General features: G+C 52.5%; 69 protein-coding genes and 6 pseudogenes (1 of these 75 running past the window's edge). 46 read left to right on the top strand and 29 right to left on the bottom strand.

Translation table 11 applies throughout. The features are described from left to right. Positions 1–25: 25 nt before the first annotated feature. Positions 26–283 carry a rhodanese-like domain-containing protein gene (locus tag AC6I7T_RS01145; RefSeq protein WP_497787928.1) on the bottom strand — a complete coding sequence of 86 codons (258 nt, stop codon included), beginning with the start codon at positions 281–283 and terminating at the stop codon, positions 26–28. Between the two features lie 139 nt (positions 284–422). Further along, positions 423–1,382, bottom strand: coding sequence for a hypothetical protein (locus AC6I7T_RS01140; RefSeq protein WP_497787926.1), 960 nt, complete (start codon positions 1,380–1,382; stop codon positions 423–425). A 90-nt stretch (positions 1,383–1,472) separates the two neighbouring features. Between AC6I7T_RS01140 and AC6I7T_RS01135 the strand changes: the two genes are divergently transcribed. From AC6I7T_RS01135 to AC6I7T_RS01115, 5 genes are all read left to right on the top strand, one after another. Next, positions 1,473–1,733: a hypothetical protein gene (locus tag AC6I7T_RS01135; protein WP_497787925.1), complete on the top strand. Its 261-nt coding sequence runs from the start codon at positions 1,473–1,475 to the stop codon at positions 1,731–1,733. 118 nt (positions 1,734–1,851) lie between these two features. Next, the gene (locus AC6I7T_RS01130) at positions 1,852–2,268 is read left to right on the top strand and encodes a DUF6152 family protein (RefSeq protein WP_497787923.1); all 417 of its coding nucleotides are present in this window, start codon (positions 1,852–1,854) and stop codon (positions 2,266–2,268) included. A 32-nt stretch (positions 2,269–2,300) separates the two neighbouring features. Next, the gene (locus AC6I7T_RS01125) at positions 2,301–2,804 is read left to right on the top strand and encodes a DUF6644 family protein (protein ID WP_497787922.1); all 504 of its coding nucleotides are present in this window, start codon (positions 2,301–2,303) and stop codon (positions 2,802–2,804) included. A 12-nt stretch (positions 2,805–2,816) separates the two neighbouring features. Further along, positions 2,817–3,287, top strand: a complete 471-nt coding sequence (locus AC6I7T_RS01120) for a DUF6644 family protein (protein WP_497787920.1) — start codon at positions 2,817–2,819, stop codon at positions 3,285–3,287. Between the two features lie 467 nt (positions 3,288–3,754). Then, positions 3,755–7,015 (top strand): TonB-dependent receptor, encoded by a 3,261-nt coding sequence (locus tag AC6I7T_RS01115; RefSeq protein WP_497787918.1) that lies wholly within the window; start codon positions 3,755–3,757, stop codon positions 7,013–7,015. A 458-nt stretch (positions 7,016–7,473) separates the two neighbouring features. On the opposite strand, the gene AC6I7T_RS01110 is transcribed toward AC6I7T_RS01115, so the two are convergent. Next, the gene (locus tag AC6I7T_RS01110) at positions 7,474–8,997 is read right to left on the bottom strand and encodes a lanthionine synthetase LanC family protein (protein ID WP_497787916.1); all 1,524 of its coding nucleotides are present in this window, start codon (positions 8,995–8,997) and stop codon (positions 7,474–7,476) included. A 724-nt stretch (positions 8,998–9,721) separates the two neighbouring features. On the opposite strand from AC6I7T_RS01110, the gene AC6I7T_RS01105 reads away from it, so the two are divergent. The 8 genes from AC6I7T_RS01105 to AC6I7T_RS01070 all read left to right on the top strand — a co-directional run bounded on the left by AC6I7T_RS01105 (position 9,722) and on the right by AC6I7T_RS01070 (position 24,239). After that, positions 9,722–10,165, top strand: a complete 444-nt coding sequence (locus tag AC6I7T_RS01105; protein ID WP_497787915.1) for a CHRD domain-containing protein — start codon at positions 9,722–9,724, stop codon at positions 10,163–10,165. A gap of 184 nt (positions 10,166–10,349) precedes the next feature. Beyond that, positions 10,350–10,739, top strand: a complete 390-nt coding sequence (locus AC6I7T_RS01100; RefSeq protein ID WP_497787913.1) for a c-type cytochrome — start codon at positions 10,350–10,352, stop codon at positions 10,737–10,739. Positions 10,740–11,327: 588 nt separating this feature from the next. Next, entirely contained in the window at positions 11,328–12,830 is a 1,503-nt protein-coding gene (locus AC6I7T_RS01095; protein WP_497787911.1) for a hypothetical protein, read from the top strand. A 22-nt stretch (positions 12,831–12,852) separates the two neighbouring features. Continuing rightward, positions 12,853–14,271, top strand: a complete 1,419-nt coding sequence (locus AC6I7T_RS01090) for a peroxiredoxin family protein (RefSeq protein ID WP_497787910.1) — start codon at positions 12,853–12,855, stop codon at positions 14,269–14,271. An 810-nt stretch (positions 14,272–15,081) separates the two neighbouring features. After that, positions 15,082–17,802, top strand: coding sequence for a M14 family metallopeptidase (locus AC6I7T_RS01085; RefSeq protein ID WP_497787908.1), 2,721 nt, complete (start codon positions 15,082–15,084; stop codon positions 17,800–17,802). A gap of 166 nt (positions 17,803–17,968) precedes the next feature. Next, positions 17,969–20,923, top strand: coding sequence for a TonB-dependent receptor (locus tag AC6I7T_RS01080; RefSeq protein ID WP_497787907.1), 2,955 nt, complete (start codon positions 17,969–17,971; stop codon positions 20,921–20,923). A 17-nt stretch (positions 20,924–20,940) separates the two neighbouring features. Beyond that, a complete protein-coding gene (locus AC6I7T_RS01075; RefSeq protein WP_497787906.1) occupies positions 20,941–22,932 on the top strand; it encodes a S9 family peptidase in 1,992 nt (663 codons plus the stop codon). A gap of 134 nt (positions 22,933–23,066) precedes the next feature. After that, the gene (locus tag AC6I7T_RS01070) at positions 23,067–24,239 is read left to right on the top strand and encodes a threonine synthase (RefSeq protein WP_497787904.1); all 1,173 of its coding nucleotides are present in this window, start codon (positions 23,067–23,069) and stop codon (positions 24,237–24,239) included. 191 nt (positions 24,240–24,430) lie between these two features. Here AC6I7T_RS01070 and AC6I7T_RS01065 read toward each other — a convergent pair whose 3' ends face one another. The 8 genes from AC6I7T_RS01065 to AC6I7T_RS01030 all read right to left on the bottom strand — a co-directional run bounded on the left by AC6I7T_RS01065 (position 24,431) and on the right by AC6I7T_RS01030 (position 40,500). After that, the gene (locus tag AC6I7T_RS01065) at positions 24,431–25,576 is read right to left on the bottom strand and encodes a trans-sulfuration enzyme family protein (RefSeq protein WP_497787903.1); all 1,146 of its coding nucleotides are present in this window, start codon (positions 25,574–25,576) and stop codon (positions 24,431–24,433) included. Continuing rightward, positions 25,566–26,984 (bottom strand): cystathionine beta-synthase, encoded by a 1,419-nt coding sequence (locus AC6I7T_RS01060; RefSeq protein WP_497787902.1) that lies wholly within the window; start codon positions 26,982–26,984, stop codon positions 25,566–25,568. Before AC6I7T_RS01060 ends, AC6I7T_RS01065 begins: the two co-directional genes overlap by 11 nt. Before the next feature lie 512 nt (positions 26,985–27,496). Continuing rightward, entirely contained in the window at positions 27,497–27,727 is a 231-nt protein-coding gene (locus AC6I7T_RS01055; RefSeq protein WP_497787901.1) for a hypothetical protein, read from the bottom strand. 169 nt (positions 27,728–27,896) lie between these two features. Then, positions 27,897–28,115, bottom strand: coding sequence for a helix-turn-helix domain-containing protein (locus tag AC6I7T_RS01050; protein WP_497787899.1), 219 nt, complete (start codon positions 28,113–28,115; stop codon positions 27,897–27,899). A gap of 196 nt (positions 28,116–28,311) precedes the next feature. Next, the gene (locus tag AC6I7T_RS01045) at positions 28,312–33,561 is read right to left on the bottom strand and encodes a type I polyketide synthase (RefSeq protein ID WP_497787898.1); all 5,250 of its coding nucleotides are present in this window, start codon (positions 33,559–33,561) and stop codon (positions 28,312–28,314) included. An 11-nt stretch (positions 33,562–33,572) separates the two neighbouring features. Continuing rightward, positions 33,573–38,603 carry an RHS repeat-associated core domain-containing protein gene (locus AC6I7T_RS01040; RefSeq protein ID WP_497787896.1) on the bottom strand — a complete coding sequence of 1,677 codons (5,031 nt, stop codon included), beginning with the start codon at positions 38,601–38,603 and terminating at the stop codon, positions 33,573–33,575. A 321-nt stretch (positions 38,604–38,924) separates the two neighbouring features. Beyond that, on the bottom strand, positions 38,925–39,914 hold the full coding sequence (locus tag AC6I7T_RS01035; RefSeq protein WP_497787894.1) for a hypothetical protein: 990 nt from the start codon (positions 39,912–39,914) through the stop codon (positions 38,925–38,927). Between the two features lie 16 nt (positions 39,915–39,930). Continuing rightward, entirely contained in the window at positions 39,931–40,500 is a 570-nt protein-coding gene (locus tag AC6I7T_RS01030) for a hypothetical protein (RefSeq protein ID WP_497787893.1), read from the bottom strand. Positions 40,501–41,277: 777 nt separating this feature from the next. Between AC6I7T_RS01030 and AC6I7T_RS01025 the strand changes: the two are divergent. From AC6I7T_RS01025 to AC6I7T_RS01015, 3 genes and pseudogenes are all read left to right on the top strand, one after another. Next, positions 41,278–41,550: pseudogene (locus AC6I7T_RS01025) on the top strand (RRXRR domain-containing protein); the annotation flags it as partial. A gap of 277 nt (positions 41,551–41,827) precedes the next feature. Continuing rightward, positions 41,828–43,876 carry a DNA topoisomerase VI subunit B gene (locus tag AC6I7T_RS01020; protein ID WP_497787892.1) on the top strand — a complete coding sequence of 683 codons (2,049 nt, stop codon included), beginning with the start codon at positions 41,828–41,830 and terminating at the stop codon, positions 43,874–43,876. Then, positions 43,869–45,005 (top strand): DNA topoisomerase IV subunit A, encoded by a 1,137-nt coding sequence (locus AC6I7T_RS01015; protein ID WP_497787891.1) that lies wholly within the window; start codon positions 43,869–43,871, stop codon positions 45,003–45,005. Before AC6I7T_RS01020 ends, AC6I7T_RS01015 begins: the two co-directional genes overlap by 8 nt. A 265-nt stretch (positions 45,006–45,270) precedes the next feature. Here the strand turns inward: AC6I7T_RS01015 and AC6I7T_RS01010 are convergent, their stop codons facing one another. The 5 genes from AC6I7T_RS01010 to AC6I7T_RS00990 all read right to left on the bottom strand — a co-directional run bounded on the left by AC6I7T_RS01010 (position 45,271) and on the right by AC6I7T_RS00990 (position 52,229). Beyond that, positions 45,271–45,459 (bottom strand): DinB/UmuC family translesion DNA polymerase, encoded by a 189-nt coding sequence (locus AC6I7T_RS01010; protein ID WP_497788333.1) that lies wholly within the window; start codon positions 45,457–45,459, stop codon positions 45,271–45,273. A 277-nt stretch (positions 45,460–45,736) separates the two neighbouring features. Beyond that, entirely contained in the window at positions 45,737–47,008 is a 1,272-nt protein-coding gene (locus tag AC6I7T_RS01005; RefSeq protein WP_497787890.1) for a lipase family protein, read from the bottom strand. A gap of 139 nt (positions 47,009–47,147) precedes the next feature. Further along, complete coding sequence (locus tag AC6I7T_RS01000; protein ID WP_497787889.1) at positions 47,148–48,596, bottom strand: hypothetical protein; 1,449 nt, start codon at positions 48,594–48,596, stop codon at positions 47,148–47,150. Between the two features lie 103 nt (positions 48,597–48,699). Then, positions 48,700–49,929 carry a DUF3089 domain-containing protein gene (locus AC6I7T_RS00995; RefSeq protein ID WP_497787888.1) on the bottom strand — a complete coding sequence of 410 codons (1,230 nt, stop codon included), beginning with the start codon at positions 49,927–49,929 and terminating at the stop codon, positions 48,700–48,702. Between the two features lie 950 nt (positions 49,930–50,879). Continuing rightward, positions 50,880–52,229, bottom strand: coding sequence for a serine hydrolase domain-containing protein (locus tag AC6I7T_RS00990; RefSeq protein WP_497787886.1), 1,350 nt, complete (start codon positions 52,227–52,229; stop codon positions 50,880–50,882). Between the two features lie 545 nt (positions 52,230–52,774). Here AC6I7T_RS00990 and AC6I7T_RS00985 point away from each other — a divergent pair. Beyond that, positions 52,775–53,815, top strand: a complete 1,041-nt coding sequence (locus tag AC6I7T_RS00985) for a phytanoyl-CoA dioxygenase family protein (protein WP_497787885.1) — start codon at positions 52,775–52,777, stop codon at positions 53,813–53,815. Positions 53,816–53,901: 86 nt separating this feature from the next. Continuing rightward, positions 53,902–54,129, top strand: a pseudogene (locus AC6I7T_RS00980) (IS5/IS1182 family transposase); the annotation flags it as partial. A 42-nt stretch (positions 54,130–54,171) separates the two neighbouring features. Here AC6I7T_RS00980 and AC6I7T_RS00975 read toward each other — a convergent pair. From AC6I7T_RS00975 to kaiC, 5 genes are read right to left on the bottom strand one after another with little or no spacing between them, the layout of a single operon-like run. Beyond that, positions 54,172–54,606 (bottom strand): response regulator, encoded by a 435-nt coding sequence (locus AC6I7T_RS00975; protein ID WP_497787884.1) that lies wholly within the window; start codon positions 54,604–54,606, stop codon positions 54,172–54,174. A 23-nt stretch (positions 54,607–54,629) separates the two neighbouring features. Next, a complete protein-coding gene (locus AC6I7T_RS00970; RefSeq protein ID WP_497787883.1) occupies positions 54,630–56,234 on the bottom strand; it encodes a PAS domain S-box protein in 1,605 nt (534 codons plus the stop codon). A 2-nt stretch (positions 56,235–56,236) separates the two neighbouring features. Next, positions 56,237–56,611 carry a circadian clock KaiB family protein gene (locus AC6I7T_RS00965; protein WP_497787882.1) on the bottom strand — a complete coding sequence of 125 codons (375 nt, stop codon included), beginning with the start codon at positions 56,609–56,611 and terminating at the stop codon, positions 56,237–56,239. Continuing rightward, on the bottom strand, positions 56,608–56,946 hold the full coding sequence (locus AC6I7T_RS00960; RefSeq protein WP_497787881.1) for a circadian clock KaiB family protein: 339 nt from the start codon (positions 56,944–56,946) through the stop codon (positions 56,608–56,610). The genes AC6I7T_RS00965 and AC6I7T_RS00960 overlap by 4 nt, the downstream gene beginning before the upstream one ends. Further along, on the bottom strand, positions 56,930–58,432 hold the full coding sequence (gene kaiC / locus AC6I7T_RS00955) for a circadian clock protein KaiC (RefSeq protein ID WP_497787880.1): 1,503 nt from the start codon (positions 58,430–58,432) through the stop codon (positions 56,930–56,932). Before kaiC ends, AC6I7T_RS00960 begins: the two co-directional genes overlap by 17 nt. Positions 58,433–58,898: 466 nt before the next feature. Between kaiC and AC6I7T_RS00950 the strand changes: the two genes are divergently transcribed. Further along, positions 58,899–60,248: an IS5 family transposase gene (locus AC6I7T_RS00950; protein ID WP_497788332.1), complete on the top strand. Its 1,350-nt coding sequence runs from the start codon at positions 58,899–58,901 to the stop codon at positions 60,246–60,248. Between the two features lie 391 nt (positions 60,249–60,639). Next, positions 60,640–60,897, top strand: coding sequence for a hypothetical protein (locus AC6I7T_RS00945; protein WP_497787878.1), 258 nt, complete (start codon positions 60,640–60,642; stop codon positions 60,895–60,897). A 20-nt stretch (positions 60,898–60,917) separates the two neighbouring features. Here AC6I7T_RS00945 and AC6I7T_RS00940 read toward each other — a convergent pair whose 3' ends face one another. Continuing rightward, entirely contained in the window at positions 60,918–62,324 is a 1,407-nt protein-coding gene (locus AC6I7T_RS00940) for a hypothetical protein (protein ID WP_497787877.1), read from the bottom strand. A 592-nt stretch (positions 62,325–62,916) separates the two neighbouring features. Here AC6I7T_RS00940 and AC6I7T_RS00935 point away from each other — a divergent pair. The 4 genes from AC6I7T_RS00935 to AC6I7T_RS00920 all read left to right on the top strand — a co-directional run bounded on the left by AC6I7T_RS00935 (position 62,917) and on the right by AC6I7T_RS00920 (position 73,478). Continuing rightward, a complete protein-coding gene (locus AC6I7T_RS00935) occupies positions 62,917–66,249 on the top strand; it encodes a TonB-dependent receptor (RefSeq protein WP_497787875.1) in 3,333 nt (1,110 codons plus the stop codon). Between the two features lie 91 nt (positions 66,250–66,340). Next, entirely contained in the window at positions 66,341–69,166 is a 2,826-nt protein-coding gene (locus AC6I7T_RS00930) for a beta-galactosidase (RefSeq protein ID WP_497787874.1), read from the top strand. Between the two features lie 207 nt (positions 69,167–69,373). Continuing rightward, on the top strand, positions 69,374–71,542 hold the full coding sequence (locus AC6I7T_RS00925) for a GH92 family glycosyl hydrolase (RefSeq protein ID WP_497788324.1): 2,169 nt from the start codon (positions 69,374–69,376) through the stop codon (positions 71,540–71,542). A 37-nt stretch (positions 71,543–71,579) separates the two neighbouring features. Beyond that, complete coding sequence (locus AC6I7T_RS00920; protein WP_497788323.1) at positions 71,580–73,478, top strand: glycoside hydrolase family 2 protein; 1,899 nt, start codon at positions 71,580–71,582, stop codon at positions 73,476–73,478. A 59-nt stretch (positions 73,479–73,537) separates the two neighbouring features. On the opposite strand, the pseudogene AC6I7T_RS00915 reads toward AC6I7T_RS00920, so the two are convergent. Further along, positions 73,538–73,810: pseudogene (locus AC6I7T_RS00915) on the bottom strand (helix-turn-helix domain-containing protein); the annotation flags it as partial. A gap of 389 nt (positions 73,811–74,199) precedes the next feature. Between AC6I7T_RS00915 and AC6I7T_RS00910 the strand changes: the two are divergent. The 7 genes from AC6I7T_RS00910 (at position 74,200) to AC6I7T_RS00880 (ending at position 87,821) form a co-directional block, all read left to right on the top strand. Further along, positions 74,200–74,841 (top strand): IS630 family transposase, encoded by a 642-nt coding sequence (locus AC6I7T_RS00910; protein WP_497788322.1) that lies wholly within the window; start codon positions 74,200–74,202, stop codon positions 74,839–74,841. A gap of 261 nt (positions 74,842–75,102) precedes the next feature. Then, a complete protein-coding gene (locus AC6I7T_RS00905; protein WP_497788321.1) occupies positions 75,103–76,425 on the top strand; it encodes a hypothetical protein in 1,323 nt (440 codons plus the stop codon). Between the two features lie 440 nt (positions 76,426–76,865). Further along, on the top strand, positions 76,866–79,118 hold the full coding sequence (locus AC6I7T_RS00900; RefSeq protein WP_497788320.1) for an alpha-N-acetylglucosaminidase: 2,253 nt from the start codon (positions 76,866–76,868) through the stop codon (positions 79,116–79,118). Between the two features lie 40 nt (positions 79,119–79,158). Further along, positions 79,159–80,316: an acyltransferase family protein gene (locus AC6I7T_RS00895; protein ID WP_497788319.1), complete on the top strand. Its 1,158-nt coding sequence runs from the start codon at positions 79,159–79,161 to the stop codon at positions 80,314–80,316. Between the two features lie 54 nt (positions 80,317–80,370). After that, the gene (locus AC6I7T_RS00890; protein WP_497788318.1) at positions 80,371–82,719 is read left to right on the top strand and encodes a glycoside hydrolase family 2 protein; all 2,349 of its coding nucleotides are present in this window, start codon (positions 80,371–80,373) and stop codon (positions 82,717–82,719) included. Positions 82,720–82,808: 89 nt separating this feature from the next. Next, the gene (locus AC6I7T_RS00885; RefSeq protein ID WP_497788317.1) at positions 82,809–86,087 is read left to right on the top strand and encodes an outer membrane beta-barrel protein; all 3,279 of its coding nucleotides are present in this window, start codon (positions 82,809–82,811) and stop codon (positions 86,085–86,087) included. A 366-nt stretch (positions 86,088–86,453) separates the two neighbouring features. Continuing rightward, positions 86,454–87,821, top strand: coding sequence for an alpha-L-fucosidase (locus AC6I7T_RS00880; protein WP_497788316.1), 1,368 nt, complete (start codon positions 86,454–86,456; stop codon positions 87,819–87,821). A gap of 252 nt (positions 87,822–88,073) precedes the next feature. Here the strand turns inward: AC6I7T_RS00880 and AC6I7T_RS00875 are convergent, their stop codons facing one another. Further along, complete coding sequence (locus tag AC6I7T_RS00875; protein ID WP_497788315.1) at positions 88,074–88,604, bottom strand: hypothetical protein; 531 nt, start codon at positions 88,602–88,604, stop codon at positions 88,074–88,076. A 405-nt stretch (positions 88,605–89,009) separates the two neighbouring features. Between AC6I7T_RS00875 and AC6I7T_RS00870 the strand changes: the two genes are divergently transcribed. The 11 genes and pseudogenes from AC6I7T_RS00870 (at position 89,010) to AC6I7T_RS00820 (ending at position 101,849) form a co-directional block, all read left to right on the top strand. Then, positions 89,010–89,402 carry a hypothetical protein gene (locus AC6I7T_RS00870; RefSeq protein ID WP_497788314.1) on the top strand — a complete coding sequence of 131 codons (393 nt, stop codon included), beginning with the start codon at positions 89,010–89,012 and terminating at the stop codon, positions 89,400–89,402. 110 nt (positions 89,403–89,512) lie between these two features. Next, positions 89,513–91,705, top strand: a complete 2,193-nt coding sequence (locus tag AC6I7T_RS00865; protein WP_497788313.1) for a hypothetical protein — start codon at positions 89,513–89,515, stop codon at positions 91,703–91,705. An 84-nt stretch (positions 91,706–91,789) separates the two neighbouring features. Beyond that, positions 91,790–92,932, top strand: a complete 1,143-nt coding sequence (locus tag AC6I7T_RS00860) for a hypothetical protein (RefSeq protein WP_497788312.1) — start codon at positions 91,790–91,792, stop codon at positions 92,930–92,932. Then, entirely contained in the window at positions 92,932–93,720 is a 789-nt protein-coding gene (locus AC6I7T_RS00855; RefSeq protein ID WP_497788311.1) for a peptidoglycan recognition protein family protein, read from the top strand. Before AC6I7T_RS00860 ends, AC6I7T_RS00855 begins: the two co-directional genes overlap by 1 nt. Before the next feature lie 175 nt (positions 93,721–93,895). Beyond that, positions 93,896–94,219: pseudogene (locus tag AC6I7T_RS00850) on the top strand (SDR family oxidoreductase); the annotation flags it as partial. Between the two features lie 54 nt (positions 94,220–94,273). Beyond that, entirely contained in the window at positions 94,274–94,873 is a 600-nt protein-coding gene (locus AC6I7T_RS00845) for a TMEM175 family protein (RefSeq protein ID WP_497788310.1), read from the top strand. A gap of 54 nt (positions 94,874–94,927) precedes the next feature. Further along, positions 94,928–95,047 (top strand): annotated as a pseudogene (locus AC6I7T_RS00840) (DUF2239 family protein); the annotation flags it as partial. Positions 95,048–95,492: 445 nt separating this feature from the next. Further along, positions 95,493–95,759 (top strand): type II toxin-antitoxin system ParD family antitoxin, encoded by a 267-nt coding sequence (locus tag AC6I7T_RS00835; RefSeq protein ID WP_497788309.1) that lies wholly within the window; start codon positions 95,493–95,495, stop codon positions 95,757–95,759. Positions 95,760–96,731: 972 nt separating this feature from the next. Next, entirely contained in the window at positions 96,732–98,348 is a 1,617-nt protein-coding gene (locus tag AC6I7T_RS00830; RefSeq protein ID WP_497788308.1) for an RICIN domain-containing protein, read from the top strand. 21 nt (positions 98,349–98,369) lie between these two features. Continuing rightward, positions 98,370–98,447: pseudogene (locus AC6I7T_RS00825) on the top strand (L-rhamnose mutarotase); the annotation flags it as partial. 15 nt (positions 98,448–98,462) lie between these two features. Then, positions 98,463–101,849, top strand: a complete 3,387-nt coding sequence (locus AC6I7T_RS00820; RefSeq protein ID WP_497788307.1) for a glycosyl hydrolase — start codon at positions 98,463–98,465, stop codon at positions 101,847–101,849. A gap of 106 nt (positions 101,850–101,955) precedes the next feature. Here the strand turns inward: AC6I7T_RS00820 and AC6I7T_RS00815 are convergent, their stop codons facing one another. Both AC6I7T_RS00815 and AC6I7T_RS00810 read right to left on the bottom strand, forming a co-directional pair. Continuing rightward, positions 101,956–103,674 (bottom strand): IS1634 family transposase, encoded by a 1,719-nt coding sequence (locus tag AC6I7T_RS00815; protein ID WP_497788306.1) that lies wholly within the window; start codon positions 103,672–103,674, stop codon positions 101,956–101,958. A 336-nt stretch (positions 103,675–104,010) separates the two neighbouring features. Beyond that, positions 104,011–105,276 (bottom strand): hypothetical protein, encoded by a 1,266-nt coding sequence (locus AC6I7T_RS00810; protein WP_497788305.1) that lies wholly within the window; start codon positions 105,274–105,276, stop codon positions 104,011–104,013. Positions 105,277–105,790: 514 nt separating this feature from the next. Here AC6I7T_RS00810 and AC6I7T_RS00805 point away from each other — a divergent pair. The 3 genes from AC6I7T_RS00805 to AC6I7T_RS00795 all read left to right on the top strand — a co-directional run bounded on the left by AC6I7T_RS00805 (position 105,791) and on the right by AC6I7T_RS00795 (position 110,904). Next, on the top strand, positions 105,791–109,342 hold the full coding sequence (locus AC6I7T_RS00805; protein ID WP_497788304.1) for a TonB-dependent receptor: 3,552 nt from the start codon (positions 105,791–105,793) through the stop codon (positions 109,340–109,342). 152 nt (positions 109,343–109,494) lie between these two features. Beyond that, the gene (locus tag AC6I7T_RS00800) at positions 109,495–110,715 is read left to right on the top strand and encodes a tetratricopeptide repeat protein (RefSeq protein ID WP_497788303.1); all 1,221 of its coding nucleotides are present in this window, start codon (positions 109,495–109,497) and stop codon (positions 110,713–110,715) included. A gap of 51 nt (positions 110,716–110,766) precedes the next feature. Then, on the top strand, positions 110,767–110,904 hold the full coding sequence (locus AC6I7T_RS00795) for a hypothetical protein (RefSeq protein WP_497788302.1): 138 nt from the start codon (positions 110,767–110,769) through the stop codon (positions 110,902–110,904). Positions 110,905–110,943: 39 nt separating this feature from the next. Here the strand turns inward: AC6I7T_RS00795 and AC6I7T_RS00790 are convergent, their stop codons facing one another. Genes AC6I7T_RS00790 through rbsK form a run of 3 tightly spaced genes read right to left on the bottom strand, consistent with a single transcriptional unit; the run spans position 110,944 to position 114,246 of the window. After that, a complete protein-coding gene (locus AC6I7T_RS00790) occupies positions 110,944–112,221 on the bottom strand; it encodes an MFS transporter (protein WP_497788301.1) in 1,278 nt (425 codons plus the stop codon). Between the two features lie 59 nt (positions 112,222–112,280). Next, positions 112,281–113,288, bottom strand: coding sequence for a nucleoside hydrolase (locus AC6I7T_RS00785; RefSeq protein WP_497788299.1), 1,008 nt, complete (start codon positions 113,286–113,288; stop codon positions 112,281–112,283). A gap of 16 nt (positions 113,289–113,304) precedes the next feature. Then, positions 113,305–114,246 (bottom strand): ribokinase, encoded by a 942-nt coding sequence (rbsK, locus tag AC6I7T_RS00780; protein ID WP_497788298.1) that lies wholly within the window; start codon positions 114,244–114,246, stop codon positions 113,305–113,307. A gap of 374 nt (positions 114,247–114,620) precedes the next feature. Between rbsK and AC6I7T_RS00775 the strand changes: the two genes are divergently transcribed. Continuing rightward, positions 114,621–115,343: the 5' portion of an SGNH/GDSL hydrolase family protein gene (locus AC6I7T_RS00775; protein ID WP_497788296.1), read on the top strand. The gene runs 549 nt beyond the window's last position; 723 of the gene's 1,272 nt are visible here — the first part of the coding sequence; its start codon is at positions 114,621–114,623; its stop codon lies off the right edge, out of view.

Genomic DNA, 115,343 nt, shown 5'->3' with positions numbered 1-115,343 from the left:
CTTCAGTGTTTTTCAAATTAACGGATCAGTACTGCTTTATCTGCGTGTCGATCTGATCGGTCCACGCCAGGATGCCGCCAGCAAGATTAGCCACATTATAATAGCTAGATTGCTGAAGAAGTTCGGCAATTTGCTGGCTACGTCCACCCGATTTGCAATGCACAATGATCTCTTTGTCGCGATGGATTTCGCTGAGCCGCCGCGGAACATCATTTTGCAGGATGAGTTTGCCTCCAATGTTGGCAATCTGGTATTCGAATGGCTCGTGGCCGGCCGAGAACAAGCAGATCCTCGCCTGCGTCAATGCACCGTTTCAGATCTTTCACGCTGACTGCCTGACCGAGATTGCGGATACATGGGGAGTGGTTAACCTCCCAATCTTAATAATCGGTAATCGGTCATTGCCGGGCACCTTGTTTTCGCTATTCCGGGATCGAGGTTTTTGCGGGGTGATCCTTGTCCGGTGGCGGTGGCAGGGGTGCCAGTTTTTCATATCCCCGTTGCCCATCTGGACCGATAGGACCTGGTCCGGGCTGGAGATGTGGGGCATCGACGTTATCTTCCGAGCAGGAATACTCTTTGACCTGTTGCTCGGGACGACCCAGCAGCCAAGTCCTCTGGTAGTGAATCGGCGCGGTATAAAACTTCGGGTCTATGATGGTCAGCTCAAGATGTAGATGTCCTATGTCTGGCCGCGTCCATCGTTCGATCGTGTGCAGTTCGTCGCTATGAGGATTGGCATTTTCATCTGCCCATGTTCGAGCGTCCTTAAACGCTATTGAATCGATTACAAATGTATCGCCCTCCCAGCTGCCGATCTCCTCTCCAAAAAAGGATGGATCAGGGTCTTCTGTGTGTTTGCGGCCATCGGAAGGAATCAGCCTGTAGGTCGTATACCAGTAGAGAAATACCGTATGATCAGCGCCCTGTAATAACTGGAATGGAAGCGCGCTGGCGTCGTGTCGCGGAATGCCTCCGACGATGCACAAGCTTTCTGGATCGATTGTGTGCTCGATGTTGTATTTCAGTGCTGCCTCGCCAGCCGGAGTAAAAGGCAATTTATATCCAGGCAGGTCTTTTCCGATGTTGCCCACTGGCTTGTCTTTGCTTGATGGCATCCAATAGCCCGAGAGATCGGGATGGCCTTGCGAGGTGCGTGGAGCCGGGCCCTTAGGCAGATCCTCTTCTTTCCTTGAAAAAATTGAGAGGGCCGATTCGAGTTCGGAATTTCCAGTTTTATTGCCGGAAGAAGATGACGATTGAGATGACGTGGTTTGGGCATAGGGAAGTCTTCCCGCTGCGAAGAAGCTCAGTAGAAGAAAAATAACGGCGGGGAAGCGCCTACTAAAAAAATCGCACATCACAAAAGCCTTTCTAATCACAGGTAACGGCTCCATCCCTCTAGGGAAGCTACAGGGAGACCTCGAAGAGTTAGCCTAAGCGAACAACGAATCAATATTGAAAAAATCGATGTGAGTCATACGCCGCGTCTGCAGAGACTAAAGGACAGCGGTGATCTCGATGCGTACGGCGAGATGGAAGGAGCTACAACAACCTGTACGCGAGGAGAGAAACATGGCAGTACACTACTTCAAGTTTTTCGAATGGTCAAGATTCTTGACACATATATCCAGGTGGGATACATTCCGGCTATGTTTATTCGCCTGCATGCCGGTTGTTGTCTCCTGCCCTTTCTTGGCGTGGACAGGCATAGCGTGAGCGCGGGATTCTAATCGGTACGACCGATCTCCAGATTCTAGATTTACTCTCGAAGCCTGCTTCCAGCCAAAGCGCTGCGGCAGGCATTTCCTTTTCTTGCGATGAAATTCTGTTATGACCTTTGGAGGATCAATGAAAGTTAACCCTCTCGCGATTCTTGCAATTCTCATTCTGGGTACAGCTTTGCCTGCATTTGCTCATCATTCCTTTGCCGCGGAGTTTGATGGCAATAAGCCAGTAAGACTTGTTGGAAAGATTACCCGAGTCGAGTGGACAAACCCGCATTCCTATTTCTACGTCGATGTTTTGGACGACAAGGGAAAGGCCACGAATTGGGGCTGTGAAGGGGCCAATCCTGCTGCGTTCACGCGGCGAGGATGGAAAAAGAGTGACCTGAAATTAGGAGACACCATCGTTGTCGATGGATACCGTGCGAAAGATGGGTCTCATCTTGTCGATGCCCGTCGTGTCACTTTTCCTGACGGGCGCAGTGTTTATGGTGGAACGCCTGGGGATGGCGGTCCAGGAGACACGTCCGGGCAGAAGTAGGAGTATCGAGGCCACAAGGAAATTCATTGCATATGATCTTCACCCCCTCAGTCCCGCAGCTTTTTCAGTCAATTAACGACTCGCACTTCGGCACCTATTTGCGTGAATCGGAATGGGCCTTTCCCATCGTTGAGACCATTCATGTCCTCAGCATCGCGCTGCTGGTAGGAACGATTTCCGTGCTCGACCTGCGTCTTCTCGGTCTTTTGTTTCGCAAGGAACGGGTGAGCACCGTTTCCCGGCAAGTAATTCCTCTGACACTAACAGGTGTGGTAATTGCCTTTAGCAGCGGGCTGCTCCTTTTCTGGGCGGAGGCGGCGAAATCCTATGGCAATCCGATATTCCGGATCAAGCTCATTCTGCTTCTATTGGTCGGCATCAATCCATTGATCTACTACCGCACGATTTATCGCAAAATCGAAGCCTGGGATAGCTCTATTCATCCACCCTTTCCCGCTAAGATTGCCGGAGGCGTTTCTCTCACATTTTGGGCTGCGATCATAACCGCCGGTAGAGTGATTGCTTATTACAACTGAGGCCAGTTTCTCATGTTATTCCTGGGTATCTTTCAATGGCTGAATCACTCGGCGGTCGGCGTCTATATGCAAAAGTCGCAATGGGCCTTTGCCGTCGTTGAGACCTTTCATTTGCTTGCTCTCGCAGCTCTCGGCGGAGGAGTCTTGTTGATCGATTTGAGTTTGCTGGGGATACCTCGCCGGTGGTCTCCGCGCACTATCTTTGAGGAGCTATATCTGTATTGGCTTGCCAGCTTTGTCACGATGGCTGTTACTGGAGTCCTGATGGTCAGCGAAGAGGCAATGAAATGTTATTACAGTCAAGGGTTTCGCGCTAAAATGATTGCCCTTTTGCTGGCCATCGCAGTGTCGTTTCCGCTGCACCGCGCGGCTAGTCGTCTCCAGGACAGTCAAACGCCTCTGTGGCTGAAGAGTGGAGCTGTTCTTTCGCTAGCGCTTTGGCTTAGTGTCGGATTGGCCGGAAGAGCAATTGGATTCCTGTGAAATAGCTATATGAAATCGAGGGTCATATGTATCTCGGTCTTGACATGCCAACTGCTTCACGATACCGTCAAGCAATGAATGCTCCGCACACGCAACGGCATTGTTGTCGCATCGATCACAACGGTGCGGTGTGCGGATACTATTATTGATCTCAGTTAACGGGCACACTTCGCACCCTGCTTGAGGTGGGCCTGTTCCAGAGTCGACTCCTTCCTCGGCAAACTGTCTATTTCATTCCCTGATCATGATTTAGGTCCGTCAGGAAGAGATATTCATCTGCCAGAGTTGCGATCTCCGTTAGTCCCGCCCATCTATACCCAGATCAGAAGCTCTCAAGAGTGCATAGATCCGCATACGAGAGTTTTGCAACAGAAACAGGTTCTGTTCCCGCATGTTTGAGTAAATCTCTCCTAACTCACCGTAAGTGTGGAATGAACCGGAATTCGCATCAGTTTGGAGGTACAGCGATGATGGATTACAGATGGATCACACGGCAAGCGACCATGTTGTTTTTATCGGTGCTCTTCAGCCTGGCGGTGTATGGACAAACATTTCGAGGCGGTATTAGCGGCACAGTGACCGATGTCTCAGGCGGTCTTGTGCCTGGAGCTTTAGTGAAGATCTCTGAAGATGCCACGGACATTGCGCACGCTGTTGTTACTTCAAGTGCGGGAGAGTTCGCCCTGAAGGATCTTCCTCCCGGACGCTATACAGTGACGGTTACAGCTAGTGGATTCCAATCAACAACCGTACAAGGAATTCAGGTTTCGGCTGGAATTGTAGTCGGACTCCCAGTCAAACTTTCTGTTGCCCAGGAATTGACTACGGTTAATGTAACCGCTACGGCACTTGCTCTCGACACCGAAAGTACAACACAGTCGAACGTCCTCAGCAGTCAGGTCCAAGATGTACCGATTGGCGGGCGTGACTTTCTGCAGCTCACAGCCTTACAGCCTGGTTTCGCAGGCTATCAGAATGCTGCTATCGGTTCGGTCAATGGCGCTCGTCGCAATGGAATCAATTACCAGATCGACGGGACAGACAACAATGATCTCTGGCATAACATCCCCGCCGTCAACCAGGGTGGAGTTGCCGGGATAGCGGGAAGTGAACTTCCTATTGATGCAATCGAAGAGTATTCGTTGCAAACGCAGGCATCTCCCGAGAGTGGACGAAATCCAGGCGGCTCCGTGAATCTGGTTGTGAAATCAGGGACGAACAAGCTGCATGGTTCGGCATACTATTACAATCGCAACGAAGCCTTGGCTGCTGCTTCTCCGTTTCTCCCGTTAGGAGTGAACAAGCCGGAGAACCGCAGTGAAAATCGCGGGATTACTGTTGGTGGCCCGATCTTTCCCAATCGAACATTTTTCTTTGTGGCATTTGAATATCAAAAGTTCAATATTAATCCGGGGGTCGGGGCGACTGAGCCGGGATCGGGATATCAAGCTTTGGCTCGTCAGCTATTAGCCGCGAATAATATCACGGAGAATCCCGTCTCGACTGCATTGCTAAATAATCTCTGGTCTGCTCCAGCACGGGCTGCAGCAGCGGCGTCTCCAAATAATTTTTATACACCTGATAATGAATTCGGATTTAGCTATAACTGGCTGGTGAAATTTGATCACCACATTAACCAGAATCATGATCTTTCGGTTCGCTGGTTTGCCGGACAGGGAAACCAGACCGCGCCGGTTGGCTCTTATCAGAAGCCCTACTATCAGATTGCGCCGCTCCACGTGCAAAACTATTCGGTGATTCTGAACTCTATTGTGAAGCCAACCCTGACAAATCAATTGCAATTAGGAGTCAGCTACTTTAACCAGACCTTCAATGATCTGAGCAGTAGCCAGAACATAGCCAATTGGGGGCTTGTGACTAGTTCACAGTTCCTGGGTGCGCCAAATATCAATATAGGCAGCTTTGATTATGTGGGCGCAACTTCTCCTTCCGGACGCAGCGATCTCACTGGGCATGTGACAGATGCAATCACCTGGACTATCGGCAAGCATCAGATACGTGCTGGTGGAGAGTACCGCAGGGCACAGGTGGATGATTTTTATTTCACGAATGCGCGAGGGACCATCAATTTTAGTGGTTCGGTCGGTCCTTGGGCGTCAACAAACAGTATTAACGGTAGCCCGGTGGACACATACTCCCGCTCACTTGCGGACTTTCTTGCGGGCTATTCCAACTCCTCTTCGATTCAGCAGGGAAATGCCGAGCGATGGATTTATGTCGATACCTTCTCTCTCTTTGCGCAGGATAGCTTGAGGGTGAAACCTAATCTTTCCATCAACTATGGTCTGCGCTATGACTACACCGGTCCGCTATATAACGACGACAAGAACTTGTCGGTCTTTTCCCATGCGTTAAGCCGGCCCGTTTTTCTGGGCAAAGGATTGGATAGCCTCTATCCTCGTCAGTGGACAAACCTGAGCCCTCGTGTCGGATTCAATTACCAGCCCGGAGGGAAAGCCGATCTTGTCCTTCGCGGTGGCTATGGTATTTTCTTCGACACCCCGAATTTGACACCATTCCTGTCAAATAGCACGACGAACAACGGTGCCGTCGGAGTACATGCCAATCCGGGTGGCGCCGATCCTGTTCAGGCGGTCTCGCAGGGAGCCAAGGCAATTGCTTCGGGATCGAACTTCTTTGCAAATGCGTCTACAGCCAGCGTGCTGAGCCTGTTCTCCGTGGCCCAGGAGTTCCATACTCCGTATACCTACAACTATTACGTGCAACTGGAAAAGGGCCTGGGAGGCAGGGCTGTCTTCCAGATTGGATACGTCGGATCCGGTTCGCGACACCAGATCAGTTTGTTGGATATTAATGCGGCGAAACCTAATTTGGCCGGATCGGTCGTGCAATCTTCACGCCCCTATCACAACAGCAACAGCTATACAGGCGTTTCGAGCAAAACAGATTGGGGAGCGATTAACGAAGTAAGTACCATTGGTACCGCAAATTACAACTCTCTTCAGATCTCCTTGAGGACCTCCGACTGGCATGGGATCACGACATCGACAGGTTACACGTGGTCTCACAATCTCGATGAAATGACTCAGTACCGCGGCACGTATGCATTACCGCAGAGCAGCTCCAACTTCAAAGCGAACTATGGCAATTCCGATTATGACGAGCGCAATAATTTCACCGGAGTGATTAGCTACGCTTTGCCCAAATTCTCGCGAGGACCTCATCTGCTAAATCAGGGGTGGCAACTGAATAGCTTGTTCAGCTTCCATGGCGGACAGCCGTTTACGATTCGTACCCGTACCCTCGATACATCCGGCACAGGAGATCGAGCGCAGTTCGCGAATGTTTCAGGAGATCCCTTTGCTGGTGTATCTCATGTCGTCCATAAGGCTACCACTGCAGGATCAACTCCCTACGTGCAGTGGCTCAATGCTTCGGCTTTCTCCCTCCCGGCGGGAGGTACTTTCGGCAATCAGAGGCGTAATCAGTACTTTGCTCCTGGGTACAAGGATATTGATTTGTCGGTTTTCAAGAACACACCTATTACCGAACGAGTCACCGCTCAACTTCGCTTTGAGTTATATAACATTGCGAATTTCACCAACCTGGCTTCTCCAAGTGCTACCTATTCCAGTTCCGGAAGCTTCGGGAGGGCTTCTTCAACAATTGGAGCCTCTAATTCCGCTCCGGGCATTGGACCGGGCGAACCTTTCAATACTCAGATAGCCTTAAAAATCCTTTTCTAGAAAAAACACAAGCAATCGAGTTGGGCAAAACGACTCGGTTGCTTGTGCGTCTATCAAACGGAGGATGCCTGGGAGGGTGCCACGCGAAAGTTCTCTCTATCTTGATTCGTCATTGTTCTCCATTAAGACGATCTTCCCTTATCGGAAGAATGAATGGAGGAGAAGGCTTCACTCCAGGCAGACTTCAGCGTATTCTGTCTTTCCGACAATCTGAAGGTGCTAGATACCGTGCTACAGCAAACATCGCATTTTGAGCCGATCTCAAGCGAGATGGTAGCGCGCATGCAAATGCCACAGTAAATCAATCCGGTCGACGGAGAGGTCCATGCCAGGCGTGCAATTGTTCGACTACGGTTGCTGACAATGACGTATGTGTGATGTTCCATCATAACCTGAGTGCTATTTGACAGGCTGCATTAAGACCCTAGCTCCGCAGTACTACGTTGTCTTTCGAATCATCACGGAAGATAACGAAGATATCGCTGTGAAGCTTCTGAGTTGACCGCCAGTTTCCCAGCATCTTCCGGACGTTTACTCGGAAAGGGGTTGTCTGGAAAAAGAAGGGCCTGATATCGCCCTTTCTGTGCGAGCGCCGTGTGAAGCAAGGCGGTTCCAACTCCGGCAGCTCCGATCGAATAGCCCGTTTCGGCGGAAACCTCCCAAGGTTTCACTCGGGTCCAGGCTTGATACCAGCGGATGCCCTTGTTGTCCAGATTGCTCTGACGGCTCAATGCCTGGCTGATTACGCGATTCGCGAATCTGTAGTACTCCTGCTTTCCTGTTGCTGCCCAGAGGCCTAGGAAGAAATCTGTCACACCGGCAGAACCGCAGCATTGGCAAACGACATTCCAGAATCCTGGAGTCTGGTTCTCCGGAATATTGCTATTGATTACACCGCGTGCCAGCTTTTCGGTCCAGTCAAGGTAATCTGGCTCCTTCGTTATTTTGTAAAGCTCATAGAAAAGACGCGCTGTCCCCGCCGGACCGTGGCAGAACCCCAGATAGTAGAGATCGGTGAGGTCAGGGAAACGGTAGGAGATTAAAGCCCCATCTCCTCGGACCGTTGCGATCTTTTGAAGATGCAAGGCCCCCTGTCTTGCCGCATCTAAAAAGCCAGGATGTGCTGTTTCCTCGTGAAGCCGTGCCAGAACAAAAGAAACTCCTGCTGTCCCTAATTCAAAATTGGGGAAATACGTTTCCGTGGCAAGCCCCAGAGCCTCGGATGGAGCTCCCCTCCAACTGAGTCCTCCTGCTGGATGAGGCGATGCGATCTCCAGCAGATGCAGGCCACCCCTCTCGGCAAGCTTGAGATAGGCATCATCTCTAAAAGCATTTGCTGCATATAGCAAATAAAGAAGGATGCCGCCGTCACCGATTACTCCTGGAGCAGTAGACCATGCGACGCCGGTTCCCGCAGGGTGAGCCGCCTGGGCGATGTACTGTGTAGCTGTAATTGCTGCGTCTCTATATTGCTCTGCGCCGGTTACCCTCCATGTTTCAGCCAGTACGAAGGCCAGACCGGCTAGTCCGTTATAGAACGAAAGGTTGAGACCTGGAATACGCTCTTTTTCCGACAACACGTGGCGCCATGTGGATAGAAGAAAATCTGCGCCACGTTTTGCATCTTCGAAATAGCCTGAATCGTTAGTGGCTTGTGCTAGTTGCAGAAAGAAAAGAATAATTCCGCCACTCCCACTGTAAATTCCATTTATAGGGGAAACGGTGGTGAGCTTTTCCGGATGATCGGGCTCCGGAAGCCAATAGCTGCCGTGGTCAGTCTTCTTTTCGGCTGTTCGAATCCAGCGAGCTGTTTCAATTGCCGCCTGCTGAAAATCCGGAACCCCTTCTGGGTTCAGTACACGCGAATTCGATGATTCCCCCCAGCCCGATAATGAGGGAGCCGCGATTACGGCTATAGAGCTGTTTCTGAGAAAAAGACGGCGCGAGATTTTCGTGGATAGGTTTTGCGAAGGAATATGCACGTATTGTCCCCATTCTGCATGGTGTAGTGTCCGGTTACATGTCTTGATTGCAACGATTAGGAATGCAGGGTGTACATCGCTGTTCTTCGCAATGTCGGGAAAAAAGTCGATGGTCGAGAGCAGGCATATCCTTATGCTCCAGCAGGATGAGAGAAGACACTGGCTGTTACTGATTAAGCTTGCATATTTGCCAATATCCGCAAATGGTTATTGGAGATATGAGTAAAGGAGCGGCAGACTAGCCTCGGGAAGAGGAACAACAGGCGAATCGAGTGGGGATCGAGAAGGCCATGTACTCTATCGAGAAGTTAGCTCAGCTTTCGAATTTATGCAAGTTTCCCTTGCGAGTAAGCCGACATCAGTGACAGTAAGTCAGGTCGTCAGTGAAAGAAGTGACATCTGGCTATTTGCAAGATTCCATCAATCACCTTGATTCCGCTCCCAGTTCGCAACCACAGAAGAAATGTGTCTCGCGCAATTCCCTTGCATCATCGACTCAGATTAGGTTAACGTAATTCATCAAACGATGTTGAAGCCTGCCACATCTCGCCTTCATTGTTGTCCCCACCTCGGGTAAGCCCTCTCGTATTCCATTTATTTCGTAGCTGCTCGCACTCGGATGAAGAGTCTTAATTCTTTCATGCTTGTGCTACGTGCTTAACGCATCGTTATATCGCCTCGAATGCAGAACCTTCGTGACAGGTAGCAATAAAGGAGAAGTGAATTGATCAGCGTAAAACGTTCATTCAGCATACTGGTTGCCGCTGTAGCCTTCACACTACCCTCATTCACATCCTGGGCTGAAACAATTAACCTCAAAGCGGATTTGAGGGCCTCTTCGGAAGTGCCTCCAAAAGAAAGTGCAGGAGCCGGAACTCTTACGGGAACCTTGGATACAGAGACTCATGAATTTAGCTACCGTATTGAATTCAGTGGACTGACGGGGCCAGTAGTGGGTGCCCATTTCCATGGGCCTGCCGCAGAAGGGGAGAATGCAAAACCTCAGCTCCTAATTAAGATAAGCCCTATCTCGAGTCCAATTGAAGGCAAGGCTAGCCTCACACCAGAGCAGACCAAGGATCTGCTCGATGGTAAGTGGTACTTCAACCTGCATACATCTGCGAATGCGGGTGGGGAAATCCGAGGACAGGTTCTGAAGTCAGAGTAGTGTTTTGAAGTTGGAGTGCGATGAATTCTACTTTGCGTTCTGTCGCCGATGTTTTGTAATTCCGAACGACTACAATTCCGAGTTTCTTGTGTTCCGCGCGCAAGCTATGAAAAGAAGAACCATCAACCGGAGATTTCTCATACCGATTTTACTGGTTAGCATCCCGTCTGATTTTGCACGGCCGTTGACGTCGCAGAATCTGGCTACAAAATCCGGCAATGAAGCCATTCCGAATCAGAAAATTTCCAATCGTAGACCGACTAATCTGAAGGTTTTACCCAAGGACATTTCTCCAGAGGAGCTCAACCGGGTGATGCATGGCTACGAACGGGGGCTTGGAGTTCCCTGTGCATACTGTCACGAGGAAGATCCTCAAACCAGGCAGATTGATTTTGCGTCCGACGAGAATCCGATTAAGCAAACAGCGCGGTTAATGATCTCGATGACTAATGACCTCAATACAAAGTATCTTGGTCAACTCGGAGACCGCCGTTACGCCGAGCCTCTGACCTGCGGAAATTGTCATCAGGGTCAGGTAAGCCCGCCTGTATTTGGTTCGAAAGAAGCTCGTTAAGCCAAGGGGGGAAGGATGAATCATGCAATTGCTTAGGATTCGTTGCCTGGTGCTGTTTCATTCCTACGCGATCGGTAGTTCACCTCTCCGTGCCGATTGAAATTACTGTGGATGCGGGCGCCTAGGGTAATGTTTGGGAAACAGTGGCGAACGATATTTGCATCTTTGCTGCCTGACGAGAATCAAAAGCACCAAGGATCGCGTCTTGGGATAGAAGAGACGTATGTTTCGGGCCTGTACCAATTTTTGGGGTTTGACAAAGAACAAGGTCAAAGGTAGATTCGCTCCTATATGGCTAGTGTTTCCACAATATGTTGTTGTTCGCCACTGATCTTTCCTGGCGAATGGGAAGCTACGTGCCTCGATTGAGCAATTGATCCTTGCGGATCTCAATAGCGAATCGAAAACCCGCTCGCCAAGCCGGCTGGAGCGGGTTTTTCATTGGAAAGCATTCTTTTCCTGCAAAATCCGCACACCAACGCAGATGAGATGGGAGCCCTTGAAGACCGATGTCCTGTCTCAGTTATAAACATCTCTGTTTGAGGATGATCTTTGACCGTGAGAATTCACGATCTAATTCGAACTGCAATGCTATTCATAAAGCGTGTGCTCAGGTTACGGGGATGGGCTGATGAAAGCAGGGAAGGCAGCTTGCTAGCGTGGCTCTTCCAGGAAGGTGCGCGCAAAGTTGCGATCGTGGTCGTATTCGTCACGTGCAGTGCTCTCATCTGGTTTGCTGCGAGGGCATGGGGCCAAATCGCGGTGCGAAATCAAGGATATATTCCGTACAGTGATGCGCCGATTAATTATCGCTCCAATGAGCTGAGTGACCCTGTTGCGAAGCTGCAGAGAAAACTCAATGATGGCAAGGTAGCGCTTCAGTACGAACCGGGGCACGGCTACTTGAGATCGGTATTGAATCTATTGAGGGTCCCTGTAGACTCGCAGACGCTGGTGTTCTCTAAGACCAGCTTCCAGTATAAGAAGATATCTCCGGAACATCCCCGGGCGCTCTACTTCAATGACGATGTCTATGTCGGCTCTGTCCATGAGGGCAAAGCCATAGAAGTGATCTCCTTCGATCCAATGCAGGGTGCAATTTTCTATCTGTTGGATGAGCAGAAGGTTGATCATCCAACTTTCCGACGAGCTGAGTTGGACTGCACTCAGTGCCACATTGCCAGCGGAACACGAGGAGTCCCCGGAGTGTTATTACGCTCGATTTATCCCACGGATATTGGGACGCAGGCCCAAGGAAGCAGATCCTTTATCACCGACCAGAATAGTCCCTTCTCGGAGCGTTGGGGTGGGTGGTATGTAACTGGAAAGCTCAGTCACCAGCAACACATGGGGAACGCTATTGTCGATGGCAGGTTGGCAACGAGTGATTCGGACCAGGTGGCGATTAGTAAGTTGGTGGAACTGTCGAAATCCTTTGATGCTTCAGCCTATCTAACCACGGGCAGTGATGTGGTCGCGCATCTGGTATTGGCGCATCAGACTCAGATGCACAACCTGATCACCTTGACAAACTACAAGACCAGGGTTGCTCTCTATGCGGAAGCGACGAAAAACAAAGATTCGACACAGGTTAAGAGCGAGATTTTATCGGAGAACACGAGGCAACAGTTAGAGCGTCCGGCGGAACAGCTGATACGCTATATGCTTTTCGTCGATGAGGCTCCGCTGTCGGACTCTGGAGAAAGAAGGATTGAGGGCTCGCCTTCCTTCGTTGAGGAATTTACAGCCAGGGGTATTCGAGATCCCAAAGGTCGCTCCCTTCGAGACTTCGATCTAGGGAAGAGAATATTCCGTTATCCATGCAGCTATCTGATCTATTCGGAATCTTTCGACGCCTTGCCCGAACCGGCCAAAAGTTATGTTTACCATCGGCTTCTGGAAGTTCTCACAGGAAAAGATCAGAGTTCCGATTTTGCCAGACTATCAGCTGAAGATCGGAAGTCAATCTTGGAGATATTGCTAACCACAAAATCGGGTCTACCTGAGGAGTGGAGAGAGTATGCGCGATCGAAGCACATACGAACGGCAACAAAAGCTTCCCACCGAGCAGTAAAACAAAGCGGAGAGTAAAGAAACACCAAACGGAGGTCAAATGAGAGCCATACCAAAAAGTGTCGGCATCGCGCTCGTCCTTGCGAGCTTCGGTGCAGCGAGTTTCGGTGTTATTGCTGTAGCGCAAACCAACGGAGCAGAGTCGATAACAGGTCGCTGGGATGCCAGCCTGGAGAATCATGGAACAAAGATTCCCTTCAGGCTCGATATCTCGGGTTCCGGCCAAACATTGAAGGGCACGTTTTACAACGGATTTGAGCCATACGATGGCACGACAAGCGCTACCTTCCAGGATGGAAAACTCGTTCTGAATGTCGAACACTATCTCACTACGATCACAGCCTCGTTGAAAGATGGTCGGTTAGTTGGAACAGTTGTTTCACGGTCACGAGGCTCCGGAGCACAATATGATTTCGAAGCAACTCGTCATGCGGAATCTCCCGTCAGTACCGCAGGTATCCCCTCCATTGCAGGCTCCTGGATCATTCCGTTGGATAGTCCAAGTGCAAAGGGAGAAAAAGCTTTTCGTTTTATTGTCAAACAGCGCGGCGCTGAAGTTGCCGCATCCATTCTGAGAGTCGATGGGGATACTGGAGCGTATAGTGGCACGTATAAAGACGGCAAGTGGATATTGAGCCACTACGACGGATCGCGCCCGGGCGCTATCGCGGTCACATTGACGGCGGATGGCACTCTGGAGATTCTTCAGAATAGCAATCGAAGCAGACAAACCGTAGCTGCATCAAATACGAACTCTACCAGTTACCAGACCACGAGCGCTGGTGTGTCCGGCAGTAAAGAGTATTCGGAAACATCGGCTGATAGTCGTTATGCAGAGAAATTGATCGCGTACCGCCAAGAGGTTGCAGCGGCCAAAAATCTGCCGCAGCCGGAGAATTATGAGACTCATACCACCATCCGTGATCCGAAGGAAAAATTCACTTTCAACTTTCCGGACGTGAATGGAAAGTTGATCTCCAGTGAAGATCCAAGATTTAAGGGAAAGGTTGTGCTTGCCGTTGTGACGGGAACCTGGTGCCCTAACTGCCACGATGAAGCGCAATATCTCGTTCAACTGGACAAGAAATATCGAGATAAAGGACTGGCCATCGTCGCTCTCGACTTCGAAGAACCCGAACAGCAGAGTGGTTTGGAACGAGAGCGTGCTTTCGTGGAAAAGTATCGTGTGAGGTATACCTACCTGATTGCAGGAGCGCCAGAAGAGATGTGGGAAAAGGTTCCTCAGGCCGTGAATCTCAATACCTGGCCGGCAACTATCTTCGTGGGGCGGGATGGCCTGGTGAAGGGAATTCATTCCGGCTTTGCCTCTCCAGCCAGCGGAGAGTTTAACCGCCAACTTCAAGAAGAGTTCACATCGAAAATCGAGAGACTCTTGGCGGAGCCCTCGAACACGCAAGCGACTGCTACAGCTACGAATACGACGAAGCCGTCCCTGTAGAGGAGATATTTAGCCGAAGCTTACGGTGTACTTTCCTGGTCAGAGTTCTGATCAGGAGAGTACATCTTCACGATATCTCTTCCGGGAAGGAAGAACTGGAGCCATGTTGCGCTAAAGATAGTGATGAACTCAGATCAAGCGACTAATGCAAAACCAGCGTAGGTGTATCTCGAGCCACAACTCCCTACGCAGGTTTTCCGTCAAGAAAACCTGCACTTCGCCGAATTTGGATAGGACATAGTAACGCTGGTTTTGCTCTAATGCCAAGTTGATTTACCAAATGTTCCTGAGTCAGCCGCGTACCTTCAGCGAGTGTTCCGTCAAGCAACCGTTCTTTGATGGTGCGATAGGTGAGCTCCGCCAGATTCGGGATGTTTGTCAGTTTTTCATATGCGAAGCGAATGGCAAAGACAAATGGAGTCGAGGTTGTTAGTTTCTGCCATTTGCGTCAAAAGAAAAAGTTTGTTTTCTCGCAGACCTTGTGTATATTACATATCACACGTATGAAGAGCACACTTCAACTCGCTGATGACCGCCTGGTACAGCGGTGCTGTTGTTGCTTCATACTTGCAAGCTGTAGCTAATCTCTCTTTTCCTTCTCGACAATCAGGATGTAGTGGAGTCGAAGCGACTATCTGGCTTTGGAACCGCTCAATACGGTTCCCAGCCGACTCATTTCTTTTGATAGTTGAGTCCGAGCTTTAGGCGTACTCGCTGTAATGATGTGTCATTCACAAACCAGTAGGTTTGCATGCGTATTTTACTGATATCTGATATATCACAGCGCAACTTATGGATTTAGAGGACTTTATGAGGAAGCTCATTGCTTTATTTCTGTTCCTACTTTCAGCAGCCACTGCACCACTCTTTGCCCAGAAACGCATCACTTCGCCCGAAGTAGCCTTTGGATTCAAGCCGGGCACAGATCGTAAGCTGGCGGATTGGAGAGAACTAACTGCTTATTTCAAAAAACTCAGCACCGAATCCGATCGAATTCGGTATGAAGAAGTGGGCAAGACAACTGAAGGGCGGCCATTCGTTACTATTACAATCTCCGCTCCTGAAAATCTTGCACACCTGGCGCACTATCAAGACATCCAGAAAAAGCTCTCGGATCCTCGAACCACAGCTCCTGAAGAAGCCAGGAAACTCATTGCCGAAGGAAAGACCATTCTGGTGGTCACTTGCAACATTCACTCCACCGAAATAGCAAGTTCTCAGAGCGCTACTGAATTTGCCTACCAATTGGCGACTGGAGACACGACACGCATTCGCTCTATCCTGCATAACGTCATCATCGTATTGGTTCCCTCGCTTAACCCAGACGGACAGCAGTTGGTTGTCGATTGGTACAAGAAGTACCTTGGCTCGCCCTATGAGGGGAGCAGTCCTGTCGTGCTTTGGCATCATTACGTGGGACATGACGACAATCGCGACTGGAGTTCTTTCACGCAGGTGGAAACCCGTCTTGCGGTTGAAAAGGTCATCAATCCATGGCACCCGCAGATTCTTTATGACATTCATCAGATGGGGTCCAATGGGCCTCGTATCTATTTGCCTCCCTGGGTGGATCCCATCGATCCCAATGTAGATCCGATTCTAGTCGAGTCCATGAACGCTTTAGGAATAAATACTGCTCTTGAACTTGGGCAGACCGGCAAGCAAGGAGTGCTGGTTCACGGGGTGTATGACTTCTGGTCCCCGCTGCGTGACTACATTGGGCATCACAATGGATTACGCGTGCTGACGGAATCCGCAAGCGTCGACATCGCTACGCCGGTAAATATACCGTTCGAGAAGCTGGACCGTGGCATCGGATATGACGCGAAGGTAGCTACATGGAACTTTCCCGATCCATGGAAGGGTGGTGTCTGGCGCCTGGGCGACATCGTCAACTATCAGATAGATGCCTTCTTTTCGATTGCCAATAACGCAGCTGAGTTTCGCGAGCGCTATCTGAGCAATTTCTATCAGGTTGGAGTTCGTGCCGTGAGTCGGAAGGGCGGTCCGACTGCCTATATCATCTCTGACGAACAGGCGGATTCCGCGACGACTGCAAGACTCATTAATATCCTCCGCATCGGTGATGTTGAGGTGGAGAGAGCGACATCTGGCTTCGAGGCGGATGGTAAGCACTATGCGAGCGGAAGCTACATCGTGAATCTCGCACAGCCCTACGGAGGTTTTGCTAAGGCATTGCTCGAAATTCAGAAATATCCGAATATTCCTGAATATCCTGGAGGTCCACTACAACGGCCCTACGATGTTACAGCACAAACACTGCCGTTGCTCTTGGGTGTAACTGCCGTCCCCGTGAACGACAAGATTACCATTGCGAGCAGTAAGGTGGATGTTGCCAAAGCTCCTGCAGGCCATTTCGAGAAGGCGCCGAGTGCCGACGGGTATTTCATTTCTGACAAAACCAACAGTAGCCTCTATGCACTGTTCGCCCTCTTATCCAAAGGAGTTCAGGCATATCGCCTTACCGGCAGTGGTTTCGAGCCCGGAACGATTTATATTCCACGACAAGAGGACATCGATTCGAAGCTCGAAACGATTGCGGACAAATTTCCCGTTGACATTCGCGCTGCGGAGACCGCTCCGACTGGAACTGCGTTGCTTGTACATCTGCCGCGAATCGGGCTCTATCAGAGCTGGATTCCCTCAATGGATGAAGGCTGGACACGTTGGATCTTCGATCAGAACGGTATTCCCTATACGAGACTGCGCGATGTAGACATTCGTAAAGGCGATCTAAATCAACGTTTTGACGTTGTCATGATTCCAGATAATTCTGCCGGCGCGATTACTTCGGGCAAGAGAGGTTTTGGAAGAGAGGGTGCAGCTGTTTCTAGGAGCAGAACCGGAGATAACAGAAGCGCTGGTCAGAGAAAGGATGCTGCGGCCAAGGCTCAAGAAGATCATGCCTCTCCATCAGATGATTCCGAGGTTGGCCCACAAACGCCGCCAGAATTCAAAGGAGGATTGGGAGAAGAAGGACTGGCGAGTCTCAGGGCCTTTGCAGAGGCGGGCGGTACGATCATCACATTAAACAGGGCCTCGGAGGTTTATACGGAAAAGAACGATGGCAGGGTTGTAAATGCGCTCGACGGAGTTGATCGAAACGCATTTTATATTCCCGGTTCTATCTTGCAAGTGACTGTCGATCCAACTAACCCTATTGCCTTTGGAGCAGCTCCAACTGTTCCGATCTTCTATGAGAATGGTCCAACATTCCGGGCCAACGGGGATGCTCGTTCCGTCGCTTTCTTCAACACAGATAAACCGCTTCTCAGCGGATGGATACTCGGCGGACAGTTTCTCAAAGGAACATCTGTTATCGCTGAGGAACCGCTGGGCAAAGGTCGTATTGTTCTTTTCGGCTTCCGTCCTCAATATCGTGCGCAGTCTGAGATAACCTACAAGTTCCTCTTCAACGCGCTGCTTTATTCCAGTTCGAAGTCAGATGTGTTGGGGGTGCATTCAACACAGGTCCTGCACGCAGCCGTCCATCAAAAAGGAGCAGAATGATGCTTCCTGATTGCACAAAGTTCTGTCGATGTTGCCTCCAAGCCTGAAATTCGCCTGAATCCAAAGAATGCTCGAGGCAGACAGCCTAATAAGAGCTGTGGGCTTAGTGCGTCCTGTTATCGAGCAACTCTTCAAGTAGTTGTTGGCGAACTTGATTGGAGATCTCATGCGCAACAAATTGAACCATCATTCTCCCTTTCCACGATTTCGATTTCCTTGGGAATTAGCTGTTCTTGTAATTCTCTTCGGATCATTGATGTTCTCTCAAAGCACCGTGCTTGCTCAGACCAGCGCCGATGGCACAATTCACGGACATGTCGCTGATCCCTCCGGTGCAGCCTTAGTCGGACTTGAGGTTATTGCTCACAGTTCCACTGTCGGTGGAACCTTCAAAGCTGTCAGTGACAGCGAGGGGAACTATCGTCTGACAGAATTGCCTCCGGGCGCAGACTATGTGGTTGAGGTAAGCACATCGGGCTTTGACAAGTTCGTTCGAACCGGTCTGGTGGTCCGGGCAGGGCTCAATGTGACGGTTGATATTGGACTTAACGTAGGATCGCAGGCACAGACGGTCGAAGTCTCAGGGGATGCTCCTCTGATCGATACGCAGAGCGCCGAACAAGCTACCAATCTAAGCGGAGAATTGCTACGCAATGTCCCAATTACCGGCCGACACGACTGGTCCGATTCTCTGCAACTCACACCAGGAATCATTAGTGCGTCAAGCGATGCACAGGGCGGTCAGACATATTTCCTGCGAGGCTCTGAGAACGAAAACCATGCCACGCTCCTGGACGGCATGGACATCGGCAGCTTCGGACAGAACTGGCCATCAAACACAATCAGTATAGCGAATGAATCTCTCGGCGACATTCAGATCAAAACTGGAGCGAATGAAGCTTCTTCCCCGGCCGCCATGGGAATGGTTATCAATCTGGCGAGCCCTGTGGGAAGTGATCGATACCATGGTTCGCTGGTATATCTGATCGGTCCGGCTTCGTTTAATGGCAATAACGTCCCAGGAGGGAACGCAGCCGCGTCCGCTACACAACAACCCGATTTCTCTTTCGGAGGTCCTATCAAGAAGGAGCGCGCATGGTTCTTCGTTTCCGGCCGCTATATTCATCGCAATGATGGAATCAGCCAGACAAGCACACAGACTGCGTACCTTCAACAGATTGATCCGGGCTTTCACTCATTCCCTAATGAGTCGCGGGGCTTCGTTTTTCTCGCCAACAGTTCCGTGCAGCTATCTGCCCGTCATCGTCTAATGGGAATCGTGCAGTATGACAGTCGCAAGCAGAATGCGAATTACCAGTGGTATGCAAGCAATATTGCGAAGAATCAATATGGCGGAGGAGCTTACGGTCTTCGCCTGATCTCACAATGGACACCGCGTTTGAGTACACGTTTCCTTGTGTCCTACAATAATAAAGGAACGAACAGCAGCTTAAGTGCGATTGGCGGTGTTGGAACTAGGCCGGAGCTGGACGTTTATCTTTCATACGCTGCCTCTGCCGGCAAACTCGTTGGTCAGGGCTCCTCGCTTGCCACTCTCAACAATCTATCCTCTGTATCGGTAAGTCCCGCACAAAAGCCTACGCTTACCGGGGATGTGAGCTACTACATTGCCAATGCATGGGGATCTCATGAATTGGTTGCTGGTTTTTATCTGGAACCTCATGAGCTTTATAAGAGCACAACATACTATGCCAATAATGGTGGAGTTATCCAGCAAGATGCAGTTCTCGTTAACCCCAACAATCCGTCTCAGGGATACAAGGTGTTCCATGCGCAGTCTGTCAACGGCACTCTGAAAAATCTGGCAAGCTATATAGGAGCTAACGACTATGCTTGGTATATTCAAGACCGTTGGCATCCCATTCCTCGTTTATCAATCACAGCAGGATTGCGCCCGGACTGGATTTCAGGGAGAGACGAGCAGTTTAAGGTCACAACGCAACATTCATGGAACTATGCACCGCGAATTGGCGGAGCTTTCATTCTTACGAAGAACCAGAAGAATGTAGTCCGTGCGAGCTGGACCAAGATCACTGACATCACTAACGAAAGCTATCTTGGAACAGCGGCTACCAGCACTGTGACCACGACAGATACCTACTACAATCCGGACGGCAGTCTGTACGGCAAACCGATTACCACGCCAGGCAGTACCTCTAGTTTTCTTGGAAAGACATTTGACCGAAATCGTCATCAGGGATATGTGAAAGAGTGGTTGGTCGGATATCGCACCCAACTGCCAGGCGAGGTTGTCATCGATGCAAGCTATATCCACCGCGAATACCGAGACCGCCCGGCACAGGTGGATACCAATCAGATCTACACGACTACTTCCAGCGGGACGGTGTGGAGCGGCCTCGTCAACCCAGCGCTCAACAATACCTATTATGTGACAAATAACAAATGGAATTGGTTCGTTTATCAGGGAGTCGAGATTACCGTAAGCAAGCAGACGCGGCAACTGCAGCTCTTCGGTACCTATTCCTATTCCCCTGACCACCTGGCCGGAACCTTTCAACCCAATGATCCAACAGCGATTATTGAACCTACAAAGTTCGCCAACAACGCGGGGATTGGCTCTGTACGGGGCAACGTCACAAACGATTGGACAGGCGACACGCGGAATAGAATGTGGCAGCGACATCAATCTCGTACTGGTGTCACCTGGAGAGTGCCGTGGGGAGTTCGGCTATCGAGCACCGTTACCGCACAATCCGGAACTCCCGGCGGTCCGGTGATCACAACATTGACGGCGCTGGGAACTCCTTACTCGGGCCAATACGGCCCATCTACGCTCACGATCAGCGGACGTACCGTCTCAAACCCTCTGGCCACGACTTACCGCTTTAAATACGTAAATCGCGGCACTGGACAAATATGGTGCCCGTGGCTGATTCAATGGAATGCCCTTGTCGGGCGGGAATTCAGAATTAACGACAGGCAAACAGTAGAGGCGGATCTGAATATCTACAACCTGGCAAATAATGGTGCCGGACAACAATTCGTCAACGGCAACAATGCGGCATCGGCAACCTTTGGCCAGTTGCAGAATGTGCAGCTTCCACGTTCTGCACAAATCAGTCTGCGTTATCACTTTTAAAGTATTAGGGGAAAATCATGAACTATCTTCGCCCAATATTCCATTGTCTTCCAATTGCGGCTTTACTTCTGGTAGTTGCATTCCAGGCAGAGGCGCAAGCACAGGAAGGACATCTGACCCTTCAAGACATCCTTTCGGTTGAGCCAGTCAGTGAATTCGCACTTTCGCCCGACGGCAAGACAGTTGCTCTTTCACGTTCAAGACAGATTGTTCTGTTGCCTGCTGAAGGAGGGTGGCCCGTATCGCTTACGAGTACGGAGGGAACCAAGGCTGGACTTGTGTGGTCTCCGGATGGCAAGCATATCGCATATTCCAGCCAGGGCAGCATTTGGGTCGTCTCTACGTCTGGAGGAGCCCCGCGCCGTCTTACGGATGCTCCGGCAGGTGGCGGCGATCCACGACAGGCGACTGATCGTTTCCCTCTCTGGTCTCCTGATGGTCATTGGATACTCTTCCAGAGTGGAAGACGCGGAATCAACAGCTTGCTCGTAGTCAGTGCCGATGGAAATACCACCAGTTTTCTAACCGGTGCAAAGGAAGATGCCGAAGATGGCCGGTGGTCTCCCAAAGGGGATGAGATCGTTTACGTTACCCGAAAGAAGGAGTACTTCAGTGGTCGCCTTAATCTCCTGAAGTTTGATCGACACACCGGCCAGCCTATTGGAGAGCCGTTTCCACTCTATACTGCGCCAGTCGATCGTGGTGGTGGGTGGGCTATTCGAGGTGCTGTCTGGTCGCCTGATGGCAAAATACTTGCTACCGTTCTCCAAAACTCGGGTTGGAAACACATCTATCTCCTCTCCGCGAAGGGTGGCGAACCAAAACAGATTACGGATGGTCCCTTCGAGGATGAAGATCCCACCTTCTCTCCCGATGGGAAGAGCCTCTCATTTATTTCCAACCGTGGACTGCTTGAGGCAAACAATCTCTGGGTCATTCCGGCCAACGGTGGGGAGGCACGACAAGTTGCGAAATTTGCCGTGCCAGGCATCGTCTCTCAGCCGCAATGGGCGCCGGACAGCAAGAGCATCTACTTTAATCGCCAGTCTCCCGTGGAAATAGCTGAGCTCATGGTGCAGAACCTTGGTTCTACAGTGCCGAAGTATCTAACCCACGTTACGCCGAAGAACTTCTCGGCTGCGGCTCAGGCCCCTGAACGTGTGACTTGGCAAAGCAAGGACGGTAAAGAGATCGTCGGCCTTCTCTTTACACCACGCGGTACGAAGCCAGACGCAAAACTTCCTGCTATTGTCTGGGTGCATGGTGGCCCCGAGGGCCAGGACGATTTCCGTGCCGATGTGTGGGCACAATATCTTTCGCAGTCCGGATATGTAGTGCTTGAGCCGAACTATCGCGGCAGCAGTGGATACGGCGAAGCCTTCCGGAATCTCAATGTTGAAGACTCCAATGGAGGCGAAGTCGATGATGTGGCTACTGGAGCTCAATACCTTGTGAGCAGGGGACTGGCCGATCCAGCCCGTCTGGCGATCGGGGGAGGAAGTCACGGCGGCACAATGACGGCCTACATGGTAGTGCACTATCCAGAGTTGTTCGCCGCGGCGATCGAACTCTATGGTGTCGTTGACCGGCAACTTTTCGTGGAACGCACAAATCCACCCTCAGCGACACGCTGGATGATGAAGATGGGTGGAGCGCCGAACGAGAAACCTGAAGTTTATCGTCGTGCGAATGTCTTGTTGCAGATTGATAAAGTGAAGACTCCTCTTTTGGTGATGCACGGAGAGAACGATCCCCAGGTGCCACCAGCAAACTCTGCGCTATTCGTGAAGGCTCTGCGGGAACATCACAAGACGGTTTTCTACTTTACCTACCCGGGCGAGCTTCATGGGTTTTCGCAACCGGCTCATCGTCTGGATGCCTGGCAGAGAGAGCTGGCTTTCCTTCAGCAATACATCAACCCCAAGTATGGGACGACGACAACTTCAACGGAAGAAGTGGTCTTTACCGGATCCGATAAGCAGGTCAACTCCCACAATAGTGACAATTAGCAGCTGAGGCGCTCGCCTTCCGGGATAGTAGTCGTGGCATGCGTTTGCACTGCCACGATAACCAGCGCTTTCTGCTTTGTCGAACGTAATCATCACTTCTGAGGTATCGGGTACTCCCGCAAATTCAATACAAAATGGCTAATATCTCTTACTTCGAATGCTCCCGCTGCAATAAAAAATTTCAACCTGACGCGACTCCAACTGTGTGTGCGAACTGTGCAGGAGCACTTTATGTTCGTTATGACTTCTCAGCTGTAGATATCAATGCGCGGAAGTCTGTTGCTGAAAGTATGAATAATCGTCACTGGCCTGGAATGTGGCGGTATCGAGATGTCCTGCCTTCAGTCGAACCGGTGACCCTCGGTGAGGGTTGGACGCCGATGCTGCCAAGTAGACGATATGCGAATGTCTTCCTGAAGGAGGAAGGAGCCAATCCGACAGGCACTTTCAAGGCTCGCGGACTGTCGATGGCAATAAGTATGCTTCGCTCTTATGGTGTAAGGAAGGTCGCCGTTCCTTCGGCGGGCAACGCTGGCGGAGCTGTTGCAGCTTATGCAGCGGCTGCAGGAATTGAGGCACATATATTCATGCCGAAGGACGTGCCGCTGGCCAATCAAGTGGAGTGTATTGCCTATGGTGCGCACGTCACTCTTGTGGATGGCCTGATCTCTGATTGTGCGCGCATCATTGGGGAAAGAAAGCACAACGAAGGCTGGTTCGATCTCTCGACACTGAAAGAGCCATTCCGGGTGGAGGGAAAGAAAACCATGGGCTATGAACTCGTAGAGCAGCTTGATTGGGAGTATCCCGATGCTGTCTTTTATCCAACCGGTGGAGGTGTTGGGCTGATTGGAATGTGGAAGGCCTTCGAGGAGATGGAAGACCTGGGGTGGGTAAAAGGTAAGCGTCCCAAGATGATTGCCGTACAAGCTGCCGGATGCGCGCCCATCGCAAAGGCTTTTAACGAAGGCACAAGTGAGAGCGAGATGTTCAAGGATGCAGCCACCTTTGCTTCAGGACTTCGCGTACCCAAGCCCTACGGTGACTACATCATCCTGGACGAAGTTCGAAAGTCTTGTGGCACTGTGGTTGCTCTGACCGATCGGGAATTACTCACGTCGCTCCGCGATTGGGCCTCCAAAGAGGGCATCCTGCTCTCGCCGGAAGGCGCAGCCTCTACAGCGGCATACGATCATCTAATTAAAACTGGATTTCTTAAGCGATCTGATCGAGTTGTACTTTTTAATACCGGGTCGGGGAATAAATATGCTGATGTTCTGGCGAGATCTCTCGGCTTGTTGAAATAACAGACCAATTTTAACTGGAGCCGGGGGCAATAAGGATAGCTGCGCAAGCTATCACCCTAAAGTTACACCCTCGCCATCATTAGTCCTGGAGAAGTTTCCATTCTCCCAGGCTGCGGCGTCGCGCAAGGCAGGGTCGAGGTACGGCTTACTCTCACCAGGCTCCAGTTTGGTCGCTCTGCATTTGTGGCGCTTCAATTTTTCAGCGCCAGCAGCACGTCGGAAATAAGGTCGTCGATATGTTCCAGTCCTACACTGAGGCGGACTAAGCCATCGGTAATGCCCCGCAGGTCACGGATCTCCCGGGGAATGCTTGCGTGTGTCATAGTAGCGGGATGGCAGCACAGAGACTCTACGCCGCCGAGGCTTTCAGCCAGCGAAAACACTCGTAGTCTGGTACAGAATCGCCTAGCTGCATCAAGGCCACCTTCTAATTCCAGGCTTAACATTCCTCCGAAACCCTTCATCTGCCGGATTGCATGTTCGTGGCCTGGGTGAGAGGGCAAGCCAGGATAAAGCACTCTCCGGATGCCGGCAACATCCTGCAGCGCGTGCGCCAGATGCTCAGCATTTTTACAGTGCCTCTCGATGCGGACAGCAAGCGTCTTGATCCCTCGCTGTATCAGATAGCAGTCAAATGGGCCCGGTACAGCGCCTCGTGCATTCTGCAGGAAGCGAACTCGTTCCAGTTGATCGGCAGTTCGAGCAATAACGGCGCCTCCGATCACGTCGGAATGACCACCCAGGTACTTTGTCGTACTGTGCACCACAAAATCTGCACCGAGTTCAATCGGACGCTGAAGAGCTGGCGTTGCGAAAGTGTTGTCAACTACCGTTAGAAGTCCATGACGGGAAGCCCATGCACTGAGTGTTGCTATATCGACGATGTCGAGCAATGGGTTTGTCGGGCTTTCCAACCAGAGAAGGCGCGGCTCTTTGAGAGCATGAATGGCTTGTTCAAATGAGGATGGCGCACCGGATTCTGCGAAAGCCACTTCGATGCCTTGAGGCTTGAACACCTTGTCTAGAAGACGGTATGTGCCCCCATAAAGGTCATGAGACGCCACAACTCCGTCACCTGATTGCAGAGTGTCCAGTATGGCGGCACAAGCCGCTAGCCCTGAAGCAAAGGCAGCGCAGTCCTCCCCGCCTTCGAGCGAGGCAAGACAGGCTTCCAGTCCGGCACGAGTAGGATTATTGCTACGTGCATAATCGTAGCCACGAGTTTCACCAGGTGCAAGCTGGGTATAGGTGGAACTCAGATAGAGCGGCGGAATGGTAGCTCCGGTCGATGGGTCAGGATCCTGCCCGGTATGAATCGCGCGCGTCTCAAATTTCATGATCTACCCCCAGTGATTCAGATTTTGTTTTGCCTGTTTGTTCGTAGAACTGCATTAGATCAGCCCTGGTAATCAAGCCGGCGAGACGACCCTCCTTGACTACCACCACCGCCTGATTCCCCGCCAGTAAGAGACGATAGATCTCCTGAAGTAGCACCGAAATCTCCACCTCTGGCATGGGCCGCGCCATTACTTGGCGAACCGAAGCGCTCCGCGGATTAAGACCGCTGTGGAGCGCGTGCACAATCGTAATTTCTTGAACAGCGCCGATGATTCTGCCGTTCTCAATTACAGGCATCTGCGAAATTCCAAGTTGGCGGAATATATCCGCGGCCTGCTGCAGCGAATTGTCCGGCAGAAGGCTGACGAGCTTTCCCTCACGTCCAAGCACCTGCAAAAGATCCCCTGCCGTCGTCTGCTCCGGCGCTACTTCCAGATATCCATTTTTTGCCATCCACGCATCGTCATACATTTTGCTTAGGTAGTTTCGGCCGGTATCAGGGCAAAGCACGACGATGAGGTCCTCAGGTTTACACCGCTGAGCATAGCGGAAAGCCGCTGTGAGCGAAGTACCGCTTGAGCCGCCCAACAAGAGGCCCTCTTGACGGGCAACTCGGCGGGCAGAGATAAACGAATCCGCATCGCTCACGCGAATCCACTCGTCCACCACTTGCGCGTTCAGAGTATTCGGAACAAAGTCTTCTCCGATTCCTTCCACTCTCCAGGAACCTGGAGTTCCACCACTCAGGATTGAACCTTCGATGTCGGCACCGATAACGCGCACAACAGGATTGCGTTCTTTCAGATACCGGCCTACGCCGCTGATTGTTCCACCTGTTCCAGCTGCGGCGACAAAGACTGTGACGCGTCCTCCAGTCTGTTCCCAAATCTCGGGGCCAGTCTGTTCGTAGTGTGCCTGTGGATTTTCAAGATTTGAGAACTGACCCGCACGCCAGGCTCCCTTAATCTCCCGTGTGAGACGGTCCGCAACTCCGTTGTAACTCTCCGGCGAGTCCGGTGGCACGTTCGTCGGCGTGATGACAACCTCCGCGCCGTAAGCTCGTAGTAAGCGCACTTTGTCTTCGCTCATCTTGTCCGGAAGTACGAAGATACAGCGGTAGCCACGAACCGCTCCCACAAGCGCCAGCCCCAGACCTGTATTTCCCGCAGTAGCCTCGATAATCGTGCCGCCCGGTTTCAGTGAACCTTTCCGTTCTGCAGCCAAGATCATGTTTACGGCGACACGGTCCTTGACGCTTCCACCTGGATTGAATGATTCCACTTTTGCGCAGATGGCTGGCGTCAGGTGTTCTACGGAGCGATGGAGACGGATAAGTGGTGTATGACCAATGGCCTCAAGGATGTTGTCCTGAATTTCGCTGTGATGGTCGTCTATTGGTTCGCACATGGTATCCCTCGAATTCTTTTTCCTTGCATTTCACGGTGTCTGATTTGCCTTGCTCTTTTGCGAAGAGCTTGCTCCACGTCCTCACAGAGGTCGTCTGAGTTATCAATGCCATAGAGATACGAAAGATGCCGCTGCCTGCAAGATCGCAAGCAAGCGTCAGCCCATAGAATCCGTTCCAGCGGCAGAATGAAAGATGAAGAATCTCACCTTCATCTTTTTCCGTTGGGTATGGGTTCAATCCACTCTATACAAGATGGATTGCAGATCTAGTTGTAGGGGGTACACTCCTCTGCCCAGAAGCGGATATCGGGAGTGGCAGATAGATAAGGGAAGAACTGCATACTGAAAACCTATGACGTTTGAAGGCCGGCGTCAAGCCGAACAGCATTCGTCGAGGACATGATGTGACGGTCAGAGTCTTCAGAGACACATAGTGTTTGAGGATAGGCGCATAGGCTGGCTTGTCGCTCCAAAGGAGCTGGTATCGATTGTCCCAAGGTGCATAAATAGGTTTATAACAATTGTTCATCCGTTCCCAGGTCGGCAATTGTCGGTGGCGATTCGGTCCAGCGTTTCATCATCGCGGCAGCTGGGGCGGACATATTACGGTTATAGGTTCTATGGGAGGCGAGAAATCGACCATCCCGCTTCTGCCAGTCATCGGGAAGGCAGTGAACATTCGTGACTCCTCCGTTGGCTTTCGCAAGGATACCGAGGATCTGTTGCCGTTCCTCGAATAACACCGGATCGAGCCGGTGATCGATGCTGCCTATGATTTCAGCAAGGTTCTAGATGCGCTTGATCACCTGGATCGAGAGCTATTGGGCAAGATAGTGGTGGAGTTGCGATGAAGTTGTTTGTTACAGGTTCGTCCAGAAACATAATAGGGCTTGTGTCGCCTATTTCTATAATTCAAGCACGGGGAAAGTTTGGATTCCTGGCAATGACAGCCAAATAGGCACGTGCAGAAGATTCCGGAGTACGTCGCCCACCCTTCCAGTGCTCTACAGCATCAAGGCTGAAGCCAAACGTATCGGAGAAACGGGCTTGAATCATATTCAGCTTCTTGCATATGGCTTTGACGTCAACTTCGTCGAGTCCTTTCATTAAATCGTCAAACATCGCGGTCATGATTTGTTCCTGTACTTGCTGAAAATCTTGTCGACTTACACAGAAAGACTATCGAGTTCAACTCCCGCGAATTCTAATGAGCGGAGTGCGGCAGCGATCTCCGAACTGTTCACGATTGCGGCATTCAGACTACGGTTGTGGGTAGAAGGCTCCAATTTATAGTCGGAGCCTTCGTGTTCGGGTTGTCCATGAACTGCTACGCAGAGAGTAGCTGATCCCCGAAGCTCCGAGAAAGTCCTTCAGCTAGATTCCACAGAGGTAGATCTGCGAGCAACTCGGCTATTGCTATATCGAGACCGATTTCGGTTGCAACCTTTCCTTGGATCTCCACGGCCATCAAAGAATCCACTCCGACCCTCGACAAGATCGTATTTCCATCCAAAGTGCTGGGATCGATTCGGGTGACGGCTGCGGCAATGCGTGATAGGTGCTTGAAAATAGTAGCAACTCGCTGTTTGTAATCCAGTATTTTCAGATTCGGCCTGGTTTGAGGCAAAGCCATTTCCTTCTGCTCTTTGCGGATAAAATCGGAAAAGAACCAGTGACTTCTCGGCCTGCGTCCCGCCAAGATTTCCCAGTCAATTCCCGCACAGAGGATATGTGGCGCATGAGTACCCAAACCCAGTGCAAGCAACTGGCTTCCTTCAAAAGGAGCTATTGGCTTGAGTCCCTGACTTCTCATCATGGTCACTCCGGCTTCAGCCATTCCCACTGTCCAAGGCCCCCAGGAGATGGATTGAGCCGGTACACCTTGACGGCAAAGCCATGTTGCTACTCCATCCAGATAGCCGTTGGCACTCGCATAGACAGCCTGGCCGTAAGCGGGCATTATGCTCGCAATGGAGGAGTACAGCACAACAAAGTCCAGGTCTTCAGGACGAACTGCGGACAGGACCGCATGGATTCCGCTGATCTTGGGTCCCAGCACCTGCTGCACCTCATCGTCTGTCATGGCGACAAAAGCTTTGTCCGAGATCAATCCGGCTGCATGGACGATTCCCCTCACAGGAGGCAAGCCTTCGGCGAATAGAGTTTCCGCCAAATTCGAGGATATCTCTTGAGACTCCAGCTTTGAAACGACTACCGTTACCTTTATACCCTGCTTTTCAAGACGGCGAATCCACGCGATACGCTGCGCAATGGGCGCCGAATGCTCTTGTTCCCAGCAAGTCCGTGAAGGCAGAGGTGTACGACCTATGAGGACGATGGAGGAGGCTCCGGAACGGACCAACAGTTCCGCAACATGCTGACCTAGTGCGCCCATCCCTCCTGTGATCAGATAGGTACCATCCTTGCGCAGAAGGAGGAGAGATGGAAGAAGCGATGGTGGACAGCGAAGCAAGTGAGGAACTGTCAGCGTTCCGTCGGCGCTTATTCTAAACTGGGTTTCCGGTCTGGATTTTGCGATGAGATCGTGGAGTACAGATCTCCAGTCATTCAGCCCTGTCAAAGGTTGGTTGCCCAGAGGTAAATCAACGACACCGCCGAAGATGTCGGCATGTTCGGCTTCCCCTACGGCGCAGGCCAAGCTCCATACGGCCCTTTGCCGCGGCTGGCATACGGACTCTTCGGGAAAGGCCCCGGACGTTATGATCCATAACCGGGAGGGTGTTACCAGCCGCTGACATAACTCGCGCAAATGCAGAATAAACTCCGACAGTGCTGCCTGATCGTCAGTTCCTGGAGCCCCGGATCCTCCGATTGCGTGGAAGTCGACAAAAATGGCAGCAGAAGGTAGTCCTTCCTGGTCATTTTCCTCGACGACGTGCTCTCCTTTATCCTTTAGCCATTGGGTGAAAGACAATCCGCATTCTGTTCGATTTCCCAAAATTATCCACGTCCGATTGTTCGTGGCTTCGGCTACTTGAAGGGTGGCACATAACGTGTGCCAGACTCGGGTGTAGATAGCATTGCTTGGTACAGATTCTCCCTGCAATGCGGATCTTGCCACAAGTGTCCGGAGCGTGACTCCTCTCAAGATGGCGACGACTGTTCCTGCACAATCTATAAGTGTCACATCTCCTCTCGTTTCCATTTCATCTCGATATACGAGAGTAGAGATCACCCTGAGCGGAAAAGATTCCGGGCTCACAGCCCCATAAAAGCGGGCTTCTCCTATTTCCTGCAGCATCCGGTCGCTGCCGATATCCTCTCGCCCCTCCAGCGCCAACACCTCCGGAAATAACATCGCTTGGAGCGTGGCATCAAGGATAAGTGGTGGCAACGCCAGTCCGGGAACAGCGCTACCTTGAATCTCTACGTCGCTTCTTTCCGCGGAGAACCGTATGTGCTGGATGCCGCGGAAGGACGGACCGTAATCAAAGCCGATGCGGCGAAGCGCCGTATAGTAATGGTCTCCACTCCAATCCCTAGTCATAGGACCAATCGGAGCGGAAGGGGCGTACATTGGCTGGTCAGCCGAAGATAGAGCTGTCGAGGCCATTGCGCTGATAACTTCCCGGTTCTCCGCTAATCTGTCACAGATGCAGAGACGTCCGGTCTCCCTGTCTCCAACCGTGTAGATCCGCACTTGGTCGCCTTCGGCCTGCGTCATCCCTTTGAATTGAATCTGACTCAACCGCACCGTCTGGCCGCCGGAGATTCGCCGCCAAGCTGCGCCCATGATCTCCAGAAATATCGCGCCGGGCAGGCGCGTGCGGCCCAAAATCCGATGCTCAGTCCAATTCCATTCAGGAGCGGGAGCCAACGTATTTTCCCAGGCGGAAGTCGAGTCGGGTTGTGCCCAGCCCAATAAAGGATGCTCCATTGGACGCAGACGATGGGAGCGCATGGACTTTGATTCCGACCAATGGAGATTGCGTCGCCAAACCGCGCCGGGTATGGATATTCTTCGCTTGGGGGGAGGAATAACCGCACGCCAGCAAGGCGCGAGTCCTAGAGCATGTAATTGGCCCAGGCATTCCAAAATAGCCACGTCGTCGGACACGCTACGCTTGAGCGTTGCTACACCCACCGTGCCGGGAAGATTCGAAACATAATTCAGGAGGACGGGGTTTGCTCCGATCTCCTGAATGATTGAACCTGAACCTGAGTCTGCCGCAATGGCTTCCATGGCGGATTGAAAGGCCACTTTCGCGCGCAGATTCTGCCACCAATAGTCCGCAAACGACAGGCTCTCCCAGCATTCGTCGATTCGCGCGCCTGTAACTGTGGAATACACTTTGCGATTTGGTTTGCGGAAGCCTAGATTTGCCACTTCAGCTCGGAACTGCTGTTCTAGCGGGTCCATCATTGCACTGTGAAACGCAACTGCAACTGGCAGTGCACGACAATACACCTGTCTACGGCTCAACTCCGCGCTCAGATCTTCTATCGACGAGATAGCTCCGGAAACTGTAACTGATTCCGGTGCATTTACGGCGGCAATTTCCACACTGTCGTAAGCGGCTATCCATCGGCTGACTTCTTCCTCAGGAGCACGGATTGCCAACATGGCGCCAGTACCTGACAAGCGATCCTGAAGATGGCTCCGATGATAGACGAGCGTTACGGCTGTATCGAGATCAAGCATGCCTGCTTGCTGGAATGCGGCGATCTCCCCTACGCTGTGGCCTACCAGGACGTCCGGACGGATGCCCCAGGAATCCAGAAGTGAGCACAACGCCATCTGCACAAAAATTGATAGAGGTTGCGCCAGTCTTGTGGGTAAGTCCGTAGCTTCGCGACAGGATTGCAGCAAAGAATAGCCTGATAAACCAGCGAAGCAACGATCATAGGAATCCAATGCTTCTCGAAAGACGGCGTAAGAGGCTGCAAGTCCGGAGCCCATCGCCGGCCACTGCGGTCCCATGCCGGAGAAGACCCAAACTAGGCTGCGGACAACACCAGCCTCTCCTCGAACCGAATATCCATTCTCCGATGCTTGCAGATAAGCGTCACACGCAGCCAGAAGTTCACCCCTCGTTCGACCCGGCAAGTGCAGCCGATGCGTTAAGTGTGCACGTTGGTGCAGAGTCGCTGCCGCCATCTCTGCCGCCTGGGAATCGGTGATTCCTGGCTGAATAAGCGTTTGTCGCAGCACCGCAACCTGATCGCGAACATGAGACCACGTTGGTCCGGAGACAAACAACGTTGAGACCTGGGGAATCTCATAATCCTGCTGCGATGCAGGGCTGGGAGCGGGCGCAAGAATGGCATGTGCGTTGGTGCCGCCAAAGCCAAAAGAACTTACTCCAACATAGGACGCGTCTTCGGGCCAGGGCTGTACGGTTGCAGGCAGACGCAGTCCCAGTGCCGCCAGATCAACACCATCTGGAGATTTTTCCCAATGAAGGTGCGGTGGAATTTGTCGATGTCGAAGACAGAGCACGGCTTTGATCAATCCATTCATTCCGGCAGCCGCTTCCGCGTGCCCTAAGTTGGTCTTGACGGAGCCGATCCACAGTGGATGTTTACGCTTCGCGAATATCCGGCCCAATGCAGCCAGTTCTGTCCGATCGCCAGCACGCGTGCCTGTTCCGTGTGCTTCCAAATAACCAATCTCGTCTGGGGTAATGCCTGCCCGAGCTAGGGCGGTAGCGATCAGACTTTCTTGTGCATCGGCATCCGGCAGGGTAATGCCCGGTACTCGTCCGTTGTGGTTTACAGCTGTAGCCGCAACTACTGCGTGAATGGGCCAGCCTTCTTCGCGAGCGCGGTCCAGTGGAGCGAGCAACACCATGCCAACAGACTCAGCCCGCACATAGCCGTCGGCGCGATGATCGAAGGCGCGGCAGCGTCCGGAAGGCGAAAGAAATCCGCCAAGACTCTCGATGGTTGTGTATATGGGAACAAGCTGAAGTTGTACTGCTCCAGCCATCGCCATCTCACACTCGCCCTGACGCAGGCTTTTGATGGCCAGATCCAGAGCCACCAGCGATGAGGAACAGGCCGTATCCACGGTCATGCTGGGACCTGTGAAGCGAAACAGATGCGAGATGCGGTTGGAAAGCAATGTTTGAAAGACACCGGTGGCAGTGTGGGGCGTAGCCAAGAATTTCGAAGGACCGCCCGATTGGAGCATCAGGTAATCCTGAGTAAAACCGCCCACAAAAACGCCAACTTGTCGATTTCCTTCCCCTGTCGGCGGTACACCGGCGTCTTCCCAGCACTGCCACGCAACTTCGAGCAAGAGCCGTTGTGCAGGATCGATAGTATCGGCATCGCGTGGGGAAATGCCGAAGAAGGTTGCGTCGAACAGATCTACATCGTGCAAAAATCCGCCACACGCATTTGCATGCTGCACCGATGGTCCGGCTTCCGTATCAGCCAGCGGACCATGAAATGCATCGACTCGCCACCGGTTTGCTGGAACCGTTTCGATCAGATCACGTCCCTCAACCAATGCTGACCACAGAGCCTCGGGATCATTTAATGCCCCTGGCAGCCGCGCAGCCATTCCGATGATCGCAATTCCATTCCCGTTCGACGCTCCCCTTGTAGCCATCGGTCAATTTCTTAAGCCTCCTGCGGATCTGCGTAGTAAAGCACTTGGTTCACCGATCTCCGGACGATTGTCCCCAAGCGGTCAAACTCCGCGACCAGATCTTCAAGACTTTGGATCGGATCTATTGTTGGTGCAACCAGTGCCTTATAGGGATTGCTTTCGACTTGCTCTCCGTTGCTCTTAGCGGTCAGCTGAACTTCTCCTTGGCCGGTTCCGCTTGAGCCATCTGTTGCATTCTGCAGGCTAAGAGAATCGACTAGTCCCATGGTTCCGGTAACCGTAGCATAGATTCCCATGCCGAAATTGGAGGCTCCGAAGACCGTTTCAGCCACACCATAGGCAGATTTCAAGACGTCTTCACTAATTCCAACGAACGCTTTTAGCGCTCCGGAGAGCCCCCATCCGATCTTTTGAGTGGTTGTCGCTATCGCTCCCTCGCCAGGCATCCAGGCGGAGCCTATAGCGTCAGCTACTTGGCCGCCGATTTTTCCGAGAGTATACGAACCACGTGAAGCAACCGCGTTGACGCCTGCGCCGATTGATGCGCCGATACCGACAACTAGTGAGGCGAGGCCAAATGCCAGCGAAGCGATATCGAGGGCTCCGGCAATACCGCTTCGATCCCAACCATTTTGTTCATCTGCAAACGATATGCCTGCGCTAGCTAAGCCTAAAGTTCCACTCACGACTCCCAGTCCAGCGCCAATCGCTCCAGCCAAGGCAATCAACGAGAGTGATGCACCTCCTGTCGGAATAGCAGCTACAACAGCGAAAATGAAGACGGCGATGGCCAGTAGAAGCCCAAAAATCGATAACCCCAAACCTGCGCCCCTTGAGAGCAGTCCCGAGGGATCGATCAGATTAATCGGATCGCCATTGCAATAGGCATACACATTCAAACCGCCTTTGCCAAACGGCGCCAAGGGGTCGGGGGAGAAAAAGATCATTAGCTCCGGCGAGTAAGGCCGCTGGCCGTTGCCAAGGAAATAGAGATTCGCCAGCGTGTCCAGACGTTGGCCGTTAAAACCAATCGAGGACGAAGCAGCCAAATGATTCGGATCGGAATCGGGGTGAGGTCCACTCTCTCCATATGGGGTGTACATTACCCCGATCGTGTTGCCGCTCTGCTCTGTCTTGCTAATCACGCTATTCGAGGCATCCAGTCCGTAGACCTCACTGCGAGTGGTCTCGCCTGTGCGCAAGGTGCGGCCGACTACCCCTTCGCCATTTCGGTGGAAAGACACTGAGGTATTACCCTGCTTTTGCCCAACCAGCAAATCGTAAGCATAGAAAAACAGCAAGGCAGACGCGTCCGCCGGTGTTTGCGTTAGTAGACGGCCATTGGCGTCGTAACGATAGGAACCACCGGAAGAGGCGCCGCTCAGATGGCCGAACTGGTCGTAAACATAAGTCCGCCCTTGATGATCTCTTTCCAGGTTTCCATCGGCATCGTAAGCCAGGTCATAGACACCTGGGGGCTGAGTCTCCTGAACTTTGATTAACTGCGTAGGTATGACATTCGAGAAACTACGGATGCTGTTATTGGACGTTCCGTCTACATAATCCGACTGGACCTTCGTAATATTATTCAACGCATCGTAGGTGAAAGTCTGGCTTTTTATACTTCGTCCCCTGTTGTCGGAGGGATAACGGCTGCCCGTACAAGTAAACACAGTTAGCCGGGAATATGCGTCGTAAGTGAAAGTCTCCCGGCTTACCAGGTTTCCTGTTCCACTATTTGCGGTACGCTCGGCAAGTTGTCCGCTGTCGCTATAGCTTTGCAGCATCGTCTGTAAAACATTCCCTTGCAGGCGCAATGTGCGCGTCGCCTCGCGGCCAAAGCGGTCAAACGTAAGCGCTGTATCCAGGGTGATTCCCGCCAACACGACCTTCATCGAGGCAACACGGCCATAGGCATCGTAGGTGATATCTTCTGTGAATCCGCCTCCGGAGCTTTGTCGCAGGCGTCCGGCATCGTCATAGCTCTGTACCAGAGTACTGTCCCCGGGCGTGGTGATACGTAACGGCCTTCCCGCCGGAGAGGTTGAGTAAACCGTCTTACTCGAATTGCTGCTAGCAGTAACAGTCTCCGACTCTTTGTATCCATACTGATCGTAAGTGTTTTGACAGTTCGCCACGCTATTGCTGGAAGTAGCAATCTGTGCCGTGACGGGATCATAGGAGTACCGGCAGACGCCGTCGCTTGGGCTCGTTACTTCGGCTAAAGTGCCAAGAGCCTCGTTGTAGCGATAACTGAGTCGGATACCTCGGGGCGAAGTAGAACTCGATGGACGGGCCGCCTCGCTATCGTATTCATAAGTTATCGGTGCGGCCTGGCCATTGGCGGTTGAAAGCATGCGACCAATGCCATCGTAACTGCGCTTTCCCAGAACTGTGCCGTTTACCGCAATCTCCGTGGTCAGCTCGGCGCTGGAGAAACTTGCATAACTTAGTCTTACCGTGCGCCCGCCGGTTCCATCCGCCGGTTGCATCTGAATTTCCGCGATCCGGTCGAATGTATCATAGGTGTAGTTGGTCCGGTGTCCATAGACATTCCTAGCCGTAGTGCAGCGGCCGAACCCATCATATTCGCGCTCCAGTGTTTTCAATTGTGGGCCGGTCGTAGGTACTTGGATGACCTCCTTCACCTTATTAAAATCGTTATAGCGATTGATCGTGGTGTTAAGCCCCTGAATGCCGGTGGTCAAATTATTGGCCACCAGGTCCTGTTCGGACAAAACTACACTTCCGTCTGGTCGAATGGTTCGCGCCAGCTTAGCCCATCCGTTGTATTCATAACGGGTACGCAGCACAAGCTCTTTGCTGTCAAGCTGGTCGTAGAGGATATCCTCGGCCTTGTTGCCCAGCCTGTCGTAGTTCACGTCCTTAATGCGCCGCTCCGGCAATCCTGAGCGCAATTGAACAGCCGATACCATTCGCCCTTTGCCGTCGTATCTTGTTAGGTAGCGATCTCCTCTGGCATCGGTTTCCTCCAGCCGGGCAAGTGCGGAGGGGGTAGAGGTGGCGAAATGATAGGCGTAAGTATTTGTAGCTGCATTCGGCGTTCCCTGCGCCAGGGTCTGAGAAATTACGCGCCCCAATATGTCGTAGCGGAAAATTAGGTTGGACTCTCCGGCTTCCTGGCCTTGCAAGAGCCATTGAGTGATTGTACAAAATTTGCGACTGGCCGAAGTGTGCTTTCCGTCATACCCAGTCATAACACGGTGCTGTTCAAGATCCGTGCCTGTCAGGCTATAAGTAAACTGAGTTGACGTGCGGTTTCCGCCTAGCTCTACCTCCGTCGAGGCGATTCGTCCATGGATCACTGGCTGGGCAAGATTCTGCACATATTGATTTGTGGATGTTAGGCCGGAACTGTAGGACCGAGCCTTTTCCGCTACGAAGTAACTGCCGCCCTGTATCCTGTCCACTTTGGTATACGTTAAGCGAGTGGTTCGGGGTTGACCTCCTCCGCTCGATGGAACAACCCGCTCCTGACGGCAATATCGGACAAAATAGCCATTAGGCTCGGGCGGACAGTTAACGCCGTCACCCCCGATTGGATAGTATTCGAATTCGGAGCGGATGCCGGACGCCTCTATCTTCGTTACAACATTACCGTATTCGTCGGAATCTACAGTCAGAATTTCCGAACGGGAAGCGCCGGTTGCAGTATCACTGTAAGTCGTCTTCACTTGCCGCGGGACCTGAAGATTGGCCGGCTGCTCTGGAAATGAAAGCTGGGGATTCTCGTTGTAGCCATAGTCCTGGATGGTTACGGAGTTACCGCGCCGCGTGTGTTTCTGGAGCATCAGGTGGAACTTATTAAAGGTCGTTTTTACGGATTCAATTGCTGTATTATCTGCGCCTAGAGTCGTCTCCTCTCCCCAGTATTCATAGGGTCCGGTGACCCAATACAGATTATCCCTGCCTTCCTGGAAACCTCCGCCGTTATATGGATAGCCTGTGAAATTTCGGTCTGTGCTGTATTTGTAGGTCTTCACTACAGTGGGTTGTCTCCCGCCGGGAATGCTCTCGCAGGAAATGACAGCAGGCAAATAAGTGCTGTTATTGTAGTAGCGCAGCTCCTGATCCCGATAGCTGATTCTATCAACGCCCCCCATCGGGTTTGTGATTTGGCTTATGATATGAAAGCCCTGCTGTGTCGTCCGATAGGAGTAAAGATACTTGGGTTGCACCGCTGGATCGGCCGTGTTGCTGGTGTTGTCATAGGGGATGGTAATCGAGGTGATCAGCTGGTTGGAGGCGGTAAAGAAGACTTCAGCGATTCTACCTCCCTGTACGAGCACCCGCACCTTTTGAAGTGCGTTGAAGTTATATGCGAGGCTCAACACCTCTTTGCCCATGGTAGTATTGACAATGCGTTCCAATGTTTGTGTCGGAGTGTAGCTGTAAGTGAAGGTTTCTCCATTCTCGAAAATCAACTCCACCGTCCGGTACGGACCTGTTGAGCTTATACGACGAAGTACTTCGATTGTGCCGTCGATATAGTAGATTTTGATCGTCGCATTGTCCGTTAGCACCACCACAACGTTCTTTAACTTCATATCCTGAAAGGGCACTTTATGTCCCACAGGAGGGAGAGCCGTTGCCGTATACGTCTCTCCGCTAGCCAATGACAGAACCTTCCTGGTGGTGTCGTACTGGCTCTCGGAGATGCGCCATCCGATACCATAACCTGCGTTGGTGGTGTTTAGCGCTGAGAAGACTAACTTGATTTCCCGGGAGCCATCGGATGCTCCCTGCGGACGGATGGTTGCCAGATTCACCACTGCACTGAATTGGCCGGTGCGTAAATCCGTTCGTCCGTCCTGATAGGAAGTAAAGTTAAATGCATTGGAATAAACCCCGGGCGTGGCGGCTCTCGAGCCCCTAGACCCTGCCTCGGTGCCGTGCTCGCCTTCTGCGGTAGCGTTGCGCTTTCGTTCCTCTTCTTCACTCCGATGCGGTTTGCCAGATTCTGTTTTGCGGTGAACGGGCTTCGCAGGCTTGTCGGTGTCACGGTGCTTATTGGGGGCCATTCTTATTCTCCCTGGCCCGTAGCATTGATTACCTCGAAACGGGGCCTGTTCATCGGTCGAAATATTTCCGTCATTGTCGGAGTCTGCCGGCAAGAGAAACGATGCTCCGGGAGCCATCGTTGTCTCTTCGATGATCTTGTCATAACTGTGTACATTCGCGGATCTTCCCCTACATACTGGACATCGTTGATGCGCGAGCTTCAGCCGCTTTGCAGGAAACGAAACGCAGTGGAGTTATACAGCGGCGCGTACTAGCTTTGCTGTATTGCGGAAGAATCGTACGGATGCCGCGGCACTACTTACGGGTCCATTTTGCTTCCTCTATGCATCGACCAGTGTCAGAGTGTTACCCTCATCGTCCGTATTCGACTTGAGAGCAAAGGAACTTCGGCAGCCGTAATTGTCAGTAATAGTCCAAAGTAACGATTTATCGTAATTGCCTCCATTGGACGACCCTTCGTTTGCGTATCTAAGAGCCCGCATCCGGTAGATGTTGTCGCCGAAAATAAGGGGAACGGAATCGTTCTTGAACTTATCCTGCACCTGTCCGTCGATATCGAATAAAGTAACCACGGAAACAGCGGTCCGGATAGCCACTCCCATACGCGCGCCCTTGTTCCGCCTAAAGCAATAAGCCCATTGTAGTTTCGCAGACGTCCAACCAGCATTGCTAAAGTTCTCGTCAAAGACCTTCAGTCCGCTAGGCAGTGCCCAATAATAAACATCCACGTCGATGCGGTTGTTTTTATCTTGACTATTGGTGTAAGCATCGTCACGATAGAAAGCTAATTCTCTAACTCGCAGAGTATATGGAACCTGCGGCGAGATCTCGACAAAGGACTCAAAAACACTCCCATCTTGATTGTAATGAGTGGAATATTTTTTCCCGTCGATAGTCACACAAGCCATAAATCGTTGGCTCTGGACTCGGTCGGTCTTCATGTACCGATAGAATGATTGCGGAACATCATTTCGTGTTGAAGGCTCTGTTTCCTGGATTAAAGCGAAGGGCTCCTGATCGGCGGAGTAAGTGCGCTGCCATAACCCCGTATTATAGCGGTTCTTCTCCACCTCGCAGGTCCAGCCTGCCGCCTGTGCTGGAAACAGTTGGTCAGAGTAAGGCAAAACATTAATGCTAGCCCTTTCAGCATCTGTCAGGTCTGTCTTTACCCAGGCGTTGTTCTTCCATTCCACCTTAAGAATCTCAATCAGCAAGATACACTGTTGGTTGTAATTCGCGTAAAGAGTGTTGATAACATTCGAGCTGCTACCCACGGCACTGATTTTAAAGGTATCCAGTTTGGTCTCCATTTTTTTCGCCTTCCGCTTAAAGACTTTTAGATGTCAACGAAAACCCACCGCGGGGTTCAGCCAGATCAAGATAATTTTCAAATACGTATTTCTCTTGCAAAGCAGGAGGAATGTCTGTACATACTTTGGTCAGTATTCCCTTTGTTATATCGTCATATTCGTAAAAATACTGATTTGCACCCGGATAGGAACGATAATAGACGATGAGAGCGTTGCGTATAGCATCTGCCAGCGGAGCCTCACTGCTGGTAAGTTCCGCTTTCGGTACACTGCATAACTCTGAAAGGGCGTAATTTCCCTCTAAGAGCCACACGTTTAGATAACGAAACTGCAATTTAGGTACGAAGTATCCCCCGGTCTTTGTTTTGAAGAGAATATCGCTGTAAAATTGAACCTGTGTTAGAAAATATGGGACTTGGAATTCCAAGAGAAAGTTGCTTCCTTTCACCGTGAACGGAACGCATTCCAAGTTTCTTTCCAGACAATAAACACCACCCGTGGTTTGATCGGCTTGAGCGAGCCGACCTGATGCATGTTTCAGATAATCTGTGATAGTATTTGCAGTTTCAGTTCGTAGCGTCCGCATGGTTACTCCTTAACTACCTACGATCCACTGTGCGTTGAGATAAATGAATTCACACCCAGAATTAGGTGGATAGGCTGTAGCTCCCTAAGTGAGATATCTGCCCGGTTGACGGCAATAAATTATCAGAATTTCTTCTGCCATATTCTCCCCTCGGAGAGTGTAGGTCATCATTGCGACTGTGTACTACTATGTCAACGCCGCGCATACTAATATACTGTAAATGGCGCTTGTCTCTAGTAACATAAAAATAGTCGTTTTGACAGGATCAACTTACAAGTTGGTACTCGTCTTAATCGAATTACATCATCGTGCTCATCCCAAATTTCAAACAGTCATGGGACATCATTGTGTGTGTAGCTTAACTTGTCAACCAGCTTTCTTCGAGATCCAAAAGCCGCCCATAACAGAATGACTGGTTCGCGATGCTCGCTTTTCCCAAAGAATTCACCGTTGCGGACCGCGCTCGTGCGTGCGCGGTCAGTTCAAATTCACCGCCGTCAACGACTCACGATCTAAAAGATCGGGGCTTGCGAGAAGCGAGCCTGGGTTGACCAGGCTGAGCGCTGAGGAATTAGCGCTACGTTGTAAACAGGTAAAGACCGACGTTCGGATGCTCCACTCGGTCCGAACCACTCGAAGTCCTGATAGCAGACACGCCAGGAGTAGGCACGTAATGGATCAGGATATAATGCCGGTTTACAACATTGACGAGGGGAGACGGATCGCAAGATCCGCGTAACTAGGCCCGTAAGGGCAAATCTAGAAAGGAGTGCGGAAATGGTAGTCCTTGTCCTTGATCACAGCAAAAAACCTCTCATGCCGTGCTCCGAGAAACGAGCACGGCTTCTTCTATAACGTGGTCGGGCTCGCGTTCATTGTCTATTCCCGCTCACCATACGTCTCATCGACCGCAAGCAGGAAGATTCCATCCTGCAGCCACTCACCCTCAAGATCGACCCCGGTTCCAAGACAACGGGTATTGCCATCGTTCGCCAGTCGACCGCTACCATGGCCAAGGTAGTCCATCTGGCAGAGTTGCAGCACCGCGGCGATTTCCTTGTGTTTCAGAGTGTGCAGTCGGCGATTGTCAGGCTTGTGTGAGTAGAATCACCTACGGGGGATCATTGCCGATCAACCGATCCAGAAAGAATATTCCGAGAGGCATTTGGCCGAGGCACTAAACTGTCTTGTGGGTCTGCAACTGCGGTCACGGGTGGAATACGTTCTGGACGAAGGGGAACTGCCCCGAGTGCCATTTCTAGTGGGAAGTTACTGCGTGCCCGCAATGATGCGAAACGTCTGAGCAACAACGGAAGAACACAAAAGTATGCCGAAAGTCAACGAAACAGGTGAGGCGCCGAAGCGCCGCGCCGCCACGGCCGAGTCGATGGCGGCAAAACAGCGCGACATATCCGTCAGCGAATTTTTCGCGAAGAACAGGCACTTGCTTGGCTTCGATAATCCGAGAAAAGCTCTCCTGACCGCGGTGAAAGAGGCTGTCGACAATTCACTCGACGCTTGCGAAGAAGCGGGCATTGTTCCCGAGCTCTGGGTTCATATCGAAGCTACCGGCCCCAATCGGTACAAAGTTGGTGTTCAGGACAACGGGCCGGGCATTGTCAAAAAGCAGATTCCGCTCATCTTCGGAAGACTGCTCTATGGTTCGAAATTCCATAGACTGCGCATGAGTCGAGGGCAACAGGGAATCGGCATCAGCGCCGCGGGTATGTATGGGATGCTGACTACCGGCAAACCGGTAAAGATCGTTTCCATGACTTCGCCCAAGAAGCCGGCGCATTACTTCGAAATCCAGATCGATACGCGGCGGAACATGCCGGAAATTATCAATGGCAAAGGTAACGGCGAAGACATTCCAGCCGGTGAAGAAGGCCAAAGGTACATCACCAAACATAGTATTGAATGGGTATCTCACTACCCCATTCCGGATCAACAGCCTCATCGCAGCCGGGAAGTGCGCAGCGGCACGCGTGTCACGATCGAACTCGAAGGACGATACCAACGTGGGCGCGGAAGTGTGGACGAATATCTGGAACAGACAGCCATCGCCAATCCTCATATCACGATTCATTATGTCGATCCCGACAGCCGCGAGACCACGTTTTCGCGCTCCACAACTCAGCTTCCGCTTGAACCGGTAGAGATCAAGCCACACCCATATGGCATCGAACTCGGGCAGCTGGTCACGATGTTGAAGGACACCGCGGCACCGTCGATGGCACAGTTCCTGACGACCTCGTTTTCCCGCGTCAGTTCCGGAGTCGCACACCAAATCTGCGAAATTGCAAAGATCAGCACGCGCGCCAATCCCAAAAAGATCGGACGCCAGGAAGTCGACTCACTTTACAACGCGATTCAGGAAACGAAAATTAGTGCTCCCGCGACCGACTGCATCTCACCGATCGGTGAATCGCTAATTCTCAAGGGACTTCATCATCAGCTTCCCGGCGAGTTTTTCTGCGCTGCGACTCGTCCGCCCGCGGTGTATCGCGGGAACCCGTTTCTTATCGAGATCGGACTGGCCTATGGTGGCGCCAGTTCAACCCAGAAGGTTACGCTGGACGCATTGACCGAGCTGCTCAGTGAGAGTGATGCCCGGTCGCTGAAGCAATTTCTGCTGACGACGTTCGACGGTGTTGGCGCGACCGCTGCCGAAAAGATCCTGTCACAGGCGGGGATGGGAACGCGCCAATCGCCTGCGAAGCTCAAGAAAGAGGAAATTGAAAGACTTTTCGCCTCAATGAAAAACGTTAACCTGAGCGAAAATCAATCAATGCAGGTGCTGCGCTACGCGAACCGCGTTCCACTTCAGTTTCAGCCAGCGGCTTGCGCTATCACCCAGTCGGTTACCAAGACCAACTGGCGGGCCTACGGTTTATCTCAATCCCGCGGCCAATTGCCGGTCGGTCCAGTTACTGTTATGGTGCATGTCGCAAGCGTATGGGTGCCGTTTACCAGTGAATCGAAAGAAGCCGTCGCCTCCTATCCCGAAATCATGAAGGAGTTGCGGCTTGGTCTTCAGACCGTGGGAAGGAAACTGGCTATCTACCTCAATCGTCGTAAACAGGTACGGCAGGAAAGTGAACGTCGTGAGATTTTCCTGCGCTATCTTGGTGAGGTGGCACAGGCCGTTGCCACAATCAAGGACTACGGCGATCGCCCGAAAAAGGATCTATATGGCCGGCTGGTCGATGTTGCGAAGCGCAAGACATCTGTTGCAGATACACAACTGAACAACGAAAAGAAACAGCGTGAAAACGCTGCAGAGGAGTTTGGCGAGAATGTGCTGATCGTCAACTCGGAAGAAACTCCTGGCGAAACGGCATTGTCTGAACCAACTGCGAGCAATAATGGCTAACAAAACGAAATCTACTTCCGACAAACCCAATCGTTCGGCGAAAGACAGGAAAACTCTCGCTTCGATTCGCAATCTTGCAGATACCGTCATCCAGTCCGCTGAACGTGGACGGGCGCCGTACGTGGATATCCCGTCACGATCATTGTCGAATGTTCGGTTCAATAAATCGAAGCGCATCGTTGAGATGGGCAGCGGGACAAACCGGCGGGAATTATTCAATCTGGCTCAAGCCCGCAGCTACATGCAAACATTGCTGGTCGCTTCCGGATGCAAGCAACTGATCGATCAGGGAAAGACAACCAGCATCCGAGGTTTGTTCTACCTGCTAAAGCACACGATTGAAGGTGCGAGCGAAGAGACGTTCGATACCCAGGGTGAATGCGATCCCGTCATAGAGGACATCGAGGTTTCCCTGGATGCGATGCGCGAAGAGCTTCACCTGTACGCGAAAAACGCGGGGGCGATGGTTGGGCCGATCACTGTGGTAGATAGTGGCGACACGATCGACTGTTCCCGCATGGGCTCTGGCGGGTACAGCATTCCCTCGATCGTCGAACAGGACATCGTGCAGTTCAAAAAGAACACTGCAAAATTCATCCTGCATGTCGAGAAAGACACTGTTTGGCGGCGATTCAACGAGGATAAATTCTGGCGCAAGCACAACTGCATCCTGACACATGGTGGGGGTCAACCGCCCCGCGGTGTTCGCCGCATGCTGCACCGCCTTCATCACGAGTTGAACCTGCCAGTGTATTGCCTGCTGGATAACGACCCTTGGGGGTATTACATTTACAGCGTGATTAAACAGGGGTCCATCAATCTTGCCTACGAATCACGTCGTATGGCTATTCCCGATGCGCGTTTCCTTGGATTGCGCAGTCTGGATTATGGCCGCTGCCAGCTTAGCCCCAGCGTGCAAATCAAGTTGAACGAGCAAGACATTAAACGCGCACGGCAAATCGCCCAGTATCCCTGGTTCGTGAACAAAAAGCCCTGGCAAAAGGAAATCGAGCTGATGTTGAAGAACGGCTTCAAGCTCGAAGTGGAAGCTCTGATCAGCAAAGACATCAGCTATGTTACGGAAGAATACGTGCCGGCTCGGTTAAAGGAGGGAGAGTTCCTTGACTAGCTGGTGGATTAGGAGCTTCAGAATTACGGCGTCTTCGCATAAATCAAACGGCGCGAATGTACCCGTGCGCATATGCCTCCATACGGTGGGCCGACAGAACGTTGTCCAGATACTGGAGCGATCGATCGGATTGCCCAATTGATGGGCCGATTGGCCACGCTGCAAACATGGGCTTTGCAGCGATTGTATTACGCTCCAAAGATGGCAATGGTCTCAACTTGTCTCTAGACCGGCATTACTCAGAACTACGGATACCTCTACGAATTCATCGTGATCTGTACATGGATAAAGTTGTGGGCATGTTTTCTGGAGTAAGGCTCCGCGTAAGTAAGTTGAACTCGTTTGTCTTTAGCTTCAGAACGATCGCACGGCCCACTCGAGCATTTTGCTTTGAGGCAGTCCAGACTTTCTCAGCCAGTTTTCGGATTCGCTCCTCGGTCTCTTCAAGAGGAATGTCGCAAACTAGTTTTCGTTCTCAGGCATGAATATTGAATCCGCAAGAGTGAGTACTCCGACCATGAAGAATCGATATTCGTTAGGCTCATAAACTTTAGTAGCCTGATCACTGCCTGAGCATTGCGAAGAGCGGTTGATGATTCAAATCAGGCTCGTCACGGCACTTGGCGGCTTGATCGTGAACAAAGATCGCGAAAATGATAAAGAAAATAAGGCTGCTTATAATGAATTGCTTCGTGTCCCGGCTTATTCTCCATCTGACTTGCAGGGAACATTTACTTGTACAAATCAAAAAACTGCTTCGCAACCTGAGCGCAAAATGGGGACTCAAGTGCTCCGTGATACGAGTTGTTATATGTGACGGGGTCCAAGTGGCTAAATGCCTGCTGAATTTCGGGATCGACATCGACCAGAGTAACGTTGCTATCTCCGCGGCTCCTGAAGTAGTCGTACGCAGGCTTGGCATTGATTGAGAATTTGACCGTTGGGTCACCGGAACCACCGCACAACCTGGTCGGGACCTTGGGATCCCAACCGGGAAGCAGGTCCTGTTTCTTTGCAGCGACGATGGTGGTATTGTTCGGGTTAGTGGCGAGGTCACTTAAGAAAGATGCCTTGAACAGGGCCTGTTCGGCCTGGATGGGAGTACCTGAGGATAACATGCTGGTCAAGGTAGCAGCATCAACCGTGGCAGGAAACAGGTCAGCAATGTAGCCGTCATAGGGAGAATTGAATATGTCAGACGTGTTCTTATACACGTTTCCATACATTTTTTGCCACGCAGTGATCTGGAACGGAACGAATTGCTGGATGCCAAAGATCGGGTTCGCGACTCCGCTGATCAGCGCCGTCGAAACATAATACGGCCCTGCAAGGGGAGCGGACGCAACCAGATTAAATTCTTTCGAGTGTTCTGCTTCGATTGCGCGTTGAGTGGCCATTGCGGCATGCCCGCCCTGAGAATATCCCGACACCATCACTTTGCCGTTCAGCGTCAAAGCCAGGGACGAGGCAGCCAAGCGCGTTGCACGTATCGAGTCGATTACCGCACTGGCTTCCGTATCCGCGTGCATGTACGGGTGATAGGGATAATCGGACAAAGCATAGCCGAGATAATCGGTTGCAACCACTGCATAGCCCTGGGCCGCGAAGAAGTTCATCAGTATTTCCGCCGTAGGGTCGGTTGGATCGGCGTTCGTGTGAGACTTGTAAAGATTTGTACCTCTGGCAAAAGCGACCAGGGGAAATGGCCCGGGACAGTTGGTTCCGCTGGGAATCAGGACGGCCGCAGATGCATTGCTCAGTTCCCCCGGTTGCACTCCAATGGTCTGGTATTTGATCTGCGCAATAGTGACGGCACACTTCGCTAAGCCGGTCAATGGCTGCAAACCACTTCCGGCGGTGATAGCGTCAAGTTGCGCGGTGGTGAGTGTGGCGATTGAATTTGGTGCCGCTAGCAGCTGACCCCGGACGTTGCCGGTGTTGCCGCCACATGCGGTGAAGAGCAAACTGAGGACGACCGTCAACGCGTAGTTGCCATACTTCATGATGAGTCTCGATTCTTGTTCAGATCTTTATCCCCAGCCGTCCAAGCAAAGAATGAAAGTTACGCAGCTGTTGTTATCACTGAGCTAATCAATCCAAGTGAAGGCTTAAGTCGGTCGCCATATTCTGGACTTTCTCCTCTTACTTATTTCCAAATGGAGGAGGCGTAGCCGGCAGGTCGGCGGAGTTGATGCCTTCGCAAAGGTCATTGTCTATGTTCAGGTTGCCTTGACCATCGATCCTTACTCTCCAAATGCTGTCGTAATCGGTTCCCGGCCAATCGGGCACTGTCTGAGTACTTTGATAGCTGGCTAGCAGCGCATTTACGGTAATTGGGATGTGAGCGCTCTCCCACCCGAGCAGGATTGTTCGGTTGGAGAAGGTCCCGCTGGTAAAGAAATAGTCGCTGGCATTGGTGGCTAACTGCGGCGGATTCTGGGCCAGGAAGGGCACTTTGGCCGCTACCTTATATGGCAAATTGTTGGCGATGGCGTACGGGAGCACAGTCATTGCCGGCCTGACATAGGAAGAAGTGGCATTGCCACCAGAGGGCGGGAGGCCAACTGACGGATCTACGGCATAAACGGCGTCGGGATGGATCTTGTCTTTCAAAGCCGAGGGAAGAGACAGGGCGCGCCACTGGCCCGCTCCCACAAAATTCCCGTCATCCCATGCGGGTATCGGATGCGCGTCGGCGTGACGCACAATATAAACTGTCTCGTTGGTATTGATTCCCGCCGGAATCACGGCGCCACCGCTGCCGCCGGTTACTGAGATGTGAATAGTTTTTGGCGGCTTGCAGGGATTGTCTGTCTTTATCGGCAACTCCGGATACTTCGATGGCGGATTCAGATTGCCGTTGTAGGTAACCAGAGTGGCTTTGCCTGCCGGTGTGATCGAAATTGCATAAACATAGTTAGGACCAGCGTAATCCGATGGGATATGTAGGTGATAACCTTCGAGGCTGCTGATATTGGCCATCAAAGCGTGGACGGTTTCCCATGGCGCCGAGAAGACATAGTATCCCGGAACCTTGGCCTTGATGATTCCGTCCACCAAAGATTCGTTTCCATCGTTGACATCATTGAAATCAAGTCCTTGGCAAGCCGGGCAAGGGAGAACGGGCGCCGCAACTCCGGTAGCTGGCACCGATGCGGGCGAATAGGACGCATAGATCGGGAAGCTGTTTCCCACAACAGTAGAGGTGCTTCCCGTTGGCAGGCTGATCTGATTCAGCATGGCGAACTGCTGAACCGTCTGCAAGGCTGCCATGTCAGGATATTCATTCGCAGTCTGTAAATGGGTCATTGGCTGAAGAGCGTAGATGCCGGTGACATTGTTGCCGCCCAGCACGCTCTCCTTGAGGAACGGCCCCATGAGCAGCGAGCGCTGTAGTCCCTTGCTCGTGAGGTTGGCTGTGGTCGGATCCACATCCCCGGGAGCGTGATGCGCCATGTCCTCGCTTGATACGAAAATCAGGTTGACGTTGCCTGTGCTCAGCGGCTGCGATGTGGAGCCAAGACATCCTGTAAGCAGCGTGGACGCAAGGGCAAAAGGTAACAAGAGAAGGCACAGAACAGCCGTTTTCATTTTTCCTCCACGGGAGAGGCCCGAAATAGAAGCTATCGGCGTTTTTCATAAGAAACGATGGAAAGGATAGCGACCTGAAATAACGCCATCCACCTGGTTTGAATTACTGTGCATGGTAAGCGTCTATCCGATCCATCACATTCTGCTCAAGATTGCGATAAAAGAAGTTGTAGTCGTAGTTGTGGAACATTGGCAGCACATTGTACGGAGGCGCTAAATTCGCTCGATTAGCAGGGACCGGCAAGGCCGAGGGGTCGATAACCAGGCCGCCATTGTTGCTTTGGGCTCCTGTGTAGTTAGCAATTGCGTAAGTGTAGGCGCCGTTATCCGGATTCGGCGCGAAGGGGACGGGAGGATTCGATCCCAATTGTCCTCGATAAAACAGCGCTCCCAAATTTGCAGTAGCCGAGGCAGGCGGCGATTCGATCAGGCCGGGACCGCTTGTGACCCAAGTTAGCGGATTGACGCTGTAGGCATTCGCCTCCACCACTCCGTACTTGACCGACCCTGGAGCCTGGCTCCAGTCTCCCGCATATGCCTGTGTGTTGTAGGTAACGATACAGCCTGTGGTTCTAGTGACAGGGGCGCCGCATATGCCGACCTGATACAACGAAGCCGGGTAGTTGTTGAGATCGTCGGCCGTGACCGACCAGCCGATTACATAGGCTGCTACCAATAACTTTCTCAATGCAGGATCGGAAAACTTGTTCTCTAGCAGCATGAGCAACAGATTTGAACCTTGGCTGTGGCCGGCCAATATGAATGGACGCGGGTTGCCGCTCGAATCCTTGTTGAAGTGGGCCATGTAGTAGTCGAAGGCATTGGCAACATCCGTATACGCCACATACAACGCTTCGTTGGCTGCAGATGCGTTCTGAGGAGTTGTGGAGAAGAGTACGGCGTTCAGAACATCGATACCCGATGCTTGCTGAAAATAGGGCACATAAAGGTTCGTGCCTGCCTTGGCGAAGACACCTGTCTTAGAGGTAACTTGCGCCGTAATTGCCGTGTCATTGCGCGCTTGCGTCAGTGACTGATTCCATGCAGGCGTCCATGTGGGCCCCAAAGTGCCCGACGGCGCACTATAAGTCGTCGGATAGACGAAGAAAACATCGATTCCATGTGAGGGATTGGGGAGCGTTTCCCAACTCTGCGCTTGAGAATAATCGGTGGAAGCGACAGGTACCGGCAGTGCTGCGCCGCCTCCACATCCGAGCAGGAGCGGCAGGAGGACAATAGATAATGCCCACGAGATCAAATACATAAAACACAGTCGTGAGCGGTCGATATGGGGATCTATTACCTTTCTGTAACTAGGTCTATGGTTGTTCATTTACTGCGATCCATGACGCTGGATTTCTTGCTGCTTTCGATATCGGCACAATGAGACGATTGCGCTAGAGGTTACGCGGAAAGCGGTCAGAACCGATTGAATTCAAAAGACAATTTCTCGAACAATTTTGGGAAACTCCTTGGGAACGCAAATTTGGATGCACGAGCACCAATGGGACAATCACGACTATTGCTCGATCTGCGGTACGGACGGGCGAGCGTCATGGTACGACGCATTACGGTCCGTTCTCTACCTAATTCGCTACCTCCGACCGAAAGGCCACTGCATCCATATCGAACACGGCTGCAGTGATTCCCCTCTGATCAACAAAGCACATAGCGATGCAAGCGGTACTCGCATGAAATACAAACGTGTTCCCGTTACGGCAATTGTGAGGCGGTTTGCACACCGATTTTTCTTGCACATTAACACTCGCGGAGTTCGCAATGACTGAGTCTTTCAAGCCGATCACGGACGACTGGTTGAATGAAATCGGTTTCCGAAGATCTCAGGTAGACCTTCAATCCAGTAAACAGTGGCTCCTGTGGCTGGGAGGCGCTGTGGGGCATTTGTCTGGAGCGAGAGCTCGTGGCTCGAAGCTTGTAAGTAACTTATACAGATACTATATGTCTCTGAAATCTGGAAGGTCAGTTGTTTTTTGTGTTTGTGGACTATGCATCAATATTCTCCCTCCGCGCCAGATCAGACTTTCGCGATATTGATTGAAATGAATATTGGCCGGTTATCGTACTGAAATCAACAACTCAGGAGCCCGAGACTTCTGCAGATTGCTGGACACTGGCCGGCTTTTTCGGGATCTATCCACCCTCGCTGAGCGTATTGGCGATTGGACGATCAATGAGAAAGAAGCAGAATCAACGCTGTTTTCTCAATGCACTTGACTCTTGAGAGTGAGCGTCACATTCGGGTCGTCTACACTTAAGGTGCACTCATTTCTGCTGAATTGAGTTCTGCTTGCCGGTTGCGGCTTTCATCAGCGCCGGAAGAATGACCTTCGCCATGATCGTGTTCGGAGGAGTGGATTCAGCGTTGTAACCGCCCCCGGTGAACACTGCGACCAAATCGTACTGGGGCACGAGATAGATCTTCTGGCCACCATTACCCTGCGCGGCAAATACATACGAATGTATTTCACCGGCCGAAGAATTAACGTTGAGCCATGGATGCCACCAGAAATATCCGTAGCTCACATTGTCTACTAGGCTGTGCTCGGCCAACGATGTGCGCACCCAGGTTTCCGAGATCACCTGCCGTCCTTGCCATCGCCCGCCGTTCAAATAGAGAATTCCGAACTTGAGCATATCGCGGGGCCGCAGGTGGATCTGAGAGAACTCTTTGTTTGCATTCGTCAGATCATAGTTCCACTTCCAATCGGAGCGCGAAACGCCCAACGGGCCGAAGAGATTGATCTGTGCAAACTCGGGAAGCTTCATGTGGACGGCATTTTCAATCAGCCGCCCCACAACCGCTACGCCGCCCGAGCAATAGTAGGCTTTTGTTCCAGGTGAGTTGATCAACGGGAGATCGAGAGTAGCCTTTACCCAATCGGGCTTATCATCAAGAACCGTCTCCCGGCCTCGAGAGGTCGAGCTATGGTCGTTGCAGTCCAGTCCTGAACTCATGGAGAGCAAATCGTCGAGCGTGATTGCGGCTTTGCGCGGATCAGGATTCTCATAGACGGAGTAGCTCATTTGCGGTAGGACTGGTTCCTGGACTCCGGCAATCGCACCACGATCGATTGCGATTCCAGTGAGTGCTGAGACGATCGACTTGGTCGCCGACCGAAGCTGGTGGGTCCGCTGTGCGTTGTAACCATAGAAGTACTCTTCGAGCACCAGCTTTCCATGTTGATACAGCAAGACGCCGTGGACGTCCCTGTAAGTACCGGAGAGAACTCCGCGCACAATTGAGTTCGCTGTCGTAATTCCGAGATCCGATTCGCCAATATCGCCAACCGCGATTCCGTCGTGTAAATCGATGGGCAGACGGTAATGATAATCGGCGGCAAAAATCTCCCCCTTCGTTCGAGGGCGGGCCAGCGCAGCGGCTTCCGTCGTGATTGTAGAGGATACACGAGGGTGAAAATCACCATCTTGTCGGTAGCCAGTTACCACCCTTTTTGCATCACGAGGAAAAGAAACTATCTGGCCGGTGACGGTGGTGAACTCATCGACGCCGTGCGGGTGAAGGGGATATTTGGCTTCGTCGACGACGGCGAAAAGCGTATCGTCGGCGATTATTTCAATCGTGTGACCTGGAGCATCCGCATAAGTACCCACGTAATCAGTCAGCGGTCTTCTAAAATTGTCCTGCGCGCACAGGTGGCCTAGAGATGCAATGAGTAAGCCCGAAATGCACGTGTACAAGAGACGCAGCCTAGAGTTACAAAGTGGAGCCGACATATATAACCTCGCGGGAGTGCGGATGGCATAGCAATAGGTGTACCTACTTGGTTGAAAGAGCTGAATCGTTCCTGACGTTAAGGGGTAACTTCTGCGCCTACTCCGAATCTCGTGACCCGCCAAACCGAATCTGAATCTGCATCGATGCCTCCAGTACGATAACCGGCCAATATTCATTTCAATCAATATCGCGAAAGTCTGATCTGGCGCGGACGACAGGCGCGTTGTATTATTTCCCAGCCGGATTTCTTATCCTTTCTGCAATGTACTCTATTTGGATCAATCTGATACGAACATGCTCGTTGCGGCATTGCATTGTCGATCTAAAACTGGATCGCTTTCCTTTACGCCCAGGCATCGAGCCGAGCGGGCTTGCGCCTGCTGGCGGAATAGCGCAATAATCTCGAGCGAAAGGGCCAACCATGACAAAGGAATTCCGGCCTGCAAGCGGGAAAGTCCAGATTGTGTCGGCAGTACCCGACAGCCTGCTGAAGATTCCTTATCTTCATCGATACTGGCTCCGTTCTATGAGTGGGGGGCTAGGACCTGTCCAGGATGATGGTGAATGGGATCTGGACAACACTCTGCTTTCTGGTCTTGGTCTCAATCTGCTTGAGACCGCTCGCTTCCTCCATTTCCTTCCACGCCCGAGTTTCGACGAATTCGAGCAATGGGTTCTTGAAGTCAATGGCGGTTCCTTTGACGAGATGCAACTCTCACGATTGCGTGATGCTCTGAGCGGCATTCCCGTAGGTTCTGCAGTTGGTGATCTCGAGGGCGTACCCGGTCTGACAACGGAAGAGCTGACGTTCTGGGATGAGCGCGGTTATGTGGTCGTTCATGACGCCGTTGGGTCCGCAGACTGCGACGCAGCGGCGGCGGCGATTTATGAATTTTTAGGCGCTAATGCCGCAAATCCGGATACTTGGTACGGCGATAAATACGGAAGAAGTATCTGGGTGCCTTTGCTGCGGCATCCATCATTCGTTGCAAACCGCAAGTCGAGGCGGCTGGTGAAGGCCTTCGCACAACTGTGGGGCCGCGAGGATCTTTGGCCGACGATAGACCAGGGAGGGTTCAATCCACCGGAACGCCAGGGATGGCGTTTCCCGGGTCCTTATCTGCACTGGGACATGACGCTAGCGCCGCCGCATTGCTTCGGAATCCAAGGTATCCTCTATCTGACAGACACGCCAGCGGAGCAAGGCGCTTTCACCTGTATTCCTGGATTCCACCGCAAGCTCGAAACCTGGTTGAAAGAATTGCCTCCTGGGGAAGATCCAAGGCAGGCGATCTTCCGCGAGCCGGACTTGACACCAATTGCAGGTAGGGCTGGAGACCTTGTGCTCTGGCATCAGGCATTGCCGCACGGCAGTAGTCCGAATCGTGGCAGGTTACCGCGCGTCGTTCAATACATTACCTTACTTCCGACACGCTGGCACTACACGTCCGAGTGGAGTTGAAAGGCCGGAATTCAATCCAGGCCTTCTCGAAATCAGATAGGCCGCCGGGCGATACGCCTTCTAATACCCTTGCGAAGTTACTCGCGATAGCGTATCGAATCCACGCTCAACAGAGGCAGGACAAGAACAAGATCTACTCGGTTCATGAGCCTGAAGTGGAATGCATCGCTAAGGGCAAGGCCGGCAAGCAATACAGATTTGGGAACAAGGTCAGTGTTGCGGTAAGCAGTCTCGGCGGATAGTTCGTCGGTGCGAAGAGCTTTACTGGAAATCCCTATGACGGTCACACGCTGGCCGAACAGCTAAAGCAAGCGACACTTCGATTCAATGTGTAAAGCGCAAATGAACCGCTGAAGCTACGGAAGCTCTGCAGAAGGATGGTCTGTTGAACTCAGAGACTCCTTTGAGGAAGTAAGGAAAGATTCTGATTTAAGTAGCGACGCGACTTCGGCGAGCATTTGCGGAGGAGGCAGTGGTTTCGCCAAAACCTCGAAAGCATATCCCTCTTTCCGTGCTGCCTCAAGCAAATCATTGGTATCTGCATTGCCGGAAAATAACAGGACTCGACAGTCTGGGTAAGATTTTCTAATGATTTTTGCCATCGCGATACCGTCCATACCAGGCATGATCACATCCGAAACGACGAGTGCGGGCCGATAGGCCGCGATGAATGCTAAGGCTTCTTCAGCGCTGTGCACAGCACTTGCACTGTAGCCAGAACACTGAAAAATGGCTATAAGGGTACGGGCAAGTGCGGGTTCGTCATCGACCACGAGAATCGTTGTGTGCATCTTAGCCAATCTCCCTGCCCTTTTCAGGCGGCTTGCGCATTCTGCTCCGCTATCGGGAATACGATTGAGAATACCGTCCCTCTACCGAGCTTACTTCGAACCTGAATTGTTGCCCCGTGTTTTTCGGCGATCTGTTTCGTGACCCAGAGGCCGAGGCCGGTGCCGACAACTTCTTTGGTCGTAAAAAACGGTTCAAAAATCTTTTCTAAACGCTCTGGAGCGATGCCTGTACCCGTATCTGCAATCGTTAAGCGTACTAATCTCGTTCCATTTCGCCCAATGGAGCGAGATAAGCGAAGTTGAATTCTCCCGCCGCTCGAGATTGCGTCCATGCTGTTTGACAGCAAGTTAGACACAATCTGTTGAATCTCGCCGCCAAATGACCTGATATGCCCGAGGTCTTCTTTGTAGCGTTTTTCGACGGCGATTTCTCTTGAATTAAATCTCGCGGTATACAGCTTCAAGATGCTGTCAACGCTCTCGCGCAAGTCGATGAGCTTTGGCATTTTGCTCTCGCGATTGAAGGCCAATGTCTGAGTTGATATGTGTGTGACTCTCTCGAGTTCCTGGACCGCCAGATTCAAGTAGGACTTCCCGTTCGGTGAAATCTCGGAGTCGTTCAGCGCAAGGTAAAGGGCATGACCTATCGTTTCCAGGGGATTGTTGATCTCGTGGGCGATTGTGGATGCCATGCGGCCAACCGAGGCCAATTTTTCACTGCGCAATAATGCTTCTTCCGCACGCCTAAGTTCCGTGATATCAGTCATGCTAATCACACAGCCGACAATACCGGAGGAAGCTTTGATTGCTGAGGTGGAGAGGAGCAACGGAATCCGATGTTCGGGGCTGCGGACGAGACTCACTGCCTGGGCTCGCAGCGTAGAGGCGCGTAGTGCTTGAGAAATCGAGAACGGTTTTCGCGGACCATTCGCTTCATTGTCCAACTCCAACGGCAACGCGTTCTCGAAGATCTGAAACATCGGATTAAAGCCGCAAAGATTCTCCAGCGCCTCGTTGGCGCTGATAATTTTCCCAGTTTCATCGCACACCGCAATGGCTTCGGCGGCGCTGTCTAGAATAGAGGTGGCGAGTCTTCCAGAGGCGATGAGTTCATCGGTCTTCTTGTTTTCCGTAAGGTCAGTGACAACCATGCATATCGCGGTGTGCGTGTTCATTGCACGAAGCGAAACATAGACTGGAATGCAGTTGCCCGCGGCAGCCTGAAAATCTAATTCGGCGCTGCTTGGCTCTCCTGCTCGAGCTTTCGCAAATAGAGCTTCGAACTTGTGTATAGCTTCCTCGGCGACCAGTTCCCTCACTTTGCTGCCGATGATTTGCTCCAGCGGAATTCCCAGGAGGTCAGCAAGGCGTTGATTGCAATAGAGCACCATGCCATTGTTGCCGACGGTAGCGGCGCCCTCATTCATCGCCTCCACCAGAGCGCGGTAGGCGTACTCGGCGCCCTGAAGGGTGAAGACTTGATCTCCTTCCGGTCCGGATACCACCACCGCGTCAACGTCACCTGCCTTAATGGCGCGGATGACATCCTCCGCTTCGGCGAGTCGGGCCCGAAGATTTTCGTTCTCGCGCAGAAGTTCTTCATTCGATTTGGAGACGAACTGTGCCATGGCTAGCCCCGGTCCTTCAGATTCAGAGCAATTACAATACGTTCGGAGCTAGACATGTCGCCGACGAATCTTTGCGGTGGGAACGGCAGCTCCTTAATCAGTGTTGGGACCGCAATTATCTGCGCGGCCTTCGTTGCCGCTGGCTGTTGATAAACATCGATGACTTCCAACTTGTAGTGACCAGGGAGGTAGAGATCTCCTATACGTCGCACATTTTCGATCGCCAGAGTGGATCGAGCAGAGGCTCCTGAGACATAGAGTCGAAAGAGGTAGACCGGCTGTGCCAAGCTTGCAACCAGCTTTTCGAATTCTCGCAATGTTTGGCCCATGTCCTCATCGAGGGCATGTCCATCTTCTTCATTCGAAGTGGTACTCATGAGGCCCCCATTTGGGCTGACGCCGTCGAAGACAATTCGAGCCCTACGAGAACTCGTTCTTCATTCGCGAGATCGCCAAGGATCTTTTTCACCGGCGGAGGTAATTGCCTGACAAGGGTCGGCACGGCGACGATTTGGTCGGCCCTGGCAAGCGCAGGGTTTTCCGATAGGTCAACTACTTCGATCTCGTAGAGACCTTTCAGATGGGTTTCGCAAATACGCTTTAGGTTAGCGAAAGCTGCTATGGATTTGGGCGTCTGTCCCGCGACATATAACCGTAACCGCCACTTATCCTGCTGCTCTCGTGCACGGGTTTGGTCAGTTTTTTCGTCCACCGGCGCCTCCACGACTTAAATCTGCGCTTTGGTAATTTGTTCCTCGGATGGTGGAGTTTAACCCTCTCATATAGTTTGCGCCAAGGTGAATCCCATTGTTAGTCAGTAAGAAATCCCGCATCTCGCGGGAATGGGCCATGCCTCGGGCCTTCAAGACGTAGAGAGCGCAGCTTCGGCGACCTTCGTCTTCCACATCGCGCAGCAATAACCAGACGTCCATAATCGACGATACATTTTCGTCGGTACTTTCTAGCCGCCCGCCAGCGGTGGTTAAGTTGGTGAACATTGCAGTGATGTGTTGCAGCTTCAGAAAATCTACCAACCGCGTCAGCATCGATTTAACCGCGCCATTTTCACCGTTGATGAAGGTTGTAATCGGGTCCATAGCCACAACCTTCGGATTTACCCTCTTGATGATTTGATGCATGGATGCAAGATGGGCTTCGAGTCCCAAGCTACTAGGCCGAACCGTGTGAAGGTGCAACAGCCCTTTTTCAATCTGGGGCCGCAGGTCTAGCCCGATGGAGGACAGGTTTCGAATGACCTGGTCTGCGGATTCTTCAAAGCCGAAATACAGCGCCTTTTCTCCCCGTTCGCAAGCTGCCATCAGAAACGTCATCGCCAAGCTAGACTTGCCTGTCCCGGCCGTACCAGATAAGAGGATACTGCTGCCGCGGTAAAAGCCTTTGCCGTCAATCATTTCGTCCAGTTCGACAACTCCTGAAGAAATGCGTTCCGTTGGAGCCGTGTGGGTGAGACCAATTGAGGTGACAGGCAAAACCGAAATTCCGCGTTCGCCCATTAGGAATGGATATTCATCCGTACCGTGCAGCGTGCCGCGATATTTCACAATCCGCATACGGCGTGTTGAAAGCTGCTCTGTGACGCGGTGATCGAGGAGAATCACACAGTCAGCTACATATTCTTCCAGACCATAGCGAGTTAGTAGACCTTCGCCACGCTCGCCGGTCACGATGGCCGTCAAGCCCCTATCCTTCAGCCAGCGAAAGAGACGGCGGAGTTCACTGCGAATAATCGAGTGGTTCTTTAGTCCCGCGAAAAGGACTTCGATGGTATCGAGGACCACGCGCTTCGCCTGGATTGTGTCGACTGCGTTGCCGAGTCGAATGAAGAGCCCCTCAAGATCGTATTCGCCAGTTTCCTCGATTTCGCTGCGTTCGATGAAAACGTGATCTATCGCGAGTTTGCCGTCGGCCTGCAACTGCTCTAGATCATAGCCAAAAGATGAGACGTTTTGAGTGAGATCTTTCTCGGTCTCTTCAAACGCCATGAAGACGCCTGCTTCGTCGTGATCCAGAATGCCGTGGACGAGAAATTCCATTCCAAGAACTGTTTTACCTGAGCCCGCACTACCACACACCAATGTGGTTCGGCCTGTGGGCAGTCCACCGTTCGTGATCTCGTCGAGACCTTCAAGGCCGGTTGGGGTTTTGCGGAGAGCATTCTTACTCTGGTTCGGATCCATGGCGTGTCCTTAGTTAGGTGCGAAATCGACCACCATAAAGTACTTCAGGATAAGACAATTCCCCCCGCCGCGTAAGGGACTTGAGATGATATTTATATGTGGAATTGCCCTGCAATATATGTGATGTGGGACACGATGGCACGATAGCTGAGGGCTAGACCTTTTGAGGCAGAGGGTGGGTCTCACAATTGTGAGAAATGTCTGAACGCAATTTGTACGCAGCTTAGGATTGCAGGTTTTGGAATTGTGGCCTTTACACGATCCAGGCATTTTTAGAGTCAATAATCAATAAGTTGAGCGTTTTCGCCTTCGAGTGGTGGGTTTATCTCTCGCCGCCTCCACCAAAGATAAGTTAGTCGTCACTGAAAAACCTGTAAAAGCCGCATAAAACCAGATGGGAAGAGGGAATAGGTGGTCTAGAATTTCCCAGAAGGCGTTCGAATCGAAGCACTTTCTGGGGAAAATGATGCGGCCGAAACAGGAATCGAAGCAGCCACAGCGGGAGTTGTTTCAGATCGATTTGGAGCAGTTGATCGACATGAACCATCCACTGGTTCGTCTTGGTCTTTGCATTGACTGGTCGTCGTTCGAGCAGACATTGGGTAGCACCTATGATCCCAGTCAGGGGGCTCCAGGTATCTCGACACGATTGATGGTGGCACTGCATTACCTGAAGTACCAACTGGATTTGAGCGATGAAGATGTGGTCGCAGCCTGGGTAGAAAATCCTTACTGGCAACACTTCAGCGGCATGCGCTATTTTCAACATTCGATGCCGATTGATCCGTCGAGCATGACGCGCTGGCGCAAGCGGTTGGGCGATGCTGGAGCCGAGCAGATGCTACGCGCCACCATTGAAGCAGGCATGGCGATGCGTGTGATTCGACGTTCGGAGTTGAAGCGCATTAACGTGGACACAACCGTGCAGACCAAAGCCATCCGTTTCCCGACCGATGCGAGGCTCTATCAACGCATGCGCGAGCGACTGGTGAAAGCGGCACGGGCAGAAGGCTTGACCATCAAGCAAAGTTACGAGCATGTCGGTCGCCGCCTGTTGATGCAGTCCAGTCGCTATGCTCATGCTCGGCAGATGAAACGCGCACGCGCCTGTACGCGCAAGCTGAAGACGCAATTGGGACGCATCGTTCGGGAGATCGAACGCCAGATCGATACCCCTTCTAATCCCCTTGCGAAGTTACTCGCGACAGCGCATCGAATCCACGCTCAACAGAGGCAGGACAAGAACAAGATCTACTCAGTTCATGAGCCTGAAGTGGAATGCATCGCTAAGGGCAAGGCCGGCAAGCAATACGAATTTGGGAACAAGGTCAGCGTTGCGGTAAGCAGTCTGGGCGGATGGTTCGTCGGTGCGAAGAGCTTTACTGGAAATCCCTATGACGGTCACACGCTGGCCGAACAGCTAAAGCAAGTCGATAGCATGGTTGGCAACAAAGTAAGCCAAGTGCATGTCGACATGGGATACCGAGGCCACAACTACGATGGAGCTATCGCGGTGCATGTCGACAAGCGGCAAAGAGGCAAAACGCGACGAGCGTTATGGCGCTGGATGAAACGCCGAGCCGCAGTCGAGCCGAGCATCGGACACTTGAAGAGCGAACACCGGTTGGAGCGCAACCGGCTGAAGAGCGCTGACGGAAATACGATCAACGCTATCCTGGCAGCCGCCGCAATGAACTTCCATAAGCTCCTCGGAGCTTTTTGGCGCATTTTCCTCCCCAGCCTGATCAGCTTCTGGAGCGCCTCGCAACTCCGGCAACCTCCGGATGCCTTCTCTTTCCGGCCTCAATATGCCTGAAAGTACTTTTTCAGGATCGACTAAGTTATTGAAAGAAAATGTCCCAGAGCTGGGGCCTAAGTTTTCTGTATCAAATCTACGCTTATTGAGTTGCCGATTTTTGCCTGAACAAAGACTGAATTTGAAACGCTCACCGGGCATTCGACGAACCGGGGGTAGTGGAAGACAATGAGGACTGGACAGGCTCCCTTCTTTAATCGAGTTACAGTCACCGCTTCAGGTGGCATGCCGATCAGCCAGCAAAACGGAAACGAAGTTTGCGTTGGCGTCCATACTGGAAAACGTATCTGCGCATGAGGATCTTTCAAAACTCAAACCGTCGACCGCGAATTAAAGGCATATACCACCTTGAAATACTGTTGTAGATCGCTACAGAGGTCAAACCTATCTGATGCGCAGAGCGGCCGAGGACGAGGATGGGATTGAGAAGCTGCCTGTAACGCCGGGGCCCATCCTTCCCGCGCGCGAACAACTCGGAGACTTGCTGATGGAGCAGGGCGACCTCAGTGCGGCATCGAAGGCGTTCGAGTTCGCGTTGGTGAATGCCCCCGGCCGGCGAGGAGAATCGGAATGCATCGGAACGAATCCCAGCACCCGCAGCGAACAGCTTATCTGCTCCTCAAGTGTCACCGAGTTAACAGTAATGTGATCTAGCTAGGAAAGGGAACTTTAGGCGCCAGGCAGAATGTGGCATGCCATGACTTCTGTTTGTCTTGAAACACCGGCCATGATTTCGGTCCGCAACAACATCTCAAAATGCCGGGTCGGGCCTGCGGGAGGGATCCCACAGTTCTGCAAAGCGCGCGAAATCCGTTGCGGATCTGTTACAAAATCGCCGGCGGCTGAGGTTCCTTCGCCATTCGCGCCGGCAAGGAGAAGGACCTGCCCGTTCTGATCCGGATTTTGAATGAAAGCGATGATCGCGAAGGTGTAGCCGGTGCCGCCTCCGTTTGCGCTCGGAATGTATGCTTCGCGCTCTGGGGGACGAGCGTGAAGATTGCGAATGAACTCCGAGCCTAACTGGTGATCGAAGACGAATCTAAAATTCAATTTGTCTGCGAAGAGGGAAAACCACGGGTCGGATCGCGGGCTGCCCAAGAAGATGAAATTATCGTTGTTGCTCAAAAACGATAACTGAAAGCTACGAGCGTCCTGTACCGCCAGTTTCTTAGAAAAGGCCTGAGCTATTTGAGCGACCTTCGCGGTGGTGGGAGGGTCTGGAGCAGCTGCGGAAGTTTCTCCCGATAAGAGGATTTTGCAGAAGCGGGTCTGTTCCGGTGTGAGTTTATCCGGCTCTGGAATGTAACGATGATTCGCGTAATCAGAGAGAGAAAGATCGGTTTTGGTGATTCCCTGAACCGCGTCAATCGAGGGATCGCTTGTGATCAGGCGCGTGGAGGAGGAGGGACTAAACAGCACTGACCACGGAAGATCATAAGAAGTCGCAGCAGACGACACATGTCGATTGAGCAAATGGATCGACCACATAAGCATCGCCGCAAGGGCAAGAATCCCTGCATAGCGCCAGACCGCCCAACTTTTCTTCGAAGCAACAGCCGGAGGCAGGGCCTCGACGGGCTCGGGGGGAGTTGTCTTAGGACTTGGTTCCTCCGCGATAACTTCTGCGGCCAAGGTGTCTGGTTTCGGAGGAGGCTCAAGCGAGCTTTCCGATACAGCCTCGAGCTGGCATTTCCGACTAATGCGGGGAACGTAAGACCCCGATGGCAGTTCGATACGGAAGGCACGCTCTGTTCCAAACCAACCATAGTGCTGGAGCAGGCGCTTGCGCACGTCGGAAGCTGTTACACGTACGATTGCGTCCTCACCTGTGTCGTATGAAGGCGGACGATTGAAGAACTCGACGCCAATCAGCCGTTCTTTCAGCTGATCGAAGTTGCCGGCAATCGCCTGTTCCACGACAAATTCAAGGAACTGGCCGCTACGATGACTTCCCTTGAAGGCGGGACCTTCGACAATCTCTTTCAGGATCTGTCGTAGCGTCGCGACGTCCTCTGGGGATTCGAAGATCTTAGAAGTCTCCGAGTCCTCTGGGACTGTTGGATTTCTGGATCGCATCTGCCTCAACTATGGTCGCCCTTCGCGGCACAGAGAATTTTACACGAACCAACCAAACCAGGCCCCTCACGGCCCTTACATGTTTGTAATGAATGATTTCAGGCGAGATGGGCCATACGGCGCGGGTTCAAGCCCCACAGTTGATCCAGCCTCTTGTTTGGTCGCTATCGACCCATGAATGTCGATGGCGCAACGTATCTACCGTTTCGCTAAAGCAGAACAGATAAATATTTTATAAATCAATACTATACGGTGACGTTAGCGTTTTTCCTAACCTTGAAATTGAGGACTGGCCAAGAGCAACAATCGAAACGTTTACAGAATTTGGCTGTACGGGCTGCGTCGAGTCAGACACGATCCCCGCGCAAACCGAACCCGAATATGGTTTCGGGGAGCGCCCCTGAGAGAGGGGAGGGAAAGTTGAACGCAGCAAAGAGGCTGGAAAATATTCCGCTCGGCCGACACGCGTCCAGGAGTTGAAGGAGACGTGGAGCGCTTCGCGGGAGGACCCCTTCTTCAGTTGTGCGGGGGGACCAGCAGTCTTGGCAGCCTGAATAGGCAAGTCCTGCTAAACATTTTCGGAGGATTTTCAGTGAATATCGCATATTTACATCAACGATTGGGGCCCCTTCCATGCCCTCAGGAAGAATCTGTTTCTGACGGTCTACAGCGCACGCTGCGGCTGTTCATTTTGTTGGTTTCCGTTTGCCTGTCCTCTTTTCCGGCATTTGCCCAGGGGGCGAGCGCGAGCATCAGCGGTATCATTTCGGACTCCACCGGGGCGGTATTGCCGGGTGTGACGGTGACGGCGCAAAACACCGACACCATGTTGAAACAAACCACGGTCAGCTCGTCTTCGGGGCTATACTCGCTCGCGTCGCTTCCACCGGGAAATTACAGCATTACGGCGGCCCCGCAAGGATTTGCGAGCTATACAGTGTTAAGGACCTTAACGGTAGGCGAGGCAGCCTCTTTGAACATTGCGTTGAAGGTGGGGGCGGCTGCACAGAGCATTACTGTGAATGAGGGGCAGGTTCTGATCAACACCACCAACGCAGAGATCAGCAATGTCATCGGCCAAAAGGAGATCACGCAACTGCCGTTGAACGGACGCGATCCGGCAAGCCTGATCTTTTTATCGCCCGGCGTGCAAAACGTGCTGAACCAGCAGGGCGTGGGCACGCTGCCGACGAGCAATACATTCCTGACTGAAGTGGGCGGCTCGGGCAATGGCCTGCAGCAGGGAAGCACGTTTGCCATGCTGGACGGCATCCCGAACATGGATACCTACGACGGGCTGATGCAGCCGTTTCCCAATCCGGATGCGACGCACGCGTTCCAGGCGATCACGGATAACTATAGTGCGCAATTTGGATATTCGCCGGCGGCCGTAATCAATATTGAAACCAACAGAGGAACCAACAGTATCCACGGCAACGTATTCGAGTTTATCCGCAATAACGATCTGAATGCCTCGAACTGGTTCAGCGGCGCGGTCGACCAACTCAAACAGAATCAATTCGGCGGCTCCATAGGCGCCCCGATCATCAAAAACAAGCTTTTCGTCTTCGCCAGCTATCAGGGGACGAGAGCGAGTCAGGCGTCGGAGACTCAAACGTCCTATACGCCCACGGCTGCTATGTTGCGGGGTGATTTTAGTGCTCTGCCGATTACGCTCAACGCACCGTTTGCCACCGTAAATGGCGTGAAGAACCAGATCGATCCATCCCTGTTTAGTCCTGCGGCGGTAAAGATGACTCAGGAGACTCTGCCCCTCGGGCAGGTTGCGTCGAGCGGTCTCGTAACGTTCAAAGGACCGAAAGTCCAAAATGTGACCGAGGAAGGTTTGCTGCGCCTGGACTACACGATGTCCGACAAGATGCGCTTTTTCCTCCGTAGCTTCATCTCCGAATACGATGACCCGGGAGGACAGATAAAGGGGAACATCCTGGCGGGCGTGACTGGCCAACGAGGGTGGTTCTATAACGAAGAGGTTAGCAACACTTGGCTGCCAACACCGAGCTTGGTCAATACGGTGAATGTCGCATGGACCTACCTGAACGTGTGGGACGGAAGCCAAGCCCTGACTAAGTCGGGCACGCCATTTTGTCTTTCAGAGATCATCAATGTCAGCGATGCGCCAGGATGCTACCTGCAAGCGGCCAATGGGAATTTCGGGGTTCACGGTGGGGTACCGAACGAGAATCCCAGAACTACATGGTGGCTCTCCGATGATGCGATCAAGACGTTTGGGTCGCACACAATCAAGTTTGGCGGTAACTTTGCGCATCAGTATTCGAACAATCTGACTACTTGGCCCGCTGCGGCGGCCATCAATTTCAGCGGCCAATTCACGGGCTATGCGAACGCCGATTTCCTCCTGGGCAAAGCGAGTAGTCTTTTCCAGGGCGCAGCACAGTACACACAGATGGTCGGCGTTCAGTTCGCGCTTTATGCGGAGGATCAATATCGCCTGAATAAAAAGGTGACCCTGACTGCCGGCCTGCGCTGGGATCCTGACTGGGCGCCTACCGCGGTCAACGGCGGCGTGGGCTTTGTGCCCGGACAGCAAAGCCAGCGCTATCCCACGGCGCCGGTCGGCGCCATCTATCCTGGAGACAAGGGACTGAACTCCACGCTGCGCCAATCGAGCAACGCGTACTTCGAGCCGCGCGTCTCTGTGGCATTCGCAGCCACGCCGAAAACGGTGTTTCGTGCAGGACTCGGCTTGTTCGATGCGCCCATGTTCTGGGCTTTCTACAACCACACGACCGGCATAGCGCCTACCGACCCTTCGTACAATTTGTCGGCTACGGCGGACAGCCCCATTTCCTTTGCGAATCCGTGGGCGTCGTTTCAGGCTACGGGCGGCAAGGATCCCTTCACGCCACAAACACTCTTACCGCAACCGAATTTGCCAGCGAGCAAGGCGATTTTCCTGAAGCCGATGTCAATCGGAGCAGTCTTCGCACCCGGCTTCAAGTTGCCTGTCACGCAGACGTGGAACGCCTCGATTGAAGAGCAACTGACGCAAGCTGTGGCGCTGCATCTGGCGTATATTGGCAGCCAGACGTATCACCAGTCCACGATTGTGGATCTCAACCCCGGCATCTTCGCAAATGGCAGCCAGCGGACCACGTATCCGGACTTCTCGAACATCACTGAAATGAAGGATGAAGGGACATCTTCCTACAACGCTTTGCAACTCGGTGCGACGGTGCGTGATTACCACGGTCTCACGGTGGATTCGCACTTTGCATGGTCTAAGGCATTGGCTCTGAGTGATTCCGGGAATACAGCCTGGCATGGCGGACTCGGTGATCCATTCTCCGCTCCAGCTGACAAAAACTGGAACTATGGCGTGGCGGGCACGAACATTCCGCTGGCCTGGGTAACATCGGCGATCTACACGAGCCCGAGCCTGAAGGGACATAGCTCTCTGCTGAAGACCGCCGGCGGGTCCTGGGAAATCAGCGGAATCGGGACAATGCAGTCTGGCTATCCGTTTTCGATCTGGGGTGGTAACGGCGGCGATAGCTCGGGATCGTTGCAGTGGGGTGATCGCGCCGACTCCGTGTCCGGACAGTCGTTCGGCGTGCACCAGGGATCGAAGGCGCAGTGGCTTACGCATTATTTCAACGCCGCGGCCTTTGCGCCCAATAAGCCTGGAACGTTCGGCAGTACGGGTAAGAACATACTCAAGGGGCCGGGCATGAATACGTGGGACATCTCCCTGATGAAGAACTTCAAGGTCGTCGAGGAGAGATATAACCTCCAGTTCCGCTGGGAGATGTTCAATGCTTTTAATCACCCCAATTTCGGCATGCCCAACAATACAGTGACCGATCCGAACTTCGGACAGATCACTTCTATGGGTCCTGTTGCGCCTCGCGTCATGCAGGGAGCACTGAAGTTGTCGTTTTAACCTGCGGTCGGACTCACTGGCGTCCGCGCATACACATCCGTTTGCTATTGATGGATGGCAAACGGATGTTTCTTTATAGGGGGAAATGAAATTGTCGTCGAGAAGAGCATTCCTTGGACAGCTGATGTCCGTTCCGTTGATTTCCTGCTGCATGGGTTCGATGCGGCTCTTCGCGCTTCCCGGAATGGATGGCCGAGCCGCTCTGCTCGGAGAAGGAGAGTCGCAGTTCAAGCATCCTCATGTAATTCGCTATGACGCGCAATGTTTCACTATTCACGATCGGGACACTTTCATCTACAGTGCTGCCTTTCACTACTGCAGGACACCGAAGGAGCTTTGGCGTGATCGGATGCTGAAGTTGAAGCTGGCCGGCTTCAATACGATTGAGACATACGTCTTCTGGAACTACCACGAGCCTCTCGAGGGTCAGGCGGACATGACCGAACTGGAGGCGTTCATCGAACTCGCGAAGGAACTGGGATTGTGGATGATTCTTCGCATCGGCCCATATGTCTGCGCTGAATGGGATGCGGGTGGCTTTCCGCACTGGATCATCGCCAAGCAGTTTCCGCTACGAAGCGACCACCCGGAGAGCATCAAGACATCGCAGTATTGGTATGACCGCGTGCTTCCTGTAGTGCGCAAGAACATGATTACGGCGGACGGGCCGGTGATCATGGTGCAAATTGAAAACGAGTACGACTACTGGAAGATAGCGGACCAGAAGAAGATGAACTACATGACGGCTCTGGCGCAGATGGTCTGGAATGCGGGCATCGACATTCCGATCATCACGAACTGGGTCAGCCAAGCGCGACAGAATACAAACCCGGTCATGGCGCGGATTATGGATACCGCCGACTTCTACCCTCGATGGAATGTCCAGAAGGAGATTGTGCCGGCGCTTGCGAAGTTGAGAAAAGAGGAGCCCGGATCGCCGATCGGCATTGTGGAATTGCAGGGTGGTTGGTTTAGCCAGTACGGCGGCAAACTCTCTGAAGAGCAGGAGGGCGTGAATGCTGCTCAGTTGAACCTGCTTACCAAGAGTACGATCGAATGCGGCGCAACGTTCCTTAACTTCTACATGGGGCATGGCGGCACGAATTTTGAATGGGCGGCGCGCAAGGTGACGACCACCTATGACTACGCTGCGCCCATTCGCGAGCCGGGAGGGTTGTGGGACAAGTATTATGCAGCTCGCAGAATCGGGCGTTTTCTCGATCAGTTCGGACCGATGATGGTTCGAGCCAGAGAGGCGGAGAGCACTACTTCGACCAATCCAGATGTCTCAGTCAGTCTGCGCAAAAAAGGCAAGAGCGGACTATTGTTCGTGCGTGAGAATGCAAATGCCGACCAGCAATATCAGGTGACGTTTCCTGATCCTGGCGGTGATGGCCGCAAGCAGATTACGATTCCGCGCGAGGGGAAACTCTCGATCCGTGGGCGCGGCATGAAGATGCTTCTGCTGCAGATCGCCATCTCCGGTGCTCAACTTCGCTACTCCACTGCGGAGATTCTCAGCTATGGCAGCATCGGCGAGAGGGACTACCTGATTGTTTACGGGGATCCGGGCGAATTGGCTGAGATTGCGCTCGCGGCAGAAACGAAGCCACATCTGCAGGGAGCCGTAAATTATCAGCATTTCGATGCGGAGACCAGGACTGCGAGCTTCGGATTCTATATCGAATCGTCTTCGCAGATGTTTCTGTGGAACGGCAAACTGCAGATCGTGGCCCTGCCACGGGACCTGGCGGAGCGGACATGGACTGCGGAACTCCCGTCCCATGCAAGCGCACCGCCGATTTACGCTCCTGTGATCACGGATTGCGCCTTAATGACGGCAAGCGTTGCCACTGCAACCAGTTCGGTGATCACCCTTGACTATGCTGCCGGCGAGCATGAACTGTGCACCCTGTTGCCTGCCGAGCCTCAACGATGCCTGGTAGACGGAAAGCCCGTGAGTTTCCAGTACGATGCGCGCTGGCGGAGCGCTCGTGTGAACATCAGCACGCCACAACTACCATACCAGTCGGTTTCTTTGACGGAAGGCGAATTCCTGATAGAGAGGTTTGATCCCTCTCTCGGCAACTGGTCAAATACTCCTCCGATTGCTCTCGAAAAACTCGGCAGGCTCCCTTATGGCTACGTGAAATATCGCGCGACGTTCGAGTATCGCGGCGAACAGAAACTATTTCTCGAAACTCATACAGAGGATCCCAAACATGTTTTCCTGAACGGAGAACATGTCTCAGAGCTTTCAACCGCAAAGAAGTTCGTGTCGTGCGCGTTGGAGGGACGGGCAAAGCAGGGACAGAACCTACTTGAGATATCCTATGAGGCTTTCGGCAGCGAAAACGGGAACGACGAGATGTCGGAACTGAAGGGAATCAGTGCCATTCGCATCGGCAACGAGACGAAATCGAGCGTCATCGATGCCGTCGCGATCCAGAGATTTTCCTCTACCATGAAGGACGACGGAAGGGATCTGGCCGGGGCGCCGGGAGAGTGGAAGAAGGGAAGGGGCGGCGACTCTACAGGAGCCGACGATCTTGTGCCCGCATTTACGTGGTTTCGCGCGGCGTTCCCTTTATCCTCCAGCCCGGAGCGCTTTACTCCCTGGAAGATCAGGATTAATGCGGACCGCGACGCATTAGTCTACGTGAATGGAAGATTCATTGGATACTATCAGACAGTCGGCCCGCAGTCAGAGTTTTATCTACCCGAGCCGTATCTCTACTTGGACGGAAGTCGACCGAACATCGTGGCCGTGATGCTGGCATATACCGATGGTCTGCGGAATCTCAAACAGCTTGTGGTATCACTTTACCTGGAATTCGCAACACGCAAGACGCAGGTCGAGTTCCATTGGGGGACGCGCGATGGCGCCTTTGTGAAGACTCACGCGGCTCAAGGATGACAACGTGCCCACAACCTGCTGAGACGGAGAGTCAAGCTGACGACGCGTCCAGAAGTTTGTGCGTAAAACTGCTTTGTAGAGAATTGCCGCAATCGCCGGCCTTCATCTCGAAGGCCGATTGGCTGCCATCGGTTTGGAAACCGGGAGAGGTTTGTTGCATTGTTCGCATTACTTAGGAAGATGAAGCCCGTTCTGTGTCGAGAATATTTGCAAGCTTGTTTGCTCTTGCTCGGCATGGCCGCATATGGCAATGCGCAGGTGGAGTATGTTGATCCAACCATCGGAAACGTAGGAATCCTGCTGGCGCCGACACGGCCGACTGTCTACTTGCCGAACAGCATGGTGAGAATGTATCCGCTGCGCAAGGACGCTTTCGACGACCGCATCGAAGCATTTCCTCTTACGATCAGCTCTCATCGAAGCAGTGAGTTGTTCGGCATTATGCCCGGCGACGGAACACCCGCTCCGTATGACCAGGAAGTTACCACGCCGTATTATTATTCCACGCGATTCAGTGAGTCGGGTGTCCGCGCCGAGTTCACTGCGACCGAAAGATGTGGCTACTTCCGTTTCACCTTTTCCCAAGGCAAGGCATCGTTAGAGCTTGCGAACCGCATCGCCGGAGAAATGCGCCTGCACGACGGCAACATTGTGGAAGGCGAAGAGCAGTTCAATAACATGAATGCTTATGTCTATGGCATCTTCAATAAGCCAGTTGCTGTTACGACCAAACGCAGTGACGGGAAGCAGCAGCTTCTTATCTCGGCCAACAGCGGCGCCCTTGAATTTCGCTATGGGATTTCATTCATAAGCACAGAGCAAGCGAAGAGCAATCTCCTGCATGAGATGCCGTCACCGGATTTTGAAAAGGTCAAGTCTGAAGGCAAGGCTCGTTGGAACAGCACGCTTGGTCGTATCACCGTGGAAGGCGGGACCGAGGCGCAGCGCCGCGTCTTTTACACCGCGCTCTATCGTAGTTCAGAACGCATGATCAACATTACAGAAGACGGTCGCTACTACAGCGGTTTCGATCATCGCGTACATAGTGATTCCCGGCCCTTCTACGTGGACAACTGGCTCTGGGATACTTTTCGGGCACTTGAACCTTTGCAGACGCTCCTTAACCCTGACATGGAAGCGGATAAGTTGCAGTCCTATGTGCGTATGTATCAGCAGGGCGGCATCATACCTACATTTACCACTGCTTCCGGTCCTATGGCCTGCATGAACAGCGATGATTCCGCTCCCTGGTTCGCCGATGCATGGTTCAAGGGTGTGCGAAACTTTGACTTAGCGACGGCCTACGAAGGTCTTAGAAAGCGCTCTCTCGATAGTACGCTTCTGCCTTGGCGCCTGGGTGCGCAGACGCCTCTGGACGTTTTCTACGCCAAGCACGGCTACATGCCCGCCCTCCGACCCGGTGAGAAAGAGATGTATGCCGAGGTTCATCCCTTTGAGAAACGACAGCCTGTGCCTGTGACTCTGGGCAACAGCTTCGATGATTGGTCAATTGCGCAACTCGCTCGCGCTCTGAATAAGTCGGACGATGAGAAGCTGTTTCTATCGCGCTCCCTAAACTACAAGAATCTCTTTCGAACGGACAAAGGGTTGATGTGGCCAAAGGACGCCGCCGGCCAATGGATCGAACCAATGGACCCGAAATTTGATGGCGGCATGGGTGGACGAGAGTACTACGACGAAAACAACGGCTACACCTATACGTGGGATGTAGGTCACGATTATGCCGGACTGATTGAAATGATGGGAGGGGTACAACGGGCGCAGGCCAATCTTGATCAGTTGTTTCGCGAAGAGTTGGATAGGTCAAAGTATCAGTTCCAAGCGAAGTTCCCAGACTCCACTTCGATGATCGGGCAGTTTTCCATGGGCAACGAGCCTAGCTTTGCCATCCCTTATATTTACAATCGCCTTGGCGCTCCATGGAAAGCGCAGGCACGCGTTCGAATGCTGTTGGAATCGTTCTTTACTGATACGCTTCAAGGAATCCCCGGCGACGAAGATGGCGGCGGCATGAGCGCATTTGTCGTTCTCTCCATGATGGGTGTTTATCCGGTGACTCCGACGATACCGGTCTACGACATAGCTAGCCCAGTCTTCACGAAGACTACCGTTCATCTGAGCAACGGCAAAGACTTTGTAATCATTGCGCATAATTCCTCTCGCGCGAACAAGTATGTCGAGAAGATTGTGCTGAACGGAAAGGAACTCGATCGGATATGGTTCCGTCACTCAGATATAGCCCAGGGCGGTGAGTTGGAACTAACAATGGGAGATGTTCCCAACAGAACGCTTGGCGCGAATCCACAGTCCTTTCCGCCAGACTCTATCGGCATTCATCCTGAAGATTATCGATAGAGCGGAGTACTAGCAGCGACCGCACGGATGAAGTGAAATGAGCGACCTAAAAAGCGAATCATTGAAGGACCTGAAGGTACGAGGTTTTTTGAGAGCCACTCTCGTTTGTTCTGCATTTGTCTTGGCAACCCTTTCCCTGCACTCCGCGCCACCGTCCGGTGATCGAAAAACCGGAGTCGCGGTTGCAGTATTGTCCACGCCGTGGACCGCAGAAGCCGAATCAGCTGCGGTGCCTCTTCCGGAATATCCCCGGCCCCAGATGACGCGTGCAGATTGGCTCAATTTGAACGGGGAATGGGATTACTTGGGTGGAGCCTCGTCCGTGAGTCCCACCGAGACACTGCTGAAGCCATCCGTGTTCCCAGTCAGTCCCGAGCACATCAAAGTGCCGTTTCCTCCCGAAGCATATCTTTCGGGAATCATGCGAAACCAGGAAACCAACATGTGGTATCGGCGGAGTTTTGCTATCCCGGATTCGTGGAAAAGGAAACGGGTATTGTTACACTTCGGTGCGGTGGGCTATCAGTCGGCGATATTTATAAACGGACATCTGGTAGGAAAGCACGAAGGCAGGTGGGAGGCTTTCGAATTCGACATTACGGATTTGCTTCACCCTGGACGGAACGAACTGGTCGTTGCGGCAAAAGACGAGCATGATGGCCGGTATTCCTGCGGCAAGAACTGTGTCACCCACGGAGACTATACGTTTGCATCGGGGATCTGGCAAACCGTCTGGCTGGAACCCGTATCCCCCACTCATATTCAAAGCCTCGTAGTCACCCCCGACCTGACCCGTTCAATGGTCAAAGTGCGAGCCGCAGCAAACGGCAACGCGTATCAGATTAAGGTTTTCGTGATCGCCGGGGGGAAAGTCCTCAGCCAAGTTTCCGGCAGCAGCAAAAGTCAGTTGGAGATACCAGTGCCCAATCCGCGTCCATGGTCGCCGAGTAATCCGTTTCTCTACGATTTGGAGGTTCAGCTCACGGATCAGCAAGGCAAGGTATTGGACAATGTGAAGAGTTATTTTGGAATGCGGTCCGTCAGCCTGGGAATGGTCGATGGCAAACTGCGGCCCTTGCTCAATGGAAAGTTTATTTTCCCAATGGGGCCCTTGGATCAGGGCTACTGGCCCGATGGGATCTACACGGCGCCGACGGATGAGGCACTTAAGTTTGATTTGGAAACCGTCAAACGTCTTGGCTTTAACCTCGTGCGTAAGCATGCCAAGGTGGAACCGCAGCGCTGGTATTATTGGGCGGATAGACTTGGCTTACTGGTATGGCAAGACATGCCGTCCCTGTGGTATCCGGACGACCAGCCCGAGCGCACTCGAAAGCAATTTGAGCAAGAGTGGCAGACAATTATCCAGCAGCATCATAACTCGCCCGCGATTACCACTTGGGTGCCCTTTAACGAGAACTGGGGCGCCTATGATGTCGCCCGCATCGCTGCGTGGACCAAGGTGCTGGATCCAACCCGATTGGTCGACGGTAACTCGGGTTACAACAACGCCCCCAGTTACCGTAAGTCTCCAGGCGATCCAGGCAACGGCGATTTTGACGACATGCATATTTACGTTGGTCCTGGTAATCCCCCGCAGCCCAGCGCCACTCGCGCCGCCGCACTCGGTGAATACGGCGGTCTCGGCTCATTGGTGTCCGGACATATGTGGCCAGGGAAGCCCCACGCTTATGAGATGCAACCCACACCGGATGCCCTGACGAAACGCTTTGAGCAAGTCCAATCTGAGTTGCGTCCATTAGTCGAGAGCAAAGGTCTTGGCGCGGCTGTTTATACGCAAATCACGGACGTCGAAGAAGAAGTCAACGGCTTCATGACCTATGACCGGAAAGTTGAAAAAATGGATTTCCAACGCGTGCATGGCGCCAATGAAGCGGTATTCAAAGCGTCAGAAAGATTGAACTCGCTCCACTAGTTTTAGTTTTGAGAGGAACGGGCATAGGCCCACTCGCGCAACATGGTTTGGATGAAACTTTAGCTTTGCCGTTGGTTCGAGGCGTATAGGGGCGAGTGATCGAATCCGTGCCAGACGCTTAAAAGAGCCACTTCCTTGGCGATTTGCCAGCCGTTACGGCGTAACCGACGCAGCTGAACAACCCTTTCCACTAAAGGAGAGGGGGTCTGTCGCGGGCAGTGTCGAGGCCTGGAACTACGATCCCTCAATCCTCTTGCGCCTTCTTGCTGATGGCGATCTACCCACTTGCCAGCCGTCTTAGCACTCACCCGAAACATTGCCGCCATCGCTTTGCGCGTGTGGCCAAGATTTAGAGCATTTTTCGAATTAGTGTAGACTGAGCATGGCGAAACTCAGCGACAAGCAAAGCAATGGCGAAAGCCTACGAAGATGATCTGCGACGTAAGTTCCTAGCAGCCTATGATGATGGGAATGGGACGCTGGAGGAATTGGCAGAGCTATTTGGAGTAAGTGTAGGTTGGGCGAAGAAGGTTTCCAGCCAGCGGAAGCATAGTGGTCAAGCCGAGCGAGTTGTTCATCGTCCCGGGAGAAAACCACACGTCGGAGCCAAAGAGCAAAAGCAGGTAATAGCGTGGGTGGAAGCGGAGCCGGATTTAACGTTGGCTGAAGTGCAAGCAAAGTTGCACAATGAAGCAAGCGTGGAACTGAGCTTGGGGCGGATTTGGTTTCTACTTCGGAAACTGGGTTTACGGCTGAAAAAAAGTCGCTCTATGCCAGTGAACGCGATACCGAAGCGAACCGCCAGCGACGCCAAGAATTTGTCGCCAAGATCCAGGCGACAAGTCCGGAACGGCTGATCTTCCTTGACGAGAGTGGTGTGACAACTTCGATGACGAGGCGTTATGCCCGTTGCCTCGGAGGCACTCGTATACACGAATCTACTCCTGGAGGACAATGGAAAATCATGACCATCCTGGGAGCAATGAGTTTTCGTGGCATGGTAGCAACGATGACCATCGAAGCCGCTACCGATGCGGAGATATTCCTAGCCTATGTCGAACACATACTCTGTCCGGCACTGACAGCTGGCGATGTGGTGGTAATGGACAACTTGAGTTCCCATAAGGTCAACGGCGTACGGAGGCTGATCGAGGCCGCTGGAGCAGAATTGCTATACCTGCCGCCTTACTCGCCCGATCTGAATCCGATCGAAAAGGCTTGGGCTAAGCTCAAACAACTGCTTCGGGCTGCCAAAGCTAGAACCAGAGAATCCCTTGAGCAAGCTATAGCCGACGCTCTCAAGCTTATTTCCCCTGATAATGCTCAGGCTTGGTTCCGTCTCTGTATAAATGGTCTACACTAATTCGAAAAATGCTCTAGAACCATTTTGGCCAACTGCTCTCGACTGTGAACTGTTAATCGGGCATTCTGGTGGTAGTCCATTCGATCTCCTAGGTTTGGTCACCTTTAGCTTCTCTGATCTGGATCGAATGGACAATCTGTTGAAACTTCACATTTAGAGGAATGAGTCAGGACCGTTGGGTGCCCAGAAATCTGAAAAATCCTTGCGGAAGCACTTGATATGATGGTTTCCTAAACAAAAAGGTGAAGGCCCGGTATTTTCTTGGATCAGGACTCGAAATCAACCACCGCAGGCGCCCAGGGTTTCGACGAGCAGGACCCCCGTTGGAAACTCATGCTGGAGATTCTCGCCTCTCGAACATTTTCGAAATCTGTCCGCCTTTCCGATTTTCTGCGCTATATCTGTCAGCGCACCCTGGAAGGGCGATCGCAAGAGGTAAATGAACAGCAGATTGGCATACACGTTTTCAGCCGAGCTCCCTCCTATAACGCCAATGACGACAGTATCGTGCGAACTCAGGCTCGTTTGCTCCGACTGAAACTGGAAGAATACTTCCAGAATGAGCGGCCCGAGGCGCCTCTGGTTCTACTGATCCCTAAAGGCGGATATGTTCCAATCTTCGAGTCAAGAGCAACTGAGAAGGTGGCACCAAAGACATCTGTCTCTCCTCCCCTTTCACCTGCACCTTCTTCAGAATTAGCCCTACCACCTGCTACACACAAACAGTACGGCTCCATATGGTTATGGACAGCTCTTGTGCTCGTCCTTGTTGTCGTAGCGATCGATATTGCCGTGCGAACGGCATCTCCGGGCACTTCGTCCGCAGAGTTCGCGCATCTGCTATGGTCCAGAATATTCAACAAGAACCAAGTCACGGTTATCGTTCCATCGGATGACGCATTGGTTCTCTTTCAGGAGTCCACCAAAACACGCGTATCTTTGGATAGTTATTTAAGTGGCAGCTACATGGAGAAGCTTCCGAGATCTTCCGGAGCCGTACCTCTCACAGCAAACTGGTTGAACGCCCATCAATACACCAGCATGGCGGATCTCAATATCGCTACCGAACTTCTGCGCTTGCCAGAGGCGCTGCACGGTCAGACAGAAATTCGCTATGCGCGCGATCTACGAATAGATGACCTGAAGAACAAGAACGCCATCCTAATTGGCGGCATTGGCGCAAACCCTTGGGTGGAGCTCTTTGAAAACCAGCTGAACTTCGATGTGAACTATGACTGGAAGTCCGGAGAAGGATATGTCATCAATAAATCTCCTCGACAGGGCGAAGAAAAATTCTATCGAGAGATCGGTGCCGATGGAAGACGCCACAATTACGGAGTTCTGGCCTTCCTTCCCGGAATTGAAGGACAAAGGGACATTTTACTTCTTCAGGGGAGTGGAATGGCGGGAACCGAGTCGGCCGCAGAGTATTCTTTGAACGAAAAGCCCCTGGAAGCTTTCTTAAAGAAAATCGGCGCAAGCAAAGGAAAGTTGCCTCATTTTGAAATCCTCCTGGAGACTACAAGCATTGGAGGCAATGCTCCCCAGTCTCAAATCGTTACCTACCGTCTCTTGACTCCATAAAAGCAAAGAACCACCTCGTGGAAACATGTGGTGCTAATACCGAAATGTCTAACCCCAAATGTTGCTATCTTTTCGCCAGGGTTTGAAACCACCACCTAACGCAATCTGCATTTGTGAGAATCTCAATGACCTCTGGAAAATCTAAATTCCAGATTTCATAGAATTAATTTGCGTAGTCCCTGTCCAAGAGCTCATTTTCAATTCCACTTTTCCCGCCCTCTCAGAATCATTTCACCCAGGCTCTACATATGAGACACCTCAGTGAAACGAGAACGCCAGAACCGACCAATCTGCCCAAAATTGAAAGAATCCCAGACAGCACCTTCTTTTAACCCCTTCTTTGACGGTTCATCTTGGCCAAATAGACCGTGAAAGTGCTTGCGTATTCAAATCTGAGTCTGAATACTCCGTTCCTAAATTCAAACAAATCGGATATCTGGATGTGGACAAGACGCAAATTCATCGGGGCATCGTGTAGCGGAATCGGTATTGCTCTCACCGAACGCTTGAGGGCTGCTACTCCCGCCCTGAAACCTTCTTTGGGACTGAATCAGCAGGCATTCGCTACAAACCAAGCTGTGGCCTCCTCCTCGGCGGTACTTGCCCGTCTCTTGGGAGAACGCGCACAAGAGTTTCATTTGGAATTAATTCCGAAGGAGGAGAACCGCGACGTCTATGAAATTGCTGCCTCGCAAGGGCAGGTCACAATCAAGGGCAGCAGTGGCGTTGCCCTCTTGCGAGGTGCCTACCGATATCTGAGAGAAAGCTGTAACGCCATTGTTAGCTGGAGCGGTCGGCGTCTGGATTTGCCTTCCAAATTACCGGACTTCCCAAATCAGCGGGTTGTCTGCCCTTACCAGTTTGTGCAGTACCTCAATCCCTGCACCTTCGGTTACACCATGGCGTTCTGGAATTGGGAGCGCTGGGAGCAGGAGCTGGATTGGATGGCTTTGCACGGCATCACCATGCCTCTAGCCATGGAAGGACAGGAGACCATCTGGCAGAGGCTCTGGCTTTCGATCGGCCTCTCCCAGGCAGAGGTTGACCAGTTTTCGACCGGTCCTGCGCAACTTCCCTGGCACCGGATGGGCAATATCAACAACTTTGACGGCCCTTTACCGCAAAGCTGGCTAGAACAGCGAACGGATCTTCAAAAAAAGATTCTGACGCGCATGCGTGAACTTGGCATGACGCCTATCGTCCCCGGCTTCTCAGGTTTCGTGCCCCAAGGGTTCAAGCGGCTGCATCCGGACGCCAAAACCTTCACTCTGTTATGGCTTCCGCAAGAGTTCCATACAATTCCCCGCAATACAAAGACCTTCATTCTCCATCCAGGCGAGCAGGCTCTTTACAAAGAATTGGGGAAGAGGTTCATCGAGACATACAAAGCAGAGTATGGCGAAGTCGAATATTATCTTGCCGACACTTTCAATGAACTGACTGTTCCTGTCCGCCCCGATCACCGCTACGAAGATCTGGAGCTCTTCGGCCGCACAGTATACGAAGGTATCCGAGCAGGTGATCCGAATGGCAAGTGGGTCATGCAGGGATGGATGTTCGCCTTCGATCCGCAATTTTGGGACAACGCTTCTGTGCAGGCTCTACTGCGAGGCGTTCCCAATGACCGCATGCTCATTCTCGATTATGCGAATGACCGGATTCCCTCCGAAAAAGAAAAGAACGTCCAAAACCAATGGAAGGCACACAACTCCTTCTTCGGCAAGCAGTGGATTAACGGAATGGCCCATACCTTTGGAGGAAACAACAACGTCAAAGGGAACTTATCCCTAATAGCCACCCAACCTGTGGAGGTACTTAACAGCCCCGCGAAAGGCAATCTTGTCGGATGGGCCATCTGCCCTGAGGGCATAGAGAACAATGAAATCGTCTATGAGCTGCTGACCGATATGGGATGGTCGAGGCAGGCCATCGATCTTCCAGAATGGATCGCCAGCTACTGCCTTTCGCGATACGGAGCTTATCCTCCGGCGATGAAGAAAGCCTGGGAACTGTTACTCCAAAGCGCCTATAGCAAACATATCTGGATGACAAAACAAGCCTGGCAGACAGAACCGAATCTTGAACCTACAGCTGTTGGTGTCGATTCCGGTCCCGAGTTTCAACAGGCAGTCAAACTCTTCCTCTCTTGCGCGGACCAATTGGGCACCGCACAGCTCTATCGGAACGATGCCATTGAATTCGTTGTGCAGGCAGCGGGAGGTCATGTAGACCGCCAACTTGCACTCGCAGGCAAAGCCCACAAGGAAAAGAACGCAGAGGAGCGCGACCGGAGAGCGGATGAAGCCGTCAAGATGCTTCTCCGTATGGATGGATTGCTGCATCTGCGGCAAGACAGAAGGCTGGAGAAGTGGACGACAGAGGCTCGCAGATGGGCGCGTACTCAGGATGAAGCTGCGTATTACGACGAGAATGCGCGCCGCCTGATCACCGTCTGGGGATGGCCCGAGCTTTCCGATTACGCCAATCGCGCATGGTCCGGTCTTACCCGCGATTACTACGCAGGAAGATGGTCAGCCTATTTTCAGGCATTGAAGGAAGATAAGCCATTTTCCCTAGATATATGGCAACAGACATGGCTTTCCGCGCCCTATCGGCCAAGTGTAGCTATTTCTGTTCCAGATCTTTTCAAAGAAGCGAATTCCATGCTGGAGACCTGCAAGAGCTGGAGTTGAGGTCTCCCGGGCCATTTGTACTGATTGTACAAGGAGTTATATGTCGGTGACGGTCACAACCACAGAACGAACTATCTCAAAGCCTCCTTCCCTGCGTCTGCTCTCTCTTGACGTTGTGCGCGGACTTACCGTCGCCTTCATGATCCTGGTCAACAATAACGGGCAGAATGAGATGGCATATCGGGCAATGAACCACTCTGCATGGAATGGCTTTACGCCCACCGACCTGGTCTTCCCCACCTTTTTGCTGATTATGGGTGCCTCAATGGTGCTCTCCTATGAGGCGCGCCTGAGTAAAGGAACCAGCAGACTGTCACTACTGCCACATATCCTGCGTCGTTTTGCCATTCTGGTGTTTCTCGGTCTTGTTGTGAATGGTTTCCCCTTTTTCCATTTAGGAACCTTGCGCATTTACGGAGTACTGCAACGTATCGCCTTGTGCTATCTGATCGGAAGTATCGTCCATCTTTGCGATCGGGGAATAGCAAGCAAAATCAGCTTACTCGTCGTATCGTTGCTAGGCTACTGGATATGCATGCGCTGGATTCCTGTTCCTGGCTACGGCATGCCCGGAACGAGTTTTCCTGTGCTGGACAAAGATATCAACCTAGTTGCCTATCTCGACAGGCTTATCTTTCCCGGGCGGCTCTTTGAAGGTACCCGAGATCCTGAAGGTTTGTTGAGCACACTACCATCGGTGGGCTCTACGTTGATGGGAATGATCGCGGGTCTATGGCTGCGCTCTGCGCGCAAGGAGCAGACCAAGGCCCTGGGGCTTGTGCTTGCCGGAGCCATATCGCTGGCAGCTGGTAGCCTTTGGGACTCGTCCTTCCCTATTAATAAAAAATTGTGGACCAGCTCATATGTTCTTTATGCCGCAGGATGGGGATTGCTGATTTTGGCGGCCTGTTACTTCATCGTGGAAATCAAAGGCTGGAAAAGTAAATGGGCATACATCTGGCTTGTCTTCGGCACCAATGCGATTACTGCCTATGTTTTCTCCGAACTGTTGTCTTCAGCCGTAGCAGTTTTTCATGTTAACGCGCAACAGAGCATTCAACAGTATCTCTACGCAAAGGTCTTTGTCTTTCTTCTCTCACCAGCCTTTGGATCGCTTCTGTATTCACTTTGCTTTCTGATCGTTTGTTCGGTCCCGGTAGTACTTCTTTATCGAAAAAAGATCTTCATCAAGATCTAAGAACAAAGAGAGATAACCAAAAGACCAAGAGGCTACTGAAATTTGGAGTAAGTGATGCAAAAGATAGAACTCAACCGGCGAAATTTTCTCAAATCGACAGGAACATGTGTTGCCGGAGCACTGCTGACACAGAATGTCTTAAAACAAGCTTTTGCCTATGAACAACAAAGCACTGCCGGACGAATCCTCTTCCCGTTGAATCAAGATTGGCTTTACCACAATACCTTTTCTTCGGAAGCGACGCAGAGCAATTTCGACGATTCCTCCTTTCAACAGGTTACTCTGCCTCATAACACGGTCGAAGTTCCCTGGCACAACATGGACCAAGAGAGCTATCAGTTCATCTCCATCTATCGCAGACATTTCGTGCTTCCTGGGGAAGTGAAAAACTATCACCTCTTCCTCGATTTCGAAGGGGTCATGGCTGCCACAACTGTTTGGCTAAATGGCATAGAGATTGGCGCATACAAAGGCGGATACACTCCTTTCTCCTTCGAACTGACGCCACATCTCAACCCGTCTGGAGAGAATATTCTTGCGGTTCGAGTCGATGCGCGTGAACCTTCCGATACTCCTCCATTTGGCTATCAATTGGATTATCTGACCTATGGTGGCATCTATCGCGAGGTCTCGTTACGGGCGGTTGCTCCTGTTCATATCGAAAATATCTGTGCACGCCCCGTCAACGTTCTCAGCACTGCACCCGGAGTAGACATAGACATCTATCTCAATGCTTTAACAACTTCTCCCCATCCGCTGGAGATAGAAGTATTGCTGAAAGATGGTGAGCAGATTCTTGCCAGACAGAAAAAGAAGATCGGCTCCCCAGCTCTATCAGCCGAGCCTCAAAAACATACGATAGAGCTCCGCAAGTTTGGAGCTATAACGCTCTGGGACCTACACACACCCAAGCTGTACATGGTGGAAGTTAAGCTGCTCAACGAATCGCATGTCGAAGACGAAGACGTTCGCAGAATAGGATTTCGTTCCGCGCGATTTACCGATCACGGATTTGAATTAAACGGCAAAGTCATTAAACTGCGCGGACTTAATCGTCATCAGACTTTCCCTTATGCGGGGTCAGCCATGCCCGCTCGTATTCAGCGGAAAGATGCGGAGATCCTAAAGAAAGAACTAAAGTGCAACGTCGTGCGTTGCTCGCACTATCCGCAATCCAGGCACTTTCTCGATGCCTGCGACGATCTGGGCTTGATGGTGATTGATGAAGTTCCGGGGTGGCAGCATGTCGGCGACCAGGAGTGGCAGGAGAGAGCCGTGGACAATTTAGCTCGAATGATACATCGCGATTGGAATCACCCCTCCATCATCTTGTGGAGCGAGCGCATCAATGAATCAAGAGACTTCCACGACTTCTATATGCGTACAAATACACTGGCACACAGTCTCGATCCTACCCGACAGACAACCGGTGTGCGTTACTTCCAGGAATCGGAATTTCTTGAAGACGTCTTTTCTATGAATGATTTCGGTTTCCCACTCAAGAAGCCGAACCACCCTTTGTATCTCAACACGGAATTCGTCGGTGCGGAATACCCGGTAAGACCTTGGGATGATAACGCCAAGTTTCAGGAACACATTCTCCGTTTCGCAAAAATCTATGACCAATTAGGAAGCGATTCCCAGTATTCAGGTGGGCTGGGATGGTGCGCATTTGACTATCAGACTCACTCCGACTTCGGAGCTGGAGATCACATTTGTTATCACGGGGTAATGGACATCTTCCGCCTACCGAAACCAACGGCAGGATTTTATCGTTCCCAATGCTCCCCCGAAGAAGAACCTGTGCTTGAACCAGGTTTTCATTTCGCAGAGAACGACCAGCCCGGAGGCTTGGAACACGCGGTTATCTGCTCCAACTGCGAACGTTTAAAGTGCTACACCAAACGCGAGGGAAGGTGGCACCCAATTGTCGAACTGGAGCCTGCAAAGAAGGATTTCCCACATCTGGACTATCCTCCCTTCTTCCTGACTCTTCCAAATGGAAACGACGATTGGGGAGACCTGCGTATCGATGGTTACGTCCAAGGGAAATGTGTCATATCCAAATCCTACTCCGGGAAAGGAATCGACCAGACGTTTTCCGTTGCTGCAGATGATCACGAGATGATTGCGGATGGTGCCGATATGACCAGAGTTGTCTTTCGAGTGACAGATGAGTATGGAGCTGTTCGTCCGCTCTGCAACGATCCAATCTCCCTCACGATAGAAGGCCCTGCAACCCTCGTTGGAACGAATCTTTTCAGCCTGGCTGGAGGAGTCAGCGCAGTTTGGATTCGGGCAAAACAGGAATCCGGAGTTGTGCGCGTGAGTGCTACACATTCACGATTCGGCACAAAATCCGTAGAGATCAAGATGAAAGCTTGTCCCAAAAAACAGATTTAGTGACTATCTGTAACGGAATCTCTTTCGCAGAGACAATCTGCTGAAGAGGTTAAACATCAACAATAAAAGGAAAGGATGTATGTTCCTTTATGAGGATCATATCTAGAGCCACAGTCCTTACCGTGGTGGTGTCCTTATATTTTGCGCTGTTAGCTAATGCCCAAAATACAGCGGCAAAGTTGAATGGCACTGTCACCGATTCTTCAGGAGCCGTCATTCCCAATGTGCATGTTTCTATAAAAAACGTTGGGACGAATCTGACGCAAACAGTCGATACCAATGAGACAGGATACTATTCCATCTCTCCGTTACCTCCGGGCGCGTACTCACTTACGGCAGAAGCCGGCGGCTTTGCCAAACGGATACAGACCGGTATAGTTCTCACCATCGGTCAAAACGCAACGCTGGACATCACGCTCCAGCCGGGGAGCACCGATTCGACCGTAACAGTAAATGGCGGAGCGGAGATCATTAACACGACTACCGCAGAGATCAGCCAGGTTATGACCGAGGATGCAATCAAGGAGCTACCGTTGAATGGGCGAGATCCCTCCAGCCTGGTATTCCTGTCCTCGGGAGTTACCAACGAGCTACAGTCTCAGGCTGCTACACTCCCCACATCCAACTCCTTTCCTACCGAATCAGGAGCCTCTGCCGGTAGCGGACGGCAGGGCAGCACATGGTATCTCCTGGATGGTGTAGCCAACATGGATACATATTCGTTGCTCGCGGCTCCGTTTCCGAATGCCGATGCGACCCAGGAATTTCGCGTTATCTCCAATAACTTCGATGCCCGCTATGGATTCGCACCGAACGCAGTCGTGAGCATCCAAACCAAGTCCGGCACAAACCAGTTTCACGGCGGGGCCTTTGAATTTCTTCGCAACAGTGCTTTTAACGCCGGAAACTACTTCACCAAGTATGTTGATCCGTTAAGAAGAAATCAGTTTGGAGGTTATCTAGGCGGCCCTGTTTTCAAGGATAAGCTCTTCATTTTCGGCAATTACCAGGGAACCCGCGCATCTTTAACCTCCGCTTCGAATACTACCTATACACCAACATCCGCCATGTTGAACGGAGACTTTAGTGCTGTGCCAACGACGCTGACAGGTCCGTTTGCAACCGTCAATGGCAAGGCAAATCAGGTCAGCACCTCGCTGTTTAGTTCCGCGGCCCTAAAGATCGCCAAGTCTCTTCCGCTTGGGCAGGAGGCTTCAACCGGTAAGGCGAACTATGTCAATCCGGCGCAGAAGTACAACTACGATGAAGGAACTGCCCGTCTCGATTACGTTATTAATACCAATCAGAGAGTCTTTGTTCGCAATTTCATCTATAACTACGACCAGCCGGGAGCCATCATACCTGGAGATATTCTTGCCGGCGTTCGCGGCCAGAAAGGTATTTATCTCAATGAAGTTGTGAATCATACCTGGACGATAAGCCCGACTCTACTGAACAGTGTTACCCTCTCCTTTGCATCGATGGACTACAGCACGGGTACAGTTTTGCGCGACTCGAGCGGAAATGCTATTTGTCTCTCAAAATTCATCAATGTAAATGATCCAGCTGGTGCCTGCTATATCAGCGGGCTCTCCGCATTTAATGGCAATAGCTTGTATGGAGGCGGATCGGGATTCTCCGCTTTCGTCGGCAACCCGAATGACACGCGGAGAAGAGACTGGTGGTTTACGGATACACTGACCAAGGTCCTGGGAAAGAACTCTATTGTTGTTGGAACAGACCTTCTGCATCGATATGCTTATGAGAACTACGGTGGAAGCGTCAATCCGAATATCAGCTTCAATGGTCAATACACAGGCTCGGCGTTAGCCGACTTTCTCCTTGGAAAGGTCTACAGCCTTTCGCAAGGAGCCGGAGAAGCTGGAAGCACGCACGGCTGGATGGTTGGGTTATACGCGCAAGATCAATACAAACTCAGCCCCAAGGTCACTTTGACCGCCGGTCTGCGCTGGGACCCCAATTTCCCGTTGACGGTTGTAAATGGACGTGGAGCAGCCTTTGTTCCCGGACAGCAGAGCACGCGCTATCCGAATGCCCCGCTGGGGCTGGTCTTCCCTGGCGACAAAGGGATCGATGCGGGATTGATGCCGACAACCTATGGCTATTTCGAGCCTCGTATCGGTATCGCATGGCAGGTTAATTCCAAAACAGCTGTTCGAGCAGGTTTTGGAATGTTTACCACACCGCTCGAAGATGCCTTTTACAATAAGGTTTGGGATGCGGCGCCATTCTCTCCTACCTTCGGCTTGAATGGAACCGAGACGACTCCAATCGCGTTTGACAATCCCTGGAGCGGATTGACATCGACGGGAGGGACAAGTCCGCTCCCTCCATTCTCCTCTCCATCTTATGTACCTTCATCCAGCACCACTTTTATTACACCGATCTCCCTTCCCGCAGTTTTTGCCAAGAACTTCAGACTCGGTATAGCACAAAGTTGGAATGTGTCAGTTGAACAGCAATTGACCGAATCCATTGCATTTCATCTCGCCTACGTAGGCAATCAGGCTTACCATCAGGCAACAACAGTAGAGCAAAACCCGGGTATCTTTTCTAATGGCGGCAGTCGGACAACATATCCCAATTTCAGCTCAATCATCCAAGTACAGGATGGAGGAACAGCGAACTATCACTCGCTGCAAACCGGTGTGGAGAAGCGCTTCTCCCATGGCTTCCAGATACAATCCAACTTTACCTGGTCCAAATCCACGGATGTTGGAGGATCGGGCGATCCTTCATGGGAATCCAGTGTCAGCAATCCTTACGACATCAAGCATGACAAAGGCCCGTCCAGCCTGAACTATCCTATTGTCTGGGTAACAAACTTCCTATATCGGGCTCCATTGCTGAGCCAGCAAAATGTCCTGGTAAAAAACATTCTTGGAGGATGGGAACTGAGCGGTCTCTACACCGGCCAGTCAGGACCGCCCTTCACGATGAATGGAGGAAATGGCAACAATAACTCGCTGAGCAATGTTGGCCAGGACCGCGCAGATTTTGTCCCCGGACAAACTATACAGCTGCGCAAGGGCGGAAAGAGCCACTGGCTTAACGAATACTTCAACACGAATGCATTTACTCAAAATGCTGCCGGGACCTACGGGAACACTCCAAAGTTTTTCCTTCAGGAAGCTCCTATCAATACGATGGATTTTGCCATGATGAAAAACTGGAGCTATCTTGAACGCTATAAGCTTCAATTCCGTTGGGAGATGTTCAATGCTCTTAACCATCCAAGCTTCGGCCAACCGAATTCGAACCCGGGCGACTCGAATTTCGGGCAAATTACCAGCATTGGCAACATTCCCCCACGTGTAATGCAGGCAGGACTTAAATTTACCTTCTGAGAAATAACGATGGTCAAGTCCTGGCACGCGAGAATCACGCGTACCAGGGCTTGACGATAAATCGGGCCTTGACACAAAGTCCAGAGTCTCAGGATGCTAAACTCACACGTTTCCGGAAATGCAATGCACTAACTCCATGCTCTAGCCCGCATTATTCATGAATAGCTGTCGGTCTCTGAAAAGCAGCAATGATGCACTTCTTTCGATTCCAGGATTTTGACCGCCAAACAGTCTGTCAGTCGCGGCCGAATGCGAAAACAGGGCTCAAGTGTGCATAGGAAGCGGGTTTCCGAGAATCCAGATCCGAAATTCATGAATAATGCAGGCTAGCGAGAGGCTGTCTGAGAGGTTATATACACGAATTCTATGGACCAACTGCGGCGTAAACTTCTACTGAATGGCGGCGCATCCTTTTTGACACTCGCCACGGCACCAACATCTTTTGGTTCCGTTTTTCAAAATGCTGTCCCCTCGGAACACGCAGACAAATCAACGAAAACACTCACTGAGATTCAGCAGGACGCTACCAGGAAGCACCGCATGCAATGGTGGCATGAAGCTCGCTTCGGAATGTTTGTCCATCTAGGCATCTATAGCGTCATCGCTCGAAAGGAATGGATCATGCTCGAAGAGGGCACTCCAATCGACGAATATGAAGCCTTTGCTGCGCAGTACCAGCCTGCTCCAGGTGCTCCTCGATCATGGGCACGACTGGCCAAGCAAGCGGGGATGAAGTACATAGTATTCACCAGCAAACATCACGAGGGATTTTGCAATTTCGAAACTCGCCTGACGCCTTACAACGCCACTCGCCTCGGCCCCAAACGCGATCTGGTAGCGGAGTATGTGGAAGCTGCACGTGCTGAAGGTTTACGTGTCGGGCTCTATTATTCTTTGATGGACTGGCATCATCCGGATGGAGCTCGCTGTGCAACCGACTCAGCAGCCAGACGCCGCTTTGTGGACTATACGCATGGCCTTATCAGGGAATTGCTGACGAACTATGGAAAGATCGACATTCTCTGGTATGACATTCCTACGCCCCTCGATCGGGCTGGTTGGGAGTCCGATCGTATGAATGAAATAGTCTTTCGTCTTCAACCCGAAATCATCGTCAATGATCGCAACAGGATGCCGGGAGACTTCTCAACTCCGGAACAATACATTGGAGAAGCCAAAGACGAACGGGCATGGGAATCCTGTATGACCATCAACGAAAGCTGGGGATACAACCGAGCCGACGACAGCTGGAAGGATTCCCGAACGATCATACGCAATTTGATTGCTTGCTCAGCCGGAGGAGGAAACTATCTGCTTAATATCGGCCCAAGGGCCGATGGCTCTGTCCCTGCTCCGTCAGCGCGCGTTCTGCGCGAGGTAGGCGAATGGATTAGCACAAACGGAGAAAGTGTCTTTCACACCGCTCCTTGCAAAGTAGATGGCCTCTTTTATTCCGGCTTCACGCAAAAGGCAAATACCCTTTATATGCACATACACTACTGGCCTGGAGAATATGTGGCCCTCGGGGGGTTAACCTGCCGCGTGAAATCTGCAAGACTACTTAAAACAGGTGAGTCCGTAAAATTTGAACAGGATCACATCCGCGTCAAATTCGCCGGTCTTCCACTTGAGCCGCCAGACTGGCCGATTACCACGTTAGCGATCGAATGCGATTCCACGCCTGCACAAGATCCGGATCTTGTCTTTCGTGAACGTGTCAGAGAAAATATCTGACACATGCAGCTTCGTGAGATATGAAGCCGCATATGTCTTCAATCAAAATCTGAGTCTTGCCCCTGATCACATTGTGGACACTAAGGCATTTTCCGAAATACTGTGAACTTTTCAAGTGGGCGCAGAGCGGCTTTCTTTGGCGGAAAGCCGCGCCAAGCTCTGCGGCAATCACAGAGCTCGAATATCTGAGTCGTGCAGCCATGCAATACATTCTGACTAGCTGCTGGCTTTTCTGATCCGTTACTGTCTTCCTTAACCACGTAGAAGTAATCCGCCCAGGAGCAATAGCGCAATGGTCAGCCCTATCGGAGCGAGCAGGCCGTACCGCTTCCACATCCAGGCCACCCGCGGTCGCGTTTCAAATCTGTCTATCGCACCGCCAAGGTGGTTCTCTTTCACCCGGTTTCGCATTGTCGGATCGGTAATCAACTGCCGGACCGCGTGCTCCGTGTCGGATTGCAGTTCCATTTCGCTGATGGCTCGTACGATGGTCGGCCACAGATAGGCCAGATGCAGTACTATACAGATCACTATCCCAGCTGCGATCAACCACTGAGGGACGACAAAAGCGCTCTTGTCGTGCAGAAGTATGGCATCTAAGCCAGCGATCGCAGCCCAAATCGCGTAGTTCAGTTTCCACTCGTTTTTGCGACGATCCTTCCATCGATCGAGGCCTGCCGTATGGAAGAATTTCAGGATTTCGAGTTGTTGTTTCTGCTTTTCAAACTCGAGTTTCTGCGCTTCCAGCGTTACATTCTCTCGGTCTAGAGCAAGCCTTGCCATCTCAAGCTCTGATGATTTCGTGATTTTGTTTTCTGGTGAACTATCGCACATGGGCCATCCACGTATACCACTGAACCGCGTTGTGACGAGCTTAATTATTGGCGGGTAACCATCTTCCAGTAACTATCCCTGCGATTACTTTGCCACGCTTTCGCTAACATCCATTTGTTTGAAGCCGCTCCGTGTGATCAAGACACGATGACGATATAACAATGCGAAGAAGCATACCTCATCTATTAAGCTAGCCATCACTTTTTTCTTGCGATCAAGTTGTTCTTGTGTCTAAATACAAATCCACGCTTCTGCTGGAAGATTCATGTCGCCAAAAGCGAGAAATTCACAAAAGAGCTCGCAATACATGCAACGCTGAGAACAAAAGGATTGAAAGACGAAGCATGGAATAACATGCTGAACTTAGAGCACAAATGGTCGTCGAAGGAATCGACTAGATTGTCTCTATGTCGAAGCGAGAGCCCGGATGTTCGCGGTAGAAAACAATCCCGGGCTGTTCATCCAGGCATTACCTTTAGTTGGAAACAAATCCAATTCGGCGAAGCCAATGTGCGACTTACATTTCATGACAATGACAAAACGACCATGGATGGAGTGGATTGTGTAATGGTCAAGCCAGACATTGATTGTTTCAAAGACCTTGGTGCCCGCGCTACTTTCGAAGCAATTTCAAACGGTCTTACGAGTTCTCTCACCAATCCCGCGCAAGTATATGTACTTCGCTGGATTGCAGGACGAGCAACGGGCGTGCCAGAATTTTCTCCTATGTACACGACTATCGGCTAGAGGCAAGCGAAGAGGTTACGGTTTGTTCTCACAAACTTGAGACCGCAGAGAGCTATTCCAGAGTGGACCTAACAGACCGGCCGCCCCGCGAAACCGAAAAGGATTGAATCATGCCCGATATCCAAATCACTGATCAGCTTGATAAACCCATTCCAACGATAACGGTCGACCTATCTCACCCCTCTTCCTTATTCAAGTACCTCAAAGCTGAACTGTTGCACCTTGCAGTACTCCCCGATTTTCTTCAACGGAAAGACGAAGTCCTCAGCCAGGCAGCCACAAAGCCCGTTCAATTTCAAGCTAAGCTACAGCATGAATTTCAGCTCGGCAGTACTGAACCAGAAATTCAAGTAACTCCGGCCGCGCAGGCGACAATCCGGGTGAACGCCAGTCCTGGAACCAATGTTTTTGACGGCGATCCATTCTTCATTGCTGCTAAGGTTCCAGATCGCACTGGCTATGTCGGCTTTGGATTCCAAGGCTCGCTTGATCTCGGCGTGAGCGGCTCCGAGGGCGATCTTACCTTCGGTTTTAACAAAACCAGCACGGTGAGCTTCGAGTTCTTGAAAGCTTTCCCGCTCGGTGCGGGAGAAGCTACCTTGGGGAGTGCTCTTGGCCAGACGATATCATCCTACGTAATCCCTGCGGACATTTCAGATCTCGATTCTCTTAGTATCAACGATATTGTCACCGTCTCTGGGGAAGGGAATCTTAAGGTCTCAGGAGCAGTGAAAGTTGCTGTGTCCCCGAACCCGCTGGCGTCGGTGGATCTACCCTTGGGAGCAGGTACGCTTGCAGTGCAGGCGGGAGCTACAGCCGGTCTTTCCGCATCCTTCGTCATCTCTGGGGCATATCAGATGCGAGTGCATCGGAAGGATAAAGAAACCATTGAGCTGAGCTTCTTGCGCAAAAGAGGAACAGCGCTAGCAGCCGACTTTTCGGCATCCGCCGGTGTCACCGCAAAAGTTGGAGGAACCGACCTCCTCTCGGAAATTCTCAAGGCCATCAGCACAGATCCCATTGGGGACAAAACGCTGCTAACCAGCTTAACCGTGTCAGAGGTCAATTCCCTTGGTACAGCGATCAAAAGCGGCCTGGACCATAGCATTCAGGCTTCACTGAATGTAACGCTTTCTTCACTTACGGACGACCAAGCTGCCTTCCAGTACGAGATTCAGCCCGCACGATTGGACCAAGAGGCAAACATTGCTATCCACAAGGCCCTCGACGGAGACCTCAGCCTTCTCGCCGCCATGGAATCTAAGATCACTGATAGTGGCGCCCTAGCGCCGGGAGTCAAGATGCTGAATAGTGTACTCACGGAAACGCGTAAACGCAGCACCACGCTCAAGATCAATCTGCTCGGAATTTTGAACTATCAAACGCTTTCCGAATTGATCCGCAATAGCGAAATTCTCACCGATCAGGTCACAGGGGACGTCACCATCAAAGAGACGGTTACGGGCCAATCCATTACTTCTATCGTCGAACCGATGGCCCGCCATGAGGCGTTGCGGAAAGCGATTTTTGATTCAGTGCTCGTGACGACTAGTTATCGTGCGGGCAAAGCGGTGACGGTGACAGGCTTGCAATGCGAGCAAACACATTTCGCTCTTAACCAGAATACAAATGCGCAGATTGTGGACGATTACCTAAGGTGGTTCATGGCGCTAAACTTACTGACGCCACAAGAGAAGGGCACAGTCTTCAGTCAATTCGCAAAGGGCGGACCGTCTACGTGCGTGTTGAGAACCTCGTTTGGGGATGGCGAGTGTACTTCGATGTTCTTTGACGAGAAACAAAAGCCTAGAACAACACAGTACTACCTTGAATTTGGGCGGAGGGCATTACGCGCACTACTGGATCCTGAACATCGGGCAATCGATCAACTGCGCTATCAGATTGTTGATGACAAGTTATGGCCTAGTGCGCTCAGCATAGGCGCCAACGTTAATTTAGGGTCTCTCGTCGGGATCAGTACTGCCGACGCTAGAGTGGAGTATCTAATCGGAGATGTCTACGTAATTACAAGTTGGGCCAACGCGATGGCCGAGGTTGGAGCACTGGTTCGGGACGTACGAGCATTCGTGGGCCAATCCAATCCCGCGGCGCTTTTCGGCAACAACGAATTCAAAAAGATGCGCGATGCGCTGCAAAAGAAGCTGGCGGCCATGATAAAGGCGAGCAAGACTCGTTTCGACGAACCCTGGGGCATGGTGTGTCTCTTCTGGGCCGGAGGTTCGCCGCACACCGCTTATGCCAAGACTGTCACCAGCAGGTTCACCCTAGAGCGGGGTGCCTAGCTTCCATCGGTAATAGCACCAAGTAGTCACCTTTGCCAGAGGAAAGCCCCAATATAAGCGAATCGTTACCAGGAGGTCTTCGCCGTGTTTGGCTCCGACATACTTGAGATCACGATAGGCATCATTTTCGTCTTCCTGCTTGTTAGCATCATTGCGAGCGGTATTCGTGAAGGTCTTGAAGCATGGTTGAAAACGCGCGCAACCCATCTTGAGGCCGGAATTCGAGAACTGCTGCACGACAAAACGGCCACGGGACTCGTGACACAGTTGTTCAATCATCCGCAGATCTACTGCCTGTACACGGGGGCGTACAATCCGCAAGAAGCTGGCTGGTGGCCGCTTTCGCTTAAGCGCGGCCGCAATCTTCCCTCGTACATCCCCGGTAGAAACTTCGCCCTGGCGCTGATGGACCTAGCCGCGCGCGGGCCAGTCAATGTAAAGGATGACAGTCCTGCGGCTGCGAAGACGTTCAATCTTCAGACGGCCCGCGCAAATTTGCGTCTCATTCAGAATCCTCCAGTTCAGCGCGCTCTATTGAATGCGCTCGACACCGCGGAGGGCGATATGCAGAAGGCCCTGGCCAATGTGGAGGCGTGGTACGACAGCGCCATGGATCGAGTTTCTGGCTGGTACAAGCGATCTACGCAATGGATTCTGTTTGTGATCGGATTGATCATCGCGGTTGTACTCAACGTGAACGCTATCACGATCGGCAATTATCTCCACCGCGACAAGACGGTGCGCGACACGCTGGTAGCACGCGCGCAGGCGGCCACCACCGATGCCAAGTACCTCAGCCGGACCCTTCCGGAGATCCAGAATGAGATGAGCACACTGGCGCTGCCGATCGGGGGCACTGACCAGTGGAACCAAGTTCGAGAATACCCAATCTCGACGTTGGGCGGGTGGCTACTGACAGCAATTGCAGCCTCACTCGGTGCACCTTTCTGGTTCGACACGCTGAATAAGATCATGGTCATCCGGTCCACAGTGAAGCCCCACCAGAAGAGCCCAGAGGAAGCCTCGGAGGATCCGCAAGGGCGAAGCGGAGACACTAGCAGCAATGTGCTGCAGGCGCTCGGGGCCATGTCGTCCGGATTGGGAATGCGCGTGAGTCCTCCACCGGGTACGTTGGATACCTCAGAGATGATGGACGGATGCGACGTGAAGATTTCGACTGTTACGAAAGATGAAGAACTGCCTGTAACCGAAGGAGGAGTGCGCTGATGTTCTCATTAACCTGGCTTCCCGATGTATTGCTGGACGCGGGCCTGAAAGTTGCAAAGGTGGATGGATGGGAATCACGAGGGCTGGGGGACATGGGGCCGGTGAAGGGAGTTATCTGTCACCACACAGCGGGTCCCCGCGAACTCAACATGCCCAGTCTGACAACACTCATTCGTGGGCGTCCTGATTTGCCCGGACCGCTGGCCCAACTCGGCATCGGGCGCGACGGCACGTTCTATGTGATAGCCGCGGGAAAATGCAATCACGCGGGGCGCGGTTCCTGGAACGACGTAACGACGGGGAACACAAATTTTATCGGCATCGAAGCAGAGAATACCGGACTTGCGAACGACAGTCCGTGGCCCGAAATGCAAATGCAGGCTTACCATCACGGAGTGGCCGCGATCCTGAGGCACGTAGGCCAGGAAGCAAAGTGGTGTGCGGGTCATAAGGAGTTTGCGCTTCCCGCGGGCCGGAAAGATGACCCGTCATTTGATATGGCAGTGTTCCGGCAAGCCACTGCCGCTATTCTGGGGGGAACGGCTCCGGCACTGGAGCCGATTCCAGCAATGGAGCCTTCGAATAACGGAGCGCCAGGAAGATCGACATTACGTCGGCCGAATACAGGAGAACAGGTAAAGCAACTGCAGCAGAAGCTGAGGCTGGATGTCGACGGCGAATTCGGTTCTGCAACGGAGGCAGCAGTCCGTGCATTCCAACGGAATGCCGGGCTGGTACCGGACGGTATTGTCGGGCCGAAAACCTGGGCAGCTTTGGATCTATCGTAAGTAAAGACCGGCAGTGCAAATGGGAGGCTCCTTCAATATCATTCTTGTCAGTTTGATCGACAGCGCCGTGGCCTCAATTAACTTGAGCCTTCTCGGATTGCGTTGCCAAAAGACTATCGAGTTACACGTGAAAGGCGGCTTCGATGAGGCATTCACAATCTTTCAATCCAAGCGTACGTCGTTGCTGGCGGCTTTCACGGAGCTCTATTCCACCTATGCGGGCGGTAAAGCTCCGGTCGAGCATTTCACGCGTGCTGCTGCCAAAGAATTCGGAGCGCGGGTGATCTCAGTCAACAACATCGGGCTGGGGCCAATGGATACACCGTTCTTCTACCCCGCTGAGACACCTGATTCTGTCGCGTATTATAAGTCAGCATCCATGAACGGGAAGCTGACCGACATCAAGGACATTGCTCCCATCGTCGAATTTCTGGTGACAGATGGTTGGTCGATTACGGGCCAGACGATCTTTGCCAATGGGGGGATTACCACACGGTAGGTAACAGTAGGAGGTAGTTTGAATCACCTCCCATTTCATTCGTGAGAGACAAGCATGTCCGAAGAGACACCGACGCCCGCGAGGCTGGAAGCCTTTTCCGATGGCGTCATTGCCGTCATCATCACCGTCATGGTTCTCGATCTCAAGGTGCCGCATACCGATGGCCTCGCCGCATTGCGCACGCTGGCTCCAGGGCTGGCAAATTACATGCTGTCTTTCGCTTTCAGCGGGATCTATTGGCTCAATCACCAACACCTCATACATCGGGTGCAGCGAGCCGGGCATTCGATGCAATGCGCCAACCTAGTGTTCCTCTTCTGCCTCTCACTGCTTCCATTCAGTACAGCTTATGTTGTCGAAAAAGAAATGTCCGGCCCTGCAGTTGCCCTTTATGCTACGACACTACTGATTGTTGGCCTCTCATTCATGTTGCTTCGGCTTACAGTACACAGCCATCTTCGCCATCGAGAGTCTTTTTCTGAAGAGGACCGGAAGGGTTTCCGCAATCACACGCTCAGCCTCTTCCTGTATGCAATCGGGGCGGTCGCGGGTATCTACTTTCCCATAACAGTATTGTGGTGCATTGCAATCCTGACCTTCGCCTGGGCACTGCCAAACCTATCGCTGACGGCAATCAAGCAGCGGCATGTATGACACAGGAGATGTGTCAGCACCCAGGCCCGGCTCACCTAACTCCGCGTCTTTGCGTGCGAAGTTGCGTTGTTGCCGCGCCATTGGGTATGGTTGACCGCGCGGACAGGCGGCGTATCATCAGCTCTGCGTCGTCTCGTGAAGGAAGCCTGTCTGTCCGACAAGGGAAAGACTTAGCAGTGACAGGCGCAGAAATCTGTCTATCGCTTCTTGTCCTCCGTTGCCGTCAATCTTGCCGGATTTGAAGTGGCCTAGTTCGTTCCTTGAGCGATACCGTTCAGCGTCTTTTGCCTAGGCTGGCCCCAGTAAGTCCTCCAGTCATTGCCGCTGTTCAACGTGTTCGCTGATCTTACGAATCGTATTGTGTGGTGTCGGTGTCCCTGCGTCAGAGCCAGGGACTCGCGGCTATCTCGGAGGCCCGCGCTAGGGCTTGGGTGTCGATATGCTCCAGTAACCTGTCGGACGAGACACTTCAAATTCCTCACATAGCTGGCTAAATGGCTTCTCTGCTCGGGTCGCCGCTACAACAAACTCCACCCGTTGTTGCATATGAGAGCTTCGATGTCAAAAATTGACAAAGATTGTTATTATCTCTGGTATCGAAAACTTAGGAGCGTATCGAATGAACGTCTCTCTCACTGCCGAACTTGAGAAATTCGTAAACACCAAAGTCGAGTCGGGCCGCTATAATTCCGCAAGTGAAGTAGTCAGAGAAGCTCTTCGGCTGCTGGAAGAGCGCGATCACGCACGGTCTCTTCAGCTTGCCGGATTCAATCAAGAACTTGGCCGACGACTCGTATCGCTCGACGGGGGCAAGCATGTCTCCCCAGCGGAAGCTCGCAACCAACTCAAACGCAAATCCAAGCAGCGCCGGAAAGCAAATGCGTGACACGTTACGTCCTTAGTGAAGATGCCAATCTGGATCTCAATGGCGTCTGGGACTATCAATTTTAGGGAACAAGAGCGCTTGTTCGAGGAAATATTCGGGAACGATTATGAATATTTTCTTTCTGGCCGCGGGCTTGGCTTCGACTCTATTTTTATTCAATTTCAATCGGAGGCCTCACCGCCTACTACGTTGCCCCTCGCAGAAGAGAGTTCGGGGTTTGTCGATAGCGAGGTGGTGAAGTCAGAGCCAGGGGCGCTTGGCCATCCAGGGTTTAGCTATCTCCGCGGGAATCGAAAGCGCAATCCAGCGCAGCTTTTATTCGATCTGTTGGTCGTTGCTGTGCGAGATTCCAGAGAGACTCATTGGCCTACAGTGTGGTTTCTTGCTCTCAGCCTCTGCTTAACAACTCACAAGTAGTTAGCGGTCGGAGGTTTGAATCAGATCACTTCCAGGAATCCGTAGAGCGGATCTTTGGGGCCATCTGGAGACCACTTGATTTCATGGTTTGGGTTGCTAGGATTCGTTCCGATGCCCTGCGATTTTCTGAGATTCATTGGTGTTGCGGTTTCAGTCTAGACTTCACGGCGATATCAAGGCATAGGAGTTTTGCTACTAAGCTGCTTTTCTTCTTCAGCTAAGAGTACTGGATTGGTTTTTTTCGGGAACAATCTGAGGACCAGTTTGTATGCCTGTTGCTTCCAATCAGCCCAATTCTCCTGCTCCTAACGTCGTCTGTAACGTTCCGAAAAGCGCTATTCAACCATATTCACGTGTAAGCAGTTAGCCATTAATATCAGGATCCTAACGCATCCGTTACCGTATATCACTGGACCTACTCCGCGAGCGCCGGTACTTTTCGTAAAGATTCGAAACGGAATAATTTTCGGCGCGGGCTGCCTGTAGCAGATTGGATATCTGCCCCTCGCCCTACGACCATTCCAATCACAGACGTTAACTGTTCGAGGAGTCAGTATGTCATTTCAAGTGAAGCCGTCCAAAGCATGCATACTCTCATGCATAGCATTCCTGGCAGCAGCATCCTTGCTAACGGCGCCCCCCGTCTTGTTGTCACAACCTGCGACCGGAACAGCCTTAGCGGGCAGTTTTACTACACAAACGGGAAACGCACCCTATTTCAGACTCGTCCGCTTAGCACATGGGGCATACAACGGAACCATTGTGGCCAGCGAGAGCTCAATGGGGAACGGCATCACGGGGAACATCTGGCAGAGCACCAACAATGGCAGCAGTTGGACGCAGGTCGCCACCGTTCCCGTAATCTCTGGCAGCGTTCTGGTGGGTGCTGCAACGCTGTTCGAGATGCCCCAGGCTGTTGGCAATCTTGCTGCAGGCACACTGCTTTATGCGGCCACCTATACCCAGGGCTCGCAGAGAGCCATCGAAATCTACACAAGTACCAATGCAGGTAGTACTTGGACCTATTGGGCGACGCCGAAAATCGGCGGAAGCCTTACACAGGGATTGTGGGAACCGGAATTCGAGATTGCCAGCGACGGTGCACTGGCTATGTTTTGGTCCGATGAGACCGATCCATGCTGTAGCCAGAAGCTTGCGCAGATGCGCACTTACAATGGCAATTCGTGGCAAGACCAGCAGAACACCGTGGCCAGCGCCGTTTTCGGCGACCGCCCCGGCATGGCAGTGGTTACCAAACTTCCCAGTGGCAGTTATTTCATGACCTATGAGATTTGCGGCGGGGCGAATTGTACGGTCTTTTATCGTACCTCAACCGACGGCTGGAACTTTGGCTCCGCCCAGAATACGGGAACCAAGCTGCAGACACCCAGCGGACAATACTTCGAACATGCTCCCACCAACGCTTGGAGTCCGTCGGTGCTTTCCAGCAACGGCGCCATCCTGGTGATCGGGCAAGTGTTCGTAAACTCCAGCAACAACGTCGATCCCCAGAACGGAACAGTTATTCTGGAAAACCTTAGTTCCGATGGCAACTCCGGTATTTGGATTCCCATCACCGCGCCGGTTCAGGTCCCCAACGCCTACGATAATTACTGCCCAAATTACTCTTCTTCAATTTTGCCGGCCACAGACGGAAAAAGCATTCTCGAGTTGACCTCCGCTTACAACAGCAGCGGCCAATGCGGGGGCTACTATGCGACCGAAACCTTTAACAACCTGCCTGCGGACGGCTCAACGCACGCCTTCAGGAATGTGGCATCGAATGGCCTGTGCATCGACGACGCTGCTTGGGGAACAGCGGATAACACGGAGGCCGATCTCTGGACCTGCGCCGGTTCAATCATTCAGGAATGGACGGTCCATAGCAAGGGGAGCGGCTGGTTCAGCCTTTCCAACGCGCAAACCGGTTTGTGCCTGGATAACACCGGCGGAAGCCAGACTCCGAAAAACCCGACAACCCTGTGGGGATGCGCCAACAACAGCAACCAAAACTGGCAATTCATCGACCGAGGCGATTCTGTGTATGAGCTGATGAACCAATCTTCGGGCACATTATTTCTTGACGATTGGCTGGCGTCGCAAACCCCCGGGACTGCACTCGAAGTGTTTACCCTCAACGGTTCGCCTGCACAACGCTATGTATTGCAATAGCGCAGCCGAAACTTAGAAGCTTATGGAAAGGCGCACCGCGAGGTGTGGCCAGAGATGCTCGATATGCTCAGACGCTGGGGCCTCGGCGAATACTCAATCTTCCTGGGAGATGGAATGAAGATTTCGATAGCGAAACTGATTTTGGCAAGCCTTCTGATGGTCGTTGGATTCGGAGTAGGACTGGCACAGAACCAGCCCGACGCGCTCAAAAGCGGCTTTGAGAATCCACCGGAAAGTGCGCGACCACGGGTGTGGTGGCACTGGATGAACGGGAATATCTCGAAGGAAGGCATCAAGCTGGATCTTGAGTGGATGCACCGGATTGGCTTGGGCGGTTTTCAGAACTTCGACGCAGCCCTGGCCACGCCCCAGGTGGTGGACCACCGGCTGGCTTACATGACGCCTGAATGGAAGGACACCTTCAAGTACGCGACCAACCTGGCGGATCAGATGGGGATGGAAGAAGCCATTGCCGGGTCGCCGGGATGGAGCGAGTCAGGCGGGCCCTGGGTGCCGCCTGCCGAAGGGATGAAGAAGTATGTTTGGAGCGAAACGCTGGTGGAGGGAGGTAAGCCATTCAAAGGGATGCTGCTTCATCCGCCATCGAACACCGGCGCATTTCAAAACCTGCCGAACCACGACCTGCCTGCGGAAGGTTCGCCGTCGGATCCGGTCTTCTACGCTGACAGCGCGGTTGTCGCGTATCGCCTGCCGGAGGGGGATGTTTCCATCGCCAGCTTGCACCCCAAGGTGACCACCAGCGCCGCGCCGGATATTCCGATCGACGGGGGCGCTCTCTCCGACGGAGATTATGTCCACGGCATCCGCATCGATCCTGCAAAAGTTGGAGAGAAGTCCTGGCTCCAGTATGAGTTTGAAAAGCCGGTGCGCATGGAGGCCGTCTCCCTGGTGATGGGCGGCCCGTACGACGCCATGCAGATCTTCATGGGCTATGGGGAAAGCGGTCGGGACCTGGAGGCGAGCGAAGATGGCAAGACATTTCGCAAGGTCGTTCATATCGAAAACGGCGCTGTTGGAACCACAACCACCTTTGCACCGGTGACGGCACGCTTTTTCCGTGTCACGTTCCTAATCAAGGCGCCTGCAGCAAACTCATGGGCAGAACTGGATGGCTCAGCAAACGCAAACGTGGCTCCAAAGGCGCCATCGCCGGTGGAGATTGGCGAACTGGAGTTGCATGCGGTCGCCCGCGTGAATCGGTATCAGGAGAAGGCCGCTTTTGCTCCCATGCCCGACCTTTATGGCTTTGCTACGCCGCCGGTCCCAGCTGCGGAAGCGATCGACAAGAACTCCGTGGTCAACCTGACGGGCCAAATGCAAGCCGACGGTACTTTGGCATGGACCCCGCCTCCTGGAAGATGGGTTATCCTGCGCCTGGGATTTTCATTGCTAGGCATTCGCAATCACCCCGCGACAGCAGAAGCCACAGGCCTGGAAGTGGATAAACTGGACAGGCATTTCGTCAAGAAGTACTTCGAGACCTACCTCGACAGTTATAAAGAGACGGTGGGCGCGGCTCTCATGGGCAAACGCGGCATCCGTTTTGTCATCAGCGATAGCTGGGAAGCCGGTTCGCAGAATTGGACGGATAACATGATTGCCCAGTTCAAAAAGTACCGCGGCTACGATCTAGTGCCTTGGCTTCCAGTGCTGACAGGGCACATCGTAGAAAGCTCCGAAGCCAGCGACCGGCTCCTGTGGGACTTGCGCAAGACTATCGCTGACCTCACCTCGGACGAACACTACGCGCAGTTGGAGGCAATGCTGCACGAGCGAAACATGGGCCACTATGGTGAATCGCACGAAGCCGGACGCGCCTTGGTGGCCGACGGTATGGAAGTGAAAAAGTATAACGAAGTTCCTATGAGCGCCATGTGGACGCAGGCGCCGGGCGTGAACAAGGAGCAGTTCGGCTACAACGCGGATGATCGCGAGTCGGCGTCGGTGGCGCATATCTATGGGCAGAACCTGGTAGCGGCGGAGTCGATGACTGCGGCCGTCGCGCCCTGGGGGTGGTCGCCTGCCACCCTCAAGCCGACGGCTGATCAGGAACTGCTGAACGGCGTCAACCGCATCGTCATTCACGAGTCGGCACACCAGCCATTGGTGGGCAAGGTGCCGGGGTTGACGCTCGGACCCTTCGGCCAGTGGTTCAACCGCAACGAGACTTGGGCCGAACAAGCCAAGCCATGGATCGATTACTTGGCACGCAGCAGCTATCTGCTGCAGCAAGGCCATTTCGGCGCAGACCTGGTCTATTTCTACGGCGAGGATTCCAATCTGACCGCCATCTTTGCCAACAAGGCACCGGACGTGCCGCAGGGTTACGGGTTCGACTACATCAACGCCGACGGGTTGATTCATGAGTTGAGTGTGGCCAACGGCCGCATCATCACTCCGAGCGGCATGAGCTACCGTGTCCTGGGACTCGATCCCTATAGCAGGCACATGTCGTTGCCGGTGCTGCGCGCCATTCATAAGCTGGTGGTCGAGGGCGCCGTCGTTGCCGGGCCGAAGCCGAACGACGATCCTAGCCTGGCCGACGATCAGGCGGAGTTCAACAAGCTGAACGATGACTTGTTTGGCGATGGAACGGGGATACACGTGGTCGGCAAAGGGAAGGTGTATGCGGGGCAGAGTCTTGGCGATGTCTTCAAGGCGCTGCAAGTGGCGCCGGACTTCGACTACACCAAACCGGAGACCGACGCACGTCTCCTGTTTGTCCATCGCAAGCTGGTGGACGGCGATGCATACTTCATTGATAACCGCAACGACCGTGACGAAGAGGTCGAGGCCAACTTCCGCGTGACTGGCATGGCACCCGAGTTGTGGCACGCCGAGACAGGGAAGACGGAGTCGGTGTCCTTCAAGATTGCCAATGGTCGTACTACGCTGCCGCTGAAACTGGAACCTTGGGGCACAGTGTTTGTGATCTTCCGCAAGGCAACCCTTGAGACTTCTCGTACGATGCCTGTGCAGGTCGAAACGCGGCTTGCGGTTTTCGATGGCCCCTGGAAGGTGAGCTTCGAGAAGAATCGCGGAGCACCACCCTCCATCACGATGGACCAGCTCAAGTCCTGGAGCGAGAGCCAGGATGCGGGGGTAAAGTACTTCTCGGGCAACGGCACGTACACCAAGACCATCAATGCCAAGGCAGATTGGTTCAAAGCCGGAGCCCACATCTGGATTGATCTGGGAGACGTTCGGAACCTGGCAGAGGTAACGGTCAATGGCAAGCCCCTGGGCACTGTCTGGCACGTGCCCTATCGCGTGGATCTGACGTCCGCTCTCAAGCCGGGTGCAAATGAACTCTCCATCAAGGTCACCAATGCGTGGGTCAATCGGCTGATTGGCGATCAGCAGCCAGATGCCGCCACAAAATACACTTTCACAACTGTCAAGCCGTACAAGGCAGATTCGCCCCTGCTCCCCTCGGGGTTGCTGGGGCCAGTGAGTTACTACTCAATTTCGGAAAAGTGAAGGATTCCCTGCAAGGACTAGCCCGAAGTTCCACATCCTTAAGGACGAAAAGGTGTGCGAATTCAGAGGGATAAGTGCAGAGAGCGAATCGGGGTCTGGGTACAGTTTAGAAAGCAGGGGCAACGCCGAGCAGTTCAAAGGCGCGGCGTTGCAGCGGCGTAGGTGTAGAGATCATTTGCATGGAATGGTCGGTAACAGAGACTTGATTGAGAGTCAGAGTAGCCAAGTCTTCGAGTAGCGTGGAGAAGCTATGGACAGCAAGGCCGTCAGCGGAGCGATGGTTTTGCCGCTTTTCCAGAGCCGCTGGGGAACGATGAGCTGGAGCTACGACGGAAGGACGAAGAGCCTCCCCTGCTTGAGGCTCTTCGTCGGTAAATAGCAAGGAGGCGAGAGCTTGTTTGAGATGCCATTCGACATAGGCCGCCAGCAAGCATAACAGGACATGAGCCCGAACGCGGTTAGCCAAGTGATGGTGAATCGGCCGCACCTTCAGATCAACACTCTTCAAGCTACGAAAGGTTCGTTCCACCACCGACAGACGCTTATAGTTGCGCACCGTCTGTTCTGCGGAGAGCTGCTGCTGGGCAACGCTGGTGCGAAGCACATAGATGCCGTCCAGGGCCGCTTCTTGAGCAATGCTGTCTAAGTTACGTCGATAGGTGAAACGGGTCTCCTCGACGGTGAACTGAAAATGCTTGCCCATTTTGTATCGGCCCAGAGCTTTTCCAATAGCGATGCCGATCTTCTCCTTACCTCGTAGGGGACGTCTGTTGCGTTTGCTGGCGGCAACAATCTGCTCCAGCCGCTTTTCTGTGGCAGCTAAAAGCTCCTGACGTTTGCGCGAGCGTTCTTCGGCCAATAAAGGGTTACGACAAGCGATGAGTCGCTCTCCGGCGTAGTCGGGATGAGAGATCTCAGCGAAGTCTTGCTGGTCAAACAAAGACAGCTGCAGGCATCCAGAATCCACCAGACTGCGAATCTGTACGCTACGCAAGGCGGTGATCCAATCCAGTCCGGAGTTGCGCAAATCCTGTTCGATGCGGGCGCTGGTCAACATGCCTCGATCGCCCACCAGGATGACCTGTTGCAGATCAAAGCGGGTGCGTAACTTTTCCACTTGAACGGCAACGGTCTTCGGATCGGCCGTGTTGCCCTCAAAGACTTCCACTGCAAGGGGCCGTCCGTCTTGATCGGTCAGCAGACCGAAGACAATTTGCAAGTTGCCTGAACGCTCATCGCGGGAATGACCATACTGTGCAAGTGGACAATGCCGACCCTCAAAATACGTGGAGGTTACATCGTAGAGCACTAAACAGCCTTGCTGCAGATGGCGCTTGGCCAGTTGCTTTTCAATCGACTCCTGGCGCTCGAACAACCAGTCCATGGCGCGATACAGTTCCTCTTCGCTCACAGATCCCAGCCCCAGACAGGCCCCTAAGCTGCTGGAGGCGGTCTCGGCTTCCAAGCCCCGTACGGTAGCCAACTTCGAAGCTGGCTCAAGGATCCTAGCCACGATCATGGCTACAACCAGATCGCGTTCCCGACAAGACTCTCGACACACCAGGCGCTCCAGTCCTAGCTGACGCAGAGTGCCCAAAGCAGCAGCAACGTGACCATGAGGTAAGGAGCGGTTGATGGTGAAGGCTCCGTTGAGCGGGATCATCGACTCGCCCTTGAGTACCAAGCGCAGACTATCGATCTGCTCCTGCGGCCAGTCGGAAAGGTTGGCCAGGGTAACCTTGCGAATCTTCTTGCCTTCGCGAACGGCCTGCCGCAGCAGTACGGCTGGAGGAGAGTTGCGGTTGGGCACGACGTCGATGTACATGGCCAGCAATATGCATCATTAACAGCACGACGTCAAGCGATGATTTTGATATTACATGGGTACATTTTCATGTAATCAACAAAGACATACTCTGCTTATCTCACTTATCAGTAAGGTGCTTATCTCTCCCTTTGCTCCTTTTCTAAGCTGGAACTTCGGACTAGCGCATTTCTCACTCAGCTGTACACCGGAGCGCCAAAGCCTTGGCAGCTTTCCGTTAAAGAAAGCTGCACTTCATCACTTTTGGCGAGTGTATATCTATGTGAGAAATGCTCTAGGCAGTGATTCTTCCACGGCATTGTTGCACGGGTAGGGGTTAATATCCGAGCGCTATCTCTACCAATAATTCTCAGCAACAACCTGCGGTGGGCCAGCTTCGCCCTTGATAACATTGATTTTCAGCACAATCTGCACGTTTTGATTTGGATCGCGCAGGCTGCGCGACAAATTGTTCATATAGGCAGGGTTGGTGACGAACTCACCAGCGGCCTGACTGGCGTGCAACCCCAAGCCGCCAATTTCGACAGAGATCTGACCTGAAAGCGGATTTCTGGTACGCGTGATCAGTGCATAATCGTCGCGGGACGAGGAGTAGGCCTCGCCCCACGGATAGTTCCAATCGCGGCGTTCGGGATGTTGAGAATCCTCAATCCACATCTTCTGGCTGACAGAATCCATGCGCGGATGGAATCTGAGTTTTGCAACGAGGCGTAGCGACCAAGAATTCCCCAATACGCCGAGCAGAATCGCCGGCCCGGTGTGCAAATCTGCAAGCGCGACACTGTCGGAAGGGCGAAGCAGGAATGTTTTGTTGTGCCGAGTCAAGATCTCGCTTATGTGCGCCATCTCGACGGCATCGGCCCAGGATGCCGCGGGCCAATTCTTGTATTGGGGTATCGGAATCAGGGGATCCTCACCTGCGTTGATGTTGTTTGCCATCTGAGCCGTAAATTCGCTCAGATTCAGAAGCGACGGCTCAACGGTTCCGACACAGACCAAAATCGGAGCGGAAGATTCAAAGACCGGGCCCCAGAACCGGTTTACCCCCGAGTCCAGCCTAGTCCGCAGCACGAGAGAAGCCGCGATCACGATCAGCAGGAGAGAAAGCGCAACGACGGCTGGGACTTTCCAGCGTGAGGGAACTGAAAGTATTCGAGTGTCCTCTGTCTTCGTTTCTGGTTTCACCTGCGTAGAGTGTTCAGGTATGGATACGATTCCAGGCGTCGGAGCCGGCGGACGCCGAAAGTGAGCCACGTAGGACCCGGATGCTAACTCGATCCGCAACTCCTGTTCATGGCCTGCTTCCTGGTAGTATTGCGCGATTCGCTTTCGTACCTCAGCCGCGGCAACCCGAACAATGGAATCTCCGGAAGTATCGAAGGTTGGTTCGCGGCCGAAGACCTCGATTCCGAGGGTGCGCTCTTTGAGAATATCGGCGTGTCCCTCGGTCGTCTGAACCACCACAAAGCGCAGAAAGTCGGAATATCGGCGGCTGTTCCTGAAGTGCGAACTCGCCAGGAGTCGGTCGAGTTGGAGCAGCACGGCTTGCTTGTCCGCAGTGGACAATTCAGTCAATCCCACCGGTGCATGAGAATTTGCCATCTCTTCGGCCTCGAGCGAGGGAAGTATACCCCCGGCAAGCAAGGGGAGCAACTCTGGATTCTTGTACCCATGGGGTGCCGAACCTGCTCCTAACGTCGCCTGTAACGCTCCACAAACCGCGTCTTATCTTACTCGGATGTAAGTAGTTAGACATTGGTCCGAGGATACTAACGCATCCATCACCGTATATTACTGGACGTTTATCCGCGAAGGTCAGTAAGTTTCGCGAAGTTTCGAAACGAAATGATTTCATCACTGAAATCAGGTCGGTAGCGGGATCGAGTCGGCCGTTTCTAGCGTTCGGTGGACACCATACGCAGCCAAGGAACGTGTGAAAACCAGCAACAGCGAGAGGTTCAAAGATGCACTTAGATCTCCATCGCTCGATCAGTGTTGCCTGGGTAGGCGGAGGCGGCCCGCCGCCAGCTGCCGCACGAGCCGCACCGGGATCTTGTCGTTATCGTGCTGATCAAGGCAATTGAAAATGCAGCACAACTTTTCAGGAGGCAGTGGAGTGAAAATCTTCAGGCAACTTGCGATGCTGGCATTTATGGTGGTATTCGCTCATACCCTATGGGGACAAGCGGGCACAACCGGCACAATCTTGGGAACGGTCACCGATACTTCCGGGGCCGTGGTCTCAGGCGCTCCTGTCGAGGTGACCAACACAGCAACCGGCGTAACCAACAGAGTGACTTCAACAGGGACCGGCGATTACACCGTAGCCAACCTGATTCCCGGTCCCTACAGGGTGTCGGTGCAAATGGCCGGATTCTCCAAGGCGGTTGTCTCGGGGATCGTGCTTGTGGTCGCACAGGATCAACGCGTCAACTTTCAATTAAAGACGGGTGCCATTACTGAGACAGTCGAGATCAGCGCCAATGCGGTTGCCCTTGACACCGATTCGTCCTCGGTTTCGCAAATCGTTAGCGAGCAGCAGATGTCCAAACTGCCGATCAACGGCCGTAACTTCACCAGTCTTTTGTTTGTCGGCGCGGGCGCTGTGCAGACAGTAGGCGAACAGGGGCAGATGCGGTCGAACGAAGGCAACGCGATCAGCATCAATGGGTCTCGCCCGGAGTCGAACAACTATACTCTGGACGGATTGATGAATACCGATACGGCCTTGAGTACGCCGGCCGTGATTTTGTCTCAGGACGCGATCCAGGAGTTCAAGGTGCAGAGCGCGACCTACTCGGCCGAGTACGGTTTCAGCGCCAACCAGGTCAACATCGTCAGCAAGAGCGGCGGAAACAAGTTTCACGGCTCGGTCTTCGAGTTCCTCCGCAACGACTTCATGAACGCCATTCCCCACCAGAGCGTCAGCAATACCAGCAAGACGGCTACCGAATGGCGCGATAATCAGTTTGGCTACGTTTTAAGTGGTCCGGTGACCATTCCGAAGCTTTACAACGGTCATGATAAAACGTTCTTTTTAGCGAATTACGAGGGGCGGCGCGCTGTCCTGGGTGGCCATACCTCGGGATCTGCGCCTACGTCGGCCGAACTTAGCGGTGACTTTTCTGCCATTGCCGCGGACACGACAAATTTCCCGCTGGCTGGCACCCCGGCTTGCATAGCGATTTCCTCGTCGGGTGCAAAGAACTGTGCACCGGTCGATCCGCTCACCGGGCAGCCGTTTCCTGGAAACAAGATTCCCTCAACCAGGTTCTCTCGCATGGCCCAGGTTACCTCGAAAACGATTCCGACGGCAGCCACAGACACCAACGGCGAGGTGAACTGGTTTGCAACGGCCAACTCAACCACCAATACCGATCAGCAGACCTATCGTGTTGATCAGACCTTCCAAAAGTGGGGGCAAATTTTCTTTCGCTATACCAAGGCGGATTACGCTTCCCAGAATTTTGGAACCTCCTCGCTCGCAGCCCAAGCCAATGCCGGGGCAAACATCTTCTCTGAAAATTCGACCAGTTGGACAGGCGCCTATACGTTGGCCTTGCCTCACGGCTTCGTCAATGATTTCCGCTTTGGCAAACTGGAAGCGAAGGCAATCCAAGGCGACAGCCCGGCCAGCGCGGCGGATATCTCGACTCTGGCGCTCACCGGCGTCTTTACGAAGCTTCCATCGTATGCTGCTGGTTATCCAAATCTTTCTTTCGGTGTGTCGAATGCCGTTTCAGCGGGCAGCCCCGGAAACAATCCCACCACTAGTGATATTCCTGTGTGGGAGTTTGCCGATTCGGTTGTCAAGCAATGGAGAGCGCACTCATTCAACTTCGGATTTGACTATCGTTCCTGGGTGCAGAAACGGAATTTGGCCACTAATTTTCTCGGGTCGTATTCCTACAGCAGCAATCTGATCAACCAGAATGGAACCGGCGGCGTCAACGGTTGCCCCGCTGGCAACGTGTATTGCGGAACCGGCAACTCTTATGCGGACTTTTTGCTGGGTTACTACAATGGGGCCTCGACATTCCAGCCGGGCCCATTCTCGGCCACGGGATCGGAGCCGGGTCATCTGAATCAGTATGTCTTCAAATATGCGGCGCCCTATTTCCAGGATGACTGGAAAGTTAGCTCAAAGCTTACCCTCAACCTGGGCCTGCGCGTCGACCTGCGCACAGTTCCGTACGCAACCAACAACCAGCTATTCTGGCTGGATACGCAAAACAAATTGGGCGGGCTCTGCTTTGCGGACAAGGAACTGCTGACTAACGGCATTGCTCCGGAAGGCAACGGACTCTACCGTTATTGTGGCAAACACCCCAACCCCGAGAGCAAGTCACCCATCGCTCCGCGCTTTGGTTTCACCTATCGTCCCGCAGATAAATTCGTCGTCCGCGGTGGCTACGGCATATTCTTCGACTCCTCCGAAACGCGTGAGATGGACAACTCCGGAGATCAGTATCCGTTCCTGATCCGTACCTCCTTGACCCCCAGTGCGGGTACCTCGTTGAAGTCGACCGATCAATTGTTTACGCCGATGAGCACCATCGCTCCGGTTTCGCCTGCCGCCAACGGCGGAGCTTTTACCGCGGTGATCCTGTCTGAAAACCCACTTAACCCGTACGTGCAACAGTGGACCGTGTCCGTCGAACGGGAGATGGCCAAGAACACTACCCTCGAGATCAACTACATTGGCAACAAAGGAACCCATCTTCTGGAGCGATTCAACGTTAACCAGGCAGGCGCGTTGCCCACCAACGAATTGACGTATTGCAACGCCCATTCAACCATAACCATTGCGACAGGTGGCCAGTATAACTGCGCGCCAGCATCCCGCCAGCCGTTGCCCAACTTCACCAGTTCCAATGGATTCCTCGACAGCAAATGGATTGGCTACTCCAGCTACAACTCGGGCAACGTGAAGCTGGAGCACCGCGCCACCGACGGCGCCGTGCTGTTGGTTTACACCTGGGCCAAGAGCCTTGACAGCAAGTCTGCTGCTGCCGGCATCGGCGCTACCAACAGCTACGCCGGTCCTATGGACTCTGCGAATCCTCGCCGGGACTATGGCCGCTCCGACTTCGATGTAAGTCAGCGTTTTGTCGCCAGCTATGCCTATGTCCTGCCCGTGGGCCGTGGTAAACGAATTGGCGGAAACATCAATCGTCTAGCGGATGCAGCGGTGGGAGGCTGGGAGATAACCGGTATCGGCACCTACCAGAAGGGTTTCCCTTTCTCCGTACAGGCCAACGATACCAATTCCTTGTTGGGCACCCCGAACCAACGCGCCGACATCGTCGGAAACCCGCGCTCCGGATTTACCAAGAGCGCCAAGCAATGGTTCAATACCGATGCCTTCACATCACCGCAGGGCGGCCTCTTCGGCAACAGCGGACGCAACATCCTGAACGAGCCGGGAATCTCCAATTGGGATATGGGCGTTGTAAAGCATGTGAATATCACCGAGAGAGCCAGGTTCGAGCTTCGCTTGGAAAGCTTTAATACTTTCAACCATGCCCAGTACGGCGTGGATACGAATAACGGCGCAGGACCTGGCTCGACAGCGGAATCCACCAACGTAACCTCTACAACCTTCGGCCAAATTACCTCGTACCGTCCAGCACGCATCTTGCAGCTAGGCGGTAAGATCATTTTCTAACTGCAACTAGAGGAAAAGCAGAGTAAGTGTAATGTGGAACTATGGCTTTCGAATACCTTACATCAACTCTGCTTTTGTTTTAGCTAACCTGCGATCTGCCACCTGGGCAAGCGTGGCGGATCGTCCTGTCTGTTCGGTATGATTGCGCCACGATGATAGCTACATGGAAGGCCCGGATTTCCAGTGCACTGATTCTTTCAGGATGCATTGCTGCCCAAGTCCTGGCGCAGGGCGTTGCGGATCGGGACGATTTCGCGCAACTGTTTAACGCTGGACGTGCGGCCATGACCGCAGGCAGATTCGACGAGGCTCGCACTGACTTCGAGCGGCTGGAAAAGATGAATGCATCGGTCGCTGAGGTTCACGCTACGCTCGGCGTCATCAACTTCAAGCTGGGCAACTTCGATCGCGCCGTGCAAGAGATACGCATGGCACGCAAGCTCAAGCCCACTCTCCCTGGACTCGATTCTTTGCTCGCCATGTCGCTTGCCGAAAGCGGCAAGAATCGCGAGGCGTTGCCAGGTCTGGAGGAGGCATTTCGTTCAGCCCCCGACCCGGAGGTGAAGCGGCAAGCCGGGCTTGAACTCACCACAGTCTATGGCCATCTCCAGCTGGATCGTCGCGCGGTTGAGACAGCATTGCAATTGCGCGATCTCTATAAGGACGATCCCGAAGTCCTGTACAACGTGGGAAAGATCCTTGGCAACTCCGCGTACCTTACCATGCAGAGCCTGTTTCACAATGCTGGCACATCGGTTTGGACGAAGCTGGCAGAGGCGGAAGCGCTAGAAAGCCAGGGGCAATTTGTTGAAGCCATCAAGAGTTATCGGAGCGTACTCGACATCGATCCGCGCCACCCGAATATTCATTACCGCATTGGACGTACCTATCTTGCGCGATGGGAATCGAGCCACGCTGCTGAAGATATTGCCGCGGCGGAAGAAGAGTTTGCAAAGGAAATCGAAGTCAATGAAGGCAATGCCAATGCTGCCTACGAACTAGCCGGATTGCGCTGGAAGGATGGCAATGAATCCTCGGCGCAGCAACTATACGAATCTGCAATTAAGAACTACCCCGACTTTGAAGAGGCGGAGGTGGGATTGGGGGGCGTCCTGCTCGATGAACAAAAGCCCTCGCTTGCCGTGCCGCACCTGAAGCGAGCGATCGAGCTTCGCGCAGAGGACGAGGTCGCCTGGTACCGGCTGGCGCGAGCCGAGCACGAGCTTGGTGATGTACAGGCGCAAAAGCAGGCACTCATGGTATTCCAAAAGCTGCATACTCATTCAGCCGCCAGGCGTGACAGTGCAGCATCAACTCGATCGCAGGATAACGTAACACCTCAGAAGCTGGCCGTGGAGGCCCAACCGCAATGATCGAAATGCAAGCATCAACCGGATAACAACCTAGATCATCGGCGCAAAAACATGCGGAAGGCGCTCCTGCTTGCGCTACTGGAACCGGCTGTCAGTCAATTCGAGGCCGAAGACAAAGACGATGGCGCTGGGCGTATGGCACTGTTTGAGGAACAGGAACCCATGCCATGGGGCCGCCTGTGTCGGTGAAGCTTTTCTCCATGATTTACATTACATTGGCCATATCCTTTATATATTTGCTGGCTCCCTTGAATTGTCAACAGCCTTTGCGGTGAGCTTACTTGTAGCCAGTGGATGGATCAGAGCGAATGCTAGGGGATGAAGTAATGCCATTATAGAAAAGATCAAGGCGTATCCCCGATGAACGACTAAATATCCGATCACTTCGCTCGACAGCATTCCACCCAAGCCACTTCCGGCGGCGACCATTCCTGCGGCAGTGCCGACCTGCCAGGAAGGGAACAATTCCAGGAGGAGCGCCGTAAGGTTGACCAGCCAGCACATATGAGCAAATGCTGCTAAGGCAGAGACAAATATCGCAAGGTTTGGCGAGGCGAAAGACATCAGAGGCGTGAGCGGGACCAGACAGGCGCACAGCAGCATCGTCTTTCGATAGGCGTGTTTTGTCTCGTGTCCTTGTCGCACCCAGAGATGAGAAATCGAGCCGCCTAATAGCGTCCCAATACCGGCAGCCAGATAAACGATCCATCCCACTTGTGCAACTCGCTCCATCGCAAAATGACGAGTATCGAATAGATATTTCGGAAACCAGAACAAATAAAAATACCAAACAGGGTCGGTAATTCCTCGGGCGAAGATGAGCCGCCAAGTATTCCTCTGCATTAGGACAACACGAAAGTTCCCCTTGGGATGTCCGGGAACGTCTTCTCCTGTATTTATCTGGAGGTTTTCCGCTGCAGTGCCTTTTTGTTGGCTGCGCACATAAAAGTGAAACCAGAAGGGAAGCCACAATAGACCGGCTGCGCCATCCAACAGAAAGACAATTTTCCAGGGAAAGTGTGCGCTCAGCCAGGCAATACTGGGAAGGGCAGCGATTGCACCTACGGTGGCTCCTGCCGTATAGACTCCAATAGCCATAGCGCGCTTTTCCCGCTTGAAGTACTCGCCTACCGCCTTGGGCGCAGCTACCCAGAGTCCTGGTTCTCCCAGACCCAGCATGAACCGTGTAATAGCGAGGCCAAAGCCCGTGCAAGCAAATGCTGTTGCTGCTTCAGCCAGAGACCACCATCCAACGAAGAGAGCCATACTACGCCGGATCCCCAGACGATCACTGAGATAGCCAGCTCCGGCATAGGCAATGGCAGAGGCTAAAAGAAAGCCGCTGATCACATGCCCATAACCGGAATCGCTCAAATGCAACGCAGCCTGTACACGCGGTGCAAGCACAGAGAGGCTCTGCCGATCGAAGTAGTTAATCAGAGCAATCAAAAACAAAAGAACAAGCAGATGCCATTTGATCGCCGTGCTGTATTCCTGCTGTTTCATCTTGTCTCTTCACTCGTTCGGTCTTACCAGAAGTTGAAGCATAATAACCCACCTGAGACCTATCTCAATCCTTCTGTATGGACTTGTTGCTCACCTACAAGTCTGGAAATGAGCAGGTGAAAAACTCGATCAGAATTGGCTTGTAGACACGCTCGTATATTGGTTCGTTGCGAAGATTGAGTTATTTCTCGTGTAAATCCTCGATCATCTACCTGCAGAGGAATCGTTTGTGCGGGACATGATGACGGTTCGATAGCCTCGCTTACGGCAAGAACGTCAAAAAGGGTTGGAGTTGGGTTGTTGGTTGAGAGAGTCCATTGCTCATAAAGCGTGGTGACCGCCGTCGTAAGCGCATTATCGGCACTAAAAATCGCCGTCCTTTTTACTTCATCCAGCTTGAGCTGTGTGGAGTCGAGTGGGAGCACCGTTAGTAGTACTCCCGAGTTGAATAGCTTCTTTGCCGAGGAGATATCGAGAAGGATGTTATATTCCGGATCCGGGCCGTGATCAGGTCTGTACCCTAGATCTCCGTACCCTTTCCGAATGGAACCACCCATAATGATTACCTGTTTGAGCTTGTGGAAGGTCTCTGGATCACGGTCAACCAAAGCCCCGATATTACTTAGCGGAGCAACTGAAATTAGTGTGATTTCTCCAGGATACCTGCGAATCTGAGAGAGGATGAAGTCGGTGGCATTCGGCCATGGTTTGGCTGGGCTAGCCTCACGGCTAGCCCATTGAGCCTGGGTAAATGGTGCATTGGCGGCAGTGTGTGTTGGAGCTCCGACGGCGATTGGGATATCACTTCTACCGGCAGCAACGAGGAATCTTTTCACTAATCGCGCACGGAGTTCCGTATCACCCCACGCAGTAGTAATCCCCAGGATCTGTAGCTCCGGACTGCGTAGCAGCAAACCTAGTGCGAAGGCATCATCAATATCATCTCCGATATCGGTGTCAAAGATAACCTTTTGTGGCACGATTCCTTGAATCGCTTGAGCCTTGGATTGGAGCGAAGGTACAAGAAAATAAAGTAGAAGGGCTAACGCGATATATCTGCTTTTCATTTGTATCCTCTTGCGGTTAGTTCGTCATCGATAGAGTTGCCGAAGTCAATAGCCTCTGGACTTCCAGAGCTGAAGGCATGGACGGAAGTGCCCCTCGACGAGTTACTGAAAGTGCCGAAGCCGCAATTGCAAATTTAGCTGATTCGAGAGGTGATGCTCCGAGACACAGGCTGTGAGCAAAAGCTCCGTTAAAAGCGTCTCCTGCAGCGGTAGTATCGATAGCAGGAACAGGGATTGCAGGTACAAAGGCACGCAGACCATCGGCAGTAGCCAAATAAGCTCCGCGAGAGCCAAGTTTGAGCAAGAGGTTTTGAGGTCCGTCGATCAGCACCTGATCGGCGATTATCTTAAGATCTCTCTCGGTTAAGGCTGCAACAGAGATTCCGAACAACTGTCCGGCTTCCAATTCGTTGGGGGTGAGCCATGTAATCCGACGCATAGTATTAGGATCGATCACTCGTGCTGGTGCAGGATCGAGCATAAGCGGTACCCTAAGATCTTCGCAGGTCGATGCGAGTGCATCGAGAGCCGAAAGCGGCGTCTCGAGTTGCGTCAGCACTATGCCACACTGAGTAATAACATCGCGATGTTTGTAGACATCGTTTGAGGTGAGCATCGAGTTTGCACCTGAGACAACCATGATTGAGTTTTCTCCGCTCTCCGTTACTACGATGATTGCGACTCCGGATGAGCCCTCAACCTTTTGAATATATTGGGGATCAACACCGGCCTGTTCCAGTGCTTGTAGACTTGCAGTTCCGAAGTTGTCGCTGCCGATGTGCCCGATCATGAAAGTTCTCGATCCCAGGCGGGCTGCGGCCCCGGCTTGATTGGCACCTTTACCTCCACTGAAAATCTCGAAGTCTGAAGCTGCAAGGGTTTCTCCAGGCTTGGGCTGGCGGTGACTGCGAACAACCAGATCTGTATTGATACTTCCGACGACAAGTATAGATTTCATTTTCAATGCTCTCTAGGAAAGAGTTTTTGGTGCCAAGGCGATCATCATGAGCCCGGTCAGAAAAAAGATGAACATGAGAGTTAGCAAAATATTGACGGTGCGGGAAGCATTACGAAATTGTCGCTAGACAAAAACGTCCCATACCCCAACACAACATGCTGCAGAGCATACATGCCGGTTGCGCTGCATAGCTTTCCGGGTAGTAAGCATTCAAATTTTTATCACTCTCTTTCCTGGAATGAACCGGTTCAATTAAGAGGAATTGGACACCCATACAGGAGAACTGTCAAGAAATCACTAGAAATATAAAGGGTGATAGCGAATTATGTCTTGGATTGACAAAGAGGGCAGATGCCCGATATCGTTTGTCCGTTATGAAACGGTTCATATTTCCGAGCCTGTGTGTTTTTGACCTGCTGCTGCTTTTCTTTGGTGTGGGGAGCAGGAGCTATGGTCAAGTTCGACCATCTGTTGGGGCATTGCACGATGGAGATCGTGTTGCTTTCTACGGAGACAGCATTACTGCGCAAAGGCTTTACACGCGCTTTGTTGAGGATTTTTTAGTATCGCGTTATCCATCGCTTGATATCCGGTTTTTAAATGCAGGGGTGAGTGGAGACACTGTCCAAGGGGGAAGTGCAGGGGCTCTGCAAACAAGGCTCCGTCGAGATGTCTTTCCGTTTCGCCCTACGTTAGTGACTGTGATGTTGGGGATGAATGATGGTCGATACCGTACTGATCATCCGGAGGATGTGGATGCCTTTCGTCGTGGCTATCTCAACATTGTCGAATCGGTTCGGGATGCGCTTCCAGAAGCCGAAATTCTGGGGATTCGTCCCTCACCCTACGACGAGATAGCTCATGTTCCCCGCCTGACAGGATACAACGGCAGGCTTCTTCAGTTTGGGGATGACATTGCGCGTCTGGCGAAAGAGAAGAACTTTGCTGTTTGCGATCTGAATAATCCGATGGAGATGGCTCTGCATAGGGGAATGCAGGAAAGCCCGCAGTTAGCTGGAAGTTTGCTTCCGGATAGGATTCACCCTTCCGAAACCGGTCATTGGATATTGGCTGTTGCTCTGGCGCGTTGTCTGGGA

This window comes from Humiphilus diazotrophicus, from assembly GCF_059726315.1.
The sequence above is the reverse complement of the archived record's forward strand: the minus strand, read 5'-3'. Positions and strand labels throughout refer to the sequence as shown.

Bases quoted from the DNA above. Each gene is read 5' to 3' on its own strand.
- AC6I7T_RS01130 (WP_497787923.1), top strand. From the start codon at position 1,852: ATGAAAGTTAACCCTCTCGCGATTCTTGCAATTCTCATTCTGGGTACA.
- AC6I7T_RS01125 (WP_497787922.1), top strand. From the start codon at position 2,301: ATGATCTTCACCCCCTCAGTCCCGCAGCTTTTTCAGTCAATTAACGAC.
- AC6I7T_RS01120 (WP_497787920.1), top strand. From the start codon at position 2,817: ATGTTATTCCTGGGTATCTTTCAATGGCTGAATCACTCGGCGGTCGGC.
- AC6I7T_RS01115 (WP_497787918.1), top strand. From the start codon at position 3,755: ATGATGGATTACAGATGGATCACACGGCAAGCGACCATGTTGTTTTTA.
- AC6I7T_RS01095 (WP_497787911.1), top strand. From the start codon at position 11,328: ATGCTATTCATAAAGCGTGTGCTCAGGTTACGGGGATGGGCTGATGAA.
- AC6I7T_RS01090 (WP_497787910.1), top strand. From the start codon at position 12,853: ATGAGAGCCATACCAAAAAGTGTCGGCATCGCGCTCGTCCTTGCGAGC.
- AC6I7T_RS01085 (WP_497787908.1), top strand. From the start codon at position 15,082: ATGAGGAAGCTCATTGCTTTATTTCTGTTCCTACTTTCAGCAGCCACT.
- AC6I7T_RS01080 (WP_497787907.1), top strand. From the start codon at position 17,969: ATGCGCAACAAATTGAACCATCATTCTCCCTTTCCACGATTTCGATTT.
- AC6I7T_RS01075 (WP_497787906.1), top strand. From the start codon at position 20,941: ATGAACTATCTTCGCCCAATATTCCATTGTCTTCCAATTGCGGCTTTA.
- AC6I7T_RS01070 (WP_497787904.1), top strand. From the start codon at position 23,067: ATGGCTAATATCTCTTACTTCGAATGCTCCCGCTGCAATAAAAAATTT.
- AC6I7T_RS01065 (WP_497787903.1), bottom strand. From the start codon at position 25,576: ATGAAATTTGAGACGCGCGCGATTCATACCGGGCAGGATCCTGACCCA.
- AC6I7T_RS01060 (WP_497787902.1), bottom strand. From the start codon at position 26,984: ATGTGCGAACCAATAGACGACCATCACAGCGAAATTCAGGACAACATC.
- AC6I7T_RS01050 (WP_497787899.1), bottom strand. From the start codon at position 28,115: ATGACCGCGATGTTTGACGATTTAATGAAAGGACTCGACGAAGTTGAC.
- AC6I7T_RS01045 (WP_497787898.1), bottom strand. From the start codon at position 33,561: ATGGCTACAAGGGGAGCGTCGAACGGGAATGGAATTGCGATCATCGGA.
- AC6I7T_RS01040 (WP_497787896.1), bottom strand. From the start codon at position 38,603: ATGGCCCCCAATAAGCACCGTGACACCGACAAGCCTGCGAAGCCCGTT.
- AC6I7T_RS01035 (WP_497787894.1), bottom strand. From the start codon at position 39,914: ATGGAGACCAAACTGGATACCTTTAAAATCAGTGCCGTGGGTAGCAGC.
- AC6I7T_RS01030 (WP_497787893.1), bottom strand. From the start codon at position 40,500: ATGCGGACGCTACGAACTGAAACTGCAAATACTATCACAGATTATCTG.
- AC6I7T_RS01020 (WP_497787892.1), top strand. From the start codon at position 41,828: ATGCCGAAAGTCAACGAAACAGGTGAGGCGCCGAAGCGCCGCGCCGCC.
- AC6I7T_RS01015 (WP_497787891.1), top strand. From the start codon at position 43,869: ATGGCTAACAAAACGAAATCTACTTCCGACAAACCCAATCGTTCGGCG.
- AC6I7T_RS01005 (WP_497787890.1), bottom strand. From the start codon at position 47,008: ATGAAGTATGGCAACTACGCGTTGACGGTCGTCCTCAGTTTGCTCTTC.
- AC6I7T_RS01000 (WP_497787889.1), bottom strand. From the start codon at position 48,596: ATGAAAACGGCTGTTCTGTGCCTTCTCTTGTTACCTTTTGCCCTTGCG.
- AC6I7T_RS00995 (WP_497787888.1), bottom strand. From the start codon at position 49,929: ATGAACAACCATAGACCTAGTTACAGAAAGGTAATAGATCCCCATATC.
- AC6I7T_RS00985 (WP_497787885.1), top strand. From the start codon at position 52,775: ATGACAAAGGAATTCCGGCCTGCAAGCGGGAAAGTCCAGATTGTGTCG.
- AC6I7T_RS00975 (WP_497787884.1), bottom strand. From the start codon at position 54,606: ATGCACACAACGATTCTCGTGGTCGATGACGAACCCGCACTTGCCCGT.
- AC6I7T_RS00970 (WP_497787883.1), bottom strand. From the start codon at position 56,234: ATGGCACAGTTCGTCTCCAAATCGAATGAAGAACTTCTGCGCGAGAAC.
- AC6I7T_RS00965 (WP_497787882.1), bottom strand. From the start codon at position 56,611: ATGAGTACCACTTCGAATGAAGAAGATGGACATGCCCTCGATGAGGAC.
- kaiC (WP_497787880.1), bottom strand. From the start codon at position 58,432: ATGGATCCGAACCAGAGTAAGAATGCTCTCCGCAAAACCCCAACCGGC.
- AC6I7T_RS00950 (WP_497788332.1), top strand. From the start codon at position 58,899: ATGCGGCCGAAACAGGAATCGAAGCAGCCACAGCGGGAGTTGTTTCAG.
- AC6I7T_RS00945 (WP_497787878.1), top strand. From the start codon at position 60,640: ATGCGCAGAGCGGCCGAGGACGAGGATGGGATTGAGAAGCTGCCTGTA.
- AC6I7T_RS00940 (WP_497787877.1), bottom strand. From the start codon at position 62,324: ATGCGATCCAGAAATCCAACAGTCCCAGAGGACTCGGAGACTTCTAAG.
- AC6I7T_RS00920 (WP_497788323.1), top strand. From the start codon at position 71,580: ATGAGCGACCTAAAAAGCGAATCATTGAAGGACCTGAAGGTACGAGGT.
- AC6I7T_RS00900 (WP_497788320.1), top strand. From the start codon at position 76,866: ATGTGGACAAGACGCAAATTCATCGGGGCATCGTGTAGCGGAATCGGT.
- AC6I7T_RS00895 (WP_497788319.1), top strand. From the start codon at position 79,159: ATGTCGGTGACGGTCACAACCACAGAACGAACTATCTCAAAGCCTCCT.
- AC6I7T_RS00890 (WP_497788318.1), top strand. From the start codon at position 80,371: ATGCAAAAGATAGAACTCAACCGGCGAAATTTTCTCAAATCGACAGGA.
- AC6I7T_RS00885 (WP_497788317.1), top strand. From the start codon at position 82,809: ATGAGGATCATATCTAGAGCCACAGTCCTTACCGTGGTGGTGTCCTTA.
- AC6I7T_RS00880 (WP_497788316.1), top strand. From the start codon at position 86,454: ATGGACCAACTGCGGCGTAAACTTCTACTGAATGGCGGCGCATCCTTT.
- AC6I7T_RS00875 (WP_497788315.1), bottom strand. From the start codon at position 88,604: ATGGCAAGGCTTGCTCTAGACCGAGAGAATGTAACGCTGGAAGCGCAG.
- AC6I7T_RS00870 (WP_497788314.1), top strand. From the start codon at position 89,010: ATGCTGAACTTAGAGCACAAATGGTCGTCGAAGGAATCGACTAGATTG.
- AC6I7T_RS00865 (WP_497788313.1), top strand. From the start codon at position 89,513: ATGCCCGATATCCAAATCACTGATCAGCTTGATAAACCCATTCCAACG.
- AC6I7T_RS00855 (WP_497788311.1), top strand. From the start codon at position 92,932: ATGTTCTCATTAACCTGGCTTCCCGATGTATTGCTGGACGCGGGCCTG.
- AC6I7T_RS00845 (WP_497788310.1), top strand. From the start codon at position 94,274: ATGTCCGAAGAGACACCGACGCCCGCGAGGCTGGAAGCCTTTTCCGAT.
- AC6I7T_RS00835 (WP_497788309.1), top strand. From the start codon at position 95,493: ATGAACGTCTCTCTCACTGCCGAACTTGAGAAATTCGTAAACACCAAA.
- AC6I7T_RS00830 (WP_497788308.1), top strand. From the start codon at position 96,732: ATGTCATTTCAAGTGAAGCCGTCCAAAGCATGCATACTCTCATGCATA.
- AC6I7T_RS00820 (WP_497788307.1), top strand. From the start codon at position 98,463: ATGAAGATTTCGATAGCGAAACTGATTTTGGCAAGCCTTCTGATGGTC.
- AC6I7T_RS00815 (WP_497788306.1), bottom strand. From the start codon at position 103,674: ATGTACATCGACGTCGTGCCCAACCGCAACTCTCCTCCAGCCGTACTG.
- AC6I7T_RS00810 (WP_497788305.1), bottom strand. From the start codon at position 105,276: ATGGCAAATTCTCATGCACCGGTGGGATTGACTGAATTGTCCACTGCG.
- AC6I7T_RS00800 (WP_497788303.1), top strand. From the start codon at position 109,495: ATGATAGCTACATGGAAGGCCCGGATTTCCAGTGCACTGATTCTTTCA.
- AC6I7T_RS00795 (WP_497788302.1), top strand. From the start codon at position 110,767: ATGCGGAAGGCGCTCCTGCTTGCGCTACTGGAACCGGCTGTCAGTCAA.
- AC6I7T_RS00790 (WP_497788301.1), bottom strand. From the start codon at position 112,221: ATGAAACAGCAGGAATACAGCACGGCGATCAAATGGCATCTGCTTGTT.
- AC6I7T_RS00785 (WP_497788299.1), bottom strand. From the start codon at position 113,288: ATGAAAAGCAGATATATCGCGTTAGCCCTTCTACTTTATTTTCTTGTA.
- rbsK (WP_497788298.1), bottom strand. From the start codon at position 114,246: ATGAAATCTATACTTGTCGTCGGAAGTATCAATACAGATCTGGTTGTT.